Here is a 115,343-nt window from a genome sequence, read left to right on the forward strand (position 1 = left end):
TGGGGAACAAACAAAAAGTAATTCTTGAAAAAGAAGGATTGTTTGAACATATTTGGGACAAAAAAAAATCCGTCTGACCTCCATCAGACGGATTTTTTTTATGCAGAATATTGATAAATTGGCTCATCCGCACCTTCATCATAATCAACTTTCAGATCATGCTGATCAAAATACCAAAGATCTTTTTCTTCAATAAAATAAGTAATTCCATCTTTCTCAATAGAAGCCCCAGTATTATAAGGTTCTTCATTTGAAATGCCAAGCGAAAAACCCTGCTGTACAGTACTGCAGCCGCCATAGCGGGCAAAAAAGCGCACGTAATCTCCTTTTGAGAGATCCATCTCCTTGATGTACCATTGTGCTGCCGTATCACTAACTTGGATATTCATTAGATCTCCTCCTACTATTTCATGAACGAATGCCTAAATGAAAAAATTCTTCCTACTTCATCATACACCATGTTCAGCATAAAATTCATCTATGGCGCGCAGCCAGTTTTGTCTCGCGATATAGCCTGCTTTAGTAATATCTTTGCTTTCGATCGCGTCAATAATGTCTTCATGCTCCTGAACAGATTGAGCTGTCATAATAATGGACTGGTGAAAATATAGGCGAAAAACATGTCCTTGCAAATTCGATATGCTATTAGTCAGGTAGGGGTTTTCCGCACTATGGATAATGAGATGATGAAATTGTTCATCTGTTTTTAATGAGTTATAAAAATCTCCTTCTTTAATATAGCGGGAAAATTTTTCATTTAACTCTTTTAATTCTGATAAGGTGTCTCTGCTCATTTGCTGTGCAGCATATTCTGCTGCTAACCCTTGCAGTGATGCAAGCGGCGGCAATATTTTAGTTATGTCACTTTTCTTCACAGATGTCACTTGTGTTCCTACACCTGGATACATTTGAACAAAGCCTTGAACATTTAAAAGCTGCAGTGCTTCTCTTACCGGTGTTCTGCTTACACCAAGTGCTTGAGCTAACTCTGCATCATTTAATTTCTCCTTTGGCTGTAAGGTGCCATCTATGATCCATTCTTGCAGCTGCAAAAAAGCACGATTTTTTGCTGTCATTCTGACAGGTGATGAATAATCTACGGGTACAGGCATTTATAAGAACCACCTTTATTATTCAAAATATAAGAGAAAGTTGTTTTATTATCACTATGAATATAGAAATATACTGAGATTATAAGGGAAATTTGAGTGAAATTCAATATATTGCATACAGAACTTACTTTTTTAAAATAGTATATTGCAAAAAGTGAAAGGAGTATGTTATCGTATGTTATGCAATATATTACATACTTCGACGCGGTAAAGTGGTTGATTCCGCCAGTGTATGTATAAAAGACTGAAAATTTTAAACTATAAAAACTAAAAAGAAACTTCCAGGAGGAGCAAACATGAATCAAAAGCTATCATTCTCTTTTATTATCGCAGTTGGATTTATGCTATTCGCACTATTTTTTGGTGCCGGAAATTTAATTTTCCCTGCTATGCTTGGACAATCAGCAGGAACTAATATTTGGTGGGCGAACGCCGGATTTGTTGTAACAGGCGTAGGATTGCCTTTACTTGGTGTTATCGCCTTAGGGATCTCCGGGAAAGACGACTTGCAATCATTAGCAAGCAGAGTACATCCTATTTTTGGTTTAATCTTTACAGTAGCCCTATATTTATCAATCGGTCCATTGTTCGCAATCCCGCGTACAGGCACTGTATCATATGAAATTGGTATTAAGCCTTTCATTGCTGGTGACTATCAAACTCTTTCTCTTGTAATCTTTACGATTATCTTTTTTGGAATAACAGCATTCTTTTCAATGAAGTCATCAAAAATTGTTGATATAGTTGGGAAATTTTTAACACCGATTTTATTGGTATTTATCGGTATTCTGATTGTTACAGCACTAATCAACCCTATGGGTGCATTTCAGGCACCAACTGAAAACTATTTAAGTGATTCATTCTTCAAAGGGTTCCAGGAAGGCTATTTAACAATGGATGCTCTTGCTTCATTTGTTTTCGGCATCATTGTTATTGAAGCGATTCGTTCAAAGGGAGTAACGGGCAAGAAGGATATCACAAAAGCTATTTTAAAAGCAGGTCTTATTGCTGCTGGACTTCTAGCCATTATTTACACTTCTTTAGGCCTAATAGGGGCATCAAGTGTTGAAAATTTTGGTCTGTTGGCTAATGGCGGAGAGGTATTAACGAATACTTCCAATCACTACTTCGGATCATTCGGAGGGATTCTGCTTAGTCTGATCGTATTGGGAGCATGTCTTACAACAAGTATTGGTTTAATTACATCATGTGCAGCTTATTTCAATAAATTGCTGCCATCTCTTTCTTACAATACTTTTGTTATTATCTTTTCAGCTTTCAGCACCATTTTAGCAAACTTCGGTTTAAATGAACTGATTGCATTCTCTGTACCAGTTCTAGTAGCGATTTATCCATTAGCGATTTGCTTAATGATTCTTACTTTTACACACAGCCTATTTCAAGGCAGAAAAGAAGTTTACCAATTCAGTGTCTTATTAACATTTATTGTTAGCTTATTTGATGGGTTAGCTGCTGCTGAAATCAAAGTAAGTTTCATTGATAATCTGTTTACGGATTATTTGCCTCTATATTCTGTGGGACTTGGGTGGCTGATACCGGCCATTATTGGAGGGCTGCTTGGTTATATGATTTCAATCATAAAGACTGGCGGATCTGCAGATGTGAACATGAAGAAAAGCGCATAAATATGAATAAAAAAGGTCAAATCATAAAAGATTTGGCCTTTTTTTATCGTTATAGAACTGATAAGTAAATTTACAAGGAATTTCTTTACTGCAGACAGCATGTTTTAGCCAGTTCTTGCCATAATAATAAAAAACGAAAAGGTGATCAGAATGGTTCTGGCTCTGTATTTTTTAGTATCATGGCTGGCAGTTGCTGTTTTTGTGCTCATGCTTAAACGACTTTCCTTTATACAAAATTCTTTTATAGTGCTTGTAATTCTAATCATCAGTGTCAATTGGTCTTGGGTAATCTATCAAGAATTAAAACTCATTAAAGTTTCAACAGATCCTTTCAATAATGTGGCATTTATGATAAACCGGAGTATAGCGGTTCCTTTCATTGTTACGATTGCCATGAATATTTTACAAGGTGTTCAATCATTTAGCCATTATATCATCGTCTTTGCCAGTTCAACCTTTATTTTATCTATATTAGCATTTGGCGGCATCTATTTTAAGGTGACTGAGTATATAAATTGGCATTTTTCTTTTGATATGCTTTATTTTCTTATGCTCAATTTGATCGGATTTTTTGTATGTAAAATGGTACAAAAAACGGAGTCGAGAGAGGTGAGCAGTCAATGATTCTATGGGATCACTTCGATAAAAATGAAATATTTTTGCTGATCTTTCTTATTGCAGCATATATCATTGTGTTTCTATTCCCGCGAATCTTTACTTCAGCTGTTCTTTTATTAAGTTTTGTATGGGGAATAACAGTAGGAATGATCTTTGATTTCACCATTGGCGGAGGACTGCTTGATTATTATAAAACCAATGATTCAAATCAATATGAATTATTTGATCTTTTATATTTTTGTCTTTACGGTCCTTTTGGGTATTTATATTTTTATTTCTATGAAAGGCTTAAGATAAATAATAAATCATTTATATTTTACGTAGTCGGCTGGTCTCTCGTTGGAGTTGTTTTTCAATGGCTTTTTATGAAGCTTGGAATCCTGACACTGCAAAACGGCTATAAACTTTCATATTCATTTATCATCTTTTTGGCAATCCAAACTGTTTCAGGCATCTATTATGAAAATCTGAGAAAAAAAGAAGCAATAATAAACCAGCCATCTTAAGTTGTGTGTCTGTACATAAGTAACCTTTATATGTTTAGCGTGTAAAAAGGAATATACCCATTCGTGATTAATAGCATATTGACAGATCTATGCAAAAAATTGGGAACTTTAAGAGTGCTCAATTTTTTTAAATAGGCAAGAAACTCAAAAGCTTTTCATTCCAAATGAATGAAAGCTGAAATGAACATTTGCATAATTTCCTTGTTATTGAAGAGCGGACATCATATGAGCCATCATTTCTTTGTGAACAGCTTTATATTGCTTTAAACCAAACTGTCCTGCTTCGAGAAGCGGTACAACATGGTACATATGCGAAGGCTCACTTGTTACATATGTTGGATAAAATTGCGGGTTCATTAATGATATTTTTCTGCTTCCATCTTGAATTGTCATTTTGACATCAACTGCAGTCATTCCGCCTATATCCTTGTAATCATCTATTTGACCGCTAAAAAAGTTTCCTAACGAGTATACAATTAACCCTTTACGGCCATCTTCAGTTGTATGCCATTCCATTGGCTGCAAAACATGAGGATGATGCCCAAATATAAGGTCGGCCCCGGAATCTATTAAATAAGATCCTAATTCTTTTTGTTCGACAGTTGGAAAACGTTCATACTCATTTCCCCAATGAACACTCATAATAATAACATCTGCTTTCTGCTTAGCCTTCTGAATATCTTTTTTCATTTGCTCCCGATTAATTAAATTGACCAAAAACTCTTTTCCCTCTGGGATCGGAATACCATTCGTACCATACGTGTAAGATAAAAAAGCAAATCGAATTCCATTCGATTCTAGAGTGGTTACCTTCTCACGTTCAGCCTGGCTGCGAGAAGTACCTGTGTGGGAAAGACCAATTTCGTCCATATATGAAAGGGAGGCCAATAGCCCTTTTTCATTTTTGTCTAAACTATGGTTATTTGCTGTTGAAACAAGGTCAATGCCAGCTTCTACTAAAGCGTCTCCTACTTGCTGGGGACTGTTGAAAGATGGGTAGCTGGAGATTCCAATTTCCTCGCCGCCAAGGATTGTCTCCTGATTAGCGATAAGAAGTTCAGGCGTTTGCAGCAATGGTTTAACCTCCTGAAGCATAGGGGTAAAATCATAACCGCCGGCTGTTTGCGCTAGTTCATAAACCCGGTCATGAATGAGAATATCACCAATTCCGGCAATTGTTGTCCGCCTTTCAACCATCTTTAATTCAAGTTCTATTTCTTTATCGGTAGAATGAAAAGAGACCGATCGAAAATCTATATTCTTTGCTTCATCACTTTCATACATGTTATAAAAGATAATAACGGAAAGAACACCAAGTGTTATTGCTATAAATATAATTCCTTTATACATCGTACACTCCTTAATAAGTATGACTTTTTACTCTTACTATAATATATTTTCGCTAGTTCCGCTTTGAAAAATAGTTATAAATAACTATAAAATGGAGGAAAAATCATGATCAAGCTAACAGAACCTGCTAGCACAATACTTCAAAGTATTATTGCAGATGAGATGGAAAAAGATCCTTCTGACAAACTTTATGTCCGTATATCAATGGGAATTGGCTGAGGGGGACCTGAGCTTAAGCTGTCTCTGGAGGAGCAGCCTTTATCGAAAGATATTAGTATTGCAGCAGAAGGGATTACCTTATTAATTCATGAAGATGATGCTGTGTATTTTCAGCAAACAAAGCTTGACTATGTAACAGACCCTTTAGGAAGAAAGTCTTTTAAAATTCTTCATGTATAATGTTCCAACTGCGAAAAGCCAAGGATGCTGTTCTCTCAGCATCCTTGGCTTTATTTACGAGTGAAAAATTATATAAAAGAGTATCTCAATCTGATTTTGATGTTCTAATCAATTACACTTAAGAAAGGTCTACGTTTTCAAAAAAGTATATAAGATCATCAAAGCTATTGACCCTATAGGCGTGGGTAGCTGAATTTAAGTCTTTAGAATATTGCGCAATATCCACCATAAATTCTTCCCGTGGCGATCGTTCATCAACTGCAGCTGAAGAGAGGTAATTATTTACGGTTTCCTTTTCGAATTTCATCATCAAATCACCAACTCGTTCTTTTTTACTTATTATTATAAGTAATATTAACACTTATGGACCTTGCAGATGTGTCAATTTGCTGAAATCTTATTCAGCAGTGGAAGTTCAATAGTGACCGCTGTCCCTTCTCCTTCTATAGAATTGATCGTTAGATGGCCATTATGACGTTCGATGATTTCTTTCGATATTGACAGTCCCAGTCCCGTACCAGTAGTTTTTGTTGAATAGTATAAAGAGAACAGCATTTTTACCGTTTCTGCAGACATTCCTGCCCCATTATCCTTTATAACCATTCTAGCGTTTCTTTCATCTGCTCCAATCGAAATTGAAATAAGTCCTTTCTTTTTATCCATGGCTTCCAGGGCATTATTGCATATATTAAGCAAAACCTGTTTGAGCTGCTGTTCATTGCCATACACAGCTACTTCTTCACCAATGGTAGCCAGCTGCGTGCTTACATTCTGAAGTTGAGCTTTGTTTTCAAACAGGAGATAAATTTCCTCTGCGATCTCATTTAAAACAACTGCTTTTTTCTCGCGGGCAACGGGCTTACCGGTATGCAGAAATTCAGAAATGAGATCATTTGCCCGATTGATTTCTCTAATCGCCACATCTGCATATGTTTCTTTCCCCGATTCAATTAATTGCGGACGGACGAGCTGCAGAAAGCCCTTTACTGCAGTCAGAGGATTTCTTATCTCATGAGCCATAGATGCTGCAATTTTATTTATCTGTACATCCTGGTGCTCGTTAGGAAAACAAAATAAATGGAGCTGTTTTTGTTCTGTCCGTACAATGTAAACAATGTAGGAACGAATCTGATTGTTGAGATCTAAATCCAATGTTATTTTTTCTCTCTCGCCGATCAGCTGACTAAAGGTGTATTTTAAATGGGGGACGAGTAAGTCGTAAAAAGAAATATTTTCATATGACAAGGAAGAAGAAATGATCATAAATCTCTCGTCAATTTTAAAATAGGGAAAAGGGAGCTGTTTATACATTTTATCCATCATAACAAACCATCCTAACACACTTATTTTGCAAACTTACTAGAATCTATGAAAAACTTGATCGGAATATGTTATGTATTGTTGAAAAAAAATGAATTGAAGGATGATATGCATCTTTTTGACTATAATATATCAATTTAAACATATGTTATCAATAAAGAATATTTCATTCTACTATAAAGAACAATTTTAGCATCAAAAAAACTCAGCAACCATTGCTGAGCTTTTCATAGATTTATTTTACATTGCTAAATCCATTTAACTTTTGGTTCTGTTTTATCCTTAATTCGCTTAATATTCGCACGGTGTCTATAGACTACAAAAAGTGCTAATATGGCAACTACGATGATTAACGGGAGATCCCCCGATACAATCGCGTAAATTAAGGCTGCAACAGCAGCAAGCATGGAAGACAATGAAACGTATTTTGTTATGTAAAGGCTAATAAAGAAAACAAGCAGAATAACTAGAAACATTGGCCACACATATGCCAATAAAACGCCTCCAGAGGTAGCAACCGCTTTGCCACCTTTAAAACCTGCAAAAATCGGAAACATATGGCCGACAACCGCAACTACACCAGCTATAAGGGGATGTAAATCAGATCCAATTATAAAAGGCAGCAATGCAGCAAGTGTCCCTTTTAAAATATCAGCAAGCGTTACAGTCAGCCCTGCTTTTACTCCTAATGTTCGAAAGGTATTCGTTCCGCCTAAATTTCCGCTTCCATGTTCACGAATATCAATTCCATAAAAGGTTTTACCGACGATTAAACCAGATGGAATTGAACCGATTAAATACGCCAAAATAATAATAATTGCACTAACTGCCATGATAACTCTCCTTCTCACTTGATCTGCAGTTCTTTTATTGTACCATGTCTAGCAGCAAACATCCTAACGGTTATTTTTATGATCTCCATTATTTTTTAATAATCTTTAAGGTGATTCATTGTTACACAATTTTTATGCAGTATTCATAGTATAGACTTTTTTTTGCTTGTACGTTTGATTTATATTGCGATCGATGACTATTTATGTGTCATCCTGCTGTAAGTTTGAACAAGAATAAAAGGGGTATACAACCATTGTCACGATAAACAACAAGGAGGGCTTTAAAATGAACCATGATTACAATACTACAAATGGACAAGCAGACAAAGTCAATGAAAAACTGCAAGATCTTTCATCCGAACAAACAGCTGAAATTCTTGAAAACTTTGATGAATTTAAGAGTTATTTAGGCAAAAAAGTAGCAAAAGGCGAAAAACTTGGACTGAATGAAGAACAGCTTGCTAATGCTGCAAAAGTTGCAGCTGAGTATCTGGCTAAAAATGAAAGTCCTCGCAATCGAGAAGAAAAATTGTTGCAGGAACTATGGAAAACTGGAACAGAAGAAGAAAAACACATGCTATCTCATATGTTGGTTAAGCTAGTAAAGTAAGAAACAAGTATGCGCTTTAACTTGTAACTCATGAATAGATTAAAACATGCAGGGGAAACGTCTCCTGCATGTTTTGTGTATATGTTGGAGGAAATCACATGAAACTGCTGAAAAGTATAAAATTTTGGCTACTGCTTGCTCTCATTACAATTTTTTTGGCAGTAATTATTTATGTACATAATACGAAACCGCTGCCGCCGGGAATTTCCTTCGAAGGAGAATTATCTCAGGCAGAAGATGCTGAATTTATTTATGACTTAACATATCAAACCAAAGGAGGAGGAACACAGCACGAATTACATATAATGAACCGCCTGGAAGAAGCGATCTTGGAGGCGGAAGAACTCATAGTTCTTGATATGTTTTTATTTAATAGCTTTCATGATAATGGCCAGACATTCCCTGATATTAGTGGGAAACTGACTGATGCATTAATTACAGCAAAGAAAAGAAATCCTGAAATACAGATCGTTGTGATTACTGATGAAGTCAATACAACATATGATTCTCATAGTGTTCCTGAATTTACAGAATTAGATCAAAATGGCATTCAAGTCATTATGACGAATTTAACCGAACTAAGAGATCCAAATCCATTATATTCTTCGATTTGGCGAAGTACGCTTCGCTGGCTGGGAAATGATCCGGAAAGCGGCGTCCTTCCTAATCCGCTTGCTAATTCGGCTCCTGATGTTACCTTACGCTCTTATTTTACTCTATTAAACATTAAGGCGAATCATCGTAAAGTGCTTGCTACAGAAAAAACGGCCATTATTTCTTCAGCTAACGCTCATAATGCTAGTGCATTACACTCAAATATAGCCGTGGAAGTAAAAGGGGAAATCATTGAGGAGGTAATAGCATCTGAACAGGCAGTGATTGATTACAGCGGATACGACGTGAAATTAAAAGACATTAACTACAGTTCCGCTGTATCAGAGCAAACAGCTTCAGAAGTTCAGCTGCTTACGGAAGGGAAAATATACAAGCATCTTTTAAGAAGTATACATGATTCAAAAGCAGGCGAAACCATATGGATCGGAATGTTTTATTTAGCCGACCGCAGGGTCATTGACGAATTAATTGCTGCTGCAGACCGCGGCGTCTTTATTAAAATGATATTGGATCCTAATGAAAACGCATTTGGATCAGAGAAAGCTGGCCTGCCTAATATACCTGTTGCTGCAGAACTGCAAAAACTTGGCAATGAACAGATTGAAATACGCTGGTATAACACAGGCGAAGAGCAGTATCATTCTAAAATGCTGCTTGTTAAAGGACAGAAGGAAAGTACGCTTATTGCCGGTTCAGCCAACTTTACCTCAAGAAACTTAGATGATTACAACCTCGAAACCAATTTAAAAATAAAGGCTCCTTCAGAGGAAAAGATCATGAAAGATGTTGAACAGTATTTTACCAGGTTATGGAACAATGAATCTGGTCAGTATACACTGTCATATGAAGAAAAAGAAGATCTTCCTGTTTTCAGGTATATTCTTTATCGCATACAAAAGATTTTCCGCTTCACAACCTATTAAGCAGGCGAAACTTTTCGGCATGTTTGTTCGTTACTTATAAGGGGGAAGGATTTGGATAAGAAAATCCCTTCCCCTTCTGGTAATGATTATGTACGATAGGGAGTGGGGAGGAATATACATATGAGCCAAATAGAATTTTCAAAAACAAAACGAACTCCTGCAAGAAAGTGGATCATTACAGGACTTCTTTTAGCAATCCTATTAGTCACTTCGAGCATCATTCTATTATTATATCCTTTTGCCTCAAAGGAAAAGGCAAACTATTTCAGCGGCGAACATCCTGTCATTTTTCAAGGCAATCAGGCGGGTAATGCCGTTATAGATGGTGAGAGTGTCTATTTATCATTCAGCTTTCTGCAAGAGCATATTGACGATAGTCTGATTTATGATGAGGGATCCAATTCCATTATCATTACGACGGAAAGTAAAGTTGTGCAGATGCCTTCAGAGTCATTAACGTATTATGTAAATGAAGATCCAGTGGAGCTCCAGTTTACGCCAATCACAACAGAGAACGGTGAAATGTATATTGCGGTTGACCCGCTGCTTTCCCTGTATTCCTTTCAATATGAGCTATTGCCGGAATCCGGCGCTATCTGGATTCAGCAAAACGGAGATTCTCTCACACATGGCACGATAACCGAGGGACATGAAGAAAAAATGCGTCTCCGAACGGATGCCTCCATGCAATCACCTTATGTTGCAGAAGTGGCAGCAGATGAACAAATATACATCGAAAATGACCAGGAAGAATACTATTTTGTGAGAAAAACGAATGGGCAAGCGGGTTATATAGAGAAATCACTTGTTACAAGAGAGGAAACCGAAGAGGTAGTTATTGCTGAAGAGCATGTAGAGCATAATGTTCCAATGATTGAAGGTCCGATTCATTTAACATGGGAAGCTGTTTATACGAAAAACCCTGATACGGAAAACATGCCGGCAATGCCGGGTGTAAACGTCATTTCACCTACCTGGTTTGAACTGGCTTCCCCTGATGGAGATATAAAAAATCTGGCATCTGTATCTTTCTCTGAGTGGGCTCAAGAACAAGACTACCAAGTATGGGGATTATTTTCTAATGCCTTTGATCCTGAATTAACGCATCAGGCATTTACTTCTTTTGAAACAAGGCAAAAAATAATACGCCAGCTTCTGCATTATAGTCAAATTTATAAGCTGGATGGCATCAATATTGATATTGAAAATGTGAACCCAGAAGATGGCCCTCTTGTAACTCAATTTATGCGAGAAGCCACCCCCTATTTCCATGAAGCGGGATTAACGGTTTCAATGGATATTACCTTCATCGCAAGCGGAAATTGGTCTGCTTTTTACGAACGGGAAAAGCTCGCTGAAATTGTCGATTATTTAGTCGTGATGGCTTATGATGAGCACTGGGGAACGTCACCGGTAGCTGGCAGTGTTGCCTCTTTCCCATGGGTTGAAAGCAACTTAGAAAAGTTATTGGAAATCGTTCCAAACGAGCGGCTAATCCTTGGTGTCCCTTTATATGCCAGACTCTGGAAGGAAACAGAAGCAGAAGAGGTATCTTCTGAGGCGCTTTCTATGGCACAGGTGCAGGAGTGGTTGGCAGAGCATGATGTCACCCCGGAATATGATCCAAACAGCGGTCAAAACTATGCCGAATACTATGATAAATCACAGAAAGCTACCTTTAAGATTTGGCTGGAGGACTCGCTATCCTTACAAAAACGGGCAGATTTAGCAGTTAAACACAACCTTGCAGGCGTTGCCAGCTGGTCCCGCTACTTTGCAGATGAAACGGCTTGGAGTGCATTAGCTATTGAAAATGAGAACGCAGAAGAAAAACAGTAACAACTTGCATTCAATTGATAAATAAGGGTAAGGTTAAAGAAAAAGATTCATTTGGGAGGTCCTTACAATGACAATAGAAATTCCAAGCCGTGAAAAAATAGGTAAAATTTTAAAGAACGCAAAACGAATTGCTGTGGTAGGTCTAAGTGCTGATCCAGACCGTACATCCTACATGGTTTCAAAAGCGATGCAGGATGCTGGCTATGAAATTATCCCAGTTAACCCAAATGCAGATGAAGTACTTGGAGTTAAAGCAGTAGCGTCTTTAAAAGATATTGAAGGGCATGTCGATATTGTCGATATTTTCAGAAGGTCTGAATACCTGCCTGAAATTGCAAAGGAATTTGATCAAATAGATGCTGATGTATTTTGGGCACAGCTTGGCGTTGCCAATGAGGAAGCATATGATTTTCTAAAAGAAAAAGGCTATACAGTGATTATGGACAGATGCATCAAAGTAGAACACGCAATGACAAAATAATGTGATATGTTAGGACACATGAGACTATTTCGGTCTCATGTTTTCTTTTTTCTATACAGCTGAAAATCCTATTATATTGCCAATGCAGCCTATATGATCTTTTTGTTTTTTCTATGAATTATGCATAAGTCATTTGCCAAAACGAAATAAATAGATAAAATAAAGCATAGACGTTTCACGACAATATGGTAAAATACCGATAGCGAACGTTTGTTCTCAACCGTGAAAATTTAATCATTTTAAAGGAAAATGCTTTTCTAAAAACGAATACGATACGAATGCTCTAGTAAAAAAATAGAACAGAGCAGGTACAGAAAGAATCCACATTTTCAGAATGTATTCAACTGACTTGGGAGGATCTTTCTTTTGGAAGTATGAAAGGGGTATGATTGTGGCAACGAATCAAGGAAACTTTGATTATAATGATGATGCCATACAAGTGCTGGAGGGACTGGAGGCTGTCAGAAAACGGCCTGGTATGTATATCGGCAGTACAGATAACAGAGGGCTTCATCATTTAGTATATGAAATTGTCGATAACTCAGTAGACGAAGCACTTGCTGGCTTTGGAGATCATATAATTGTCAAGGTACATAAAGATAACTCCATAAGCGTTCAGGATAAAGGACGCGGGATGCCTACTGGAATGCATAAAATGGGAAAGCCTACACCAGAGATTATCTTAACCGTGCTTCATGCGGGCGGGAAGTTTGGTCAGGGCGGATACAAAACGAGCGGCGGACTGCACGGAGTTGGTGCTTCCGTTGTAAATGCTTTGTCAGAATGGCTTATCGTTAAAATTCGACGCGATGGTTTTGTCTATGAGCAGCGGTTTGAAAATGGCGGAAAACCCGTTACAACGCTTGAAAAGGTTGGTAAGACAAATCAAACCGGCACAATCATTCATTTTAAACCAGATCCTACGATCTTCTCTGCCACCACTTACAACTATGAAACATTATGTGAACGGTTAAGGGAATCAGCGTTTTTGTTAAGAGGAATGAAAATTGAGATCATCGATGAACGCAATGCTGTTCAGGAGCTTTTTCATTATGAAAACGGCATAGAAGCATTTGTTCAATATTTAAATGAAGAAAAAGATGTGCTCCATCCGGTTGTCAGCTTTGCAGGTCAAAACGGCGGCATTGAAGTCGACTTTGCTTTCCAGTTTAATGATGGATACTCAGAAAATGTATTATCTTTTGTCAACAATGTCCGCACAAAAGACGGCGGTACACATGAAGCCGGTGCTAAGACAGCTATGACAAGAGTCATTAATGAATATTCACGCAAAGTGAACCTGCTTAAAGAAAAAGATAAAAACCTGGACGGTGCTGATATACGTGAAGGCTTTACTGCCATTATCTCTGTAAGAGTACCAGAAGAGCTTTTGCAATTTGAAGGCCAGACAAAAGGCAAGCTAGGCACAAGTGAAGCCCGCTCTGCCGTTGACTCTGTTGTTTCAGAGCATTTATCTTATTTCCTGGAAGAAAACCCGGAAACAAGCTCCCTTCTGATTAAAAAGGCTATTAAAGCGTACCAGGCCAGGGAAGCTGCGCGTAAAGCGCGCGAAGATGCAAGAAGCGGCAAAAAACGCAAAAAAGGCGAAGCGGTGCTCTCCGGAAAATTAACACCGGCACAGTCGCGCAATCCGCAAAGAAATGAATTATATCTGGTTGAGGGTGATTCTGCCGGAGGATCTGCTAAACAAGGACGGGACCGCCGTTTCCAGGCAGTACTACCGCTGCGGGGTAAAGTTATTAATACCGAGAAAGCCAAACTCGCAGATATTTTTAAAAATGAAGAAATCAATACGATTATTCATGCAGTTGGGGCCGGAGTTGGCGCAGACTTTACGCTTGAAGATGTCAATTACGATAAAATTGTCATCATGACAGATGCCGATACAGATGGAGCACATATTCAAGTGCTGCTCTTAACCTTCTTTTATCGCTATATGAAGCCACTAATTGAAGCTGGCAAGGTATTTATTGCACTTCCACCTCTCTATAAGGTGAGCAAAGGATCAGGGAAAAAAGAGCAGATTGAATATTCATGGAGTGACGATGACCTTCAGGATGCAATCAAAAAGATCGGTAAAGGCTATATGATTCAGCGTTATAAAGGGCTAGGTGAAATGAATGCGGATCAGCTTTGGGAAACAACGATGGATCCTGAAACAAGAACATTGATACGGGTAAAAATTGATGATGCCGCACGTGCTGAACGCCGTGTTACTACCCTTATGGGCGATAAAGTAGAGCCGCGCAGAAAATGGATTGAATCCAATGTAGCGTTTGGTCTTGAAGAAGATGGAAGCATACTTGAAAATGAAAATATTTCTGTTGCAGAGGAGGGTGTTGAAGGTTGAATCCTGCAGAAAAGTTTCGTGACCTTCCGCTTGAGGATGTCCTCGGTGACAGATTTGGGCGTTATAGTAAATACATTATTCAGGAGCGTGCCCTTCCGGATGCACGCGACGGCTTAAAGCCGGTTCAGCGAAGAATCCTTTATGCTATGCATGTTGATGGCAATACGCATGATAAAGGTTTCCGGAAATCAGCCAAAACAGTCGGAAATGTAATCGGTAACTATCATCCGCATGGAGACTCTTCTGTTTACGAGGCAATGGTGCGCATGAGCCAGGACTGGAAGCTGCGCAATTTACTGATTGAAATGCATGGGAATAACGGAAGCATTGACGGCGACCCGCCTGCTGCTATGCGTTACACAGAAGCAAGATTGTCAGCCATTTCAGCTGAGTTAATTAGGGATATAGAAAAAAGAACCGTAGATTTCATTCCGAACTTTGATGATACATCTGAAGAACCAACTGTCTTACCGGCGATGTATCCCAATTTGCTGGTGAATGGTTCAACTGGTATTTCGGCAGGATATGCAACTGAAATACCACCTCATCATTTGCATGAGGTAATCGATGCTGCTATTCACCGCATGGATCACCCAGATTGTTCAGTCGATGACTTAATGGAATTTATCAAAGGACCAGATTTCCCGACCGGCGGAATCATTCAAGGTGTTGAAGGCATTCGCAAAGCGTATGAAACGGGTAAAGGGAAAATAATCATCCGCGGAAAAGCAGATATTGAAGATTTACGCGGAGGCAAAAAACAAATCGTCATTACAGAAATTCCTTATGAAGTAAATAAGGCAAATCTAGTGAAAAAAATGGACGAATTGCGCCTTGACCGCAAAGTTGAAGGCATTGCCGAAGTCCGGGATGAGACCGATCGCACAGGCCTCCGTATCGTTATTGAGTTGAAGAAGGATGCAGATCCTGAAGGTGTCCTTCACTATTTATATAAAAATACAGACCTGCAGATTCCGTACAATTTTAATATGGTTGCCATCCATAATCGTCATCCAAAGCTAATGGGCCTGCGCCAGCTGCTTGATGCTTATATTGGCCACCGTAAAGAGGTTGTAACACGCAGAACCGAATTTGAACTTCATAAAGCAAAAGCTAGACAGCATATTGTAGAAGGCTTAATGAAAGCACTGTCTATACTAGATGAAGTCATTGCTGCCATTCGTGCTTCTAAAGATAAACGGGATGCGAAGGATAATTTAATCAGTCAATTCGCTTTCACAGAGCCTCAGGCTGAAGCCATTGTTTCTTTACAGCTATATCGTTTAACAAATACCGATATCACTGCTCTTCAAGCAGAAGCAGAGGAACTTGCCAAACAAATTGAGGAACTGACATCTATCCTAGAAAGCAATAAGAAATTGCTTCAAGTGATCAAAAAAGAATTAAAAGATGTAAAGAAACGTTTTACTGATGCACGCAGAACAAGAATTGAAGCTGAAATTGAAGAAATTAAAATCAATCTTGAAGTCCTTGTTGCCAGTGAGGATGTCATTGTGACAGTAACGAAAGAAGGGTATGTTAAACGGACAAGCCAGCGTTCTTTTGCTGCCTCAAATGGACAGGACTTTGGCATGAAGGACACCGATCGCATCATTTCCCAGCTTGAAATGAATACGACCGATGTAGTTTTACTGTTTACAAACAAAGGAAATTATTTATACTGCCATGTTCATCAGCTTCCGGATATCCGCTGGAAGGAGCTTGGACAGCATATTGCCAACATCATTCCGATTGATCGTGATGAATGCATCATCAAAGCGATTCCGATGAAAGACTTTACTGCCAATGAGTTCTTTGTATTTGTGACGAAAAATGGTATGGTCAAGAAAACGGAAATCAGCTCTTACAAGGCACAGCGTAATTCAAAACCGCTTGTTGCCATCAATTTAAAAGGATCTGATGAGGTTGTTGATGTTCATAAAACAAATGGAAATACAGAGCTCTTCCTTGTAACCCATCATGGCTATGCCCTATGGTTCCATGAAGAGGAAATTAACATTGTCGGAGCAAGAGCGGCAGGTGTTAAAGGCATTAACTTAAAAGACGGTGATTATGTTACAGGCGGAAAGCTTATTGAGAATGAAAAAGAACAATCAGTTGTGATTGTCACTCAGCGTGGATCGATCAAACGGATGAAGCTGTCCGAATTTGAAAAAACATCACGAGCTAAACGCGGCGTCGTTGTATTGAGAGAACTGAAGTCTAATCCGCACCGGATAAGCGGATTTGTTATCGCGAGAGCAAATGAAGAAATCACTCTTGAATCTGAAAAAGGCCATACGGAAGCTGTTCATGCAGCAAATATCCGTTTTAATGACCGTTATTCAAACGGATCGTTTATTATGGATGTAAATGACAGCGGCAAAGTAAGCAAAATATGGATCAGCAAGCAAGAAGAGAATTAAGCGAACTTCATGTCAGTTTTAACTGGCATGAAGTTTTTTTTTGCTTATTATTGGGAAAAGGAGATCAACATAACACCATTATTCATTATGCATTATGCATCCTTAAAGATCACCTGCTAAACCTCTAGTTCTATTACTTTCAGTTTTACAACATTCTTTAAAATGTCTCACTGTTATATAATTGCTTGTGCATTATAGGTTCATCTGATAAATTTAAATAGTATTACTATATCAGTATAAGAAACATTCAAACAAGAAACTTTTTTATGGAGGAATTCAATGGAATGGATTGAGTTAGTGGTTGGAGAGTTAAATGATGTAATGTGGACGTATATTTTAATAGCTGCTTTGATTGCAAGCGGACTGTTTTTCAGCCTGCGCAGTAAATTTGTTCAATTTAGAATGTTTCCTGAAATGTTCCGCATTTTAGGTGATAAAGCAATGATATCTGCTGATGGAAAAAGAGGGATTTCATCTTTTCAGGCATTTTGTATTAGTGCAGCTTCACGGGTAGGTACAGGCAATATTGCAGGTGTTGCTACAGCCATTGCTGCTGGGGGGCCAGGTGCTGTTTTCTGGATGTGGATTATAGCCTTTCTTGGCGGCGCTTCCAGTTTTATAGAAAGTACATTAGCACAGATCTACAAGGTAAAAGATCGAGATGGCTTCCGCGGAGGTCCCGCTTATTATATGGAGAAGGGACTAAACAAGCGCTGGATGGGCATTCTGTTTGCCGTTATTATTACATTTTGCTTTGGTTTTGTCTTTAACTCGGTGCAATCAAATACGATCGCTTTAGCATTTGAAGATGCGTTTGGCACAAACCAGACAATTGTAGGGATTATTTTAGCAGTCCTAACAGCGGCAGTCATTTTTGGCGGCGTTCATAGAATTGCGAAGGTGTCACAAGTTGTTGTTCCTATTATGGCCGTTATTTATATACTATTGGCGCTTGTAATTATGATTATGAACGTTACTGAAATTCCAGCAGTATTTTCATTAATTCTTAAAAGTGCTTTCGGTTTAGAAGAAGCGCTAGGGGGAACGATGGGAGCTGCTGTTATGATGGGCATCAAGCGCGGCCTCTTCTCAAATGAAGCAGGAATGGGAAGTGCACCAAACGCAGCAGCTGCTGCAGCTGTCAGCCATCCTGTTAAACAAGGATTAATTCAAACACTTGGAGTTTTTGTTGATACGATTATCATTTGTTCGGCAACAGCCTTTATGATTATTCTATCAGGTGATTATATGAATTCTGACCTTTCAGGAGTTCAATTAACGCAATCAGCATTGTCCGTTCAGGTTGGTTCATGGGCATCAATCTTTGTTGCAGTAGCCATTTTCTTATTTGCCTTTACATCGGTAATAGGAAACTATTATTATGGTGAAACCAATATTGAATTTATCAAGAAAAGCCGTATGGCGGTATTCATTTATCGACTTGGTGTCATTGCAATGGTCCTTTTTGGATCTGTTGCATCTCTCGACTTAGTATGGAGCCTCGCTGATCTCTTTATGGGTGTCATGGCGCTCATTAACTTAACAGCGATTGTACTGCTCAGCAGAACGGCTCTTGCCGCTTTAAAAGATTATCTGCAGCAGCGTAAAGAAGGCAAAGATCCTGCGTTCTACGCGGATTCAATACCTGGTTTAACAGGAATTGAAAGCTGGGAAGTGAAGAATCAAAAGGATAAGCAATAATTATAGAAGTAAAAAGCATCCTGGACGGTTATCAGGGTGCTTTTTTTTATGTTCTTTGGTAAAACCGCAGTACTTGTACATGTTTTTTCCAGAAATGGTTATGATATTGATGAATAAGGATATAGGAGGAACATAAATGCGCAAAGAAATAATGGTCCCGCTTGCTGCGGTATTTTTCTTTTCCTTGTCAGCGATTACAGCTGCTTTTGCCAATGAGAATGAAAAACTGAACACTGTTTTTGAAGCAGAACAAGATGTTACAGGGGATGGGCAGCCCGATCAAATTTATATAAAAGGTCTTCCATATGATGAAGGTGCGGGCTTTTTAAAAGAAGTTAAACTTGAAATAATCGCCACCAACGGCAAGACATATACAAAAGATTTAGAACCTGGATATGAACCCAGCATCGTTTTTCAAGATTTAAATCATGATCAGGTTAAAGATATGCTGATCATGATTCCAACAGGAGGGAGCGGCGGTCTTTCACATTACTATCTATACACCTTAAAGGATTTCAATTTAAAAGACCTAGGTATTCCTGAAGGCTTAACAACGAATAGTCAGTTTTTAGACGGCTATAAAGCAAAATTAGAAATTCAAAATACCGGCCAAACTTTTGAGTTTGATCTAAAGGATCGGAAAGAGGAATATGACCGGCTTGGTTTATATCAAAACGGCAAGTTAAATGAACCTTTAGAATTGATGATTGATCCTTATGGTTCAATGAAACCTGTTCAATCTGAAAATGGACAGTATGGATTGAGAGCAGTTCAAGGAATTAGCGGTGCATATCATGCAGATGGCATTGGCTATATTGAATCAGCGTGGCTCTATAAAAACGGCAAATGGGAACTTCAAGATGTAAAGGTAATGAAGAATCTGAAATAGTGTAATTTGTCACACCTTTTAGGCGAATATCATAAAATAGGGCAACGGTATTAAATACGTATATAAAGGAGCCGTTGCCCATGGAAATGTTTTCACCCTCCAAACTGCATGTTTGCTATTTACCGCCAGCAACTGCATTTCGCCCAGTAGAACGAAGAAAATACACTTTTACACATAGTGACGAAACCGGGGAATTATTTTTATCGATTGGCCATGACCATGACCTAAGTACAGTGAACTTGAATGTACGGGATGAGTTAGCTGCAGAATGGCTTCCGCAGCTGGGCCAGTATGTATTGGCAGGCAAATTTCATATTAGTAACGGAGACTTTGATCAGCAGTATGCTCACGCTCGATATTTAATTTTCCAGCGGGAGGCAGATCGGGCTTTATCCGCACTAATATACGGAGACCGCGAATTTTTCTCGCATTATCCCTGGCTGCTGGATTCGCCGATTTATATTCATTTTGAATCAGTATATCCTGAATTTCATAAAATGTTTTATTATGGAACACCAAGACAATATTTACAAAAGGCTGTAGGTCCATTAACAGTAAAAACATGAATAAGAGAACTGTATACGGTGACAATAATGAAAAAGGGGGCCGTTGCAGTGAATAAAGAAAAAAATACAGAAATACCTAAAAAGCTCAGTTACGAATCAGACGGACAAATGGGGCAAGATAAGCAGCAGGAAATGGTTAAAAAAGAAGAGAATAAAATGTTTTTTAATAGTACTCAGGATAGTGAATAACATTTAGGCAGACACATATGATGTCTGTCTTTTTTTTACATATAGATAGTTGTCAATAATTATATTATGTTAACTTAAGAGGAAAAATCATTATTATTAAAATTTTATCCTTTAAAGTGATAAATAAATATCGCCGAAATTGTTGAAATTGTTAAAAAAAAGATTTATATTGTAAAGAACTATTTAAAGATAATACCAATTTAGCATAATAGGAGGTTTTTATACATGAGTGACTCTCAAATGAGAAGTGATATGATTAAAAAAGGAGTAGACCGTGCCCCGCATCGCAGCTTATTGCGAGCAGCCGGAGTGAAAGAAGAGGATTTTGGTAAACCATTTATTGCAGTATGCAACTCATACATAGATATTGTTCCAGGACATGTTCATCTGCAGGAGTTCGGAAAAATAGTAAAAGAAGCCATCCGTGAAGCAGGCGGAGTTCCTTTCGAATTCAATACGATTGGAGTAGACGATGGCATTGCAATGGGCCATATTGGGATGCGGTACTCCTTGCCAAGCCGGGAGATTATTGCTGACTCACTTGAAACGGTTGTTTCTGCACACTGGTTTGATGGAATGGTCTGCATTCCAAACTGTGACAAAATTACTCCTGGTATGATGATGGGTGCGCTGCGGGTAAACATACCTACGATGTTTGTCAGCGGAGGACCGATGAAAGCAGGAGTAGATTCAAACGGAAAGCCGTTATCTTTAAGCTCAGTTTTTGAAGGTGTCGGCGCCTATGAATCTGGCAAAATCAATGAAGCGCAGCTGCAGGAAATTGAACAGGTTGCCTGTCCGACATGCGGATCTTGTTCAGGCATGTTTACAGCTAACTCCATGAACTGTCTTGCAGAAGGCCTTGGATTAGCTTTACCTGGAAATGGAACAATTCTTGCGGTTTCTGAAGAACGCAAAGAATTTGTGAAAAGATCAGCTATTCAGTTAATGGATCTGATTAAAAAGAACATCAAGCCTCGTGATATCGTAACAATTGATGCGATTGATAATGCATTTGCGTTAGACATGGCGATGGGTGGATCCACCAACACAGTTCTTCACACATTAGCACTTGCACACGAGGCAGAAATTGAATATCCAATTGAAAGAATCAATGAAATTGCGAATCGAGTTCCACATCTCGCAAAAATAGCTCCTGCATCAGATTACCATATTGAAGACGTCCACAATGCCGGTGGAGTAAGCGCGGTAATTTACGAATTGCTCAAAAAGCCAGATGCTCTTAATGGTGATTGCCTCACCGTTTCTGGGAAAACACTTAGAGAGAATGTAGAAGGCTGCGAGATTCTGGATCATAATGTTATCCGCCCGCTGGAGAATCCTCATAGCGAACGCGGAGGACTTGCCGTCTTATTCGGAAATCTAGCTCCAGAGGGTTCCATTATTAAAGTAGGGGCTGTTGATGAATCTGTAGGCGGATATCATAGAGGACCAGCTATTTGCTTTGATTCTCAAGAAGATGCTTTATCAGGTATTATTACAGGCAAAGTTCAAGAAGGAAACGTCGTTGTTATTCGCTACGAAGGGCCGAAGGGAGGACCAGGCATGCCTGAGATGCTTGCACCTACCTCACAGATTGTCGGCAGGGGGCTTGGAGCAAAAGTTGGCCTTATAACAGACGGACGCTTTTCTGGAGCTTCACGCGGCATCAGCATCGGTCATATCTCACCGGAAGCAGCAGAGGGCGGTCCAATTGCTTTCGTCGAAAACGGTGATATTATTGAACTCGATCTGAACAAGCGTACCATTAACCTGGAAATATCTGATGAAGAATTCGAGAAAAGAAAAACAAACTGGAGAGGCTTTGAATCAAAAGTAAAAAAAGGCTATCTTGCTCGATATTCTAAACTTGTAACAAATGCCAGCACAGGCGGCGTTATGAAAATCTAATAGCAGCAAAAACTCGATTTCAAAATGGGAATTCAAAACCATTAAGAAATCGAGTTTTTTTATAATGGATTTTTATCTTTAAAAACTCTGTCAGGAACAAATAATTTTTACAAAAAAAAAGCAGCTTAAAGATTGTTTAATTTTTGCTGAATAACAAATTTTATATAAATTTTCTATTTTGTCTCACTAACTTAAGTATACTTATATAATGAGACAGCAAATACAATTTCGTTAATTGGTTCCGATAATATATATTATGTAAACTAGAAATCATTTCCTTTAACTTTGTATCACTTTTATAATCAATTCTTGGAAGTTTAGGCAAGTCTTCCATTTTAATTTCTTTTTTTGATACTAACAATAGCGATTCATGCAGCAAAAGGCGCTTCCCACCACTCCACTTGTAATCCCCTCTTATTAACCCAATATGTACATCTTGTTTTACCAGCACTTGATAAATTTGCTCACTCCAGCCGGTTACTACATGAAATTCAACATCTGGATACTTATCCTTAAATAGTTTTAATAAAATAGGAAGCTTAATTCTAGAAAATAAAAATGATGAACCAATTCTCAGCGTACCTGTAACTTTATCATCCATGTTCGAAATATGATCGTTTATATCCTGAAGCTTATTTAACATCTCGTCAGCACATTTCACAAGATATTCTCCTTGTGGAGTAAAATGAACACCTCTTCTGCCGCGATGTACAATTTGAACGCCAAAATTTTGCTCAATTTGCTGTAATCGTTTAGTAAGTGCTGGTTGTGATATATGCATTAAGGTAGCCGTTTTTGTAATATTTTTTTGTTCATATAAAACTTTTAAGATGGTCCAGTCTCGAAAATCCATTATAAGCACCTCCATAGATACCAACATATTATTAAGCAAGACAGTTTTTTCAAATAACATAAATAATTGGGACGTTTAGTTAGTTTAATTAGTCTATAAATATCAAACATGGCTGTTTTGAAACAAAAAAAGGATGGTTTCACCAGTTTTATTAACTAGTAAAACCATACTATTATTATGAAAAATACAAGATAGCTTCCTCAATCTATTTTGTCTTCAGTAATATTAAAATTAAAAGTATTAAAGCTTCAGTTTTAATCCTTCATGAGTTGGAACAAATCCTAATCGTTCATAAAACCTTAATGCATCAGGTCTTGTTTTATCTGTTGTCAATTGTATTAGATGGCAGCCTCGTTCTTTTGCTCGGTGAATTGCCCATTTTATTAAATCAGAACCCACTCCTCTGCCCCTTACAGAACCAGCAGTTCTAACTCCTTCAATTGTAGCTCTCCAGCTGCCTTGATGTGTTATGTAAGGTGTGAAGGTAATTTGCTGAACTCCAATAACTTTTCCACCCTCACATGCGACTATTAATTCGTTATTAGGGTCTGAAGTGATAGCTTCAAATGCTTTTATATAACTAGTAGGCAATGGATTTTCATACCGTTCACGCTGACTTCCCAGAAAATCATCTGCTAGCATAGCAACAATACTATCTAAATCTTTTTGGACTGCAATTCGAAAGGTAATTTCTGTCTCCAATTAGATCTCTCCCCGTAATTTACATTTGTAATTAACCTATCAATTAGTGCTTCTTATGTGCGGCTAGTTTTTTGAGATTAAAGATGAATTCCGCCCTCGTCAATTGAGTCTTTTCTTAATTACCCAAAATACCATTTCAAAGCATTTCTATATAATATCTTATCCGCACTTTTTTCATCAAAAAGGTTTTGGATCAATTCTATATCATCATATTCAAAAGGTCTTTTCGCCCGTGTTGAAGGCAAATCTGTGCCAAACATTAGTGCATCTGGATTGGTTTCAAATATAGTTTTTAATGCATTTTTAACATCCAATTCAACACGGCCGAATCCTGTTGCTTTAACATGTACCCCTTTGTCTACTAATTTTAATAGATGAGGAAGGCCTTCTTCAGACAAACCTAAATGGTCAATTGAAATTGCTGGTAATTTCTCAATCGTTGATGCAATATCAGGCAGTTCTTTGGCATCAATATAAAGTTCACTATGCCACCCTGCCAAATCATATACTCTTCTAGCGAAATGATCGAGCTTTGAAAGATCTTCAGAGCCACCTCGTTTAATATTAAACCGAAGTGCTCTTACACCACTTTTATGTAGATTTAAAATTTCATCATCGGTCACCGTAAAGGAAAGCTGTGTAACACCACAGAAAGCTGGACCCATTTGTTTAAGAGCCTTCATTAAATATTGCTGATCAAATCCCTGAAATGATCCTGATACAATCGCCCCTCCGCCTATATTCAAGTTAGCAGTCTCATTTAGGTAATCGTCTGCAACATAGCTTGGTGGTGTGTACCCTTGGTTCTCAATAATCGGAAACTCAAAATCAATTATATGAAAATGCGCATCAAAAATTTTCATTACAGATCCCCCTTTCTTTTTTATAACATATCAAAAACTAGACATCAGTGGAATACTAATTATTAGTCTTGATAAATATGTAAATAGTAGTTTTTATGTGTAGTATTCTCATTTGCCTACTTTAATGATTAAAATTTCGTCCTTATTAAAAGTAGAAATTAATTACAAGTAGTATTTAAATATTAATAACTATAAGGTAGCATTCAGGAAAATTCATAAGCTTTATTTATGGATTGCCATAATTTTTTTTGAATTATCCAATAGATTTTAACCTGTTATAATGAAAAATAATTACTTAGGGGGTACAAAAGTTGAAAGCTATTTTACAGAATGAATACGGTGAAGTAAATGTTTTAACTTACGCAGATGTTGAGATCCCTTCTATTGAAAAGAACGAGCTTTTGATTAAAGCCGCTTACACAAGTGTTAACTATGCAGATATTAAAAAACGAATTGGAAAAAAAGGCAAAGGAAATTTTCCTTTAATGCTAGGATTAGATGTATCAGGTACTGTTGAGAAGGCACCTGAAAATTCCACATTTTCACCAGGAGACCGAGTAGTTGCTTTTCCTAAAAATGGTTCGTATGCTGAGTACGTTGTGGCTAATGAGAATTTAGTTTTTAAAATACCAGATGCCCTTTCGATGGAACAGGCAGCAGCAATGCCAACGGTTTCTTTCTTATCATATATTCTTATCTTTGAAATTGGCCAAGTAAAACCAACAGATACGATTATTGTACACAGTGCAGCTGGTGGTGTTGGGTCCATATTAATTCAATTAGCTAAAATAGCAAATGTTTCAAAGATTATTGGTACAGTTGGCTCTCTGGAGAAGGAGTCCTATGTTTTGGGTTTAGGTGCTGATTTTGTATACACATATGACACATTCTCTAAAGAAGTTTTAAAACTGACCAACAATATAGGTGCTAATGTCATTTTTGATTCCTGTGCAGGAAATATAACGAGCAAGAGCTTAGAATGTTTAGCCTATTATGGAAATCTTGTTCAGTTTGGTAACAGTACTGGTAAAACAGGAAACATGTCAACAAGTGATGTTCATAGCAGTTGCAGAACAATTAGCGGTTTTAGTTTGGGTACAACACGAAAATTTCATCCTGAACGATTAAGGGCTATTGCAGATAACGTAATTGAATTATTTAGTTCAGGAAAAGTATCCCTCCCAGTTGCACAAGTTTTTGATTTAAAAGATGCTAGGCTTGCTCATGCACTAATTGAAAGTCGAAATTATAAAGGGAAAATTCTAATTAAAATGTAAGCATACTTTTCTGCTATGCTCATTTGTGTATAATGAAGTATCAAAATGAAGCCAGTGAGATTTTACATGAAGTAAAATCTCACTGGCTATCATTTTAGAGGGACGATATTGTTACAACTCAACATATATTATTTTGAAATTAATGAGTTTTGCAACTTTCGTATAGTCCTTTTTCATGTAGAACTTTAATTAATGTTTCTCCCATTACAGATGGAGTTTCTGCTACTGAAATACCGCAGCTTTCCATTACGCTAACTTTTTCAGCTGCAGTTCCTTTTCCACCCGAAATAATAGCTCCGGCATGACCCATACGCTTTCCTGGTGGTGCTGTTCTACCACCAATAAAGCCTACGATAGGTTTATTCATATTCTCTTTTGCCCAAAGTGCTGCTTCTTCCTCAGCAGTACCGCCAATTTCACCAATCATAATTACAGCATAAGTATCTGGATCCTCATTAAATGCTTTTAATACATCAATAAAATCAGTACCGTTTACTGGATCTCCACCAATTCCAACTGCTGTAGACTGTCCAATGCCAGCCTCACTTAATTGATGTACAGCCTCATATGTTAATGTTCCTGAACGTGAAACAACGCCAACGTGACCTTTTTTGTGGATATAACCTGGCATAATACCGATCTTACATTCTTCTGGGCTGATCACGCCAGGACAGTTTGGTCCGATTAAACGTGTTTTCTTGCCCTCCATGTAGCGCTTCACTTTAACCATATCCAACACAGGAATATGTTCAGTTATACAAATAACAAGATCAAGCTCAGAATCAACAGCTTCCATAATTGCATCTGCTGCAAATGGTGCAGGTACATAAATAACTGAAACTGTAGCGCCAGTTTCTTTTACAGCATCCTCAACAGTATTAAAAACCTTAACACCTTCTACTTCTGTTCCGCCCTTACCTGGTGTCACCCCACCAACGATAGCTGTTCCATACTCCAACATTTGTTTTGTATGAAATAAAGCAGTAGAACCTGTAATTCCTTGTACAATGACTTTTGTTTGCTTATCAATAAAGATACTCACTTGCAGATCTCCTTCCTAATTATGCTACTTAGCCTTCCATTTTTCAGCGTACTTGTTCTACGATTTTCTGCGCTCCATCTGCCATGGAATCCGCAGAAATAATATCGATGTCTGCTTCTGCAAGAATTTGCTTACCTTCCTTAACGTTCGTACCTTCAAGTCTTACTACAAGCGGTACATTCAGCCCAACTTGCTTAGCGGCCTCTACCACACCATTCGCAATAATGTCACATTTCATTATTCCGCCAAAAATATTTACAAAAATACCTTTTACATTTTGGTCGGATAAAATAATTTTGAATGCCTCAGTAACTTTTTCCGCTGTAGCACCGCCCCCAACATCAAGGAAGTTAGCCGGGTCTCCGCCATAGTGCTTGATAATATCCATTGTCGCCATTGCCAAGCCTGCACCATTAACCATACAGCCGATATTTCCAGTTAAAGAAATATAACTTAAGTCATATTTAGATGCTTCAATTTCTTTTTGATCTTCTTCATCAAAATCTCTTAGTTCTAAAATATCTTTTTGACGGAACAATCCGTTGCCATCAAAATTCAGTTTAGCATCTAAAGCCATAACCTTATCATCACCTGTTACAACTAGAGGGTTGATTTCAGCGATTGAACAGTCTTTATCGATGTAAACCTTATAAAGTCCCATCATAAATTTTACAGCTTGTCTCACTAGCTTTGCCGGAATATTGATGTTAAAAGCAAGTCTGTTTGCCTGAAACGCTGTTAAACCAACAACAGGGTCAATAACTTCTTTAAAGATTTTTTCTGGCGTCTCTTCTGCTACTTCCTCAATATCCATTCCGCCTTCTTCAGATGCCATCAATACCACTCTTGAAGTTGCGCGATCTTGAACAAGACCAATATAATATTCCTTCCGGATGTCGCAGCCCTCTTCAACTAGAAGACGGTTTACTACTTTTCCTTCAGGACCAGTTTGATGCGTAACGAGTGTTTTTCCGAGTAATTCTTCAGCATATTGGCGAACTTCTTCAATGCTCTTAGCAATTTTTACTCCGCCTGCTTTACCTCTTCCACCTGCATGGATTTGCGCTTTAACAACATAAACACCTTGTTGAAGTGATTCAGCTGCTTTCACAGCCTCGTCAGCAGTAAAAGCTGCGTGTCCATTTGGAACAGCTACTCCATATTGCCTAAGAATTTCTTTTCCTTGATACTCATGAATATTCATGACTTTCCTCCCTCAATCTTTCTAAGAAAATTAGAAAATTTGTATGTTGCAGCTAGAAATAAAATTCCCCAAATTAAAGCACCATTTATCATGTAACGGCGTTTTAATTCCTTTTTTTACTGCATATATATTCATCATCCTAGTGTAAGGACATTTCAAACTATAGTCTGGTGATACCTTACACTAGGCTTAATGATTCAAAAAACCTTATGCTTCTAATAAAAATTTCTCAGGGTCTTCAAGCAATTCTTTAATACGCACCAAGAATCCTACTGCTTCTTTTCCATCAACAATTCGGTGGTCATATGATAATGCAATATACATCATTGGACGGATCTCAACTGTTTCCCGATCTACTGCAACAGGACGATATTGAATCGTGTGCATCCCAAGAATACCTACTTGTGGAGCATTTAGAATCGGCGTGGATAATAATGATCCAAATGTGCCGCCGTTAGTAATAGTAAATGAACCGCCTTGAAGGTCTGAAAGTGCAAGCTTAGAATCTCTAGCTTTCAATGCTAGTCTACCAATCTCTTTTTCAATATCGGCAAATCCTAGGCGATCCGCATCTCTTACAACCGGAACAACTAATCCGTCATTGGTAGATACAGCAACACCGATGTCGTAGAACTTCTTGATAACCAATTCGTTGCCTTGGATTTCGGCATTTAATAATGGATATTTCTTTAAGGCACTAACAACAGCTTTTGTAAAGAAGGACATAAATCCTAGCTTCACATCATGCTCAGCCAAGAAGTCATCCTTTCTCTTCTTGCGCAATTCCATTACTGCTGTTAAATCTACTTCATTAAAAGTAGTTAAGATTGCAGCAGTTTGCTGAACTTCAACAAGGTTTTTCGCAATGGTTGCTCTGCGGCGAGTCATTTTTTGTCTTTCAACCGGTTTTGCAGGGTTTTCTGCTGGTTTCTTTTCTTCCGAAGAACGACTTGATGCAGGAGCTGGACTTGGAGCTTTTCCAGCATTGGCAACATCTTGTTTACTTACTCTTCCCAGTGGATCTGCCACAGGTACCTGGCTCAAGTCAATCCCTCGCTCTCTAGCAAGCTTTCGTGCCGCTGGAGAAGCAGGATAGTCATGAGTAGCTGCCGGTGTTTGAGTTTGTTTTGGAGCTTCTGTTTTTGCTTCAGTCTTAGCTTCTTCTTTTGGTGCCTCAACTTTTGGTGCCTCAGCACTCTCAGCAGATCCTTCTTCTATCTGAGCGACTACTTCTCCAACTTGGACTGTGTCACCAGATGCTTTTATAGTATTTTGCAGAACTCCACTATGCTCAGCGATAATTTCTACATTTACCTTATCTGTTTCTAATTCTAATAAATAATCTCCCTTTTCAACTCGTTCACCTGGATTCTTGAGCCACTGTGCAATGGTACCTTCTGTGATTGATTCAGCTAATTCTGGAATAATTACGTCTGCCATTTCTTACACATCCTTTAATTGTTTATTTTCATATAACTTTGTTCTAATGTAGAACTATTGCTTAACTTTATCTTTAGAAGCTGCTGTCAAAGTTAAAACATTGTTAATAATTCTTTGTTGTTCTTTCTTATGAACAGCCGGGTCTCCTTCAGAAGGACTAGACATTTCTGGTCTTCCGTTATATTCAACCCTTAATTTATCAGGGAAAAGACCTTGTAATTTAGGTGCAATATAGCTCCATGCTCCCATGTTCTTTGGTTCTTCCTGTGTCCAGCTAACCTCTTTTACGTTTTTATATTTTGATAGGCATTCTAAAATTTGTTTTTCTGGGAATGGATATAATTCCTCTATACGGATAATTTGCAGCCATTCATATTGATCTTTCTTAGATACTTGATCTGACAGTTCAACTGCCAATCTGCCTGAACAAAATACTATTTTTTCTACCTTTTCTAGGTTTGCTCCCAAATTAGGCTCTTCAATAATCGGATGAAATTCACCCGAAGTAAACTCGTTTAACTCAGCAGCTGCAGACTGATGACGTAATAAGCTTTTCGGCGTCATCAACACTAGTGGTTTAACTAAATCTGTGTTTAGAGTAGCAGCCTGTCTTCTTAAGAGATGAAAATATTGTGCTGAGGAAGACAGATTTGCTACACTCCAGTTGTTTTCAGCTGATAGCTGAAGATAACGCTCTAGTCTTGCACTTGAGTGCTCTGGTCCTTGCCCTTCATATCCATGTGGCAGAAGAAGGACTAGCCCAGAATTCTGCCCCCACTTCGCTTTAGCAGAGGATATAAATTGGTCTGCGATTACTTGAGCACAGTTAGCAAAATCGCCAAATTGCGCTTCCCACATTACCAGAGTTTCTGGTGCACCAAGATTATAACCATATTCAAAACCTAGTGTTGCTGTTTCAGTAAGTGTACTATTATGCACTGCAAAAGAAGCATTCGCTGAATCTATTTGGTGTAAAGTGCAATACTTATTTCCAGCTAATTCATCTGACAGGACAATATTACGATGTGAGAATGTCCCACGTTCAGAGTCCTGCCCTGTTAATCTGATTGGAATTCCATCTTTTATAATAGACCCGTATGCTAAGGCTTCTGCATGAGACCAGTCGATTTTCGCTTTTTTCTCGAACACATCTAGACGACGCATTAAGATTTTCTCTAGTTTGCCGAACGTATTAAAATTCTCCGGCCATTTCAGCAAACTTTTGTTTATAGAAACTAAAGTCTCTGCCTCTACAGTTGTATCTATTTCTAAAAGTGCTTTTTCATTATAAACAACTTTTTCCTGCAATTCTGAAATATAAAGCGGTTCATCATGATCAGGACTCATTCTTTCAGCTGCGCCTTTAATTTCGGCCATCACTTCAGATTGAACTGCATTAATTTCATCCTCAGTAAAAGATTTTTCAGCTAACAATTGCTTTTTATATAATTCAGTTATGGTTGGATGACTGCGCACCAGCTGATAAATAAGCGGATTTGTTGCCATCGGTTCATCCATCTCATTATGGCCAAGTCTTCTGTAACCGATCAAATCTATCACTACATCTTTTCTAAACGCTTGACGGTAAGCAAATGCAAGCTTCATGACTCGTATGCATGCCTCTGGATCGTCTGCGTTAACATGAAATACAGGAACTCCATATCCCTTCGCTAAATCACTGGAATATAATGTAGATCGTGAATCTCTTCCTTCCGTTGTAAATCCAATTCGGTTGTTGGCAATGATATGCATAGTACCACCAGTTTGATATGCGTTTGTACCTGCAAAATTGAACATTTCAGCTACAACACCTTGACCAGCAAATGCTGCATCACCATGGATTAGAAGAGGGATTGCTTTAGACGTATCCTGCACAGGATACCCTTTTTGATCTCTATTTTCTTGTAAAGCTCTAACTACTCCCTCAACTACGGCTCCAGCATACTCCAAATGACTTGGATTGTAGGCAAGAGTAACATTAATTTGTCGGTCATCCACTATTCTCTTATTCTTGGCACCCATATGATATTTTACATCTCCGGTGCTGCCGCTCGTTTCAAGATAATCTTCGCTTTCATTTAACCATTTAACATGTTGAAACTGTGAAAAAATGGCTTCATATGGTTTCTTAATAACATGTGCTAGAACATTTAATCTGCCTCGATGAGCCATAGAAATTGCGATATCTTCCACTTGTTCCTGAGCACTTAAGCTAACCAATTCCTCAATTGAAGGAATAAGCATTTCAAGACCTTCAACTGAAAAACGCTTCGCTCCAACATAAGTTCTATGAAGGTACTGTTCAAACCCTTCAGTTTCATATAGTTTTCTTAACAACTGTTTCTTTCTATCTACTGTAAGTACTTCTGCCTTTTCAATTTCGATTTGCTCAAGGAGCCATTCTCTTTCGCCTGGCTCAACATGAAGAACTTCATAACCAATTTTTCCAGTATAGATGGTTAACAGCTTCTGAATGGCTTCAAAACCGTCAGCGACTTCATCTTTCCATTCAGAGCAAATCAATTCTGACGGAACTTCTCTAACCGTTTCTTCTGTTAAACCATAGCGTTCTAATAAGAAAAGATCTTTATTTTCTCTATCTTCCAAAGGATAGATATCAGCTAATAAGTGTCCTCGCTCTCTAATATCTGCTGCAAGTTTTAACACAAGGCTGAGGTTCTTAAGGTTTTGAATAATTGATGCCTCAGATCCCTTTACCTCCTGCTGGCTACTAGCTTTTGGCTGTCCCCATTTAGCAAACAGTTCTGCCAGGCTTTCATCTACTATTTCTGGGGATTGTAAATATAGATCATATTGTTCTAACAAATAGCCAAGGTTAGGTCCTGAAAACTCACTCCACGGACTTTGAAAGTTATTCATATATTTCACACATCCTTAACAATTTTTTCAGCTAAAAATAAAGTGTTCAAACCATTTTTACAATAATCCAACCCATTGCCAGTATGTCATACTAAAGACAACAATGAGAATGAAACCAATGATAGTTATCGGCAATCCAGGTTTTAACATATCTTTGGTTGTAAAGGCGCCTGTACCGTAGGCAAGCATATTTTGCGGTGCACTTACAGGCAGCAGGAATCCAAAACTGATAACAAATTGCTGAATTAACACAAGTCCTGGTCCGTTGAAAGTAGTCTCCATCGAAGCTACTAAAGCAATAACAATCGGTATGAAAGCCGAAGCAAGACTCGTCGCACTTGCAAATCCTAGATGGATAATGATATTAAACAAGGAAAGAATCATGATAATAACAATTAGTGGCTGATTCGTTAATCCTAGTGCACTAAACGTATTATCAGATAGCCATGCAGCACCTTGTGTTTCCAATAACACTGACCCTAGAGAAATACCTAGAGCGAAAACAACAAGCGTTCCCCATGGAATCTTACTTTCGACTTCCTTCCAAGAGTAAATCCCTATTTTCGGCATTAGCATAACAGTAACTGCAATGATAGTGATCGTTGTCGAATCAAGTGGATGTAAAACTCCTTCTGTTGACCAAAAAGCAAGAAGTAAGAGAGAAATGACGATTAACTTCCATTCTTTTAAAGTAATTTTTCCAAGATCTTTTAATTGTTTTCCAATAATCTCTTTACCATTTTCTAACTCGCTTACTTCAGGCTTGATCAACTTAACCATTAGAAAGTACAGCACGATGGACATTAATATTGACCAAGGACCAGCATATAAGAGCCATTGTCCCCATGTAACAGTTGTGTCAAACGCTTGTTCAATAAATCCTAGACCTACCATGTTTTGAGCAGCAGAAGTCTTAATACTTATATTCCAAATCGAAATAGCTTGAACAGCTGTAACAAGCAATAAGGCTGCCAGTCGGCTTGTTTTAGCTAATTTAAATGCTGCTACAATACCGAGCAAGATTGGAATAATGGTACCTGCTCTTGCCGTTGCACTTGGTACGAATAATGCGAGTACAATACTGACAAGAATTGTACCAAACACTAAGCTATTGGTCTTGGTTCCCACTCTAGACATAATAAATAAGGCTAAACGCTTATGCAGACCAGTGATTTCCATTGCAGCAGCAATAAAGGTTGCTCCTGCAACAAGGCCAACAGCAGATGAACTAAAGCCAGATAGAGCTAATTTCAATCCGCCTCCTGTTGAATAGATTTGAGACGGATCCTCTACTGTCGGAGCAAGTCCGATAAATACGGCTATCAATGTCAAAATAATGGCTGCACTCACCGTATAAGATACTCCTTCAGTCATCCAAAGGATAACTGCTAAAGCAAGAATACCTAGTGCTATTTGACCAGCTACCGGTAAACCTTCCGGATTTGGAAGGAGTATAATAATCAGGAAAACGACGAAAGCAAGAATGACAAAATAATTTTTATTTATTTTCATAGGTTATTTCCCCTTATAAGACATAATATTCTACTGGCTTAACAGGATGTGAAAGAGTACATTATTTTACTAGGTGGATAGGGTTACCTGTAGCAAGCTCAGCAGCCTCCATCACAATTTCACCTAAAGTTGGGTGCGGATGGACTGTTAATGCCAAATCTTCAGCTGTTAAACTGGACTCAATTGCCAATGCTAGTTCGGAGATCATGTCCGATGCATTTGCCCCGATAATCTGGCCGCCGATCACCACTCCATTATCTTTTCTTGTGACAAGCTGCACAAAACCTTCCGTCTCATTAAGTGCAATCGCTCTGCCATTCACGGCGAATGGGAACCTTGCAACTTCCGCTTCAATTCCTTTTTCTTTTGCACTATTTGCATCATGTCCAACTACAGCAATTTCTGGTTCTGAAAAAACAACAGCTGGCATACATTTATAATCGATAACAGCAGGATGCCCTGAGATAGCTTCGGCAGCTACTTTTCCTTCATATGAAGCTTTATGAGCCAATTGAGGTCCCGGCACGATATCGCCAATTGCATATATATGAGAAAGTGAGGTTTGACACTGCTCATTTATTTCAATTAAACCTCTTTCTGAAAGTGCAATACCAATATTCTCTAAACCAAGAGCATTTGTGTTAGGTTTCCTGCCAACACTCACGAGCAGGTAATCAGCTTTTAATGTTTGCTTTTCTCCGTCAATCACAGCCTCAACTTCTACATGATCTTCTTGATCTTTAGCAGCTTCTACATTAACATTCGTTAAAATGTCTACACCTTTTTTCTTTAACCCTTTAGAAACAATAGAAGTAAGACGCTTATCCATACCGCCAAGGATGTCTTTTTGACCTTCTAAAATTGTCACCTTCACACCAAAATTAGCTAGGGCACCAACTAGTTCAACCCCTATAACACCTCCACCAACAGCAATCATACTCTTAGGGAGTTCATTCAAATTTAATACTCCAGTAGAATCTAAAATTCTGCTGGAAAATTTCATAGTTGGCAGCTCTACCGGACGTGAGCCTGTCGCTATGATTGCGTTTTCAAACGAATATATCTTTTCGCCTTCTGAGCTTTTAATCGTAACTTTGTGTGTGTCTGTAAACTCTGCTTGACCTTTAACAATTTCAACTTTATTGCCTTTTAGTAAAGTACCAATACCGCTTGTTAGTTTCTTAACTACACCATCTTTGAATGCTTGAACTTTGGTATAATCTACTTCTACATCTGATACCTTAACACCAAATACATCCAAGTGCTTCGTATTATGATAATGATGACTTGCTGTAATAAGAGCTTTTGAAGGAATACATCCTACATTTAAGCAAACTCCGCCTAAATTTTCCTTTTCTACTATAGTTACCTTTTGTCCAAGCTGTGCAGCTCGTATCGCTGCCACATAGCCTCCAGGTCCTGCTCCAATAATAAGTGTTCCAGTCTGATACTGATCAATTTCTTTCATGATTCTTCCTCCTACCCATGCACTAGATACATGCTGTTTTAAAGATTACATTAATATGAAATCGCTATCTTTTTACCGAAAGATTTCTGCCTTTATGGCTTTTTTGAAAGGTGCAGACTAAGGATTACTATTTAAGTTGTTCATTTAACATGTTTACACTTTTGCGTACCCTTATTCGTGCAGATCATTTAGAATCTTTGAAAGTATACCTTCACCAATAACTCTAAAGTGTTAAAAATGATTACGCTAGATTATGTAACTTATGTAAGTGCTTACGTAAGTATCGAAACCAAGATTGTGAATAATCGCACTTTTTAAGTTGCATAAATTACGAAAATTACTTTTGTTACGTAATTTACTTTAATTCCAAATTATATTTTCTTTTTTGCAGACGATATATATTTAATTTGTAATCAAGCCGGCGATAAAATTATAACCAACTATGTGAAATGATTCACATTAAAATTCTGGAGGAATTCTCAATGAATCTATTAGAAGTAATCCGTACCACTGTAACCGATATGAATATTGTTAGTGCGATCACTTCCACATTATTCATTATTATGCTTGGGTACTTTTGCAGAAAGAAAGGGATTTTCAATGATCAAGTAGGAAAAATTCTTTCAAAAGTAGTATTAACTGTTGCTTTACCTGCTTTGGCTTTTAATGCTTTTATGCAGGACATTGATGAGAGAACCTTAAGTGAAGGAATAAATATTTTAATCTGGGGATTAGCCATTTATATCATACTCATTGTCCTTACTAAACCAATGTATATGAAGTTTAAAGGTGATCAGCAAGACACCCTTCGGATTTTAACCATCTTTGGATCCACTACATTCTTTGGTATACCAATTGTTGGAGCAATCTATGGAGCTGAGGGCGTTTTATATGCATCCATCTTTAATATTGGCTATCGTATTTTCCTATATTCATATGGTTATATCAAAATGAGTGGGCTGAAAATGGAAACACGAAACATTAAAGAAATGTTTTTAAATCCAATTGTTCTTGCAACATTTGCCGGTTTATTCATTTGGATGTTCCAAAGTTATATCCCGCAAGTTACTGTTTCAACAGAAGCTGGTGTCGCCTCACAAGTTGCGTTTTTACGGATTGATCAAACCGCAGTCTGGCTGCATAAACCATTGACATATTTGGCTGGTCTTGCATCACCGCTTGCTTGGCTAGCAATTGGTGCAACATTAGGATCTGTTGATTTTAAATCGGCCATGACAAATAAAGTATCCTGGTTCTATAGTTTCAATAAAATCATCATGGTTCCTTCTATTAATATTGTATTATTACTTTTATTAAACTTTGTTGGCATCATGCCTTTAAGTGGAGTTCTATTAGGAACAGTTGTCATTATGATGGCGACGCCAACTGCAACAGTTTGTGCAGCATATGCAATTAGTTTCGACAAGGATGCGGTACTCGCTTCCAACGCATCACTATTGTCAACCCTTTCTGCCGTCATTCTAATTCCTATATGGATTATTATTATCAATACAATCGGCCAAATCTTCGCATTTTAGACAGCTTGTATCATTTATCTACTCATTATGATGAATGATTTGCACCATTAACATGGAAAAACCTCTAAAATACCAGGTTAGGACACAATTACTTTACATTAGCTTGCTCACCAATGAGCAATTGTTTCAAAAATGTGTCCTACACACTGTTTATATAATTATTTTTATTAAAAAACTAACAAAACGCAAAAAGGAGATTAATACTATGACTTTAAAAGTTGTTTGCTACGGTGTTCGTGAAAATGAGGTAGAATATTTCAATAAATTAAATAAGTATAATTTTGATTTAACGCTTGTTCCTGAACTGCTTACTCATGAGAATATTGACACAGCTCAAGGAAAGGATGCAGTCTTATTAAGAGCAAATTGTAAGGCAGACAGACAAAATATCGAGAAAATGAAAAGTTTTGGTGTTAAATATTTGTTTACTCGTACTGTAGGCTATAGTCATATCGATCTTCAAGCTGCAGCAGAACACAATTTACCGATAGCATATGTACCTTCTTATTCACCAAATGCAATTGCTGAGCTGGCACTGACATTGGCTATGACATTATTAAGAAATACTGCTCATACAATTGAAAAAACTTCAAATAACGATTTTACTGTAGATACGAATATGTTCAGTAAAGAAATACGGAATTGCACAGTTGGAATGCTGGGCTTGGGCAAGATTGGTTTAACAGAAGCCAAATTGTTTAAAGGTCTAGGAGCTAAGGTTGTAGGATATGATGTATTTCAAAGTGAGGAAGCGAAGAAAACTGTTACCTTCTTAGAATTAGACGAATTATTATCAGTAAGCGATATTGTCAGTATTCATATTCCGTATATTGCAGGTCAAAATGGAAAAATGATTAATCATGATTTCTTGAACAAGATGAAGGATAAATCAATTCTCATAAATACTGCTCGTGGAGAATTGCAAGATAATGAAGCAATTTTAGAAGCATTAAAAAGTGGAAAGCTGCACGGCTTTGCTACTGACGTTTTTGAAAACGAAGAGAAAATCTTTTTTAAGAAATTTGACAATGATAATACAGATTTAGATTTTACTGTTAAAGAGTTAACTAGTTTATATCCAAGGGTCCTTGTTACCCCACACATTGGTTCTTACACAGATGAAGCATTAACAAACATGATTGAAACAAGCTACCTTAACTTTCATGAAATGATAACAACAGGGCAGACTAAAAACCTTGTGGAAATATCTGCAGTAAAATAAAAATTTCATTTAATTTAGGTAAACACTTATAATTAGGGTATAGGTATTACCTGAAATTAACTTGGCAGAAATCCATCAGAACTAGAGTTAACCCTAAATATTTTAAGCTGTAAATCTATTATCTAAAACAGCCGAACGCTCATGAAAATGTAACACCCCGTAAATGTTAGACACCAAACTAACATTTACGGGGTGTTTTTTAAAGGCAAGTTCAACTTGGCAGAGACAATAGATTTGTTATTAAGAAACTAGAAAAAAATACCTACTTATATGGTAAAATCAAATGTTCTCTATCAAAGTTAATAGAAAACACTGTGATTGGACGTCCAACCGTTAAATATTTTAACTCTTCAGTTAAATACCCTATTTCAGTTAGAAACTGTAAATATTTCTTTGTAGAAATTCTCGATAAACCAACTTGTTTCGCAATGTCGTCTGTAGAAAAGGTCTCATTATATTCCTTCATAGCTGCCAATACCTTTTTCATGGTAAGTCTTGATACTCCTTTTGGTAAGCTTGGTGGTCCTATGTTCTGATAACCAGCTGTATGAGAAGTGATTTCTCCATCTCCAATCAAGATTTGGTCCAGCATCGCTTGGTCAGTTTTTTTATGTTTGGTGATTAAATCATGGTATTGAAAAAACTTTTCGATCGCTAAGCTGAATCGCTTATACGTAAATGGCTTGATCAAAAAGTCAATGACACCGAAATCTAGCGCCTTCTTAATTGTTGCCATATCATGTGCTGCTGTAATCATAATAATGGGGATCGAAATTCCTTTTTGTCTAATGTCATGTAAGAAATCTATACCTGTCTCACCGTAAAGGTATACATCTAAAAGAATTAAATCTGGTATTTGCTTGTTAAGAATATTCCATAATTCCGGGATACTTTTAACGGAGGCAATAATCTCAAACTCAAACCGTTCCAAGTATTGATGGTTTATGTCTGAAACCATCGGGTCATCTTCTACAATAATAGCCTTCATTCTTGCCCACGTCCTTTTCGGTCATAGGGAACTTCAAGGCGGAAAACAGTTCCCACATCTACTATGGATTGAAGATCTACAATACCATTGTATTGTTTCACAATTGAACGTACAGCATCTAGACCATATCCTCTTGAACCGCCTTTTGTTGAAAATCCTCGTTCAAAAATTAAATCCATCAGTTCTTCACTAATGCCAACACCTGTGTCTTGTACTTCAATGATTATGACATTTTCATCTTCATTGTATCGAAGAAAAAAGTTAACTTGTTTATTTTTTGAATCAATTACAGCCTCCTTGGCATTATCTATTAAAACACCAATGGATAAAAGGAGATCATGGAGCATTTCCCCCATTTTCATATCAGCAAATAAACAATCTGGATCAATTTGTAAATGTACTCCTTGTTCTTTCAGTTCGCTCACTTTACCTAGTAAAAAGCCGGCAATTGCTGCACATTTAATTTTTTCAGTCACAAAACCGATTTCTCTATGATAATCAGCATCTAAAATTTGAATAAAACGAGTGACATCTTCATACTTTCTTAATTCAATCAAACCAAGAATTGTATGCAATTGATTCATAAATTTATGATTTTGAGCTCTCAGTGAATCAATATATTGTTCAGTACCACTTAACTCACGAATCAATTGCTGCATTTCTGATTGATCTCTAAGTGTGGCGACCGCTCCATAAACAGAATCTTTTATATACACTTGGCTAATATTCACAATAAATTCAAACTGATTAACAACTATAACTTGATTCAATACGGGTTGTCCTGATTCAAATACTTTTTTAAAGAAGACTTCAAAAATATCTGGATCCAGCTCACCACCTCCTATTGAATCTCCCGAAAATTCAGCGAGTTTCATTAATTTAATAAAATTCTTATTAGAAAGCAGAACTTTCCCTTCTGGAGTTACAGCTATAATACCCTCATTGACAGAGTCTATGATAATGTCTCGTTCCATTATATTTGCTACAATTTCCCTAGGTTCAAGGCCTAATAAAATATTCTTTAACTGCTGTGCCAAATAAATGGCTCCAATTAGGCCAACACACAAACCAATACTTAATCCAAAGTAGAGCCGTTTTTGTGCATCCCAAAGCTCCTGATTGACATTTTCTTGAATTATACCAGCACATACTACTCCTATTTGCTCTCCATCTTCATTCAATATCGGTGTAAAAAAACGGGTTCCTTCTCCTAAGATACCTACATTTCTAGAAAAATGCTCTTTTCCATTTAATGCCTTACTGGCATCCTCTGTATTTGAAAACTGCTTGCCAATATAATCTTCATCTGGATGTGAATAGCGAATAAGATCATTATCCAGCACCACAACAAAACTTAAATCAGTATCTTCAACAATTTGAGATGCATATCTTTGAATGTCAGAATCAGAAGACGGTTCAGTTAATCCATTTATTACTCTAGTATCTTTTGCAACAACTCTCGTAATATTTCTAATCTCCTCTGTCAAAACTTCACGCTCTCGGTCTGTAATATAATAATGAAGAAAAAGTGCCGATGAAACCAAGGACGCTAATACTGATATTAAAACCAGTAAGATCGTTAATTTTTTCAGTGAAAGCTTTGATATCCATTTATTATCTTTCATTAGCATGACCTCTTTTTGGGAGATGGTATTTCACACTTATTAACTATATCTATATTTGAATACTGAAACAACAGTTGTTATATATCTTTCAATAAAGAGTGAAATTTTTATGAACTTTTCAAAAACAGCAGAATGGAATAAAACTTTTAAAAAGAGTCAACTATTATTGGAATTTATTATTATCGTTTAAATAAGTTTTTATCCAGTTTATCAATATATTTTTATACAACTCAAACTTTTGAATGTATTCTAACTTCATTAAATTATCTTGTGAAAACCAATCAAACCAAAAGACTGCTGTATGTGCCAGCAGTCTTTTGGTTTGATTAAAGTAACTATTATTATTGAATACTCTTATTGTCTATTTCAAATCAAAGCCTTGCTTATTCACAAATTCCTTCATATACATTCTTGTTTGCTTTTCAAGCATTTGAGCCATTTGACTTGACCACGTATCAGATCTCTTGCCATTTGTACGTTTATTATAGTAATCAGAAATAAATTCGTCATAAATGGATAGCTGTTCTTTATAAGATGCAAGATCTTGATTATATTCATTTTCATGATAAACATGCTCATAAGGCAAACGCTGTTTTTTATCATTTTCTTGCATTGGGTAGCCAATCGTCATTCCGAATAAAGGAATGACACGTTTTGGCGTTTTCAATAATTCTGTTACAGCTTCTAAATTATTGCGGATCCCCCCGATGTAGCATATGCCAAGACCCATTGACTCAGCAGCAATTGCTGCATTTTGGGCGGCTAAAGCCGTATCAATTAAAGCTACCATGAACTTTTCGGTACTTTCTAGAGAAGGTAAAACTTCTTTCCCCTCTATTTCACCAATTAATTCATGACGAAAAAGGTCAGCACAAAAAACAAAAAAGTGACCATTCTTAGCTACATATTCTTGTCCACCTGTTAATTCTGCCAGTTTGTCTTTTTTTTGTTGATCAGTCACTCCAATAATAGAGTATGCTTGTATAAAGCTTGAAGTGGCGGCAGACTGAGCAGAAGTAACGATCGCTTCAATTTGCTCAGCAGATAGTGCCCTGTCTTCAAAAAGTCGAACTGAACGGTGGTTTTTAAGCAATTTAATGGTTTCGTTCATAATCATTTTCCTCTCTAAAATTAAATGACTAGATTCAGAGATATAATTTTCTGCTTACCGACTGGAGAATTTAAAGGGCATGCTTATATTAAGTGCAATTTCACATAATCCTAAATTATCCAAATAGTCAAATCTCTAATATTCTAATTGTATATCATTTTGTTATGATGCAAAATACTCCCGCGGTATTTGTTCAAAAATTGACATATTTCTATTTAGGATGACTTTGGTTCGTTATTTGCCATGACAACATTATTTGAGTTCATATAAGAATTCTGCAAGTAATTGCCCTCCATTATTCTACTATTAAATCAAAAGTCTGAAAGTTCAAAGTTTATTCAAGAAAGCAATTTTTTTGTTCATAAAAACAGCGGTATGTATGATATATTAACCTTTATTATATTGTTGAAGGGGAATAACAATGAATTTCATAGAAAAGTTTCAAACATTTACCATTTTAATTGCTGTAGGAATTGGCCTTTTATTAGGGCAGCTTTCTATCTCTGAAAACCATGCTGAAACGTTCATTCTGCCCTTTCTGCTGTTTATGTTATTTGGACTCTTTTTAGCGATTCCATTAAAAGGGCTAAAGAACGCATTTAGGAATATAAAGTTTCTGAGTACTAATGCTATTTTAAATTTTGTCTGGACTACCCTTTTAGCATGGGGATTAGGAGCGGTTTTCTTATGGGAGAACCCTCTTTATTGTTTCCGTAGTTTCTTCCCTTAATTTCTTTAATACCTTTGACGCCGTCAACTTTTAAAATCTCTTCTTTATAAAAATTCAGCTTATCTTCATCAAATCCATCAGACAATTCATGTGTCGCCTGTTTAAATATAGCCCAAACTGTTTTACATATTAATAGTCCTACGATGAAGGCTGTTACTGGGTCTAGCCAAGGCATTTTTAACTGGGAGCCGAAGATGCCAATCGCCGTTCCAATACTCACCCATGCATCTGATATATTATCTTACGCTGCCGACATCACAGCAGAGCTTTTGATCTTTAAGGCTAGATTTTTATTATAGCGGTAAACAAAATACATGATGACCGATGACACTAATCCAACGTATGCGGCCATGATATCTGGGGATTCTCCTTCCCCTTTAAACAAAGATGTTCCCGCATCAAATAGGACCTTCAAACCAACTGCCATCATAATAAAAGAGGCAACAATGGATGCAATTCCTTCACTTTTCCAATGACCGTATGTATGATTGGCATCCGGTGGCCTTTGAGCAGCCCTTAATCCTTAATCCAATTAATACAGCAGACGCAATAATATCCGTTGTATTATTCAGCCCATCTGCTTTTAGGGCTGCTGAATCGCTTAAATAACCTGCCACTAGCTTATATATAGACAAGATATAAGCAACTAAACTAATAATTGCTCCTCTTTCCCCTAATTTCAAACCTTTATATTTTTGTTCCTCCATCCAATCAACTCCCTGGTAACACTAAATCTTATAGTAACAACCAGGCTTTGTGTGGGTCTAGAGATACCTTTTTGACCGATTATATAAAATATAGGAGAAGGTAAATAAGTTGGATAAGGCAAAATTTCATTATTTTCGTTTAATTGTTTTATAAAGATAAACAATCTGCCTGTATGATTCGTTCTTGTCCCTTTTGTAAAAAGAAGAGGATGTTTTTGGCTTATTTCAAATGTAAAAAATAAGTGATTTCCACGGAGGGCGATGCGGATCCTTCTAGTCCTGGGTGCTCCCGCTCCTTCAGCAGAACATTGATTAAACTCCAATATAACAACTTTAATTAGAGGAGATGAAAAATAAAAACGCTGCCTAATCAGCAGCTGGATTTTGCAATAGATATTTTTTTATCAGTATGCAGGGATATGAAAAGCCTCTTATTTAGTTTTCAACTAAATTGCACTAGCTGGCAGTATTATTACATTTTTGGTGCTGTCAGATGCTGGTCAAATAAGTCTATAATTTCTATAAATCTCTCTGCTTCTCTAAACGTATGGTCTGCTAGAAGGGGGTGAATATTGCTTTTAATTCGGCATGCTTCTATCAAATCTCTTGCTGTTTTCTTAAAATCTCTTAATGAGGCAACCGAAATTCTATTTTGATCAAGAAATTGATCCAGAATTGGCACTGTTTCAGATTGCGGCCTCATGGAGTCTAGATCAACTGCCTGGAATACTAATTGATCAAAATCATGACTGAATTCATTGGCTTGTTCGACTAGTTTTCTTTCGGATGGGTCTAGGAGATGTCCGATAAATTTGGCATGATCAGCCATAATTTTCAAGAAAAATAAATTTTCCTGGATAATTTTATCCGGCGCTGGTGCAAGTTTTCCCTGGTTAAGCTCTTTTAACCTGTTTGCAAAATAGGCAGCTTCTCTGCTAACATGGTCAACTAATAATGGAAAGTTATTCGTTCTGATTTCACAGCGCAAAGTTAACCCTAATACTTTTCTCTTATAAGCCCAAATCGATACAGCTGCCTGATAAACCTCATTGTTAAAGGCTTGTATCTGGCGGATATCTGTATTGACAGTAAACTTCGCCAGCCTTTCCTCAATCCGTTCAAACAGTGTAATAAACTGCTGAGCTTCTTCTATTAATTGCTGCTGTTCATAAGTAAAACCAAGGCTTAAAAACAATGCATGCTCCTTCATAATCCTTGACCAAAACTGAATTTCATCAAGTGACCTAGCCACAATTGGATTTGCCACAACATCCACCCCTTATAAAGACTTCACATCCATTATATTTGTGTGGATTTGTCCATATTCTTTTGATTCATCATGTTTTTTTCTTATTTTCCGAATTAATAAGCAGTAACATTTTATATCGGCTTATAAATGATGCTCACTTTAATAGTGCGAGTATATATTTAATAGGATCGCCTTGTATCATCATGAGATTTTCGATTATCACTATACCTCTCATCTATTCATATAGCTTTAATACCTCTTGCTGCGGCCACTTAGTGGCATTATTCGTCTCCATAAAGTAATCTAATTGCCACTTTTGTGTTTCAATAGCTTGTTTGCCTGTCGGGTGATCCCATCTAGGATATACTCTTATGGCCATTTTTCCTTTAACAGAAGCTGTTTTGAGGATTTTCTGTTTTAAAAGAACTTCTTTTGGAAACACAAACTGGCCGAATCTATTAGCAGTAAAGGTATTAATCACCAATAAATCGGCCGCTTTTTCATATGAAAAAGCCTGATTAAAAAATGCCTCATCTTTTACCCAAGTGGAAACAAAATGTCCAAGCTTTTTAGGAGTTTCTTTTGCCACCCTGAATCGGACAGATTTACTGTTCAGATCGAAGATGCCAGCACCATACTCTGCATTTTGAGCTTCCTCTCTTGCATTTTTTATAACTAAATGATTGGGTTCATAAATATTTTCATTAATAAAGTTTAAAATTTCAAAAAAAGAATTCATTCTATTCACTCCCTTCTTCTAATTCTTTTAGAAAAGGTCTTCTAATTTGTACTATATTTAATTCTACGATATCCTAAAATACAAATATACGTCCCTATAAATACAAACAAAAAAGCCTAACTAGCCAAAACATAAGTTAGGCTTTTCTATATAAAAATTCAGTATTTCTCTCAAAGAGATGTATTAAACAATAATATCTCTTTGATCAATATTCTTTATAGACATGTATGCGATTATAAATCCAACTAACGAAAGAGTAATAGGGATAAAAATAATCGAATACAATGTAAATCCATTTATATTCTGACAAACAATAATAGAAACAAAGATGGACGAAACGATTGTAGCTGGAACAGAGTATTTCTTTAAACCGAAATAAAGCGGAATTAAGCTAATAAAGCTTGCAGCCAGTGCATTCATGACCATAACGCCAAGATAGCTGATAATCTCTGCCACACTAATAGACTGGGGTAAAATGTCTGTATACATATTAAACAAGTAAAAACCGCTGACCACAAACATAAAGGAGAAAACAATTGCTAAAAATGTAAAGATCACCGTCACAAGCAATTTGGCAATCAGTATTTTCTTTCGTTTGATCGGATACATAAAAAGAACATTAATGGTCTTATTCTTAAACTCGCTTATTACCAATTGTGACAGCAAAACAGCCGCAAAGATGATAAATGTGGCTCTTATGAGTGTTTCGATGATTTGTATCGCCGTATAATCATCTGTCATGACGATATTTCCCTCAAGTGTTTCCACATATACAATGAGACAAATAAGGATCAGAATAACTGCATTGGCAATCAGCGCACCTGATATATATTTTGTCAGTCCAAACTTCTGCATTTCCAATTTCATCAGTTTAAGCACTGATCCCGCCTCCATTCATTAAAGTAAAGAAGTAATCCTCTAACGAACTGCTCTTATAATAAATCGACTCAATCACTGCTCCATGCTTTAATAGCGCTTCTGAAATAACATCTTGAGGGATACTTAAATCATAAATGCGGATAGTCATTGGACTCAGCATCTTGATATTGGTTATGTTTAAATGATGCTCCAAAATCGAAGTCGCTTTTCTGGTATTATTTGTCATGATTTCAATATAGTCTTTATTCTTTTCTCGTATTTTTTCCATTTCAATTTCTTCAATTAGTTTTCCCTCAATAATAACGCCAATTTTATCTGCTATCTGTTCGATTTCTGCTAAGATATGGCTGGAAATCAATATGGTTATGCCATATTCTTTATTAAGCTTTTTTAACAAATTCCGGATTTCTTGAATGCCTACAGGATCTAATCCATTGATCGGCTCATCCAATATGAGCAATTCAGGTCTTGTTACAATTGCCCGGGCAATTGCTAATCTTTGCTTCATTCCCAAAGAAAATTCTTTTACTGGCTGTACTCCGCTGTTCATCAGCTTCACAATCTCCAACGATTCGTCAATGGCATTCTTATTGTGATAGCCCATATATTCACAGTGAATTTCTAAATTTTTTCTTGCACTCAGCTTTTCATAAAAGACCGGCTGTTCAATGATGGACCCTATCTTGCCTAAAATCTGATAGGATTCAGCAGTTAGCGGGCTGCCGAATAAACGAATTTTCCCCATGGTCGGTTTAATTAAATTAGCAGCCATCTTCATCACAGTCGTTTTTCCCGCTCCGTTTGGCCCGAGAAAACCATAGATCTCGCCTTTATTCACCGTCATATTCACATTTGAGACAACCTCTTTTTCATGAAAAACCTTTGTTAGCTGACGTGTTTCTATTATTGTCTTCATACATCTTCTCCCCTTTCCTTCACGATCTCGGTCTGATTATTTCTAGTCATTGATTTTTCCCAGATAATAGTAATGATCATTGTCACCACAATAAAAACAGAGCTTAGAATAAACGGATATATCCTATTTACATCATAAACGACTCCAGCAATGGCTGGACCAAGGATGTTGCCGACACTCATATAGGCATTGTTCAAGCCCATTGCAAACCCTTGTTGCTCTCCTGCCAGCTTTGAAATTAGTGCATTAACAACAGGTCTCAAAATCGATGTTGCCAGAAAGATGAGTAAGGTAATAACGAAAAATAGCTCATATTGATTTACTAGCAGCGATAGAAAAAAGCTCACGGCAGCCAGACCTAAAAAGAAATGAATCGTTTTATATTCTCCAAATTTCCTCACCATTTTTTCAACAAAGAGCAATTGTACAATGACACTGACTAATCCTGTCGAAGTAATCATGACTGCAATTTGCTGTGGAGAGGCTTCAAATCTGCTTTCCATAAAGAGCGAAAGTACAGATTCATATCCTACTAATCCAAAACTCATAACCAGTGAGATGAGAAGGGGGATAAAATAAGGCAGTTTAACTGACAGCACTAATTTTGCATGCAATGACTCTTTAGGCTGCATTTCTTTCGGTGATTCATGTTCCTGTTTCTTGCTTTCTCCCAATAAAATAAAGGAAAATATGACTGCTGCGGCTGAGCCTATTGCTGCAGCTAAAAATGGCATTTTCAGTCCGGCACTTGCAAGAAAACCACCGATCCCAGGCCCTATCACGATTCCAAGCGACATGGCAGCCGATATCAAACTATGGCCTTTTGCACGCTGTTCGACTGTTGTGATATCAGCTATATAAGCAAAAATGGCCGGAATCAGCATAGCGGCACCTAGGCCGCCAATGGCACGTGAAAGATAATGAATCCAAATCAGGTCTGTCATATAAAACACAACCATCGAAAAAGACAATATCCCTAATCCATAAATGATGATTTTCCGTCTTCCGTATTGATCGGCCCACTTTCCCGCTAATGGAGAAAACAATAATTGCGAACCAGCAAAAAATGCGATCAGCAGCCCTGCTGCCGTTCCACCCTGATGAATGGAATGCAAGTATTCTGGCAAAATCGGAATAATGATTCCAAAGCTTGCATTTGCAATAAACATATTAAACATTAAAATAACCAGTTTTCTCTGCGCATCTCCAGACATACAAACTGCCCCTTTCTGTGTATCCTGATTACAGTGTAAGGAGCAAAGTTTCTTTTTCCATTCGTTAATTCTTAAGAATTTCTTAAGTTTTAAAATGACTGATTAAAATGATGCTGAACTTCCGATCGTTTGACTGAGAAGGAAAAGACTGTTTTTTTCCAAGGTTGGCTTGTGATTTGAATGGTGCCTCCCAATTTTTCTACGAGACGCTTGGTTATCGTGAGTCCAAGGCCGCTGCCTTGATACGACTTATTCCGTGAATCCTCGAGCGTATACATCCTTTCAAAAACCATGTCCTGGAACGGCTCTTTAATGCCTTTGCCTTTATCCCATACATCGATATAAATATCGTCTGGTGTTTGTCTGATCTCTAATCCAACAGCCATCCCATCCCCGCCATGTGTGATGGCATTTGATATAAGATTATTTAAGACCCGTTTCAATGCTTCTTCATTCCCCATCACATATATCGGCTGCTCTGGAATTTCAAAATGAACTTCAATGCCTTTTTTGCTGAAGATATCATAATATTCCAGCAGACTTTTCTGGCAGATATCATTTAATTTAATGTTTGTGATCGGAATCTCCTTATCTCCTGACTCTAATTTGGCTAAATCGAAAAATTTATCAATAAGGGTAATGACCTCAACAGATTTATTATGAATTTTCGCCAGCAGCACGTTCCGTTCTGCCGGATCCAATTCAGCATCCATTTGTACCATTTCCACATACCCTAACGTCACCGTTAAAGGCGTTTTTAAATCATGCGAGATATTCGAAATCATTTTTTTCATCGACGATTTGGTGCTCGTATAATTAGCTAAAGCAGTTTTATGCTTTTCTAACAACTCATTTAAATCCATCGTTAGCTCGATCAATTGCTGTTCATCTGTAAAAAGCAGCAGCACTTCATCTGATGATGATTCGCTGATGATTCCGCGCAATTTCTTATGCAGCTCCTGCAATTGTTTAGTACGTTTTTTGTTTAAATGGTATTGAAATAAAATCATACCTGTTAAAACGACAGTCGTAAGGATGAACAAAATGATCATGTTAATGACTCACCCATTTGTAACCAATTCCCCATAATGTTTGTAAATATTTCGGATTAGAGGGCTCTTCTTCAACTTTTTCTCTTAATCTCCGAATATGGCCATTTATCACATTATCATTGCCAAGATAGTGTTCCTGCCAAACAAGGCTATACAAATCATCTTTCGTAAAAACACGGTTTTGGTTTGTGAGAAACAGCTTCAGCAGCTCAAACTCCTTGGATGTCAGTTTAATTTCTTCGTTTTCCTTATGTACAGAATAATTATTTAAATCCGCCGTAAAAAGTCCAAAAGACACGACTTGATTATATATTGGTTCTGAATTGCCGGCATATTTTGTTACCCTTCGAATGCTTGATTTAATTCTTGCTGAAAATTCAACAAGCGAAAAGGGTTTTGCCAGATAATCATCAGCACCAAATCCCAATCCCAAAGCTTTATCCACATCCGTATCTTTAGCAGAAATGATTAAAATGGGTACAGTGCTTCTCTCCCGGATCATTTTAATCGCTTCAATTCCATCCAATTTCGGCATCATAATATCAATCACAATTAAATCTATCTCTTCCTTCTGAAAAAGGGCCAGTCCCTCTTCTCCATTAAAAGCGGTCAATACAAAATACCCTTCCTTCAATAAAAATTTTTCTAACATTTCACTGATCGAAGGGTCATCATCAATAAGCAATATGCGGTGTGACATTTTATCCTCCCTTGTTCACTTCTGTTTTTTTGAGCAAACGATTCAGCTGGTTCGGCTGAAAAAAAGCCGAACTATACAAAAAGTATAATTAGGCTCTTTTTGTTATTATACTAAAGACCGCATTCTTTAAATCGGTTTATCATGTTTCCCTCTTAAAAAACCACCATCAATAAATCTCAACCAAATGATATGGTCAAATCGCCAAAAGCCAATGGGTATCCTTGCATCTCTCATCAAACTAAAACCAAATAGGAATAAGATAATTTTTAAAATGACCGGTTTTTATGTAAAAGAAGGTAGATGACTGTGATTAAAAGAAGACCAGGTGTAAACCGAATTGAATATTCAAAGATTTGTTCCCTATCGTTCCCCTTTTAGGCATGCCCACCTATTACTTTGAAAATGGATGTATGCATTCAACCCAGGCTATAGAAATGGTCTACTCTCCGAACACAAATAAAACGATAAAAGTAACGAAAAAGATAACAAGAAACAAAGCTAACGCATATAAAATGAAGGTTATTTCCTTTTCAAATTCGGTTCCAAAACAAACAATCCTTTCTTTATGATCAGTAAAAGTAACTCTTAGTAGATTTTTTGTTCTTCATTACTACTACCTTATCATGATACATGGCGAATCTTTTGAAAAAATTCGGCTTGTCCACTTCTTCAAAATGCCGATTCCATTTAAACATTTTAAAGAAAATCTTTATAGTAGATTTATAGTGTGATTTCTCAATATGCAATTTCTTCCGCAAAAACCTTTTCATGATTCGGTACGTTCGTGTTGAATATGCTGGTCTAAAAAAACAATAACTTCTGAAAGCTGAAAACTAGGAGAAAACCACTCTTCATTATGAACACCTTCAATGATCCAGCTATCGGAATGAACAATTGTATTTATTAATTCTTCTCTTTCTTTCTCCGTTCTTCTACTATCACCTGACTTATTTCTGATCCAAACTACCTTATCTAACTCGTAGTTCGGAATATTGTACTTTAATGATATTTCTTTGGCTAAAGTAGTTTTTCCGCTGGCTACTGAACCAATAATATGTATTTTTGGGGTATAGGCTTTTTCAACTCACTCCCACCTTAAAACGGTATATATTTACATATTCTATATTTAGGGAAGTTTTCCTCTTACTATGATATTTTTTGTGTATGCTTGATAAAGAGATGTAAAAACATTTTATTCCCACGTTTATTAAGATAGTATTCTAACAGCAAATCTACTCTGTTGCGTACAGCTGGATTAAAATAGTTATGTTTCTCCTCATGACAACTCCATATAACTGAACTGAGTAAATGCATCATCATGTGCTGCTTGCTGCACTTTCATTTTCTTTTTGCGCATTAGGTCCTTTACCTCTTTTATTGTAAGCTTAAAAGCGGTTCCACCATTTTTAGTAATTTTTCTGTCATTTTTCCAAAGAATGAAAAAAACCTTATTTCTAAGGCTTTCTAGTTTAACTACTATTGGGTCACTCATCATAAAACAAGCTGCCGTCCCTTTGACGTTCAGCAGCTTTGTTTATTCTGCATACTTATTTTCCGTTATATTAGATTAATGCATTCCATGAATGCTTGCTAATTCTAACGGATCTGCATGTTAAGTGACTTTATTCCATGAATTATTAATTTATTTCTTCTATAGAAATTTTCACCAACTCCATTTAGAGCTTGTCAAAAATTCAATAAAAGTCATTTTTTCTGCTGCCAGTAATTCATCTGTACATGCTGAACTTGAACTGTAGCTTTTATCGTGTAGTTCCTTATACGTTGTTTCTTCAAGATAGTTCGTAGCACCTGATTCTTCAAAACACGGCGGTGCAATATATGTACCCGTATTATGATCGATAATCATTCTTGTATCACCAGGAGGATTAAAGGTAAACGGAATATAAAATAAGATTACAATTGCTAAAACTAAAATAATACTGATTATCCTTATAATTTTCATTATCTATTCCCTTCAAAGCTATTAGTATCGTTTACTTATAAGAATTTGCTAAGGCCATAATATCTCTGTTCATAAGGAACATTATGAATTTCCCCTCCTGTCTGCCCCACTATAAACTCGCAATATAATGAGAAAAGCTGGATTGACCGCAGCAAAAATCACTTACAATCTGAGAAACTGTTTTTGCTTTGTCTTTAACCTTGCATATTCTCAACTCTTATATTAGAAATAACTAATATATGTGTCAATTGTGAGTACGCAAAAGAATAATTTATTATGAAAAGCTTTGCTGCCATGTTCTGCAGCAAAGCTTTTCTAAGTTATGGTGGAACGGGGCTAAATAACAATCCTTTTTTAAAAATTTTATCAAGCTTTTTTTCTAAGCAACATTCACTTTTGTTAAAAATCAACTTTAGTCAATATGTATAAAATAATTAATTAAATTGTAGCGTTTTTAATTTATAAAAGAGCCAATTTGTTTATAAATTTGCCATATGAACATATTAAATCTTATTAGTATTCTTCGTGAATATCACTACTGTAATTAACTTAAAACACCATTACCTGGAGTTTAGGTAAATGGTGCTTTTTATTTATATCTAATTTAAAAGTTCTCTTAATAAAACCTAATATATACGCCTAAAGCAATCAATGATACGACTATTACAACTGCATAAATGATCGTCAGATTGGCTGTATTCCTTTTAGTTGATTGACGATAATTCTCATCACTTTTTCTTGTTAAAATTAAGGTTCCAATTAATGAAAGAACTAATATTAAAATAACAATTGCAATTAAAAATTCCATATCCCACCTCTTTATAATTACTATACCATTTACTCTGAGCGATTTGTATTCCCTTTCATGGAATCTCAGGTTCTTTAAAGAGTTGGATGCTGAAAATCTCTTTGACTTTTTGCTTATCTGGCGTAAGCAGCCTGCAGAAATTCTCATGTATTTAATGTGTTTATTGAAGAATCTTATCATTTCAAGGGGAATTTCAAGCTGAAGTGTTAGAGTTAAAGATTGATAACAAAATAAAAAAGCCTAATTTTAGCTTAGGCTTTTACACTTTTTATTTTAGATATTCATGTTACATATATTATATAAGGCTACCTTGTCGCCTTGGCTTTGGTTAGCCAATGATTGTTTCGTTCGTTTCTGCCTGAAGTTTATTTATTAAACGACAGATGTTTTCTACTGTAAAAGTCAGATTCTTTTCTCCTTCTTTTAAAGCTTCTTCTAATTGAACCGCACCTTTTAATATACCAAAAATGGAAGTAAATCCTGTATCATAAAGAGGTTCCACCCCTTCACCAATTTTACCTGCTACAGCAAAGACTGGAATATTATATTTTTTTGCAATAGTTGCGACTCCATATGGTGTTTTCCCGAATATGGTTTGAGAATCAATACTTCCTTCACCAGTAAAGACATAGTCTGCGTCTTTTATATGCTCTTCTAACCCCGTATATTCTATAACGAGTTCAATGCCTTTTTTTAATCTGGCATTTAAAAAAGCTAATAGTCCACCACCTAGGCCACCTGCTGCACCTGCTCCTTCCATATGAGCAATATCCAGATTAAGTTCCCTTTTCACTAGCTCTGCAAAATGAGCAAGGTTTCGGTCTAGAATTTCAACTGTTTCTGGTGTTGCTCCTTTTTGAGGTCCAAAAATAGCAGATGCCCCATTAGATCCAATTAACGGATTGCTTACATCACAAGCCACATCAATCTGAACTTCTTTTATTCTGCTGTCTAATCCACTGATATCAATTTCAGCTAATAGGTCAAGTGCACCGCCGCCGTATGGCAGCTCTTTGCCATTTTGATCTTTAAAAGAAACACCTAATGCCTGCAGCATTCCTGCACCCGCATCGTTTGTTGCACTGCCGCCAATTCCTATTAAAATTCTCTTTACTCCTGAGTCAAGGGCATGCTTGATCAGCTGTCCTGTTCCATATGTTGTTGTAATTAAAGGATCTCGCTCTTGCGATGAAATTAATTCTATTCCACTCGCACTTGCCATCTCGATCACGGCAATTTCACCATGGTCAATGATTCCATATTCAGCTGTTACCGCTTCACCTAATGGACCTACCACTTCAACTTTCACGATATCTCCATCTGACATCGATGTTAGTGACTCAACCGTCCCTTCTCCTCCATCAGCCATAGGAACAATTGTACATACTGCGTCAGGAAAAATTGCGTGTATTCCTGATTCAATCGCAGTAGCAGCTTTTTTCGCCGACATACTTTCTTTGAATGAGTCAGGCGCTATTACAAACTTCATAATCATCGTTCCTTTACATAGAAATCGTTCCTGTTTCTATCATTTTTTTATTTGCTTAAATGGAAGAAGGATGACCTAAGCCATCCATCTTCATATACTAGCGCACAAGGCAAGGGCGCTTATTGTCAAATTTCCAATTAGGGATATAGAATTGCATTCCGACTGAATCGTCACGGGAATTTAATCCCATGTTATGATAAAGTTCATTTGCTTTTAGAATTTGGTCCATATCTATTTCAACACCTAGGCCTGGTTTATCCGGAATTGTTAAATAGCCATCTTCAATTTTGTATGGATCCATTGTTAAGCGCTCAATTCCTTCTTGCCAGATCCAGTGTGTATCAATAGCAGTTATTTCACCAGGAGCAGCTGCTGCAGCTTGTGTGAACATTGCTAAGGAGATATCAAAGTGATTGTTTGAGTGTGAACCCCATGTTAATCCCCACTCATGGCACATTTGCGCTACACGTACAGAACCCTGCATGGTCCAGAAATGCGGATCTGCAAGTGGAATATCCACTGACTGAAGGGAGATCGTATGACCCATTTGTCTCCAGTCTGTTGCGATCATATTCGTTGCTGTTGGAAGACCTGTTTGTCTTTTGAATTCAGCCATAACTTCTCTTCCGGAATAACCATTTTCAGCACCACATGGATCTTCAGCATATGCTAATATTCCGTGCATATCCTTACATAATGAAACTGCTTCTTTTAATGACCATGCTCCATTTGGATCCAGTGTAATTCTTGCATCAGGGAAGCGCTCTTTTAATGCTTTAATTGCTTTAATTTCTTCTTTTCCTTCAAGTACCCCGCCTTTAAGCTTGAAATCCTTGAAGCCATATAATTCCTGAGACGCTTCAGCTAGTTTTACGATTGCTTCTGGTGTTAATGCTTCTTCATGGCGAATACGGTACCATTCGTTTTCAGCATTTTCATTGCTGTAATAAGGTAAATCAGTTCTATTACGGTCTCCAATATAGAATAAATATCCTAATGTTTTTACTTTATCACGCTGCTGGCCTTCACCTAAAAGTGCTGCAGCAGGTACATTTAAGTGTTTTCCTAAAAGATCTAATAAAGCAGCTTCAATGGCTGTAACAGCGTGAATGGTGATCCGAAGATCAAATGTTTGCAAGCCGCGTCCGCCTGAATCACGATTTGCGAATTCTTTTCTGACATCATTTAAAATTTTATTATAGTTTCCAATAGAAGCTCCAATTACAAATTTCTTGGCGTCTTCTAATGTTGTTGTGATGCTTTTGCCCCCAGGTACTTCTCCAACACCGGTATTACCATTGCTATCCTTTAATATTACTATATTTCTTGTAAAATAGGCACCGTGTGCACCGCTTAGATTGAACAGCATACTATCTCGGCCAGCTACAGGATACACTTCCATTGCTGTTACGACAGGTGTTAATGCAGTTTCTTTTAATGTATTCATGTTCACCGCTCCAATTTGATTTATTAGGGTGCAGGGAAACTTTCATCTCCCTGCCCATATTTAGATGTATTATTTGCTTACTTCAGTGTTAGCCAATTTTTCATAGTATTTTAATAGACTGCTATGGTCTTCCATTTCGAATCCATCTTGTTTTAATGTATACATCATTTCAAGCACTGCTGCTGTTAGTGGCGCTGGAGAACCATATTCATGGCTTGTTTCCATTGCATTTGTTAAGTCTTTAATATGCAGATTGATGCGGAATCCTGGGTTAAAGTTGCGGTCCAGCATCATTGGCGCTTTTGCATCCAATACTGTGCTGCCTGCTAATCCGCCGCGGATCGCCTGATACACTGCTTCAGGATTTACACCGGCTTTGTGAGCTAAAACGAATGCTTCTGATACAGCTGCAATGTTTAAAGCAACAATCACTTGGTTTGCAAGCTTTGTCACATTTCCTGCTCCAACTTCGCCAACATGTACAACAGATCCAGCCATTGCTTCTAATATTTCTTTAACATCTTCAAAAACTTCTTTATTACCGCCAACCATAACGGAAATCGTTCCATCAATTGCTTTTGGCTCTCCGCCGCTAACTGGTGCGTCCAGCATTTGCACCCCTTTTTCAACTAGTTCTTTATTTATTTCCTGAGAAGCTTTCGGAGAAATTGAGCTCATATCGACAAAGATCAGACCATCACGAGCACCTTCTATTAAGCCGTTTTCTCCTAAAGCAACTTGTTTCACGTTTGGAGAATTTGGAAGCATCGTAATGACTACATCTACTTTTTCAGCAATTTCTTTCGGAGTGGACGCTGATTCAGCACCTAGTGATTCTAATTCTTTTACTGCATCTTTATTAAAGTCACTTACAACTAGCTGATAACCAGCTTTTATTAAGTTTTTACTCATAGGTTTTCCCATAATTCCTAGTCCGATGAATCCTACTTTTTTCATTGTTCAATCACTCCTACTATTTTTTAAAAGATTTATATTTAAAGAGCTATTCCTAACTCCTTAAAACGATTTAATGTTATCCAACAAATAGATTTAAGATTAGTACGCCAATCAAACCTAGGATGGCAAGAGCTGTTGTATAGGTTGTTCTTGATTTCAAGGCGTCTACTAATGATAAGTTTAGGTACTCCTTATACATCCAGAATCCTGGATCATTTACATGTGAGAAGGCTACGCTTCCGCTTGTTACTGCAAGAACCATTAATTCCATGCTAATGCCAGACGCCTGAGCGATTGGCAGCACGATACCTGATGCTGTCATAACAGCTACAGTTGCTGACCCTAATGCTATCCGTAAGATGACTGCGATTAGCCAAGCGAGGATAATCGGTGATATATCCCAGCCGCTGGTGATCTGCTGGATATAATCAGATACACCGCTTTCTACTAATATTTCTTTAAATGCTCCGCCTGAACCGATTACAAGAATGATCATCCCCATCGGTTTAATAGCATTGGAACATGAATTCATAACATCTTTTAAGCTTCTGCCGATTTTAGGTCCTAATAGATAGAATGATAGAAGCAATGCCAGCAATAATGCGATAGGTGCTGATCCAAAGAATTCCATATAGTGTCTAAAAGTGTTTCCTTCCGGTAAGAAAATTTCAGCAATAGCCAATATTGCCATCAAGAATACAGGGATTAAAGTCGCTGAGACACTTGCAAAAAAGCCTGGCATTTCTTCTTCGGTAAACATCTTTGTTGTAACTAACCCTTCAGGTATGCTCGGATTCATGCTTCTAACGAATGGAAGTCTAGGCCAAAGTAGGGCAATAGCTGTTCCAACTGGGATGGCAATCATTAATCCATAAAGCAGTGTGACTCCTTGACTGGCTCCAAAAACGCCTGCTACAGCTGCTGGACCTGGATGCGGCGGCAGGAAGCTGTGCGTTGTAGATAGTCCCACAACTGTTGGCAGCGCAACCCAGAGCAGGTTTAATTTCGTTTGCCTTGCAATTGTGAAGACCAAAGGAATCAGCAGTACGAAAGCTACTTCGAAGAACATGGTGATTCCTAAAATATAAGCTGCAATGAGCATAGCGATTTGTACTCGTTTCACGCCCATTTTATCGATCAAAGTATTGGCAATTTTCTGAGCTGCTCCAGCATCCGCCATAACGTTACCAAGCATAGCTCCAAAACCTAGAATCAAAATCAATTCATCAATTTGACCGCCGATCCCATGAGTCATTGATTCGAGTATGTGATTCAAATCCATTCCCTGCAGTAAACCAACTAATATAGCTGCTAACAGTAAAGCGATAAATCCATTCATTTTTAAAGGAATCATCAAAATAAGGATTAAAACAACACCAAGTGCCGCATAGAGTAATGGCATGGCTAATTCCCTACCTTTCTAGGTTTGTTTGTTAGTTAAAAGAGTTATATAGCTCTAAATCTTTTAAAACGTTTTCTAAAATCAGCTTGCTCTCAGGACTCATTTCTGCTGCTGGTGCAAAGGCATAGCCTACATCGATGCCAACCATTCTTAACCCTTCTTTTAAAACAACCGGGAATGTAGCTTTATCTACTGCTAAGCGCAATGGAGAAAGTTTAAATTGTAATTCCAATGACTTCTTATAATCCTTTTCAATAAAAGCATTGTAAATGTCGGCAACCAATCTTGGAGCTATATTCGCTGTACTGGCGATTGCACCGGTTGCACCATGACATAATCCAGCGTAGATCAGTGTGTCGCGCCCTGCTAAAACTGAGAAAGAATCTCGATCCGTTACTCTTAAATACTCAATCATTTTTGTCATATCTCCGCTGCTGTCCTTTATTCCGACGATATTGTCAATCTTGCTCAGCTCTGCACAAGTGTTCACGTCAATCTTCACTTGTGTGCGTCCTTCATTCCCATATAGGATTACTGGCAAGTCAGTTGATTTAGCAATTGCAGCAAAGTGAGCAGTTAGTTCCTGCTGATTTGGTGTCATAAAGTAAGGTGTTAAAACGGACAAAGCAGCTACGCCGCCTACGTCTTTTGCCATTTGAGCAGTATCAATACAATCTCTTGTTGTAATTTCACTTGCTCCGCAATAAATCGGTACTCTTCCGGCTGTGTGTTCCACTGTGAGCTCTAAGACTCTGCGTTTTTGTTCTTTTGTAAGACCGTAAATCTCACCGCTGCTGCCTAGAACAAATAGTCCATGGACTCCTTCTTGGATTGTATAATCAATTACTTTCTTTAGAGAATCCTCCATAATATTTCCGTTTTTATCTAGCGGTGTAACAAGTGCTGGCAGTACTCCTTTTGCTTCGAACATGTTAGTTCCCCCTTTTTGGAATTGGATAGGTCTAATGTTGTTGAATTTTGAGAATTGCAGATGGCTGCTTCTCATTGTTGCTGAGCTTTTCTTACATTATCTAGATATTGTTCAAGTTCCTTACAACCTTTGAGAAATATTTCACAAGTTCATTGTAAACGATTACTAATTAAACTTCTTTAGGTAATCGTCTGAATTTTTTCGGTGTTTTTTATGCATTTGCCTAAAAATTACAGATGTATATATTCTCTTGTATTTTGTCAACTTCAAACAGGTGACCATATTATTACGAATTAACGAACTTATTGATTTGAAGCCATTCGGAAGGAAGCCGCTTACAAAATTTACATTATACTAAATATATGAAGTTCCACCTTCTATTCCTAACCGGACAGGATATTTAGGCAAATTCACATATATTTGTACAAGGAGATGTTTGTATGCGAATTGATAATGTGCTAGCTCAAAAAATATCAGATAAAGTTATGACGGTTATTCCATATAATGTGAACATTATGAATGAAGAAGGATTAATAATCGGAAGCGGTGAAAAGGAAAGAATAAATACCTATCATGAAGGAGCCATTAACTCTATTGAACAAAGCAGGATGATTACAATTTATAAAACAGATCACTCCAGTAAACCTGGTGTCAATATCCCGATATATTTTAGAAATAGAATCATTGGGGTTATTGGAATAAGCGGAGATCATAAAATCGTCGGTTCTTTTGCTGAACTTGTTCGAGTTACGGCTGAGCTGCTGATCAACCAGGAGTTTCTATTTTATGAAAGAAGAATTAAAGAACAGATGAAAGAGGAATTTTTATATCAATGGGTCTTTCGTCAGGATGATTACGATGAATCATTTACCAGCAATGCGGAAACCTTTGGCATTGTTCTTAATATCCCGAGAATGGCGATTATTGTTAAAAGGAAACAAGTAAGAGAAATGACTTTAACAGATCAAGAGTATTCTCTCAGATATAATCAGCATATGGTTTTATACATTGTGCCGGAAAATAGCGACTTTATCAGAAGATTAGAAGCCAGCAATTTAGCTAAGGGAACACTAGTTGGGATAGGAGGTTCATATACTCATTTAGCGAAATCAATTCAAGAGGCTCAGCGGGCGATTGAAATTGCCGATAAAATGGGATTGTCAATAATCTACTGTTATTATAACGAAGTTCAATTTATTGATTACCTCACAAATCGAGATGGTGACCTCCATCATATCGTTACGATTATTGAGAAAATGAACAATAGCACAAAAGGCAAAGAACTGATCGAGACCCTGCTGAGTTATGTAAAGCATAACGGCGACATGAATGAAATTGCAGCAGACCTTCATATCCACAGAAATAGTCTAAGCTATCGTCTGCAGAAGATTGAAACACTGACCGAGAAAAATCCAAAACATTTCATCGAATTATTTGAGCTTTTTACTGGGTATATTTTATATAAATTTCTGTCAGATTCGGGTAATACCAGCGATTAGATACCTTTTTGTTTTTCTCTCTCAATTTTACAGCTGAAATAAAAGCGGTTTGTTATAAACGCTTCAAGAGGTACATCTTTATAAGGAAACATTATTCCTAGAATCATTCATATAAAAATACTTCCTGAGGCCTTTCTATTTTATTAATCGATGATATACTGATGACCGGCATCATATTCCCGTCCATACTTCTCTTCTGAATGGTCCCTTCAAGATCGTACCACTCCCCTGTCGGCAGTTTCTGCACTTCCCCTTCCAGCATATATCCATATACACTGGAGTCAGCCACACAGCATGTCATAGACTGCCTGGCAATGACCGCTTCATCGTCGTTAAATTCACTTTCCCGATAAATAAATCCTTGAATCTGAATGCTAACTCCTATTAGTTGATCCAATTCTGAGTTCATTGCTTGCATCACTTTAAAGTAGTTATCATCATTTACGGTAATCCGTTTTGTCTCTTCATTGTAAATTTCACTCAGAAGCACCTCATTAGCAAAGTCTGGTGAAACAGAGCTGATGATTCCCCTGTTTGCAAGTGAAGCTGCGTTTAATTGAAAGTCTTCTGTTACAAAAGAAAGAATAATAGATGCCAAAAACACACCATATACTGGATACTCCTTCCATGAACTTTTATGAGAGTCAACGGACAAGCAATAACAGTCTGCCATTTCTTCTTTATTTGAACGAAAAAGCCGATACATTCCTAATAACAGTAAGACAATAAAGGCAAAAAGGACAAACGTCATCATCTTTGGTGCCATAATAAAAGCCATGTTCCCAGTTAGATACAACTTGAATATAACAAGACTTATGGATATTAATATAATCCCCTGTAACTGCATCCGAAAAGAAACAGCCAAACGTACTTCAGAATTCATACCAGCCCCTCCTTTAAAAATACACCTGCCAGCATACACAATAAAAAGACAACCACAGTTACAATTAAAATAAAAAAGAGAACAAATTTCGTTTTAAAACTAGCAAGCATCACGAGAGTATTTTTTAAATCAAGCATAGGTCCGAAGACGAGAAAAGCAAGTATAGAATGCTGAGGCACGACATGCTGAAACGCTGCCGCAACAAAAGCATCAGCTTCAGAGCACAGAGATAACAAGTACGCCAGTCCCATCATTAGTGCTGTTCCAATGACTGGATCTGAGCTTGCTTCTATTAAAGAACCACGGTTAAGATAGACTTGTGCAGCACTAGCCAAGAGCCCGCCAAAAATGAAGTATTTACCCACTAAGAAAAACTCATCAATACTATGGTTCACCATAGAGTTGAATCTTGAATAATTATGATGATGGTGCGCTGGTGCGGTGAAATCGTTTGTATGCTTACGCAAAATGTTTGAACCTGAGAAAAATACATATATGATGAGGGCAACCGTTAATGAGACCGCAATACATAATGCCATTCTGCCGATATAAATGGCAGGATCGTTTTGAAATGCAAAAAAAGTGGAACCAAATACAACGAAATTAAGAATAGGAGCAGCTGTTAAAATAGCCATTCCAGCATGAAGCGGAACCCCTTTCTGTATAAGCCTGCGGACAACAGGGATTATGGCACATTCACATACTGGTGTAATAGCAGCAACTATAATAGCAGTGATTACAGCCATTACAGGGTGCTTAGGTATCCATCTTTTGATATAGTCTTCGGAAGTATACTCGTGAATAATTGAAGAAAAAATAACTCCGATCAAAAGAAATGGAATAGCCTCCAGGAAGATTCCCATAAAAATGACGAAGATTGATTTAAACTCCCCTTCAAGAATATCCCCATGAAAGAAAAAGCCCTCAAGATCTCCAAAAAAGAATAGAGACAACATAAAAAATAGTAGGATTGTTACTAATAAACTCCGCATATTAGAGATTACACTCATTAATATCTCTCCTAAATCGTAATTACTTCGAATGATTTACTATTACTCTATGTAATCTATTTGAGTTTCATTCACAAAATGATAGATTTGGATTTTAGTTCTTTTGCTTTTTAATCTGTTCGCTTTCATATAAAAGAAAAAGGCTCATTTGGTGCTAAAAGGAAATCTTTCTAGTAATTATTTGAAGATTGCTTAGACCCGTATTTTTTCAGTTGTGAATGTGGTATGTTACTCTGGGTGATACCTATGATGATCATAAAAGAATTTATAGCTAATTTAGCTTTACTGGGCACATTGCTTTTTCTATATTCTCAAGTAATCATGAAAAAGCCGCTTCAATTGCATTCATCTGCGAAAACGAAACTAATTGCAGGTATCTGCGGCGGTTTTGTTAGTATTGTATTAATGCTGTTCAGCATCAATATTGGTGATTTACTCGTAGACTTACGTTTTATACCGACACTGCTGCTTGCTTTTTACGGAGGAGCATTTCCAGCGCTGATATCCATGGCAATGACCATTATATTCCGGTTCATTCTATCAGCCGAAATTATATCTTTGTATGCATTGTTTATTAGTGTGACTGGCACCTTGTTTGCCATCTTTTTTTCAAGAGTAAAATTTTCCGCTAAAATTAGAATTTTTTCCATCTACACATTTAACAACATCATTTTTTCAATCTTTTTTGTTTATCTAAGTGAAGATCCAGCTATTATAATGGAAGTACTTACTTTATATTGGCTGATTTCATATATCTCCACTTTTTTAACGTTTTATCTAATACGATATATCCGTGAAAGCCAAGCTCTGTTTGCAAAGTATAAGAATGATTCTTTAACAGATAGTCTTACAGGTTTAAACAATGTTCGTAAGTTTGATGAAGAGTTCAATAGATTTGTGCATGATGTTAAAAATAGTGATCAGCAGCTTTCTCTTCTTTATATAGATATAGATTATTTCAAGAAAATTAACGATACATATGGACATAAAGAAGGCGACATCGTTTTAATTGAACTTGGGGCAAGGCTTCAGAAAGCGACCAGAAATTTTGATATCGTCAGCAGAAATGGCGGAGAGGAATTTACCGTTTTACTTTTGGATTGCCCTGCTGCCAGAGCTGTTGAAATTGCAGAACGCATTCGAGACAGCGTAGAAAAGGATGCCTTTCTATTAAGCACTGGCAAGTCTATTTGTATTACTGTTTCAGTCGGTGTAGCGAGCTATAGAGAAACAACTGAAAACCCAGCTATGTTAATTGATGATGCGGACTCTGCACTTTACCTAGCCAAACACTTGGGCCGTAACAGAGTATGTGTGGCATCATAAAGCAATGATTCTATTAAGATTCCTTAATATAAGGGATCTTTTTGTTTAATTTATTCTTGAAATATTCTCCTCCAAAAATAGTAATTGTCACAAAATGTTCTAACCTTTACCGATTCACAGCTAGAATTAAACGGTATATTACTATATATAGATTCAAATAAACACAACCAAAGCATATATAGTATTGGAGGAGTAAAGAAATTGAAACAATCGATTTTGATGAATTCCGACCCATTTGAACAATATGAACAATTGGCTCTTTCTTTTGAGGATATTGTTACTACTAAAAAACAAGATTTAATACAAGAAAATGCAAACATGGATGGCCGAAGTCCATGTGGAATGATGAATAAGTTTGCCAGCGAAGCATCTAAATTTTATACAAAAACAGAGCTTTTAAGTGATGAAGCTAAACAGGCAATGAAGGATAACTTTATTTACCCTCACGACCTTGATTATTATGCGACCGGCACAACAACCTGTGCACAAATACCGCTCGGCAAGCTCTTGCAAACTGGCTTTCATACTGGCCATGGCTTTATGAGAACACCCAGTGATATTACGAGTGCCATGGCACTGGCCACGATCGTTTTCCAATCCAATCAGAATATGCAGCATGGCGGTCAGTCCGTTCCTGCCGTTGATTTCGATCTGGCTCCTTTTGTCAAAAGAACCTATTTAAAAATACTTAAACGCTTAAACAGCTATCCGCTGCAATGGACAAATGAAGAAAAGAGCAAGCAGGCATGGGCTGAAACGGAGCGGGCAACTTATCAAGCGTGTGAAGCATTTATACATAATTTAAATAGCATGCATAGCCGCGGGGGCGGTCAGACTCCTTTTACTTCAATTAATTATGGAACAGACACATCAAAAGAAGGACGATTGCTAATCAAAAATCTGCTGCTTGCCACCCAGGCAGGCCTTGGAAAAGGCGAAACACCTATCTTCCCTATTCAAGTGTTTAAAATGAAAAAAGGCGTTAATTACTTTGCTGCTGATCCTAATTATGATTTATATCAATTGGCTTTAGAAACAACTGCAAAACGTTTATTCCCTAATTTTTCTTTTATTGATTCACCGTTCAATCTTGCCCATTATAACGGAACTCCTGAATCGGAAGTTTCCTATATGGGCTGCAGAACGAGAGTCATGAGCAATCGGCATGGTGAGGAAAACAGTGTCGGCAGAGGAAACTTATCTTTTACGAGTGTCAATCTAGTCAAGCTTGCTCTCACTTCCAGCAGCATTGCTGAGTTTTATCACTTATTAAACAAATATAGTGAAATAATCATCCGTCAGCTCTACGATCGTTATTTATTTCAGGCCAAAAAACAGGCAAGGGATTTTACCTTCCTCTATTCTCAAGGTGTTTGGCTTGGAGGCGAACAATTAAAGCCAGATGACACATTGGAAGATATATTGAAACAAGGCACTTTATCGCTCGGTTTTATCGGGTTGGCAGAATGTTTGAAAGCTTTAACAGGAAATCATCATGGTGAAGACGAGGAAAGCTGGAAACTTGGCTATGAAATTATTCAATTTTTGCGAAATAAAATGGATGATGCAGCCGAAAGATACGATATAAATTATAGTTTAATTGCCACACCTGCTGAAGGGCTAAGCGGCAAATTTGTAAAGCAGGATCAGCTTCTATTTGGCGAGATAAAAGATATAACCGACCGGGCCTATTACACCAATTCCTTTCATATTCCCGTTCATTATTCTATCAGGGCAATCGATAAAATTAGGTTAGAAGGTCCCTTCCATGAACTGTGCAATGCTGGCCATATTTCTTATATTGAGCTTGATGGTGACGTAAGGCGAAATGTAACTGCTTTAGATAGGCTTGTGAAAGCAATGGCAGAACATCATATCGGTTATGGCAGCATTAATCATCCAGTGGATCATTGCAAAGTCTGCGGATATAATGGGTTAATTGATGAAGAATGTCCGAGCTGTAAAAGCACTGATGAGGGTGACTTTCATCGTATTCGCAGGATAACTGGTTATTTAGTTGGTGATATGAGCAAGTGGAATAGTGCAAAAATGGAAGAAGAACGAGATCGAGTGAAGCACGGGGCAAACAAATGAAGGTGATGAATATTTTGCATGATTCAGTCGTGGATGGTGAAGGGCTGCGGACCGTCATTTTCTTTGCTGGATGTCCCCATCAATGCCCTGGCTGTCATAATCCCAGCAGCTGGCATATGCAAAACGGAACAGATATGAATGTTGAAGAAGTTGTCCAGGAAGCAATGAATCCGTTAACAGATATCACATTAAGCGGTGGTGATCCTTTTTTTCAGGCTAAAGAAGTTAAGCTTGTAGCGAAAACACTTAAAAGTCTTGGTAAGCATATTTGGGCATATACTGGCTATACACTTGCTGAGATTCAGGAAAAAGGAAGCAGCGACCAGCAGGAATTATTGTCCTATTGTGATGTATTGGTCGATGGCCGATTTATTATCGGACAGAAAGACTCCACACTTCCATTTAGAGGGAGTGCAAACCAAACGATCCATTACTTAGCATAATAAAAGGATAGTGGCGTTCCATTTGGACGCCACTTTATTATTTATCTATAGGGTAAAGAAACTCTTAACGAATTGCTCTGAAACATCTTCCAGCTTCTTATACTGATATTGAGGATTACGATCCTTATCAATCAATACCGAACGGATTCCTTCATAAAAATCACGATGCTTTAAAAAGTTTAATGCCAGTACATAATCTGTTTCAAAACATTCCCGGACTGTTTTTACTTTGCCATCTCTTAATTGCTTTAAGCTCACCTTTAACGATACAGGTGACTTCGACGTTAGTATCTTTAACGTTTCTGCCGCAAATTCACTAGAAGCTTTTTCTAATGAAGATATGATCTCTTCAACAGTGTCATAGCGGAAATGAGAATTAATCTCTTCTTCCATTTCTTTCAAAAGACTTCTTTCTGCAGGTTTCGTGCTGTAATTCTTGATCATCTCTCCAACTTGAGATGCTTCCTCCCATTCAAATGCTTCAATATCCTGTAAAAATAGAGGAATATCTTCACTGGTTATATACTCTTCACCTGCATGTATATATAATACATCAGCTGCATTAATTGTTGAGCCTGTCAAAGCAAGGTATGCCCCGATCTGACCTGGAGCTTTATTTAGAAAATAGGCGGCAGCTACGTCTGGAAAAAAGCCAATATTCATCTCTGGCATAGCCCATTTTGTCCGTTCCGTCACAATACGATGTGACGCCCCGCTGGAAAGCCCGACACCGCCGCCCATCACAATGCCGTCTAATATCGCTATAATCGGTTTTTCAAATTCATAGATAAAGAGATCAAGCATATACTCCAATTCAAAAAAGTGGCATGCACGTTCAAAAGCGATTTCACTTGATTGTGCTTCATATAGAGTCTTAATATCTCCTCCCGCACAAAAACCTTTCGCTCCTTCCCCTTTCATGATAATTACTTTAATTGAATCATCAGATTGCCACTTCGTTAATTTCTCACTGATGATTGATATCATTTCATAGGAAAGCGAATTAATGGCTTTAGGACGGTTGAGTGTTAAAGTTGCTACGCCATTTTCCTTCACTTCCGCAATTACAACATCTGTCATTTGAATCCTCCTCATATAATGCTTTACGTGTTTTCATTGTTCTATGGATGTTCAGTCTGGTTTCATCTTAACATGGTTCATAACCGTTGACTCTCTTCGAAACCATATGTTCATATTTTATTAACCATAAGTCTTAGCAATAAATTCCCCTGAAAGAAATCCAGGGGAATTTATGATTATTTACAGGTTCAATTAGAATGCTATTAAAACCAGCGCTCTGTAACCACTTTTTTTCTCGTATAAAACTGTACTCCATCCTTGCCATTTGTACCTAAATCTCCGTAAAAAGATGCCTTGTTGCCCGCAAATGAGAAAAAGGCCATAGGTGCTGGTACATTGACGTTAACACCGATCATGCCGGCATCAATAGAGTTGCGGAAGATTTGTGCACTTTTTCCGCTTGAAGTATAAATAACTGCACCATTTGCAAACTTTGATTGATTTGTCAGCTCTATTCCTTCTTGTAAATCTTTTATTCTGACAATGCTTAACACAGGAGCAAAAATTTCATCCTGCCATATTTTCATATCTGTAGTTACATGATCAAAAAGCGTTGCACCAACATAATAGCCTTCTTCTTTTTTGCTGTCTTCCCTGCCATCGACTAGAAGCTTAGCTCCTTCCGATACTCCGCTATAAATATAGCTTAAAACTCGTTCTTTATGCGATTCGCGAATAAGAGGGCCAACAAAATTCTCCTCATTTGTCCCTTCTCCTGCTGTTAATTTCTGTGTTTCTTCTGTTAAAAGAGCAACAAATTCATCCGCAATATCCTCGGTTACCGCGACAACAGAACAAGCCATACAGCGTTCCCCACTGCTGCCAAATGCTGCACCAATCACACCTTGAACGGTTTTCTCCAGGTTGCAGTCACCTAAAACTACGCCATGGTTTTTAGCTCCCGCCAAAGCCTGCACTCTTTTTCCATTCGCAGACCCTTTTTCATACACATATTTCGCAACAGGTTCTGAACCAACAAATGAAACTGCCGCGATTTGTGGGTGATCCAGAATTCCATTGACAACCTCCTTACCACCATGAACTAAATTTAAAACGCCCTTTGGGAAGCCGGATGCATAAAATAAATCTACTAATCTTTCAGCAAGAATCGGTGTACGCTCTGATACTTTTAAGACAAATGTATTTCCGCACGCGATCGCAAGCGGGTACATCCATAATGGCACCATCATCGGGAAATTAAAAGGCGTGATTCCTGCGACAACACCAAGCGGGTAGCGCCAAATCGAGCCATCAATTCCTTCTGCAATGTTCGGAAGTGCATCTCCCATCATCAGATTAGGTGCAGAGACAGCAAGCTCTACCACTTCAATGCCGCGCTGAACTTCTCCTCTTGCATCCTTGAGTGTTTTTCCATTTTCAGCGGTAATAATCTGTGCAAGCTCCTCTTTATGTGTTTGCAGCAGCTCCAAATATTTATATAAATAGCGAGCTCGATTCGGAACGGGCACCTTTGACCAAGAGGTATAAGCAGCTTGAGCAGCTTCCACGGCACGATTTACATCTTCCTCCGTTGAAAGTGGCACATACGCAATAATTTTACCAGTAGCCGGATTGGGCACAGATTCTGTTGCTTCACCTAAAGACTCTACCCATTCTCCATTAATATGATTTTTCATTTTTTTAACATCTGTATGAATCATACGAGCCGTTCCTCCTCTTTGTTTGTATTATTGCGATCCTGAATCATTTTATAAACAATGGACATATCAAGATCTCCATACCCCTCAGCATCTGCTTTTTGATAGTTTGCCAGCAGCGTTTTAGAAATTGGCAGTTCGACTTGCTGCTGCTCAGAAAGCTCCATCGCAAATTGTAAATCCTTAATCAGCAGTTTTAGAGTAAAGCCAGGATTATAATCATCCTTAGCAATAAAAGATTCGTAATTTCGTTCGTATATACGGCTCTGGCCATAGCTTACATTTAATACTTCAAAAAGCTGCCCTAAATCTAGTCCGCTTTTCTCAGCAAGCGTTAACGCTTCTGCCACACCCCAAGTGTAATAGCCAATCAGCAGATTGTTCATCAGCTTTGTGATCGTTCCACTATCTACTTTTTCACTAATATGAAAAATATTTTCTCCCATTGCTTCCATGACTGGAAACGCCTGATCGAACACTGACTTTGAACCGCCTGCCATAAAAGTTAGTGTCTTATTGACAGCACCGACGACTCCTCCGCTGACTGGTGCGGCTATAAACTTGCCGCCATTCTCTTTTATGGCCTTTTCTATTTTTTGATGAAGCTCCGGTGAAATCGTACTTGTATCAATTAAAATACATTCATTTGAGCACTGTTCAATAAGTCCATGTTCGCCAAAATAAACGGACTCAGCCGCCTTATTTGAAGGAAGACTAGTAAAGATCACTTCACAAATACCTGTTAATTCTTCAGCTGGTGTACCAATTTTGCCGCCAAGCTTTTGAAAAGCCTCTTCTGCTTTTTCGTTAATATCCGAACCATATACAATATAGCCAGCCTTTAATAAATTGGCACTCATCGGCAGACCCATATTTCCCAATCCAATAAATCCTATTTTCTTCATATACAAACCTCCATTCTTAAAAAGCTTAGAAGCTATGAATGTTAAGCTGCTAGTTTACTATACGGTAAAATATTGACCCTTTTGCAGGATTGCTTGAGCGATTTTTCTTTTCTCTATTAGCGTTTGGCTTCTGATTGGCACATAAATGGATGAGACTTCATTCAATTTTTCTTCTCTCTCCATCTCATTTTCATATAAACAGGCAATCATCACTGCTGCACCAGAAGCAATTTTATAAAAGCCTACTTCACAAATCGTTTCTGATAATAGCTGTATAACTTCATGATCTGGATGTTTAAGACTTCTTTTATAGCAAGAATCCATCACATATAGTTCACTTGTCACATCAGCCAGTATTCTCATCAGCTCTTGTTCAATATTTTTAGGCTGACGTTTCTGGGTAAGCGCTTTCAAGATTTTGTCGAATAATTCAGCAGCGCCGACTAAATAACCTTCTTGTCGAGTCAATTGCTCTTTCTTATTTAAATCTTTAATAGAGCTCGGCAAAGAAGTTCTTTTTAATGCATTCTTCGCAATGGTTAGCCTGTTGATTTCATTCGTACCTTCAAAAATGCGGCTAATTCTTGCATCACGATAAAGTGCTTCAACCGTATAGTCTTTCATATAGCCATTGCCGCCATGTATCTGGACAGCTTCATCCACGTTACTAGCCAATGCCTCAGAACCAAACACTTTACAGATCGAAGCCTCTAGTGCAAAAGCAGAAACAAGCGAATTAAAGCCTTCAGTTGAATCTTTGCTATTTAAAACTTCATCAATATAGCCTGCTGTCCGATATGAAATACTTTCTGCACCAAAAATAGCAAGCGCCATATTGGCCAGTTTTTCTTGGATCATATGAAACTCGCTAATGCTCTTCCCAAACTGCTGCCGCTCCTCCGCATAATGAATGGCCAGCTGAAGTGCTTGTTTTGCTGTCCCAATGTTGGCAAAGGACAGTTTTAAGCGTGCTAAATTCAGAATGTTTAATGCTACAAGATGACCTTTACCTATATCGCCGAGTACATTTTCAGAAGGAACAGGACAATCTGCCAAAATCAAGGTAGCTGTAGAAGATCCTTTGATTCCCATCTTTTCTTCTTCAGCACCAATCGAAACGCCTTTAAAATCTCTGTCGACAATAAATGCGGTCATGCCTTGATCGGATTTCGCAAATACGAGAAAAACATCTGCAACATTGGCATTTGTAATCCATTGTTTTTCCCCATTAATAACCCAGCTGCCGTCGTCTAACTGTTTTGCTGTTGTTTTAGCGTTTAAAGCATCAGAGCCTGCATTTGATTCTGTCAGTGCATATGCGCCAATCCATTCACCTGAACCGAGTTTTGGCAAATACTTTTGCTTTTGCTCCTCAGTTCCATAGTATATATAAGGCAGTGTGCCAACACCGGCATGAATGTTAAACGAAACACTGAATGATCCTGCCCATCCCAGCTTTTCAGCGACAACGCCAGAAATACTTTTATCTAATTGAAAGCCGCCATAATCTTCAGGGATTTCAATACTTAATAAACCAAGTTCACCGGCCTTACGGAATAAATTCACTACTTCAGCATGCTGCTGTTTTTCAATATCACCCAATTTAGGCTTCACTTCAGTTTTTACAAAAAGCTCTGCCGTTTTTGCAATTAAAACATCGTCATCTGTAAAGTCTTCTGGGGTGAAAGGAGCAGTAATGCTGTCGTAAAAAAGATAAGGATTGTGTGACATCGTATTTGCTTTCTCCATCCTCATGAACCTCCCATCAGGAAAGAGAGATGAGAAAAACCGCTGAAAAGGTATTCTCATTTCTCCTCTTATTCATTTCAAGACTATGTTACTGTCCTTTATTTAAAACTGTTTTGGCCATTTTATTGTCCATCTCTTCAAATTTATAATAAGAAATCGTCTCATATAATTCGCTTCGAGTCTGCATATTTTCGAGAGCTTCTTTCTGACTTCCGGTATTTTTTATAAGGGAAAAAACGCTCTCGTATGCTTTAGCTGCCACCCGTAAAGAGGTAACAGGGTAAATCACCATTTTATAGCCCATCTGTGCAAATTCTTCTGCTGAATAATATGGAGTTTTTCCAAATTCGGTCATATTGGCAAGCAGCGGAACCGTCAGCTGTGCCGCAAACTGTCTAAATTCTTCCTCAGATTGCAAGGCTTCTGGAAAAATAGCATCCGCACCAGCTTCAGCATAGGCTTTTGCACGCTCTAATGCGGAAGTCATCCCCTCCACACCGCGTGCATCTGTTCTCGCAACCACATAAAGAGTCGGTGCTATTTCCTTTATAATTTTGATTTTTTGCACCATTTCCTCTGTGGTTGTCAATTGTTTTCCATTTAGATGTCCGCACTTCTTCGGGAGCTGCTGATCTTCTATTTGTACAGCAGCAACATGAGCTTCTGCCATTTCTCTTGCTGTTCTAGCTGTATTTAAAACACCGCCAAACCCAGTGTCGATATCTACTAGCAATGGCAGATTTGTTGCCCGTATAATATCTCTTGCTCTGTCCGCTACTTCTGTAGAAGTGACAATCCCTAAATCAGGCAGACCTTTACTCGCGGTATAGGCTGCTCCAGATAAGTAAAGAGCATTAAATCCAGTATTTTTTGCAATTAACGCAGCCATTGCATCATGTGCACCGGGAATTTGCACGATATTTGCGTTGTCAACAAGCTTGCGAAAAGCATCCGCCAGCTCTGCTTGTGTTAAAGGCTGATCTACAATCCACGCCATGTTCTGTCCTCCTTCTACACTATTTTTCTTTCAATCTCTCATCAATTTATTTTATCGGACAAATAGCTCAACAAATTCATTGACGGTCATTTTTGCAAGAGATGACTTGTCAAAACACGCCTTTTCAATCTTTTCCTGCTGCTCTTCACTGTAATAAGACTTTAAATTGTCAGTGAACTTTTGAATGACCTTTGGAAGTGCTTCCTCTCTGCGGAAACGATGTCCTAATGGATATTCACTAGTCAGTTTTTCTGTCGCAGTTCCATCTTTAAAGTGAACCTGCACCGAATTAGCGATTGAGCGCTTGTTCGGATCTAAGTAATCAACACTGAATTGCTTATCCTCTGTGACAACCATTTTGTCTCTAAGCTGATCAACCTCAGGCTCTGCGGCTGTCGCATCTTCGTAATGTTCTGCGGTAATATGTCCTTTTAACAAGCCGATTGCCGTAATATATTGCAGACAGTGATCACGGTCAGCAGGATTATGAAGCGGTCCTTTTTTATCAATAATGCGGATTGCTGATTCATGTGTAATAATATCGATCTTATCAATTTCGTCTAAACGATCCTTCACAAGCGGATGCAGCTTCACTGCACATTCTGCAGCTGTTTGCGCATGGAATTCTGCCGGGAATGAAACCTTAAACAATACATGCTCCATTACATAGGACTCCAGCTCACGGGCAAGTGTTAATTCTTTCGTGTTAAAAAGAACATCCTGGAAGCCCCAGCCTGGTGCGGATAATGCCGATGGATAGCCCATTTCACCTTTTTTAGCCATTAGAGCGAAATGAACGCCGCGGCTTGTTGCATCTCCTGCAGCCCATGATTTTCTTGATCCAGTATTTGGTGCATGACGATAGGTTCTAAGAGCAGAGTTATCAATCCACGCATTTGATAACGCGTTGATAATCTCCTGTCTTGTACAGCCAATCATTTTCGCCGAAACAGCTGTTGTAGCAATTTTCACGAACAGAACATGATCAAGTCCAACGCGATTTAAACTATTTTCCAGAGCAAGCACACCTTGGATTTCATGTGCTTTGATCATCATTTCTAATACATCCTGAACGGTAAATGGCTCTTTTCCTTCTGAGATATTAACTCTGCTCAAATAATCTGCAACGGCAAGAATGCCTCCAAGGTTATCGGATGGATGTCCCCACTCTGCCGCAAGCCACGTATCGTTATAGTCCAGCCATCTGATCATACAGCCAATATTAAACGCACCACTAACGGGATCTAATACATAGGTAGTTCCCGGTACTCTTGTGCCATTCGGAACAACCGTTCCCGGTACGACTGGTCCCAAAAGTTTCGTGCATTCCTGATAATTGAGAGCAAGAATTCCGCAGCCCAATGTATCAAGCAATACATAATGTGCCGTCTGGTAAGCTTCTTCACTCGTAATCTCTTTATCAATCACATAATCAGCAATTTGCTCCAGCAAACGATCGGTTTTCGTTTCATTTGTCACTTTTATCACTAGTCATCTTTCCTTTCATATTCATTTCAGCTATAGTTAAAAGGTGTGTTTGGCAGAACACGCACTTTTTCGGCGGACGGCGTTTAAACAACTCCCCAGTTGTACTATTGATTTAACAGATGCCGTTCGCCTACATAATGAACTCTTGGTCTGAATAATTTATTGTTTTCATGCTGTTCAATTACATGTGCACATAACCCTACAGTTCTTGAGCTAAAAAAGATCGGTGTATATAGAGGTATTGGAATACCAAGCATCCAATATACCGGTGCCGCATAATAATCAAGATTTGGGAAAATTCCTTTTTCCCGCTCCATTACTTTTTCCCCGGCCTCACACATTTGATAAAGGGTGTCATTGCCTTGTTCATCACAAAGCTCTTTTAACGCTTTTTTCATAAGCAATGCCCGCGGATCCATCTTTTTCATATAAACCCGATGGCCAAAGCCCATAATTTTCTCTTTCTTTTCCAATTTCGACTGAAGAAGTGCTTCAAATTCTGCTGGTGTTTTAGCGTCTAGCAGCATATACATAACTGCTTCATTGGCGCCGCCATGCAAGTTTCCTTTCAGTGAGGACACCGCACCGGTTAGGGCACCATATAAATCTGATTTAGTGGAAGCTATGACTCTGGCAGTAAATGTGGAGTTTGGCATTTCGTGCTCACTATAGAGGACAAGTGATTGATCAAAAATGCGTTCTTCTAAGGATGTAGGTACTTTTCCTGTCAGCATATAATAAAAGTTTGCACTATATGACAATTCTTCAAGCGGTGCAATTGGTTCCTTTTTCTGAAGAATATGATAGCTGTTCGCTACAATGTTTGGCATATGGCCAAGCAATTTATAAGCTTTTCTTTTATTCGCTTCTGCTGAAGAATCGTCTATCTCACGATCAAAGCCGGCTAAAGCTGAGATCCCCGTTCGAAGTCCATCCATCGGGTGAGTTTCATGAGGTAGTAGCTTGAAAATATCGTTGATCTCTGAGGGAATTTGATATTCATCCTGCAGCTGTTTGGCTAGCTTTACTTTATCCGCAGGACTAGGCAGCGCATCTTCTAATAATAAATGAACAATATCTAGATATTCTTTTGACTCTGAAAGCTGAATTAAATCATAGCCTTTAATGACAATCTCGCCTAACTTCGTATCAAGTAGAGAAATACGTGTTTCTGCTGCTGCAACACCGTCTAAACCTGGAGAGTAGATAACTTCATTGCTCATATTTCATCCTCCATTCCCTATTTCGTTTTAGTGAAAGCCCTTACAAAATTATTTAAAAAAATAGTTTTTTCTACAATATTTTCAGTTTTCACTTTAATGTTTCCTCCCTTGATTACAGGTTGAAAACATACTTAAACAAGGTAATAAAGTGTTTTAATGACTAATGCACATCCCTCCTAGCTTATGTATGGACAGATCATAAAGCTTGAGTATACAGAATAATAAGGATTTTCTTACCTATTATTCAATTTTCCATTTTAAAGATACCAAATAATTTAAAAATTTACAATTGTTTTTGTTGGGTAAAAATTCTATTTACTTTTTCGATTGATATGGAGCTGCTGCTATAGAAGTTAAACTCTAGACGCTTTTTAAATCCTTTCCAGCCGAGATTACTGCTATTCAATACAAGTTTTTTTATAGCTATAACATTCTTATCATAAAATTTATTTGAACTTTGAATCTGAAACATTTCCAGTACCCTTACAGTCTAATGATATAAATAGAGTCAAGGAGCAGATTTAATGAAGAAACCCATTATCACTTTAATATTTATAGTTACAGCTTTATTTTTCATCTGGTTCTTTAATTTAAGAACTACAGAAGGCTATGTCATAAACTCTGCAGATTCAAGCATTTTGGTCATCGAATCTGCTTCAGCACATGAAATCAAAGAGAAAACTCAAACTGAATTAGATGAATTTTATCAATTCGAAGGTTCATCTTATGATATACCGGCATTAAATAAATTTACCAAGTCCAAATATAAAACCGGTCAAAAAGTTAAAATTTATTGGCATGGAAGTGTGATGGAATCTGCTCCTAGTCAAATTAAAGGCACCATCCTCATTATTAAAAAATAGTGATTTGCAGTCTTTCATGTGTCACTATATGGTTAAGAGGAAATAAAATTCTTTCCGCTAACAAAACTCACTAGCTTTAGACAACAAAAAAACTCAGTTCCCAAATTGAGAACTGAGTTCCATTTACGATTAGAAAGCCGCCTTTGCCGTAATAATGTATAAGAAAGTTTTAAACCACCACTTCTCAAAGTGGGTGTTCGCAAAAACGATCCTGCATGTCCTCCTTGTCTTATAGACAGAGGCTTGTCATTCCTGTTTTGATTTTAAACTCCCTATTACAGCTTAAAGGTTAAAACTTAATTATGATTACGTACAATGCAGCTTAGTTCTTATAATAAAGCATGCAGAGAGAAATATCAATGGCAAAATAAGTATTTAGGCGGTTTTTGTTATTTAGATATAACGATTTCTTGTAAGGCTCTTATTATCTTACCTGTGTTCTGATTCCCCCAAATCCTGCGGTCGACTGGTTTCGGGAATTACAATGTTATTCTGATTCCTGAAATCCTAGCGGGGAACTGGTTTCGAGATTTACATTGATGTTCTGATTCCTGAAATCCTTGCATGGAACTGGTTTCGAGATTTACATTGATGTTCTGATTCCTGAAATCCTTGCATGGAACTGGTTTCGGGAATTACATTGACGTTCTGATTCCTGAAATCCTTGCATGGAACTGGTTTCGGGAATTACATTGACGTTTTGATTCCTGAAATCCTTGCATGGAACTGGTTTCGGGAATTACATTAATGTTCTGATTCCTGAAATCCTTGCATGGAATTGGTTTCGGGATTTACAATGTTATTCTAATTCCTGAAATCCTAGCGGGGAACTGGTTTCGGGAATACCAGAGTTCCAACAAAAATCCTCCGATCTCCTATCTTAAAACTTTCTTTTTTTCGCCAGTGGTTCCACAAATCGGTCCATCACCCATTTTACAAGCATCCACGACCATTTTCGGCTAAAGGACAAATGTTTCTGATAAATGACATTGTATTCGATATACTGTTTTGCTCCGCGTTTCCTTTTAAATTCACTTGCACCAGCACTTCTGTGTCCGATATATCCGTGATCGAGGATCTCTTTTGTGATCAAATATGAAAGTATTCGATATAAGCCTAGTTGTTTACCTATTTTTGTGTTGTATCCCAAAATAGGTGTTGTCAATACAGAATGAACCGTAAAATAGCCTATGACCCCTACGACATCCTCATTTTTAATCCATTTAAAATGCATCAAGTTTTTCTTCATAATTTCGTTAAAATATCTCATATTAAATTGCGGATTATGCTGGGAGTATTTCTGAATATACAGCTGACGATAAAGTTCATAAGCGCAAGATGCATACCTTTCTATATTCCTAGGCGTCTCTTCCACCAGCAGCATATGCTTGGCAAACAATGAGGCATCTTGCCGCAGCAACTTTTTCTCTTTTCCTGTTAAGTTGCTTCCAGCGTCTTCATTCAGCAAATAAATCGAACGAGACATGATTTTTCTATAACCCGCTTCACGAAAATCTCTCATCATAGAAAGATGCAGCTTATTATTAAGAGAGCGGAACATGATGGTATGCTCTGGAAAAGCTTCTGTTAAACACGCCGTTAGATCTTTCATTTGCTGTGATGTAAGCTGGGCAGAATATAAGTTAGTCGATAACAGCCAATTGTTCACAATCACCACTTTATTAAACGAGCTTTTTCGAAGACAAAATCCTAATAGGCTGATGATTTTTTCAAAAATATATTCTAATGGCTTATTGCCTAGCTCCCAAAGCTCTTCCTTGGCATAAGAAATATAATGTGTATAAGGAGAACATACATACGAATTTTCATATTGGCTATCATTTTTGGTGATCGGTAAAAGCAGGTGATCTATTCTAATAAAATATAAATCTGTTTTCACATTTTCAATATATTGTTGAACCCCATCTCTTACAAGATGTTCAAAATATGCCTGTATGTAAGCGCCATTGTCGATTTCACTCCAAGGGATCTGGTCAAATGAATGTTGGTCATAAAGGTTTACGATCATGGTTTTTCTTGCAGTCTGCTTTCAATTCGTTTGCGCTTAATATGAGAAGGGGTTTCATCATACATTTGGAAAATTAGCTGTGGACGATGAAGGTGCAATGTATCATATAACCTCCATATATGTTTCTTTACTTCTTGCTCCATTTCGGTTTGATCATCTTTACCCTTAATCAAGATGATGATTTTATCCAAGTGCGACTGCACCATTTTATATTCAGTGATCTGCTCGTGTGCTGTCATAACGGCTCTTCTTAAAAAGTCTGGAAAGATCGGCAGCTTCTCTCCGCTCTCTGTGTGAATTCCGTAAAAAAGATCATCACTGCGACCATCTATTCGCTCAACGGCCATAAATGGAGATCCGCACGAACAGGCTGTTTTCTTTTCAACTAATAAATCATTAAGCTGATAGCGAATAATCGGCTGAGATGTTCTTGTGAAATCGGTAATGACTGGCATGAACATGCCTTTTTCTTTATCTACATACTGTTTATGTATACAAACAAGATCTTCATTGAAATGAATGGTTCCATGACTGCATGTGGCTGCCAAAAAGCCTTCTGTACATTGATAAACATTATGAAGCTTTTGCTGAAATACTTTTTCAATATAACGCTGATCAATCTCTTCAAGTACTTCTGCAACAGATATGATTTTCTGAGGAGTTATTTCCACTTCATTTTGCTTCTGCCAGTCAGCTATCATTCTTAACATCGATGGTGGTCCAACAACAATGGAAGGTTTTAAATCATTTAATCTCTTTTGATGTGATTCTAAGGAATCCAAAAGGTCAAAAAAATGAAAAGAGATTCGTCCTTCTCCTGCTGCCTCATATAAATTGTTGTTTGCTCTTAGGAAAAAAGCGATTGTATGCTTTCTAAAAATGGAGGAAGGCAGCAATTTTGCGAGAATCGTCCCACTCCAAATCGCTCTTTCCTGATCAGAAATTAAAAATATTCCCCTGTTTCCGCTAGTACCAGAGGATAACCCGATGGAAACATCGCGAATTTTCGGTGAGAAGTTTCTCGTCTCTTCTGCCTCCATTGCAACTTTAAACGCTTCGTTCGCACGAATATTGACCGTATTAAATGTATCAAAATGTTCCATCATGATCGTTTTATCTATAATCGGCAGTTCATCCCACCGATGTTCATTTATTTCTTTTTGGTACGGCTTCAGTAAATCAGCATAAAACGGTGAATTTTGCTGGATGTATTCCAGGTGAGATTTGATCTTTCTATTTTGGTATGCCAATAAATCGGTTCTAGAACGAAAGGTTCTTCTTTTTGTTTTTATGTACTGCAAGAGTATTTTCCATTTACTCATAGATTTCACCTTTTTGTACTTTGTTCCATGTCACCTGACAATGTGTTGGCAGTATTTCAATCTCAGGATGAGTATGCATTAAGGAATGCAGACGCTGTATGTGATGAACATACGCTCGTTTATCCGCAATCAATAGATTAGCAATCACATGCGGGTAAACTAGTTTTTCATACGCAATGCTGCTCCATACTGCATCTGCGCATAGAAATAAAACTTTACCGCTTTTTAAGGTTATAAATACGCCAAACTGACCGATGGCATGTCCAGTTAAGTCAACTGCAACGATCGTGTCGTCATCTGTGAAAACAGTATATCCTTCATGAAAATCTCCTCTGTTCGATAACTCCACTGGGCGTTCATCATCAATAAATCGGGATCTGCTATTAAAATCTGCAGGAAGTAAATCAAGCAGGCAGCCTTTCGTTAAAGCTCGAAGCTTACTGTAATACTCAACATCTTCATATCCTTTTCGAAAGGTGACAATCTCAGCATGAGGAAAATCCTTTAATCCGGCTGTATGATCTCCATGAAAATGCGAAAGGATGATCGTTGTTATCTCTTCTGCTTTTATTCCATCCTTGGCAAGCTGATGGACAATCGCCTGTTCTTCAGTAAAAAAAACAGGCGTCAGCTTTCTGTAGATAGAATAAGGAAATTTTTCAGTTTCGGTCAAAAATCGTTGTGCATAGCCTGTATCAAATAAAATATATCCTTTTGTTTGATGTTTAATAAGCGCTACGGTTGCGGGAAATTTGACAGGTTTGAGACTACCCTTTGGATTGACGATTTTTTCAGGATGTGTGCAATAACCGCATTCGTATAATTTAACCCATTCAATTGCCATTGTTTTCTTTCCACCATTCTGTAAAATGAAGCATGCCTTCTTCAACGCTGACCCGAGGCTGATACCCTAATTCTGCTTTTGCTTTCTCAATATTCAGTGTCTGGCTTTTTGAAAGCACGCTTACCGTATATCTTGTTAAAACAGGTTCACGTCCGCGCAGGAAATGTTTGAAAACGAACTCGAGCCCTTTCGCTATCGTAAATGCTGTTTTTTCGGATATTTTTTTATAACGGACTGGCTTTCCAAGCTGGTCCATTACTTTCTCAACTATTCCATATAAATCAACATTAACACCATTTGTAATATTGTACTTTTGGCCAAGCGTATGATTGCCTGAACTCATGCACAAAAGCAGAGCATCGACGACATTTTCAACATAAGTGACGTCCACCTCTACCTTTTCATTCCCGATTTTCGGAAGTGCACCCTTTTCGCAAACCCTTATAAGCCGTGGCAGGATCGCTTGATCTCCAGGTCCAAAGATCGCTCTTGGTCTGATGGTAATGACAGGTAAGCCATTCCGAAAGGCCTCATCAACCTCTTTTTCTGCTAAAAATTTGGTTTGTGCATATTCATTCACAAATGACTGCGGGAGAACATCGTCTTCTTTTACATTCTTTCTTTCATCATAATAAAAATAGATACTAGGTGTGGAGACATGAATCAGGCGTTTAATTCCATGCATTTGACAAGCTTCAATGATATGCTTTGTTCCCATGACATTTGCTTGATAAAAGTCTTCATATTTTCCCCATGGTGACGATAGCGCACCACAATGGAATACATAATCTGCGTTTTGACAAGCATCAAGCACATCCTGGCGATTCGAAAGTTCTACCTGCTTAAACCATATGCCGCTTCTTTGTAAATTTCTTCCCGCTTGTTCATTTCGGCCAAGCCCGATTACATCATGTCCCAATTGTGCTAATCTCACTGCAAGCTTTTGACCAAGAAATCCTGTCGCACCTGTTACGACCATCTTCAAAACTCTTCACCATCCCAGCAAATATCGAGAGTTGATTGTGTAAGTATACTTACTGAATTCTTTCTGCTTTGTCTCCATATATTGATTAAACTAATAGATTGATAGAATAAAGGCTTTATATCCTTCATGTTAAAAATAATATCACGAGAGGTAAACATAATTTTAAGCCATTCTTTCGTTTTTTTGGTTTTTCTGATATTTGAATAACCATATAAGAGCATGGCAGCACTGATCATATAATGTATTTCTTTCCTTGGATAAAGCATTTCACTATGTTTGGATTGCAAGTGCTCAATGAGCTCTGTCCCAAATAAATGAATACCGCTTGTAGTGCGGGGATTGCATTCAATAGGGATGGCTTGATCGCTTTCATTTACGATAAAATCAAAAGAGATTTGCCCTGAATATTGCAATGTTTTGACTATTTTCAGTACAAAATCCTCGATGTCAGGCCTAGGCACATGCTGAAAATGGAGAGATGCCCCTTCGCCTGCTGTGTATTCTGATTTATAAACAGAATGTGCGAGAACTTCTCCCTTTAAAGCAATTGAGTATGAACAATACTGAACCCCTGTCAGCCTTTCCTGTATAATCCATTCAGAAGTATCCTCAAACAACTCTGACGGAATGCTTTCCATTCGATCTCCATACATTATATGATCTGAAAAACGGGTGAATTTGCGCTTTACAATAAAACCATTCGGCATTTTGCTATAATCTTCAACTGCATCTTTAGATAACTCATTTGTTTTGGGAACTGGCATGATACAGCTTTCTGCAAGTTGGATAAATGTATATTTATTATGCAGAAGTTCTAACTGCTTAAAATCCCCTGCAAAAACAGGACAGGTAAGATGTTCTGCTTTTTTAGATAAATAAAATGTTTCCTCGCAGGTTGGAATAATAAGCTCAATGTTATAGGTACAAATCATTTTATTGAGTTTTTCAATATAAGAATCCGCTGCAAATTTAGCTGAAGGCAGAAGGATAAATTTTTCTATCGAATTAGAAGCTTTCGTAAGGGAGAAAGGATCACTATCAGCTCCATACACCTTTACACCAGCTTCATTTAATAGTCTGCATAAATGAAGAGCCGCAGGTGACCTTGCTCCAGTAACAAGCACAGTCTTAATATTCAAGAACCATTCCCCCAATGCTCAGACCAGCAGAAGTTCCCAGCAGCAAAATTCGATCACCTCTTTGAATTCGCTTTACCTTTATTGCTTCATATAGGGCAAGAGGGATGGACGCAGAAATCATATTTCCATAGTTTTCAATAATACTCATAAAACGAGGTTCTTCCACCTTCAGCTTTTTGCGGATAATCTTCATCGCTGCCCAGCTTGCCTGATGCGGTATGACCATATTGATATCCTTCATCTCCAGCCCGGTTCCGGTAAATAACTTTTCTATAAAGGGATTCATCAATTTTGACGACATTTTAAAAATAGCTTTGCCGTCCATATCAAATAAATAATCTGCCTTTGTCTCTTCACTATAATGGCGTGGATGTACCTTGGTTCCGCCTCCGCGAATCTCAGAAAAAGCAGCACCCGCACTATATGTTTCCATTCTTGATGTCAATATACATGAAGAACCCTCACTTTTCGTGATGATGGCTGCGGTTGCTCCATCACCGAAAAGCACACTGCTTTCATCCTGGCGCCAGTTTAAGCCAACTGAGGAAATTTCAGAATTTATGATTAGAACATTTTTATATTTTCCTGCATCAATCATATAGCTGATCACATCAAGAGCAGCTACAAATCCTAAACAAGTAGAATTTATATCAAAAGCCGGTACACCCGAATGTTCTAATCCCAGCTCCTTTTGAATAAGAGCGGCATTACATGGAATTGCTTGTTCCATCGTGCCGCTCCCGCTTACAATACAATCTATATCATCCAAGCTCATGCCTGCATGTTTAAGTGCCATTTTCGCCGCCTCTGCTCCCATAAATGAAGCAGTTTCATCTATAATAAAATGTCGCTGTTTGACACCAGATTTCGCTTCACTCCAGCCAGGGGCTGCACCAATCAGCATATCAATTTCAGAAGCTGTTACAATTCTTTTAGGCAAATAGATGCCTATTCCTGTTATTTTCACTTTTCTTGCCATTTTCTTTTACACCTCAAACATATAATTACTTAAAAAGTAACATATTACATTCTAATATTCTATCAAATTTTTTATTATTGACTAGCTTAATAAAAATAAAAAATGCTTTTATGGCATAAAAAAACTGCAGCGTATGTTCATACACTGCAGCATACTATTAGCTTGCTTTTAATTCTTGAATGGGTTTTGGCACAGGCTTTGAGAAGTAGTATCCCTGAAAAAGTTCATAGCCAAGTGCTTGCAGATAAAGGAAATCCTCCTCAGTTTCTACTCCTTCAGCGAGTGCCACACCACCTATCTCCTGAGTAATGTCCAAAACGGACTTTGCCATTTCTTGTTTTTCAGGATCAGTGCTTACACCGTTCGAAAATTCCAGCGCTAATTTAACAAAGTCAGGTTTAAGTTCTCTAATTTTATTAATGCCATTATAACCTACACCAACATCATCTAATGCATATTGAAAACCATGCTTACGGTAATACTCTAATATCCGCTTTAGATGTGCAATGTTTTTAACTTCATCTGTTTCTACAACTTCAAATACAATTTGCGAAGACTTGATGCCTTTTTTTTCAATCAGCTCAAGCGTGCTTTTCAGGCAATGCTCAGGCGAATAGATTGCAGTTGGCAAAAAGTTTATAAAAATCAGCTGATCCTTTTCAACTTCTCCCGCATTACTGACCGAATTGATTCTGCAAGCATGGTCTAGTGCAAAGAGTCGATTTCTCACTCGAGCTGCTTCAAACATATGAAAAGGAGAAATCAGCTTTCCCTCTTCAGACAGCCCTCTTGACAATAATTCTTGCCCTACAATCTTTACCAGCCCGTTTTCTACCGTAACAATTGGCTGGTAATGAGTGGTTAAACTCTTATTGATGATGATTTCATCAACCCAGCTGGCTTCTCTTAAAGGTTGAAACTCTCGTGCATTTTTTAATGAATGCAATGCCTTTAAAGGATCCAGGCGATCAGATTGTACGGCAAAAATAGTATCCATGTTTAAATGTGCCTCTGCATAATCAAGAAAGTCAAAGAAAAGTGATTCTAAAACCCATACAAGTCTTTGGTTAATGACATGTCCGTCGTGCATGTCATTTTCTGCAGAAAGATATTGAATTATTTTGTCTGCTTGATTTTCATCTGAAAAATATACTGTGTAACCAAATGCTTTTGGATGGCAAATATCACAGCTCATGATCCACACCCCACATAGCTTTAGTTCCTTTAGTATATATGATCTATTTCAATTTTACTATTTATAAACCTGAAATAAATGATTAAATATACATTGAAGTTTATTCCATTCTTGCCAAATACTATATTTCACTAATAATTATAGATAATAAGAAGCTGTTTAATAGTAAAAACATCACGTGATCTAACGTTCTCTTCCTATCTTTTTGCGATTACTGCCGGCCGTCATTATTAGCCAGACTGAAAACAGCTATTTACTTTGTCCTATTTAAAAGAGAACCTAACCTTGCCGCCGATCGGAAGCTGTGCCAGCTTCCATAAATCCTCTTCAGCAACTTTTCCAATTGTCGTATAACCACCTATTGTTTGTGCATCTGCCATCAGAATAATGGGCTGACCGCTGCTTGGAACCTGAATGGTTCCAAATTGGACAGCTTCTGACAAAATATCATGACCATGTTTGCTAACCATAGCTGGTCCTGATAAAAAATATCCCATACGATCGCCTGTTTTTAAGACATACTCCTCACTTTCAAAAGCTTGTCTACAGCTTTTTTCAAACATTTGAAGATGAGGACTTTTCCAAATCTTCACCTTAATTTCTGATTCATAAACAGGAATTTCAGATTGTATTAACCCTCGCTCGCCACTTTTACTAGCTGGTCCGGCTGCATAAAGAATCATTCCTTTTGAAAGGGCTGATCCAAGTTGTCCTTTTGGAAATACGGATGAACTATTAAAATATTGAGGTGCACTAAAACCTGTTTCAGAAAACAGATAACTAATCTTCGAGTCTTTGTTTCCACTAGCTTTTATAATCTGCCCCTTTCTAGCAGTGAATGTTTTCCACATTGGGATTGGAACTCCATCTAAAGTCGCGCTTACTTCCCTCCCGGTAAAAAGCAATCGATGATCTGCAAGCAGTTCCAGCTCTAAGCCCATAAATAATATCTCAATGGCTGCTGCATTTGGATCATTTTTCATAATATAATTGCCTAAGGAAAAAGCCTTCTGATCAAGAGCTCCTGAGATCGGAATTCCAAATTTCTGATGCCCTTTACGGCCTAAATCCTGAAAGGAACTGTAAATACCAGTTTTTCTGACTTTAAGGATAGGTATCATTTCATATCGCCTGCCGAAAGGACTGAAATTCCCTCTTTTTCTAACTCAGCACGGATAAAGCGGGTAATCGCAGCCGAATTTTCTCCGTCTCCATGAAAGCAAATGGTTTCCGCATTCAAAGAGATCCAGCTGCCAGATAGAGTGCGAACTTTTTTATGAATGACAATATTTTTGACTTGCTCTAGGATTAAATGACGGTCCGTTAAAACTGATTGCGGATTGCTGCGGGGAGTTAAATAGCCGTCTTCAGTATAACAGCGGTCCGCAAAGGCTTCAGCAGCCGTTTTTAAGCCAGCGATCTTAGCCTGTTTAAGCATTTGACTGCCTGCCAATCCAAAAAGAATGGCATTCGGCGCAGCATCATATGTTGCTTCAGCAATTGCTTTTGCTGTTTGTGCATCACTTGCACCTTTATTATAAAGTGCTCCATGCGGCTTAACATGCTGAAGAGAAATCCCATTCACATCACAAAACGCTTTTAATGCACCGATTTGATAAACAACACAGTTATATATTTCGGAGGGAGTCATTTCAATATTTCGTCTCCCAAACCCTTGAATGTCCTGATAACCTGGGTGTGCACCAACCGCCACTCCTCTTTCTGCTGCCAATTTGACAGAAGAGAACATGACGTTATAGTCACCTGCATGAAAGCCGCAGGCAATATTAGCAGAAGTAATACTCTGAAACAATTCATTATCTTCACCAATTTTATATAAACCGTAGCTTTCGCCAACATCTGCATTTATATCTATTCTCATTGTTCACCTCTATTATCTTCAGCTGATATTCTTGTTACCCAATGCTGTATATCATCTGGATTTTGTTCTAAATCTCTTTTAATCTCCCAAAACTGTTTCACTGAGATTGCTTGAAACCTAACGATATCACCAGCTTTGCATAGGAAAGGGATTTTGCGTTTAGGCTGATAGAGTGAGAGAGGGGTGCGGCCAATAATATTCCAGCCTCCAGGTGAACTTACTGGATATACACCTGTTTGGGCACCGCCAATGCCAACAGTCCCTTCTCCTAATCTCTCTCTTGGCACCTCTAAGCGAGGAGTCGCTAAACGTGGATGCAAACCGCCTAAATAGGGAAATCCCGGCAAAAATCCGATGGCATGGACAGCATAGGCTGGTGCTGTATGAAGGTTAATCATTTCGTTATGTGTCAAACTTGTATGTTTCATCACTTTTTGTATATCAAGAGCAAATTCTTCCTCATAGCACACAGGAATTTGAATATGATTATAGGGTTGATCTTTATTTGTTTTTAAATCAATTTCATTCCAGTTTTCAAGTAATTTATGTGCCCATTCAATAGGTGAAATTGTGTTCGAATGAAAATATACATGTACGGTTGTGTAGCTCGGTACCACATCTTCAATTTCAAACTTTCCGTATGTTCGAATAAGTTGACCAAATACTTTTATTTGCTGAAAAGTCTCATCCGAGATCTCGTCACCAAAAGAAAAGCGGATGCTCCTCTCTCCTGTCTGCATGACTGCGGGTATGATCTTATGATCTATCATTTTCCGAAAGCACCTCAATACAAATACGGATTCCTTTTAGTAAGTCTTCATGTGACATGCTTGGGATTTTGCCGTGCACTACTGCTAATTCATGTGAAGCAGGTATATGAATAAAACCAGCTTTCATATCAGCCTCCTGCTTCTTTGCATAATGCAAAGCTTGATACATGACGTGATTACATAGATATGTTCCAGCAGAATTTGAAATTTCAGCAGGCAGTCCGCCGCTATGCAGGCTATTAATCATGTTTCTTATGGGGAGTGTTGTAAAATAGCCGTCTTCTCCTTCGTCAATGATTCGCTCATCCTCCAGTTTATTTCCGCTGTTATCTGATTCACCATCATTTATATTAATGGCTATTCGCTCTGGCGTTATTTTATAGCGTCCACCAGCTAACCCCAGTGAAATAACAGCATTAGGCTTATATTTTTCTATGTAAGACAGAAGTTTCTGACCGGCAATACGAAAATCTACTGGCAATATTTCCGAGTGGATCTCATAGTCACCAATACTTTGTCCATTTAATTCAGATGCTATTTTCATAGTTGGATTTATTTTAAATTGTAAAAACGGCTCGAAGCCTGTGAGTAAGAGTTTTTTCATTTTGCAGCAGCCCCTTCATTCTTCTATTTATATTTCTTCTTATCACATTTTGCATCTGATAAACATTTGCTGATTAGTGATGTTTCGCTTTACCACATAATAGCACAATTAGTAGATTGAATACTCTCGTTATTCGCAAATCAATGAAAAAGCAGTCAATTTGATTTTTTTTTAACGATTCATTTGTTATAAACTAGTTTTATAAGTTTTAATAAGGAGGAATTAAAATGACTGATAAACAAATAGAAGCAAAAATCGCAGAATTAAAAATGGAATATATGCGTCTCCAGGATGATGTAGAAAAACTGGAATCATTTGGACGTTCAACCACTGCACAGGAAGAAAAAATGAAAATGATTGAAGAGGAACTGCAGTCTTATCATCGGATGAAGGCAGAGTAAATCATTATTTGAGATAATAAAGAAGCTGGGACATGGGATATAAGTATTTAACACTCTCATAGAACCGAATGATTAGGGAGTCATCTTTCTAATCATTCGGTTTTTTTACGATTATAAATGTATTTATTAGCATGAGTGAAATGGAGCGGAGGACCCTTGACTCCTGTGGGCAATAGAGGAAAAGGTGAGACCCCGCAGGAGTTTGCTCCGAGGAGGCTCAGCTTCCTCCCCACGGAAAGCGAGGGTCCGCAGCGCAATGGAACGGACTTGTTTAAATACCCAAACCAAGATATTGAATATTCGTGTTTTAGAAAGATTAATTTCGTTTTTTCCCAGCATCAAGTGTTTTTCATCGAAAGTTCATATAACTCTTGAGATGAATATGTTTTTGTTCCATTGCGATCCAATTGAGCAATATTATACATGGCCACAGCTACATTATGTGCTTTTATTCCGATCGAACTTAGCTTTGATGATGAAAACATTTTGGATAAGAGTTTATATACAGTGATTGCTGCACCTTCTCCTAATCTGAATTCTTCCCGTTCTCCAACAAGCAATGCGGGATGAATGATGGAAAAGGCGGGTAAGTCCAATTCCTTGATTTTTTGTTCAAGCTCTCCTTTCATTCGCGAATAAAAAATTTTGGAATTTGGGTTGGCATTCATTGAACTAATCAAGATAAAATGCTGTGCTCCTTGTCTGTGTGCCAGCTTAGCCATTGCAGCAGGATATTCAACATCAATCTTATACATTGCTTCTTGTGTCTTTGCTTTTTTAATCGTTGTACCTAAACAGCAAAATATATCTTCTGCTTTAAATAGTTCCTCATAAGCATGCAAGTTGTTAAAATCGCAAACGACTTCGACTAATTTGTCATTTTGTATTTCCAGCGGTCTGCGCACCAGAGCAACTACCTTCTCGTATGCATTTTCATTTAAAAGCAGCTGAAGCAGTTCTCTTCCTACTAAACCAGTTGCACCAGCGATTACGGCTGTTTTAGGCATATAAAAGTCTCCGTTCCTTTTTTCTTATAGCTATTATAAAGGCTTCACGAAACAGAGTCTAATTTTTAGCAGAGTACAGTTTATAAAATAGCTAGACGTCTATTTCATCACCAATCCGCCATCAACCATTAAAGTCTGACCTGTTATAAATGAACTCATATCTGATGCTAAAAATAAGACTGGTCCGGCAATATCCTCTGGCTTCGCCAATCTGCGCAATGGTGTTTGGGAGATGATGCTGTCCTTTAAATCTTGTTTAGTGTGCTTCGTTGCATCGGTAGGATACACAAGACCTGGCGCTACACAATTTACACGGATCCCAAACCTTCCAAGATCAGCTGCCAGGTTTTTTGAATACCCTGCTAATGCTGATTTACCTGTAATATAGTCATGGTATGGAACAACTGGCCGTTCAATCAGATTGGTAGTGATATTAATAATACTGCCATTACTTTGAGTTTTCATAATAGGAATAACAGCCTGACACATATTGTATGCAGACCGCAGCGAGCCGTCTATCTGCTCCTGGTACTCCGTCCACGATAATTCTCCTGCTGGTTTACGGTTTTCAGCATCAAAAATATAGGATTTAAAAGCATTATTGACCAGTACATCAATTCTCCCTGCTTCCATAGCCTCTTCAATCATCTCTTGCACTGCAAGTTCGTTGGTAACATCACCTTGAATTGGCCAGCCTTCACCACCTAAATCAGAACATTCCTTTGCTACCCTTTCGGCCGCTTCACGATTTTGCAGATAATTGATAATGACTAGAGCACCTTCTTTTGCAAAGGCACGAGCAATACTTGCACCGATTCCTCTGCTGGCTCCAGTTACGAGAACCACTTTTCCATCCATCAGCATCAGTTTTCACGCTCCTCATAGAGAAGATCATCTATAACCTCATTCATATCGAGCTTCTTTTTTATTAGCCCAAGCTCAAAATAAGTGTCTGCTGCATCCTGTAATACTTCTGGATCAACTTCCCCCAGCCGATAATCGTCTTCCTTATATATACTAGATTTATTTCGCAATTTAATGATTTCCAGATTCATAGCTGTATCCTGTCCGTCAATTGCATACTCGGCGGCCAGTTCTGCTGCTTCATTAGGGTTTTCAATCATCCATTCCGCACTCTCTTTATAGGATTGCAAAAACGCCTTAAGCAATGCTTCATTTTCTTTATAATATTTCTCTGTTACAACAAAAACATCACTTGGCATATTAAGATAGTCCTTCACCTCTATGACATCCACTTCTCCAAGCCCCTTCTGCTGACCAGTATAAAGACCCGTATCGGTAGCGGCAGTTGCATCCACTTGCCCCTGTATCAGCGGAGCAAAATTTAATAATCCTGTTTCTACTATTTTCACGTCGTTTTCTGTCAGCCCTGCCTGATGAAGAGCAATCAGCAAATTTTGCCGCGTTCCGCTGGACAAACTATATACACCTATTGTCTTTCCTTTTAAATCTTCCGGACGTGTCAGATTATTTTCTTTTAGTGATACAATGTTGAAAACATTTTGAGGATAAATATTATATATAACCTTTAGCTTTTCACCTTGATCCAAGGCAAAAAATAATGATCCAGGATCAGTAAAAGCGATATCTGCATTTCCGGAAAGGATGTTTTTAATTGCATCTCCTCCCCCGTTCCCCGGAATAATCTCAACTTCTAAGCCTTTTTTGGAAAAGAATCCTTTTTCCTCATCTACAAGTAAATTTGTTTGCTCTGTAATCAGCTTGCTCCAATTAGCTATGGTTATTTTTTCTGTTTCCTTATTATTACCTGCATCTTCACTGGAACTGCTGCAAGCGAAAAGTATAAAGGACGTACACAGAATCATGCAGACTATTTTTCTCATTTATCTTTGTCTCCTTATATATTTAGCGAAGTATTTATTTTCAATTAGATTGACAGTCTGATATAACATCATACCGAGTGCTGTGAGCAAAATAAGACTGGAAAACATAAGCGGGGTATCCATCATTCCCTGTGAAGCAATAATGACAGCACCAAGTCCCTCACTGCCTCCGATAAATTCTCCTACCACAGCTCCAACCAATGCCAGCACAACACCTACACGAAAACCGGCAATAATAGCTGGAATGCCCGCAGGAATTTTTAATTGAAAGAGGATTTGCCATTTGTTTGCACCAAGCATTCTAAACAAATCTAATTGCTGTTTATTGCTATACTTTAAACCTGTCATCGTGTTTTCTAATATAGGAAAAAAACAAACTAAAGCAGTGATTACTACCTTTGATGTCATGCCAAATCCAAACCATAAAATGAATAAGGGAGCTAAAGCCAGCTTCGGCACTGCTTGACTGGCAATTAAATAAGGAGTTAATACTTTGCGAAAAAAGACTGACTCTCCCATCACGATTCCAGCTGTTAATCCAAAAAGTCCTCCAAGTAAAAGACCTAACAGTACTTCTGAAATCGTTCTCCCTATGTGAGGAAGAAAATATCCGCTCGTTAGATGCAGCCATAAAGTCTCCAAAATGATCATAGGCGAAGGCAAAACGAGCTGTGACATTCTCTGTGCTGCAAGCTCCCAGATAATCAGCAGCACAATAAAGATTCCGATTGATACACCAGCATGTCTGTTCATATATGTTTACTCCCCATAACATCTCTTATCTTTTTGCTGTATGTATTAAAAGAAACACTATAACGGGTATTTTCCAGACGGGGTCTTTCCAAGTTTATTATGGTATCAAAAATGATTTTGCCCCTGTCCAACACCGCTATACGATCGGCTAAAAACACAGCTTCAGAAATATCATGTGTAATAAATAAAACGGTTGTTTCCTGTTCCTTGCACAATTGAAGGAGATCGTGCTGCAGTTCTTCCCTTGTAATGGCATCTAAAGCAGCAAAAGGTTCATCTAAAAATAGAATAATCGGTTTTTGAATTAGAGCCCTTGCAATAGCAACCCTGCTTTGCTGACCGCCTGATAGTTCAGAAGGAAATTTGTGGATATGCTCTGCTAAACCGACTTGAGCTAATAGGTTATTGGCCTCGAGTTGATCTTGCTCTTTGATTTTTCTTTTCAATTTAATAGGCAGTAGAACATTTTCGATGGCCGTTTTCCACTCAAGCAATGTGGGTGATTGAAATACAAAACCATATTCATTCGATGGTTTTGTTACCTTCTTATTATTAATCATGATCTGTCCATCTTCACCCTGCAGTAAACCAGCAGCAAGTTTTAGTAAGGTTGTTTTTCCGCAGCCGCTCCTGCCAAGCAGACAGTGAAACTCTCCCTTTTCAATTTGCCATGAGACGTGATCTATAATGTTTCGCTGCTGACCGTAAGAAAAACGAACATTTTGAATCTCTAAAAAACCCAACAAGATCACTCTCCTTTAATTTGAATAAGCAGAAAGCGGCTCAGCCAACTCTAATGTGCTTGCTTCAATATCAGTCATCTTCACTAAATCTGCTAAACTAAAGCCGCCATCCTGGTGCCAGCCTGCTTCTGGGGAGGTCATCCTGCCAATCCCCGTCATTCTTGTAACCCCATGAAGCGATAGTTTTTGACTCCACAGAAAGACATTTTCCGGAGAGGTACTCATACCTGCTGTCTGCAGCCATTTTTTATAATGCTTAATCTTTTCTAACACCTCGTCAATTTCATCAAAAGCAAATACTTGAATAGACCTGTTTAAAACACTTGGCAGGAATTCACTTGAATGATCTTTATAAATGACAATCCATCTTCCGTTTTCATCAGAGATTATTTCTTTATTTTCCTCTGCAAACAAGCTCATTTCTTCTCTTTGCTGATTGCGAATGAAAGAAGCAGACTCTTCTATTGACAGTTCTCTGCGCGGGAACCGGATTTCCAGCGCGGACAGCTCGTGAGCAAGATATTTCGCAAATTCACCAGGTGTAATCAGCCCGCCTTTTTGAACAAAAATTGCTTGAGGTGAATAGCAGCCTTGCTGATCATAGCGAATGAGATCCAGTGCAGCCAAATGACTCGTTTCTACTGCTTTTTGCATATGAAGACTTTCTTTCCCGATAATCGAGAAACTGATTTTATGACCATGGGAAATGAGCTTGCTTGTAACCGGTACTCTCTGTTTAATAGATGCAAGGCTTTGATCACTTCCATAAGCAATGATCGTCTCACATCCTTCAAAAAAAAGAGCCTCCCTTTCTTCATCTCCGCCTTTCCATGTCACAATGGCAAAGCAATTCTTTATCTTTGGTTCTACCTCTGCTAGAATGTCCGCAAATAATCCGGCAAATAGCGGCTCTTCACTTGCTGTTTTTCCAACGCTTCCAGACTTGACGAGCAACGCTGAAATAAAGCTCCATAGTGGAAGGCCCGGAACATTTCCAGCCCAAATATGCCCGGTAACATCTGCTCCTACTGCTTTTGAATAGCCGCCTTTCACCAAAGGCTGAAAATCATCCAGGAGCTGCGGATTTCCGAAGTCCTCCACCAGAAAACGCTGAAGCTCGTGTTTTCGAAACCGCTGCAAAAATGTGGTTAAACCTGTACGGATGATTTCCTGATCATATCCTGTAATGATTGGCAGCCAAGTCTCCGCTAATCTCCGCTGTTTTGATTGACGATCTAGTAATATATGAATCGCTTGATCTATAATAGCTACCAGCTCTGATACTGAAAAGCTCTTTAAAATGTGGGCATTAGCTTTCACGATCGACATGATCTTCGATAACTGCTGCGGAGAAAGCTGAGGTACTTTCACTTTTGCAGTTAGTCCGTTATAAGAATAGATAATTTCCCTATATTCAATGGTTTCATTGTTCATTTCAGGCAAATAGCCAGCAGTGATTTCCATTATGATTCCTCCTTCGCATATCGGAGAAATTCATCGACTGCAAGTGAGCATCCTTTTTGCTCAGAGCCTTGCACCCTGCCTAAAAGCTGAAATCCTTTGTCAGTCTCTACACCTAAATCCTCTGTTAAAATGCTGAGGGCAGAATTAAAGTTAGCTAGGTCATAATGAACAAGCACACCATTTTCTCCAAATGGCATATCTAATCCAGTTAAGGGATTTATAACTCTAGTACGGATCCAATGTGGTCCTGATTTTACAGATGGAATTTCTTCATTGCCGTCATCATAAAACTGTGTGCTTAACTCTGTCATGCCGTACATATTGATGCAATCTGATTTCTCGATACCTAAGTGTGTGTTTAATGCTGTATAGAATTCCCCTGTCTCCACATGTCTGGACTGGTTTTTATAACCACCTGTATCTAAAATCCTGCTGCCTTTTGGAAGTTTAAAATATAGCTGTTTTTCCTGTAAATAATCGATTAGATGAACAAAACTAAAGCTTGCACCTAATAAGGCATATGCCTCTCCTGACTGTTGCGCGGTTTTTAATTCTTCAAGCAGCAACTCAAAATTGATACCATTGCCAGACAATGTATACTTGCTTTCTGGAGTGCCAAAAAACGCTTTAGCCAGAAATAAGTACCGAGCTAGTGAGGAATTGGGCATTTCCTCATGATCAGGAAACAAAATTCCCATCTTTATCGCTTTTTGCTCTTTCATGAATCTCTTTTTAAAATTTGTAATCATCGATGAATCAAACACTGTCAGTGTTGGGTGATAATGCTTTCCTTTTATGTGTTTAGTTGTACCGCTCGTCATAAAAGTAGCTTCAGCTTGCTCTGTAGATATACAGGATAGCGGCACATCTTTAAAAGCCTGAATCGGCACAGAAGGGATGTCTCTCCAATTTTTAACATTTCGAGGTGTTTTTCTTTTTTGCTTGCTAAAACGCTGAAATGGCAGATTATGCTCAAACTGATATCGGAACAGCTGCAGTGCAAGCTCATTAAAATCATGAGAATGTTCGTCGTGAATAAATTTTTGAATGGAAGCTATTAACTCTTTTTGGGTCATATTCGATTCCAGCCTTTCTATAATCAGTGGCCTGAATACGATAATGCCCGCAGTCAACTAGATTGGGGGATGGTGTAATAAGTGAAGGATATTTTAAAAAGCAATGCAGGACATAGTGATCACGTTTAATACTCTAAGTGAACAGTCCATGATTTCCTTTTAAAAAAATGATATAAAAAAATACACTTCGCGCCAGCAAAGTGTATAGTTATACCCTAATCACATTTCCTACGCTGGCATTATCCAACAGGTTCAAACGGTCTATGACAGTTAGTCATACTCTCAGCCTGATTCCACAGGCTCCCGTATTTATTCAATTCGTAACTAGTTTAGCAATTATTACAGCTATTGTAAACGCTTTTTATTCCTTCGTTTTAATAGCGGTACTTACATCATAATCCTCCAGGTTCACTTCCGCTTCTTCTCCAAGAGCTATTTGTGCTAATAATTTTCCTACGTAAGGACCAGCTGTCAGCCCTGAGGCTCCTAAGCCATTAGCAGTAAGAATTCCTTTAAATTCAGGGATCCGCCCAAATACTGGTAAAAATCCCGGCGTGTGCGGACGAAATCCTACCTTTACTTCAGTAAGCTCAGCATCCTCAAGACCTGGTGCGATTTGCAGTGCTTTCGTTAAGATGTCGTGAACCCCTCCTGCGGTCACCCGCAGTTCTAAAGTTTCCAAATCTTCATGTGTGGCACCTGCCACAATCTTACCGTTTTCGAATGCAAGCATGTATTGGTTGTTTGGCGGCATAATCACTGGCCAATCTCCTGTACGTTCATCCTGGAGCTTTAAATGAATGATTTGCGCTTTTTGAGCAAACACTTGAAAATCAATTTGCAGCGGTGACAACAATTCTTTTGCCCATACACCAGGTACAGCAATCACTTCGTCTGCCAGTATATGTTCTCCATTTACCTCTGCACCAATCACTTTCTGATCCTCTGACAGCAAACGCGCAGAACCATTAATAATTCGCGCTCCATTTTTTTGGGCTGCATTGACCAAAGAAAGCCGGAGTCTGCCGCCGTTGACTCGTGCTCCTCCGCTTACATGCACAGCTTCATATTGATCACTTAACGGCGGAAACAATTCCTTTTGTTTAATGGCATTAATCTCAGTAATTTCACCGATTTCCGGTGCTTCTTCTCTTTTCAGAAAAGCTCTTTCTTTTAACTTTAATAGCTTGCTGTTCTCAGATTGAAGAGCAATTGCACCTACCCTTTTATATCCCGTATTCTTTTCTCCGTCTTCATCGAGCATCTTGATTAATTCGGCATAATAGTTCGCACCATTTTTCACCAGTGTATACCATGGCTTATTTCTCCTCTGTGAAAGCCATGGACAGACGATTCCGGCAGCAGCATCTGTTGCCTGCCCCTTATCATAGCGATCAATTAAGATTACTTCTGTACCTTTACGAGCAAGATGATAAGCAGCGGAAGCACCGAGAATGCCTGCGCCAATTACGATAATTTTTTTCATTTAATTACACACCTTTATTTATAACTGCTTAGGTATTTCCTTTTATGTATTTTATAGAGATTTTTTTGTTTATTTTACAAAAGGTTTGCTGATGGAGCAATGTTATATTGTTCACAATGTGACTTCCAGCTACTCTTATGATGAATGTAATATGCATTCAAATTACAAATACCCTGTAAAAATGTATACATAAAACAAGACTTCATAACCATTCTATAGGTATAGAGGTGAAGATCTTGAAACATAAATTAGATAAAACAGTTGAAATTTCAGCTTGGATTGTTATGTCCATTTTATTAATGATATTTGTACCAAAGAACAGAATTCGCGAAGCACATGTTTCCTTTTTGTTTAAACAGACAATTACATGGCTATTTGGACTTCTCGTCGTTGAAAAAGGATTGATCTCCTATCCTAATCGGTTATTTTTCAAAAAAGCGAATAAGTCTAGTTTTACATTTGAATATTTTGTCTATCCTGCTTTATGTTCATTATTTAATCTGCATTATCCGGAGAAAAGAAATAAAATATATAAATTTTGTTATTATACCTTATATTCGGCATCCATAACAGTGTTTGAAGCAATAGCGATAAAGTACACAAATTTAATTAGATACAAAAAATGGTCATGGTATTGGAGTTTTATAACAATGTGGTTCACATTCTACCTTTCTAGACTTTATCATAGATGGGTATTTAAATTAAAACAGGAAAATGAAAATGAATAATTCTTTACTTCATTTTTCTTTTGTAAATTCAATTCAGCTAACAAAAAGACCAAATCAATGATTTGGTCTCTAAAAATTTAGCTTATTCATAAAACTCAGCAGGAATCTTTCCAAACTTGCGATTATGATAAAGCAGCGGTTCTTTTTTACGGCTATCAATGTCAGTAACTTCCCCAATTAAAATGGTATGATCTCCTGCTTCAACACTCTTAAATGTTTTACATTGCATAACACCCAAAGCACCCTCGATGATCGGCAATCCTTGTTGTGATAGTTTCCATTCGCAGTTGGCAAATCGATCAATACCCTTGCTTGCAAATAATGCACATAGCTCTCCCTGATCTTCCGCTAATACATGAACAGCAAATTTGCCTGATTCCTTAAACACATCATGTGAAGAAACCTTATGATCAATAGACCAAAGGATCATCAGCGGGTCCAATGATACGGACGCAAATGAATTTACTGTTAACCCAAGTGGTGTACCGCTCTCGTCAACTGTTGTTATAACTGTAACTCCAGTTGGATAGTTGCCCATTACTTCTTTAAATTTAGCTGTATCTGCACTCATCCTGCTCCGCCTTTCCGAACATATTCACCTTTAGTATATCCGAATATATTCCCTGAAATGATTCGAAATTACTTCTTTTCTAGTATAGAATATACTATAAAGCATAAGGAATGAAAGCGAGGGAACTTGAAAAGATGAGTGAATTAAAAACAATCGTTCCTCCAAAAGGCGATTATATTCAATTTGAAAATACAGATGAATATACAGAAAAAGTGAAAGAATGGGGCTTGCCAGCCTCTAAAAGTGAATATTGGTACAAAGATCGAAAGCAGCAGTCCATTGTAACCATTAAGGGCTATGAGGTATACGGTCAAGATCATTCAGGAAATACCATCATTATTGAATTTGAAGATGGCAGCTTAGGCTGCATCCATCCTGCCTTCTTAAAAGAGATGCAGGCCGCAAGCTTTGGAAAAATCTATTTATCTGATGCCGGTGAAGCTCCTCAGGCTCCTGCTTCAATTCAAAGTGAGAAAAAAGAGCAAGAACCTGCAGCAGCCAAAAAAACTGTAACGAAAAAAGAAACCAAAAAACCGAAGAAAGAAAGTCCAAAAAAGGTTGTTCTGCCAGAAGATAAAGTTCACTTTACGGCACAGGTTAAGCAATTTGCGTTAAGCTGGAATCATTTTAATGAAGAAAATGATGAAGTGGTGGTTCTTGAGAATGTAACGATTCAACAGGAAGAAAAGATTGAAGTAGGACTTGCCTGGTGTTCACATTCTAAAACTTTAAAGAAATGGGAGCTTTCTCCCGGTGAACAGCTCGAATTTGACGGAAAAATCGTCAAGAAAAAGCTGCCTCAAGGCAAGGACGCAGAAGAAGAATTTATAATAGATGAAGCAGTCCCTTATAAAATCAACAATCCATCCAAAATACAAAAAAGCTAAAGATTGGGGAGTGGAGAAATTGAAAAAGGTTGTCTTAGCTGGAGGAACAGGTTTTGTTGGCACTTATTTTCAACAAAAATTTCAAGAACTCGGTTATGAAGTCATCATCATTGCCAGAACTGCCCCTGCTATTGCCTGGAATAATGAAAAAGACATTATTTCTGCGTTAGAAGGTGCAGAAATGCTCATTAATTTAGCTGGAAGATCAGTGAACTGCCGCTACAATGAGAAAAATAAAAAAGAGATATTGACCTCCAGAACGGAAACAACAAATATATTAGGGAAAGCCCTGCAGGCTTGTGTTAACCCGCCAGAGATTTGGATCAATTCAAGCACTGCAACCATCTACCGTCATGCTGAGGACCGGCCCATGACAGAAGCGGAAGGTGAAATCGGCTCTGGCTTTTCAGTAAATGTTGCCACATCTTGGGAAGATGCCTTTTTCTCTTTCCAGTTGCCAAAAACGAGACAAGCAGCCCTAAGAATTGCGATCGTGCTCGGACCTGACGGCGGTGTCATGACACCTTATGTAAATCTGGTCAAATTTGGTCTTGGCGGCAAGCAAGGATCCGGCAGCCAAATGTTCAGCTGGATACACATTGAAGACCTTTTTCAAATAACACTTTTCTTAAGAGACAATAAACATCTGGAAGGCGTTTTTAACTGTTCTGCTCCCCACCCAGTAAAAAACATTGAGCAGATGCGATTAATAAGGGCACACATGAAAAAAAGCTTTGGTCTTCCGGCTTTTAAATGGATGCTTGAGCTCGGTGCTGTTTTTATAGGAACAGAAACTGAGCTAGTCTTAAAAAGCCGCTGGGTAGTCCCCGAAAGACTGGTTCAATCAGGATTTGATTTTCAATATAAAACCTTAGATGAAGCCTTAAGCGCTATAATAGTAAAATGATCACACTGCCACCTCTCTAAATAAGAGAGGTGGTTTTTATTTTCGACAGATTTCGAGGAATTCCGGGGCGTCACTGTGACACAACAATAGCTGTTCCAGGAACCCCGCCATTCAAACCTTCCAATAAAGATTCTGCAGCAAGCAGTCCCATAGCGAGACGTGTTTCTGCTGTAGCAGAGCCAATATGCGGGAGGGTGACGAGGTTAGGAAGTGTTAGTAATGGATGTTCCGCATGAATGGGCTCAACCTGATATACGTCTATTCCTGCTGCTAAAATATGCTTTTCTTTAAGAGCTCTGTATAAAGCTTCCTCATCAACAACTGCACCGCGAGATCCATTCACAAAGATGCCCGACTTCTTCATCAAGCCAAACTCTCTTTCTCCAATTAGTTTCTCTGTTTGTGCTGTAAGTGGTGCCATATTACATACAAAATCAGCTTCCTTCAGCAGGTCTTCCAGCGTTTGATATTCGGCCTTGTATAACTCTTCTGCATCACTATTTCGTGAGCGATTATGATAGATTACTCTCATACCGAATCCGTGATAAGCTCTTTTTGCAATCGCTGAGCCAATGCCACCCATTCCGATGATTCCGATTGTTTTATGATGAACATCAACACCAAAAAGTTCTTCAGGAATATTTGCTTTCCACTCCCCTTTTTTGACAAATTGATCTAATTCCGAAATCCTGCGGGCAACCGTAAGCATTAAACCAAACATCGTATCTGCAACCGTTTCATCAAGGGAACCCTTCGTATTTGTTGCTAAAATGTCCCTAACCCTTAATTCAGCTAAGTCGAGGTTATCATAGCCAACGGAGACATTGCTGACAACCTTCAGATTAGGTGCCTTATCTAATAAATCTTTATCGACCTTCATCCCAGCTCCGAACAAGGCATGCGCATCTTTTAAATGATCATAAAACGCAGTTTGATTGGAAGAATCAACACTTTCAAAATAAATAACCTCACATTGCTCACGAAGCAGCTCTAATACTTGATCATACGTTTTCCGATAAACAATCACTTTTGGTTTCATCATATTCCTTCTTTCCGATCCATTATTAATCATAATTTACAACATAAAAAGGTATTAAATAAATATTTATTCAAAGAGGAATAAAGCAAAATGTAACTTAACATGTCTATTATTATACATTCGTAATGATATTCGAGATTCCTTTCCAGCTTCTTGATTTAATAAAAATAAAGCAAAACGTTCCTGCTTTTAACAGGAACGCAATATCTATATATATCTGCTGAATATAACAAGTGGGTTGGGCTAATTGTTTGGACTTGAAAAGGGTTTCTCCTTAACGAACTAGGCAAGGCCGCTTATGATCAAATTTCCAGCCGTTTATCAAATATTGCATCGCCATGGAATCATCTCTGGCCCCTAGTCCTTCCTTTTTGTACACCTCGTGCGCCTGTTCTATTCTGTCCATATCAATCTCAATGCCTAAACCTGGTTTTTCCGGTACAGTAAGTTTTCCATTGACGATCTGGAATGGATCCTTTGTCAATTGCTGTCCGTCTTGCCAAATCCAATGGGTATCAATCGCTGTAATATTTCCTGGTGCAGCAGCAGCCACATGTGTAAACATCGCCAGTGAAATATCAAAGTGATTATTAGAATGAGATCCCCAAGTTAATCCCCAGTCAGCACACATTTGTGCAACCCGGACTGAACCTTGCATCGTCCAGAAATGAGGATCTGCCAAAGGAATATCAACTGCCTGCAGTTGAATCGTATGCCCCATTTGCCGCCAATCTGTAGCGATCATATTTGTTGCGGTTTGAATTCCTGTTGCCCTTCTAAATTCAGCCATTACCTCTCGAGCTGAATAACCTTTTTCCGCTCCGCAGGGATCCTCGGCATAAGCAAGAATGTTCTGCTTACCCTTGCAAAGCCTTATAGCCTCCTCCAATGACCAGGCTCCGTTCGGATCTAAAGTGATGCGCGCCTGAGGGAATCGCTTCGCCAAGGCTGTAACAGCTTCAATTTCTTCATCCCCGCTTAAAACACCGCCCTTTAGTTTAAAATCCTGGAATCCGTAACGTTCATACGCCGCTTCAGCCTGGATGACAATTGCCTCAGGTGACAGTGCCTCTTCATGGCGAACGCGGAACCAGTCATCTTCAGCACCAGGTTCATTGCGGTAAGGTAAAGTCGTTTTTTTACGATCTCCTACATAAAATAAATATCCTAAAACATCAACCTCTTTACGCTGCTGCCCCTCACCGAGCAAGGCTGCAACAGGAACGCCTAAATATTGACCTAGTAAATCGAGTAAGGCTGCCTCTAAAGCAGTGACTGCGTGAATAGTGATTCTTAAGTCAAAGGTTTGTAGTCCCCTGCCAGCAGAATCACGATCTCCAAACATCTTTCTTACTTTATTTAAAAGGTTATTATAATTTCCAATCGAAGCACCCATTAATAATTCTTTTGCATCTTCAATCGTCTTCCGGATTGCCTCCCCGCCAGGAACTTCACCTATTCCTGTGTTTCCGCTGCTATCCTTAATAATTACTATATTTCTAGTGAAATATGGACCATGTGCACCGCTTAAATTTAATAGCATACTATCATAACCAGCAATCGGAATGACCGACATATCAACAATTACGGGAGTATTGTATTTCGTTTTCAAAGCTGTTTCCATCTCTGGATCACTCTCCTACTCTATTTAAATCAGCTTAATTTGAAAAGGTGATAGAATCATCTGCCTCTGCACGTTTGTTTTTACGGTAATCCAGATAAGCATAGATAAGCGAACCAAGGATTAGAGCCCATATTACAAATGCAATCGGTCCTTTTGTAAAGAAAATGGTTAGGTCGCCGCTGCTCGACTTTAAGCTATCGATAAAATACTTTTCCAAATCTTTTCCTAAGATAAAGCCAATTAGGAAAGGGATTACCTGAATGCCAATTTTCACAAACACATAACCTGCCAAACCAAACAATAACAGTGTCCACACATCAAACAGCACACCATTATTAATCGCATATGAGCCAACGACACACATAACAATGATGATCGGATAGATGACTGATTTAGGTATATAGATAATTTTCGAAAAGTATTTGATGCTGAAAAACATTAAAAGGAACATAAACACATTTGCAATGAGCAATCCATAAATAATGCCATCCCACAATTCAGGATTTGAGCTTATGAATAATGGACCAACTTGAATACCTTGTAATAAAAATGCTCCAACCAAGACAGCAGTTGTACTGTCACCTGGTATCCCCATTGACAGCAGCGGAATTAAAGCGCCGCCAGTTAATCCATTATTGGATGCTTCACTGGCAATCAGACCTTCAGGCTCTCCGCTTCCTAATTTCTTAGGATTTTTCGAGAAATTTTTTGCTTGTGAATAGGCTGTGATCGAAGCAGCACTTCCGCCAACACCTGGCAATATTCCGATAAATGTGCCAATAAGCGATGATCGGATCGTATTGATTTTTTGATTATTAAATAGTTTAAAAGAAAACTTTTTTTCTTTATCTTTTTGAAACTTTATTTTTTGGTGAGCAGAAACCTTCATGCCATCTTCCGCTTCATCTAAAATCTGAGTGATCGCAAACAAGCCAATTAATGCAGGCAATAAGGAAAAGCCATGCAATAAGTCATCTTCCAGACCAGGAGGTACAAGGCGCATTTCATAATTATCTGCAAATGTCCCAATTAAACTGATATACACGCCCAAGAAACCGCTGAAAATTCCGCCGATCAAACTCCCTTTGGAAATAGAAGCAATCACTGTTAAAGCAAAAACAATGATCAGAAATTTTTCTACCGATGAAAATTTTATAGCCACAGATGCTAATACAGGCGTAAAAAGATACAAGATCAGTAAACTGATGAGCCCGCCAATTAATGATGCGGTAATTCCAACTTTTAAAGCTTTCTCTCCTTCCCCTTTCTGTGTCATCGGATATCCATCAAAGGTCGTACAGAGGGATGAAGGCGTACCAGGAATATTTAATAGAATGGCAGGTACTAAGCCGCCGCTGATTCCGCCGACATATAAGCCCAGCAATAATGCAATGGAATCAATCATATCTAGTGTATAGGTGATTGGCAGAAAAATGGCAATTGCCATTGTAGCTGTCATACCGGGAATTGCACCAAAGATAATACCAACAAAGACACCTGCAAAACAAAGCAGAATCGTCATAGGTGTAAAGAATTCCAATAGATCCATTTAAAGCTCACCATCCTTTACGGTAAAGTAATATTAAACACTGTCCCAAACAAATACCAAATCGCAAAGGATGTCACCACAGAGTTTAAGACAGAAAATATAATGGATTTTCGCTTCATATTTCCAATAAATAAAAGCATGATGAGAAACATAAACAGGATACTTGATGCTAAAAACCCGATAATCTCCAGTAGAAATACATAGCTTACCAGTAAGATAATAGTGCCAAAGAATTTCTTTTTATCATAGCCTTCCTTAAAAAACTTTGGTTTGAATGTAAAGTTTCGATCTTTAAGTCTCTTTGCTAAGTGAGTGAGAAGAAGCACGATTAAGAGGATCACCAATATCCCTAGCACTATTCTTGGAAAGATCAGATGATACTCACTAAAGGTCATATCAATCGTTAGGAGGTCTTTCAAATCAATCACCTTCCTTAATAAACGGTTAGTAGAATAGCAAGGCTGCCCTGCTTAGACAGCCTTACAAGAGAGTGCAATTACAATGCAATATCATCCAGGCTTGGCGCATTACTTATGATGTATCGCAATGTTTCTCTTTTTTCGAGCAAATACTCCTCTGCTTCTTCTGCCGATACGTAGTTGGCTACATATGCATTCTTCAATAAGTCATTTTGATAATTTTCATTTTCGACGGCTGCTGCAACTGCCTGATCCAGTGCATCTACAAAATGTTCATCAATGTCCTTAGGCAGGATAAAGAAAAATTCTTTGTCGAAAATAAATTCTTTTCCATCTACTTTGATGCCCTGTTCAGCAAATGTTGGAATATCGTAACCATCTACCCGTTCTCCGGCAGTCAGTCCAAGAAACTTCATTTTAATCTTTTCTTCTACACCGTCTTTTGTGTATTCATTATTTGCTCCGATTGAGCCGTGAATAATATCAACGTTGCCATCCCATAAAGCCTGATCCTTGTCTTTTTGTGAACCTGTTACGTAAACCTTAATACGATCTGCCACATCCTGGCCAAACTCTTCTTTTGCCCACAGGTAGTACCCATCAAAGCCAATTTGTGATACTCCTCCAGCTTCGATGGCAACGGTAATCATTTCATCAGGATTATCCTTTAGCCATTGAGCTGATTCTGCCATTGTATTGTATGGAGCGTCTGCTTTCGCTAAAAAGGCATTCCCAGGGTTTGTAGCGACTACTGGACCAATCTTCCAGTTCTCTAACTCATGTTCATCACCAAAGCTGCCATATTCGACTCCTAAATAGGCCATATCATGAAAGAACATAACTTCGCTGCCATCACTTTTTGCTTTTGTTAACTCATTAAAAGCTCTTTCACTTCCTACTGCATCTACTTTGATATTTGTATCTAACGGCTCTTCAACATTTCTGCTGATTAAATCCGCAATCTGATAGGTATCTCCACCAGTAGAAGTAGAACCAATCAGCACTCTGACTCTAGACAAATCAACTGTTCCATCATTACGCGTTTCTGCATCTGTTCCTCCTGCTTGATTTCCGCACGCTGTTGTTAATACAAGTAAACCTGCTGCCAAGACAAATAATAATTTCTTCATAAACACACCCCTAAACTATATTTTTGTCTGCTGTTACCTTCACCAACGTTATAAAGCGCTTACAAAGATGTTTTATTTAAAAGGGGGGTAGATCCCCCTTTACTTGATTCATTTTACAAAAACTGTTTTTATTGAAGTGTAAAATTCAATCGCTGCCTGACCTTGTTCACGGGAATGCGAGCTGGATTGCTTCATACCTCCAAAAGGAGCCTGCAGTTCAACTCCGGCACTCTCAGCATTTATTCTGACAAGTCCAGCATCCATTTCTTCAATAAAGGTTAGCATTTTTTGGATATTCGTTGTAAAAATGGACGCACTTAATCCATATTGCACATCGTTGGCAAGATCTAATGCTTCTTTTAGAGAATCTACCTTCATTAAAGCTAATACAGGACCAAAAATCTCTTCTTGAGCAATGGTCATATTGGCAGTAACAGAGTCAAACACAGTCGGCTGTACAAAGTAACCTTTGTCATATTTTGATCCTGTCAATCTTTCACCTCCGCAAAGCAATTCTGCTCCTTCTGCTTTGCCCTTATGAATGTATGACAGCACCGTCTGCAATTGTCCTGCGTTCGCACTTGGGCCCATCCATGTTCCATCTTCCTGCCCGTCTCCTACTGTGATTTCATTTACTTTGGCAACAAGTTTTTCCTTAAACACTTCATAAATCTCACTTTCAACAATTACCCTGCTTGTTGCTGTACACTTTTGGCCAGTTGATCGTAATCCGCCGCTTACCGTTGCTTCAACTGCCAGATCAAGATCTGCGTCAGCCGCTACGATCACAGGGTTTTTCCCGCCCATCTCAAGCTGGTACTTTCCCCCGCGGGAGAAAACGGTTTGACCAATTTTCTTGCCTACAGCATTAGATCCTGTAAAAGTTATACCGTTTACATCTGGATGCTCTGCTAATCCTTGCCCAATTACAGAACCAGAGCCTGTTACTAGATTAATGACACCTTCAGGGAAGCCAGCTTCAGCAAAACATTCAATGACTTTAGCACAGGTTATTGCTGTCTCCGTTGCCGGCTTGATTACAACCGAGTTGCCATAAATTAATGCAGGGGCCATCTTCCAGATTGGAATTGCCACTGGGAAGTTCCATGGTGTAATAACGCCTACAACGCCTAATGGAACTCGCGTGGTAAACATTAGTGCCCCGCTGTCTGTTGAAGGAATTACATCTCCAATCTTCCTCATCCCTTCTCCAGCATAATAACGAAGAATGGCAACTCCTCGAGCTGTTTCCCCTTTCGCTTCCGGCAATGTTTTTCCCATTTCTCGTGTCATACACACTGCTACTTCTTCTAATCTGGATTCAAGGATATCAGCAGCTTTATAAAGATATCGTCCTCTTTGGTCACCAGATAGTTTCTTCCATTTTTTTTGAGCCGATTTGGCAGCTTCTACTGCGCCATTCAGATCTTCTGCTGTTGAGCTCTGAACGAATCCAACTACATCATCCACATTGGCTGGATTGCTGATTTTAATCACATCATTTGTACTTGAAGATCTCCATTTTCCATTAATGTAATTTAAATAATGCTGCTGCTCTGTTTGAACTGTCACTGCTTATCCCTCCTATATTTCAAGCTCAATGGGCAGTTGTAAACATCCCCTAAGCAATTGTTTTCGTATTTTTTGGATACTTATCAAATGCGATTTTAATAATTTTTTCTAATTGATCGAAATGTTCTTTTTCCACTTGTGTCACTGGCGGTCTAACAGATTTCGTCACTGGCAGTCCTGCAATTTCCATGCCTGCTTTAATTAGTGCTATAGCATAGCCTTTTCTTTGTTTGCGAATTTGATTGATTGGCAGAATTACATCTTGGTAGAGGTCTTGAACGAGCTGCAGGTCATTGCTGAGCATTGCTTCGTAAAACAATCTTGAGATATGCGGAATATAGTTTGATATCGCAGAGGAGTAAGAATCAAATCCTAAAGGCATATAAGCTGGGTGGCATACTTCTGCCATTGGCATTCCATTTAGCCAGCCAATTTTATTGCCAATAGCCTGAGTTAGTTCCACATTCAGATCCATATTGCCAACGCCATCTTTCACCCCAATTAGTTGAGGGATTTCCACTAGCTTCTGTAAACTTTCCAGCTGTAAAACAGCATTGGCCCGCTGGTATACAATTGCCCCTAAATCTGTACTGTGTAAAATGGTTTTAAAGTATTCATATATACCATCTTGCTCGCCTTCAATTAGATATGGAGGTAAAATAAGATACCCATCAGCATTGTGTTTAGCTGATATTTCAGCCTTTTCTAATGACTCTGATAAATTTCCGCCTATTCCGGTATAAACCGGAACCTTGCCATTAACTTCTGACACCGCCAATTCGACAGTAGCTTCAAATTCTTTATAGCTAAGAGAGTTATATTCCCCAGCTCCACAAGAAATAAAAATGGCTTCTAACCCTTCCTCAAGCAAAAAATGTATATTTCGGGCTAATGCTGATTCATCAATGTTTCCGCTTTCATTAAATGGCGTAACAGGGAAACCTAAAATCCCTGTTGGAGCTTTCCTCGTCTTTTCCATGCAATCTCTCCCTCTCTATTCATTTATATTTTTTAACGTTTTTTTCCTTACATAATCAAGGTGTTTGTACATGCTTAAGTAAGATTGAATGGGATCCCTTTTTTCTAAGGCATTATAAATATCTTTGTGCTGCTGAAGAGTGATTTCCTTGTTTCGATTTTCAGTAGAAATGTTTGCTAAAATCGTATCGTACATGTTAAGCAATGGATCAATTAATCCCTCTGTCATATAATTACTGGCACTGCACGCAATGATCCGGTGAAATTCGCGATCAGCTTCTGAGTAATCCCCATCTGATGTTTCCATTATGTGTATGGTTTCTTTGAGCTTCTTTAGCTCGAGTTCAGAGATCTTTTCAGCCGCCAGAGAGACCAATCCTAACTCTTGTGTAAAACGCGTTTCTAAAATGGCCTTAATATCCCCTGCTGCAAGCGCTAACATTATTCGGTAAGGCTGACTTCCAATTTTATCTGACAGGAATGTCCCTTCCCTCGTTTTCCGGTGAATGATTCCAATGGTTTCAAGAGAACTAAGTGCCTCTCTTAATACAGGTCTGCTGACAAAGAGCATTTCCATTAATTCCATTTCTGTCGGAAGTTTATCGCCGGGGTGCAGCTTTCCAGTCAACAATAGGTCTATAATTTGATCAATTACCTGATCAGATAACGTTTTTCTTTTTACGGATTGCATTTTTAGCTTACTAGCTTTTTCATCCATGCTAACCCCTCCTTTCACATATTTGTCATTTTTTCAAATTGTAAGACAAATAAAAAAGACTGTCAATATAATTTACAGAATTTTCTTAAAATTATTTAAATATAGTATTTTACTATAAAAAAGACGCTGGGACAAAACAAAATTAATCTTTCTAAAACACGAATATTCAATATCATGATTTGGGTATTTAAACAAGTCCGTTCCATTGCGCTGCAGACCTCGCTTTCCGTGGGGAGGAAGCTGAGCCTACTCGGAGCAAGCTCCTGCGGGGTCTCACCTTTTCCTCTATTGCCCACAGGAGTCGAGTGTCCTCCGCTCCATTTCACCCATGTTAATAAAACATATTTTATAATCATAAAAAAACCGAATGATTAGAAAGATGACTTCCTCAGCATTCGGTTCTATTAGAGTGTTAAATACTTATGTCCCAGACCCCTTGAATATTAATGCCCTAAAATTAACTTATTGATTTTGCAACTGCTTTGTTATTTCTTCTAGAATTTTATCTGAATCTTCTAAGGTAAAACGATTTGTAATGAACATTTCCACGCTATAGCTGCTCTGATCTGAATTAATGACCGCTATCACAAAATCCCCAGCATCTCTTTGTAAATATTCATAATGAACTGCCATTCCGTTCATGATCTTTCTTTCACCAGTCCCGCCCCCAAGTTCTACCGTACCTTTTCTATATTGGATACTAATGACGTTTTCACCCGTATATGGACCATGGAGCAGAATACTATTCTGCTGTTCTTCCCATGATTTCCGCTTCTGTTCATTGTTAAAATTAGAATCTAATTCACCTTTTTCTTTCCCATAGGAGATCGTTAAGTTTGAAGGTTGATCCTTTTGAGCAGGAAGCATCGTAATAGCAGAAAATAGAATGTCAAACCCTTCTATTTCCGGAATAACAATGGGCTCTCCATAAATAAGTTCAGCTTTCTCTTCAATGGAAGCTGTTTGATTTTCCGACTCAGATATGAACAAATTTAGAAGAATACCTGTTAAAAAAACGAGAAATAATACTGCAGCAGCTGGTAAAAGGATTTTAAAACGTTTCTTTTCTTTCTTTGTCTGTTTTGATTTTTTTGAAATCATTTCAGCAAACTGTTCTATTTCAGTCTGACTCAAATCCAGCTCGTTAAATACATGTGTATTAAGAGCTTTTTTCACATTCTTGCTATGACTATCCATTAAATATCAAGCCTCCTTTTTAACAGATCTCTGCTCCGAATTAACCTTGTCTTAACTGTATTAACGTTCAATTCTAAAAGGCTGCTAATTTCATTCGTATCCAATTCTTGATAATAATAAAGAATAATAATTTCGCGGTATTTAACTGGTAGCTGCATAATGCTATTGGCTAGTTCTTGATCTCTTAGTGTGCTAATGACAGTTTCTTCAGTATCTTCGTTTGATTGTTCTTCCTTACTAAACCAATGAGTCATTTGAACCTTTCGGTGATGCCAGCTTTTTAAATAATCCTTTGATTTGTTGACTGCGATCTTAAGCAGCCAATTCTTAATGGAACCCTCACCTCGAAAAGTATGAAAGCTATTATAAGCTGTTAGAAAAACTTCTTGAGTTATATCTTCCATTGTGTGATGGTTTTTTACATATGAAAAAACGATCTTTCTAATATCATTTACATATAGTTCTACAATGCTATTGAACTCACTAGCATGCTTCTTTCTTTTAAGGTCCACAGACTTCCCTCCTTTTCATTACTGCTTATATAAAAGACGATTAACCTGAGCAGCAGGGTTCATAATTTAAACGATCTAAATCACTGAAACTATACCGGTATAGAAGAATTGTTTTTTTAAAACTCGTTTCCTTTTCAAATAAAATACCCAGCATAAAAAGAAGCAGCTAAAAAATAGCTGCCCCCTTGGAGATTACTTCGAAATAATAAATACACCACCACAGTGAGAAATGGGTTCGAATTCGCATTTGCATATATGCTCCAGTGCTGTTTTGATTTCGTTATACACAAAATAGAATTCATCATCATCCCAGTTCTGCTGATTATCCTGCTTGCATTGCTCCAGTTCTTTCCTGCCGGCAAAAGCGATGTCACCTATTAAGATCTTGCCGTTATCAGTCAGAACAGAAAGCAAGTCTGTTATAAACGTGATTTTTTCATTGTCTGTCAGGTGGTGGAGCGTGTATGTGCTGACAATGAAATCATATTCATTTTTCATTCTTTCTCTAGGAAGACCCTTTGAAATATCCCATTCTATTATTGTCGCGGCAGGCATTTTTGATTGAGCAATTGAGATCATTTTTGGTGAAAAGTCGATTCCATCAATTAAATGATCATATTCATATAGTTTACTCGAAAGTACGCCAGTTCCGATGCCAATGTCTAAAACCTTTGCATGCTTGTGCTGCATAATTTCATTATAAATAGCGTTTAGTATCTTTTTGTAGCCTGCAAAAGGATACTGATTCTTATCTTCACTAATTTGAACAAGTTTTATCGTACTCATCCGCCCATAAATCGAATCCTTGATTATTTAACATGAATGCTCCTCCAACTTATAAAGTTACATTCCGAGCATTCCTTATGAATTACTCGAAAAGCCCGCCCCTTAATTTCGCGTTCAACTTTATTTCAGTATTATGTACCATTAAAAACCCCACCTTTCTTTAATAGTATTATATTAACATAAAATTCAAATAATTTTATCTAAATGTATACAGCTTCTTGACTAATTACCAGGATAAATGATCTTTGCGTATCTTTTCCAATCCTGCTGATCCGTGTTTAATTCAAGAGTAGGAATTATTGAGTTATCTGCATGTTGTCTCAGGATATGCTGTGTATGTATTAGATGATCAACTTCTATTTGCGTTTCTTTTTCTGTTTTACTTTTCCAATGTTCCGGTTTTCTGCTCTTTAATCTATTCTCAGCTTCTTCGGTGGAAATGGTTAGAAGAGCACACTTAGCACCAAGCCGAAACAATTCTACTTCAATTTGCTTGATTTTATACAATGACGAATCGGAGAAGGCCGTTCGATGATTCAAATGAAATCTTTCAAGAATGAAAAAAATCCCTTTGGAACGGTGTGTATCTCCAACTTCTTTGGCCCACACACTTAATTGTTTTAGCATCTTAACTCTATCGTTAAGAAGATTAAGATGTTCAACCTGATTAAGTGATTTTAATTCTCCATTAACCCTGTGTAATACTTGCGAATAATGTTCACTAAGCACAATGACACTGCGTTCACTATTATAATCATGACTATGAAGTTTTTTTAATTCTTTTAGAATCGATGTTTTACCTGAATTTGAATAGCCTTCAAGTATTATTCCTCGCATTTGGCTCAATTTTTCTGCTCCCCTTATTCTTTCAAAGTCATTCCATCTAAGCATCTACATCCCTATAATTCTTTCATTGAAAGAAGAATGATTAAGGATACCTATTTACAATATTTAACAGCTTAACATATGTTGTCATCTTTGCTATCTTTTATCAAATAGTCTATGTAAAAAAGCACCAATATGCTAATATCGATGCTTTTCTATTATTCATTTATGAATATCATCTATTATTAGCGAACTCTATTTCATAAAATTGAGTTTTTGAACTAATTTCATAAAGTCGTCAAAGAAAGGAAAATATTTATTTTGCTGGTGATACCATTTTCGGACAGTTTCCACGACCCAAAACGGAACCGATTTTCCATCGATTAGATGATAATATTCTTCATATCCTTTTTTTAAATGTTCCCATCTTAAATCATTTCCAGATTGAATATATTCAGATACATCTAGGATCTTAGCTCTACCGTTTTGCAGCAATATATTTTTTAAATGAATATCTCGAGGATTCAGCCCTTTACTTCGAACAAAATCTCTGGCACTTTCAACATCAACTACAACTTGGTTAGGGATATGAATTCCCTGGAGGACACAATCATAAAGTGTTTTACCATCTTCATAACTTAATACAATGAAAAACTCCCCTGAACCATAATAAGTGGAGAAAAATGGAGATTCACCAATCTGTTCATAAACACCTGCTTCTGCTTTAACTTTATCAATTTTATCTTTTGCATAAACCTTATATGCATATTGTGGTGCATCCAAAAATTGAAAAACGGCTGCATCTGTTCCAACTCCGATGCACTTTAGATCCTCTACTTGTCCTATAATGGTTACTGGTTCATTATTTGGATTTGATAAAACTGTAATTTTAGAAAGTGAATCAATCGCAATCTCCCATTGTGCCACACTAATCTCTCCCTTGACTGGCTGGTGCACTCGTAAATCAATATTTATAAAAAAGCTCTTCAGAAGAGAAGTGCCTTGCAGCTAGTCTTTTATTCTACCACAAGAAGTGTTTAAGCATTCGAAAAACGCACTACTACTCCTTTAAACAATATATGTAGAATATCCGTGATTTTAGACTGCCGCGGTAGTTTGATTTATTTATATTAGTTATATATTTAAAGATTAACTTGTTCTATGGTTACCCTCTTCCCAATTATTCTTGCCTTGCTCTCTACCATGATGATGTCACATTCTTCATACAATCATATAGGGATTGATTATGTATACGAATAGAATCGAAATAAGATTCATGTATATTTCATATATAGTCCACCTTTTTCTAGCGAGAAGATCCTATACTGCCGCAATTCAAAAGAGTTTAGCACGAACTGGTTAGCTTGCAGAAGGATAAGCTAGAGAGGTGATAAGCGGAGAAATTCCTCTTATTTATAAAAAAGCGCAAAAAATAGCTTAAATAGACGGATAAAATCCGACTATTGGATCAAAAATCCTGAAAATCAAGTGTTTTTCTGTGTTTAACCGGAAAATCTCCCCTTATTTAAGCCGAAATGAGCTCTTTTCTGCATTTAACCGGAAAAACTCCTCTTATTTTTTGTCGCAGAGGCTTATGAATGGAATGAACTCCTCAGTCTAATTAAAATAGCGCACATCTAATTGGCAATATATGCTAAAATAAATAAAAAGAGAATATTGGGAGGGGGCGCTGACTTGTTTTATGAGAGTACTAGTATGATTGTTTATACTCTGCTGTTCTGGTGGATCATATTTCTTTTTTTTCAAAGAGTTTTTAACTCTTACCCTAAACGTAATTCTTGGAAAAAGGATATCGCTGTTACCTTTGTGCAAAGTCTTACCGTCCTAATTTTCTTCCCTGTTTTATTACATTATCTGCTGAATTAATCCTACAAATGCTTGTTAACATATGAAAAAGCAAGGGAAACTTCTCCCTTGCTTTTTCCTCTTGTGCTATCAAAAAAATATTATCGTAACGTTTTAAGTGCACCGCTCCAGGCATTCACTTGATCTAGCATGGTATTCACATTGTCAAGATGAAGATCTGCTGGTTTGAATTCACTGAAGTTCTCAAAGTCTGTAAATAGCGACAATGTTGGATGTGTGCGAACATCTGCAACTTGAAGTTCAGCTAGAATGCCACGCAAATGTTCAGCTGCACGAGCTCCACCTGTTGATCCATAGCTTACAATACCTGCTGCTTTGTTATGCCATTCATCACGCGCTAAGTCTAAGGCATTTTTAAGAGCACCTGTAATGCTGTGGTTGTATTCTTGAACAATAAATACAAATCCATCTAGGCTAGTAAGTTTTTCCGACCATTTTTTAATGCCTTCTGCTTCACTAGTGGTACCTAAAAACGGCAGGTTGAAATCTGCAATATCTACAATTTCATATTCTGCATCACTGCGCTGATCAGCAATCCCTTTAACCCATTCACCAACCTGCGGACTTACTCTTCCTTCACGAGTACTGCCTAATATAATTCCAATTTTTAAATTTGCCATTTTTATTTCCTCCCTTTTTTAAACGATAAAAACTCATGCTGGATATCCGTTACATAGATGTAGGTAACTGCTGAATAAAAGATATTTCAATTCTTTCTATCAACAAGTTACTTTATGTAACCAAGTATATTTTATCAATTCACTATTGTCAAGTTACTTTATTATCTAATGTAATTTTATTTCTGTTTTTTTAATGGTATAATAAAGCTATAAGGAGTGAACGAATGATGAAAGAAACTGACATTTGTCCTCGCTTTGAAAAAGCCATTTCAATTTTAAGCCAACGCTGGACGGCTCTGTTAATACATCAGCTTCTCACTGGTCCAAAACGGTTTGGATCGATTCAAACATCTGTAGGCATTAGCGGAAAAGTTTTATCAGAGCGGTTAAAAGAAATGGAAAAGCAAGGAATTATTAAA

At 37.8% G+C, this 115,343-nt stretch carries 104 protein-coding genes, 1 other RNA gene, 2 pseudogenes and 1 riboswitch (2 of these 108 only partly in view); of the genes and pseudogenes, 29 read left to right on the forward strand and 78 right to left on the reverse strand.

Going from position 1 to position 115,343, the window contains the following annotated elements; all coding sequences use genetic code 11:
• Positions 1-77, forward strand: the 3' end of a protein-coding gene (locus tag J1899_RS11555; protein ID WP_214473808.1) for a hypothetical protein. The gene continues 232 nt to the left of window position 1, outside the view; only the last 77 of its 309 coding nucleotides appear in the window; the start codon falls outside the window, past its left edge; it ends in the stop codon at positions 75-77.
• A 21-nt stretch (positions 78-98) separates the two neighbouring features.
• Here the strand turns inward: J1899_RS11555 and J1899_RS11560 are convergent, their stop codons facing one another.
• Both J1899_RS11560 and J1899_RS11565 read right to left on the reverse strand, forming a co-directional pair.
• Positions 99-389 (reverse strand): HesB/YadR/YfhF family protein, encoded by a 291-nt coding sequence (locus J1899_RS11560; protein ID WP_066445576.1) that lies wholly within the window; start codon positions 387-389, stop codon positions 99-101.
• Positions 390-449: 60 nt separating this feature from the next.
• Complete coding sequence (locus J1899_RS11565) at positions 450-1,112, reverse strand: GntR family transcriptional regulator (protein WP_214473809.1); 663 nt, start codon at positions 1,110-1,112, stop codon at positions 450-452.
• 296 nt (positions 1,113-1,408) lie between these two features.
• On the opposite strand from J1899_RS11565, the gene brnQ reads away from it, so the two are divergent.
• The 3 genes from brnQ (at position 1,409) to J1899_RS11580 (ending at position 3,882) form a co-directional block, all read left to right on the forward strand.
• Positions 1,409-2,758, forward strand: coding sequence for a branched-chain amino acid transport system II carrier protein (brnQ, locus tag J1899_RS11570; protein WP_214473810.1), 1,350 nt, complete (start codon positions 1,409-1,411; stop codon positions 2,756-2,758).
• 150 nt (positions 2,759-2,908) lie between these two features.
• Positions 2,909-3,382, forward strand: a complete 474-nt coding sequence (locus J1899_RS11575; RefSeq protein WP_214473811.1) for a hypothetical protein — start codon at positions 2,909-2,911, stop codon at positions 3,380-3,382.
• Complete coding sequence (locus tag J1899_RS11580; RefSeq protein WP_214473812.1) at positions 3,379-3,882, forward strand: hypothetical protein; 504 nt, start codon at positions 3,379-3,381, stop codon at positions 3,880-3,882. The genes J1899_RS11575 and J1899_RS11580 overlap by 4 nt, the downstream gene beginning before the upstream one ends.
• 204 nt (positions 3,883-4,086) lie before the next feature.
• Here the strand turns inward: J1899_RS11580 and J1899_RS11585 are convergent, their stop codons facing one another.
• The 4 genes from J1899_RS11585 to plsY form a co-directional block, all read right to left on the reverse strand.
• Positions 4,087-5,232 (reverse strand): CapA family protein, encoded by a 1,146-nt coding sequence (locus tag J1899_RS11585; protein WP_214473813.1) that lies wholly within the window; start codon positions 5,230-5,232, stop codon positions 4,087-4,089.
• A gap of 517 nt (positions 5,233-5,749) precedes the next feature.
• The gene (locus J1899_RS11590; RefSeq protein WP_214473814.1) at positions 5,750-5,944 is read right to left on the reverse strand and encodes a hypothetical protein; all 195 of its coding nucleotides are present in this window, start codon (positions 5,942-5,944) and stop codon (positions 5,750-5,752) included.
• 68 nt (positions 5,945-6,012) lie between these two features.
• Positions 6,013-6,954: an ATP-binding protein gene (locus tag J1899_RS11595; RefSeq protein WP_214473816.1), complete on the reverse strand. Its 942-nt coding sequence runs from the start codon at positions 6,952-6,954 to the stop codon at positions 6,013-6,015.
• Positions 6,955-7,199: 245 nt separating this feature from the next.
• A complete protein-coding gene (gene plsY, locus J1899_RS11600) occupies positions 7,200-7,784 on the reverse strand; it encodes a glycerol-3-phosphate 1-O-acyltransferase PlsY (protein WP_066445549.1) in 585 nt (194 codons plus the stop codon).
• A gap of 286 nt (positions 7,785-8,070) precedes the next feature.
• On the opposite strand from plsY, the gene J1899_RS11605 reads away from it, so the two are divergent.
• The 11 genes from J1899_RS11605 to ilvD all read left to right on the forward strand — a co-directional run bounded on the left by J1899_RS11605 (position 8,071) and on the right by ilvD (position 22,305).
• Positions 8,071-8,394 (forward strand): DUF3243 domain-containing protein, encoded by a 324-nt coding sequence (locus J1899_RS11605; protein ID WP_214473817.1) that lies wholly within the window; start codon positions 8,071-8,073, stop codon positions 8,392-8,394.
• A gap of 98 nt (positions 8,395-8,492) precedes the next feature.
• A complete protein-coding gene (locus tag J1899_RS11610) occupies positions 8,493-9,932 on the forward strand; it encodes a phospholipase D-like domain-containing protein (protein WP_214473819.1) in 1,440 nt (479 codons plus the stop codon).
• Between the two features lie 120 nt (positions 9,933-10,052).
• On the forward strand, positions 10,053-11,771 hold the full coding sequence (locus J1899_RS11615) for a glycosyl hydrolase family 18 protein (protein ID WP_214473820.1): 1,719 nt from the start codon (positions 10,053-10,055) through the stop codon (positions 11,769-11,771).
• Between the two features lie 67 nt (positions 11,772-11,838).
• A complete protein-coding gene (locus J1899_RS11620) occupies positions 11,839-12,252 on the forward strand; it encodes a CoA-binding protein (RefSeq protein WP_214473822.1) in 414 nt (137 codons plus the stop codon).
• Between the two features lie 391 nt (positions 12,253-12,643).
• On the forward strand, positions 12,644-14,623 hold the full coding sequence (gene parE / locus J1899_RS11625) for a DNA topoisomerase IV subunit B (RefSeq protein ID WP_281420577.1): 1,980 nt from the start codon (positions 12,644-12,646) through the stop codon (positions 14,621-14,623).
• The gene (parC, locus tag J1899_RS11630; protein WP_214473825.1) at positions 14,620-17,049 is read left to right on the forward strand and encodes a DNA topoisomerase IV subunit A; all 2,430 of its coding nucleotides are present in this window, start codon (positions 14,620-14,622) and stop codon (positions 17,047-17,049) included. Before parE ends, parC begins: the two co-directional genes overlap by 4 nt.
• Before the next feature lie 279 nt (positions 17,050-17,328).
• Complete coding sequence (locus tag J1899_RS11635; RefSeq protein ID WP_214473826.1) at positions 17,329-18,750, forward strand: alanine/glycine:cation symporter family protein; 1,422 nt, start codon at positions 17,329-17,331, stop codon at positions 18,748-18,750.
• 136 nt (positions 18,751-18,886) lie between these two features.
• On the forward strand, positions 18,887-19,639 hold the full coding sequence (locus J1899_RS11640; RefSeq protein ID WP_066445533.1) for a hypothetical protein: 753 nt from the start codon (positions 18,887-18,889) through the stop codon (positions 19,637-19,639).
• A gap of 80 nt (positions 19,640-19,719) precedes the next feature.
• Positions 19,720-20,205: a staygreen family protein gene (locus J1899_RS11645; RefSeq protein WP_214473827.1), complete on the forward strand. Its 486-nt coding sequence runs from the start codon at positions 19,720-19,722 to the stop codon at positions 20,203-20,205.
• Positions 20,206-20,253: 48 nt separating this feature from the next.
• Positions 20,254-20,394, forward strand: coding sequence for a hypothetical protein (locus tag J1899_RS11650; protein WP_214473828.1), 141 nt, complete (start codon positions 20,254-20,256; stop codon positions 20,392-20,394).
• 240 nt (positions 20,395-20,634) lie between these two features.
• On the forward strand, positions 20,635-22,305 hold the full coding sequence (gene ilvD, locus J1899_RS11655; RefSeq protein WP_214478819.1) for a dihydroxy-acid dehydratase: 1,671 nt from the start codon (positions 20,635-20,637) through the stop codon (positions 22,303-22,305).
• Positions 22,306-22,465: 160 nt separating this feature from the next.
• Here ilvD and J1899_RS11660 read toward each other — a convergent pair whose 3' ends face one another.
• From J1899_RS11660 to J1899_RS11670, 3 genes are all read right to left on the reverse strand, one after another.
• Positions 22,466-23,158 (reverse strand): LysR family transcriptional regulator, encoded by a 693-nt coding sequence (locus tag J1899_RS11660; RefSeq protein WP_214473834.1) that lies wholly within the window; start codon positions 23,156-23,158, stop codon positions 22,466-22,468.
• A 240-nt stretch (positions 23,159-23,398) separates the two neighbouring features.
• Positions 23,399-23,860 carry a GNAT family N-acetyltransferase gene (locus J1899_RS11665; protein WP_214473836.1) on the reverse strand — a complete coding sequence of 154 codons (462 nt, stop codon included), beginning with the start codon at positions 23,858-23,860 and terminating at the stop codon, positions 23,399-23,401.
• A 119-nt stretch (positions 23,861-23,979) separates the two neighbouring features.
• On the reverse strand, positions 23,980-24,723 hold the full coding sequence (locus tag J1899_RS11670; RefSeq protein WP_214473839.1) for an amidohydrolase family protein: 744 nt from the start codon (positions 24,721-24,723) through the stop codon (positions 23,980-23,982).
• Positions 24,724-25,034: 311 nt separating this feature from the next.
• Here J1899_RS11670 and J1899_RS11675 point away from each other — a divergent pair, with 311 nt between their 5' ends.
• Positions 25,035-26,000, forward strand: coding sequence for a quinone oxidoreductase family protein (locus J1899_RS11675; protein WP_066445525.1), 966 nt, complete (start codon positions 25,035-25,037; stop codon positions 25,998-26,000).
• A gap of 139 nt (positions 26,001-26,139) precedes the next feature.
• Here J1899_RS11675 and sucD read toward each other — a convergent pair whose 3' ends face one another.
• The 6 genes from sucD to lpdA all read right to left on the reverse strand — a co-directional run bounded on the left by sucD (position 26,140) and on the right by lpdA (position 35,546).
• Entirely contained in the window at positions 26,140-27,042 is a 903-nt protein-coding gene (gene sucD, locus J1899_RS11680; RefSeq protein WP_151572387.1) for a succinate--CoA ligase subunit alpha, read from the reverse strand.
• Between the two features lie 43 nt (positions 27,043-27,085).
• Entirely contained in the window at positions 27,086-28,246 is a 1,161-nt protein-coding gene (sucC, locus tag J1899_RS11685) for an ADP-forming succinate--CoA ligase subunit beta (protein WP_066445519.1), read from the reverse strand.
• A gap of 207 nt (positions 28,247-28,453) precedes the next feature.
• On the reverse strand, positions 28,454-29,686 hold the full coding sequence (gene odhB / locus J1899_RS11690) for a 2-oxoglutarate dehydrogenase complex dihydrolipoyllysine-residue succinyltransferase (protein ID WP_214473841.1): 1,233 nt from the start codon (positions 29,684-29,686) through the stop codon (positions 28,454-28,456).
• A gap of 54 nt (positions 29,687-29,740) precedes the next feature.
• Complete coding sequence (locus J1899_RS11695; protein WP_214473842.1) at positions 29,741-32,566, reverse strand: 2-oxoglutarate dehydrogenase E1 component; 2,826 nt, start codon at positions 32,564-32,566, stop codon at positions 29,741-29,743.
• A 57-nt stretch (positions 32,567-32,623) separates the two neighbouring features.
• Positions 32,624-34,078 (reverse strand): DASS family sodium-coupled anion symporter, encoded by a 1,455-nt coding sequence (locus J1899_RS11700; protein WP_214473844.1) that lies wholly within the window; start codon positions 34,076-34,078, stop codon positions 32,624-32,626.
• Between the two features lie 61 nt (positions 34,079-34,139).
• Positions 34,140-35,546 carry a dihydrolipoyl dehydrogenase gene (gene lpdA, locus J1899_RS11705; protein WP_214473846.1) on the reverse strand — a complete coding sequence of 469 codons (1,407 nt, stop codon included), beginning with the start codon at positions 35,544-35,546 and terminating at the stop codon, positions 34,140-34,142.
• 482 nt (positions 35,547-36,028) lie between these two features.
• Between lpdA and J1899_RS11710 the strand changes: the two genes are divergently transcribed.
• Together J1899_RS11710 and J1899_RS11715 are read left to right on the forward strand one after the other, a co-directional pair.
• The gene (locus J1899_RS11710) at positions 36,029-37,084 is read left to right on the forward strand and encodes an AEC family transporter (RefSeq protein ID WP_066445504.1); all 1,056 of its coding nucleotides are present in this window, start codon (positions 36,029-36,031) and stop codon (positions 37,082-37,084) included.
• A gap of 205 nt (positions 37,085-37,289) precedes the next feature.
• Complete coding sequence (locus tag J1899_RS11715) at positions 37,290-38,306, forward strand: NAD(P)-dependent oxidoreductase (RefSeq protein ID WP_214473848.1); 1,017 nt, start codon at positions 37,290-37,292, stop codon at positions 38,304-38,306.
• A 262-nt stretch (positions 38,307-38,568) separates the two neighbouring features.
• Here the strand turns inward: J1899_RS11715 and J1899_RS11720 are convergent, their stop codons facing one another.
• The 3 genes from J1899_RS11720 to nfsA all read right to left on the reverse strand — a co-directional run bounded on the left by J1899_RS11720 (position 38,569) and on the right by nfsA (position 42,030).
• A complete protein-coding gene (locus tag J1899_RS11720; protein ID WP_066445499.1) occupies positions 38,569-39,294 on the reverse strand; it encodes a response regulator in 726 nt (241 codons plus the stop codon).
• Positions 39,291-40,919, reverse strand: coding sequence for an ATP-binding protein (locus tag J1899_RS11725; RefSeq protein WP_151572394.1), 1,629 nt, complete (start codon positions 40,917-40,919; stop codon positions 39,291-39,293). Before J1899_RS11725 ends, J1899_RS11720 begins: the two co-directional genes overlap by 4 nt.
• Before the next feature lie 361 nt (positions 40,920-41,280).
• Entirely contained in the window at positions 41,281-42,030 is a 750-nt protein-coding gene (gene nfsA, locus J1899_RS11730; protein ID WP_066445486.1) for an oxygen-insensitive NADPH nitroreductase, read from the reverse strand.
• 421 nt (positions 42,031-42,451) lie between these two features.
• On the opposite strand from nfsA, the pseudogene J1899_RS22815 reads away from it, so the two are divergent.
• Positions 42,452-42,730 (forward strand): annotated as a pseudogene (locus tag J1899_RS22815) (arsenic resistance protein); the annotation flags it as partial.
• A gap of 1 nt (position 42,731) precedes the next feature.
• On the opposite strand, the pseudogene J1899_RS11735 reads toward J1899_RS22815, so the two are convergent.
• The 16 genes and pseudogenes from J1899_RS11735 to dapA form a co-directional block, all read right to left on the reverse strand.
• Positions 42,732-43,467, reverse strand: a pseudogene (locus J1899_RS11735) (cation diffusion facilitator family transporter); the annotation flags it as partial.
• A gap of 472 nt (positions 43,468-43,939) precedes the next feature.
• On the reverse strand, positions 43,940-44,734 hold the full coding sequence (locus tag J1899_RS11740; RefSeq protein WP_214473851.1) for a DUF2935 domain-containing protein: 795 nt from the start codon (positions 44,732-44,734) through the stop codon (positions 43,940-43,942).
• Between the two features lie 217 nt (positions 44,735-44,951).
• On the reverse strand, positions 44,952-45,455 hold the full coding sequence (locus J1899_RS11745) for a MepB family protein (protein ID WP_214473853.1): 504 nt from the start codon (positions 45,453-45,455) through the stop codon (positions 44,952-44,954).
• Positions 45,456-45,638: 183 nt separating this feature from the next.
• Positions 45,639-46,334 (reverse strand): ABC transporter permease, encoded by a 696-nt coding sequence (locus tag J1899_RS11750; RefSeq protein WP_240056525.1) that lies wholly within the window; start codon positions 46,332-46,334, stop codon positions 45,639-45,641.
• On the reverse strand, positions 46,327-47,250 hold the full coding sequence (locus tag J1899_RS11755; protein WP_214473860.1) for an ATP-binding cassette domain-containing protein: 924 nt from the start codon (positions 47,248-47,250) through the stop codon (positions 46,327-46,329). The genes J1899_RS11750 and J1899_RS11755 overlap by 8 nt, the downstream gene beginning before the upstream one ends.
• Positions 47,247-48,464: an MFS transporter gene (locus J1899_RS11760; protein WP_214473863.1), complete on the reverse strand. Its 1,218-nt coding sequence runs from the start codon at positions 48,462-48,464 to the stop codon at positions 47,247-47,249. The genes J1899_RS11755 and J1899_RS11760 overlap by 4 nt, the downstream gene beginning before the upstream one ends.
• A gap of 89 nt (positions 48,465-48,553) precedes the next feature.
• Positions 48,554-49,516 carry a sensor histidine kinase gene (locus tag J1899_RS11765; RefSeq protein ID WP_214473867.1) on the reverse strand — a complete coding sequence of 321 codons (963 nt, stop codon included), beginning with the start codon at positions 49,514-49,516 and terminating at the stop codon, positions 48,554-48,556.
• 1 nt (position 49,517) lies between these two features.
• Complete coding sequence (locus J1899_RS11770; RefSeq protein WP_066445477.1) at positions 49,518-50,216, reverse strand: response regulator transcription factor; 699 nt, start codon at positions 50,214-50,216, stop codon at positions 49,518-49,520.
• Positions 50,217-51,492: 1,276 nt separating this feature from the next.
• Positions 51,493-51,711, reverse strand: a complete 219-nt coding sequence (locus tag J1899_RS11775; protein WP_066445464.1) for a hypothetical protein — start codon at positions 51,709-51,711, stop codon at positions 51,493-51,495.
• A gap of 168 nt (positions 51,712-51,879) precedes the next feature.
• On the reverse strand, positions 51,880-52,179 hold the full coding sequence (locus J1899_RS11780) for a hypothetical protein (RefSeq protein ID WP_066445461.1): 300 nt from the start codon (positions 52,177-52,179) through the stop codon (positions 51,880-51,882).
• A 616-nt stretch (positions 52,180-52,795) separates the two neighbouring features.
• A complete protein-coding gene (locus J1899_RS11785; RefSeq protein WP_066445458.1) occupies positions 52,796-52,987 on the reverse strand; it encodes a hypothetical protein in 192 nt (63 codons plus the stop codon).
• A 328-nt stretch (positions 52,988-53,315) separates the two neighbouring features.
• Positions 53,316-54,476, reverse strand: a complete 1,161-nt coding sequence (locus tag J1899_RS11790; RefSeq protein WP_066445455.1) for a glycerate kinase family protein — start codon at positions 54,474-54,476, stop codon at positions 53,316-53,318.
• A gap of 97 nt (positions 54,477-54,573) precedes the next feature.
• The gene (gene gudD / locus J1899_RS11795) at positions 54,574-55,923 is read right to left on the reverse strand and encodes a glucarate dehydratase (protein WP_151572403.1); all 1,350 of its coding nucleotides are present in this window, start codon (positions 55,921-55,923) and stop codon (positions 54,574-54,576) included.
• Between the two features lie 69 nt (positions 55,924-55,992).
• Positions 55,993-56,880: a 2-hydroxy-3-oxopropionate reductase gene (gene garR / locus J1899_RS11800; RefSeq protein WP_151572404.1), complete on the reverse strand. Its 888-nt coding sequence runs from the start codon at positions 56,878-56,880 to the stop codon at positions 55,993-55,995.
• A gap of 76 nt (positions 56,881-56,956) precedes the next feature.
• Positions 56,957-58,282, reverse strand: coding sequence for a gluconate:H+ symporter (locus tag J1899_RS11805; RefSeq protein ID WP_214473868.1), 1,326 nt, complete (start codon positions 58,280-58,282; stop codon positions 56,957-56,959).
• A gap of 31 nt (positions 58,283-58,313) precedes the next feature.
• Positions 58,314-59,213 carry a 4-hydroxy-tetrahydrodipicolinate synthase gene (gene dapA / locus J1899_RS11810; RefSeq protein WP_066445438.1) on the reverse strand — a complete coding sequence of 300 codons (900 nt, stop codon included), beginning with the start codon at positions 59,211-59,213 and terminating at the stop codon, positions 58,314-58,316.
• Between the two features lie 440 nt (positions 59,214-59,653).
• Between dapA and J1899_RS11815 the strand changes: the two genes are divergently transcribed.
• Entirely contained in the window at positions 59,654-60,712 is a 1,059-nt protein-coding gene (locus J1899_RS11815; protein ID WP_214473869.1) for a CdaR family transcriptional regulator, read from the forward strand.
• Between the two features lie 103 nt (positions 60,713-60,815).
• Here J1899_RS11815 and J1899_RS11820 read toward each other — a convergent pair whose 3' ends face one another.
• Together J1899_RS11820 and J1899_RS11825 are read right to left on the reverse strand one after the other, a co-directional pair.
• A complete protein-coding gene (locus J1899_RS11820) occupies positions 60,816-61,595 on the reverse strand; it encodes a TIGR03943 family putative permease subunit (RefSeq protein ID WP_214473872.1) in 780 nt (259 codons plus the stop codon).
• Entirely contained in the window at positions 61,592-62,605 is a 1,014-nt protein-coding gene (locus tag J1899_RS11825) for a permease (RefSeq protein ID WP_214473874.1), read from the reverse strand. The genes J1899_RS11820 and J1899_RS11825 overlap by 4 nt, the downstream gene beginning before the upstream one ends.
• A 246-nt stretch (positions 62,606-62,851) precedes the next feature.
• Here J1899_RS11825 and J1899_RS11830 point away from each other — a divergent pair, with 246 nt between their 5' ends.
• The 3 genes from J1899_RS11830 (at position 62,852) to nrdG (ending at position 66,468) form a co-directional block, all read left to right on the forward strand.
• The gene (locus J1899_RS11830) at positions 62,852-63,931 is read left to right on the forward strand and encodes a GGDEF domain-containing protein (RefSeq protein WP_246586465.1); all 1,080 of its coding nucleotides are present in this window, start codon (positions 62,852-62,854) and stop codon (positions 63,929-63,931) included.
• A 219-nt stretch (positions 63,932-64,150) separates the two neighbouring features.
• Positions 64,151-66,025, forward strand: coding sequence for an anaerobic ribonucleoside triphosphate reductase (locus J1899_RS11835; protein ID WP_214478821.1), 1,875 nt, complete (start codon positions 64,151-64,153; stop codon positions 66,023-66,025).
• A complete protein-coding gene (gene nrdG / locus J1899_RS11840; protein WP_151572410.1) occupies positions 66,022-66,468 on the forward strand; it encodes an anaerobic ribonucleoside-triphosphate reductase activating protein in 447 nt (148 codons plus the stop codon). The genes J1899_RS11835 and nrdG overlap by 4 nt, the downstream gene beginning before the upstream one ends.
• Positions 66,469-66,513: 45 nt before the next feature.
• Here nrdG and J1899_RS11845 read toward each other — a convergent pair whose 3' ends face one another.
• The 7 genes from J1899_RS11845 to mmgD all read right to left on the reverse strand — a co-directional run bounded on the left by J1899_RS11845 (position 66,514) and on the right by mmgD (position 75,568).
• On the reverse strand, positions 66,514-67,548 hold the full coding sequence (locus tag J1899_RS11845; RefSeq protein ID WP_214473876.1) for an enoyl-CoA hydratase/isomerase family protein: 1,035 nt from the start codon (positions 67,546-67,548) through the stop codon (positions 66,514-66,516).
• A 203-nt stretch (positions 67,549-67,751) separates the two neighbouring features.
• Positions 67,752-69,209 (reverse strand): CoA-acylating methylmalonate-semialdehyde dehydrogenase, encoded by a 1,458-nt coding sequence (locus tag J1899_RS11850; protein ID WP_214473878.1) that lies wholly within the window; start codon positions 69,207-69,209, stop codon positions 67,752-67,754.
• Positions 69,206-70,111, reverse strand: coding sequence for an NAD(P)-dependent oxidoreductase (locus tag J1899_RS11855; RefSeq protein ID WP_214473881.1), 906 nt, complete (start codon positions 70,109-70,111; stop codon positions 69,206-69,208). The genes J1899_RS11850 and J1899_RS11855 overlap by 4 nt, the downstream gene beginning before the upstream one ends.
• A 57-nt stretch (positions 70,112-70,168) precedes the next feature.
• The gene (locus J1899_RS11860; protein WP_246586709.1) at positions 70,169-71,842 is read right to left on the reverse strand and encodes an acyl-CoA dehydrogenase family protein; all 1,674 of its coding nucleotides are present in this window, start codon (positions 71,840-71,842) and stop codon (positions 70,169-70,171) included.
• A gap of 106 nt (positions 71,843-71,948) precedes the next feature.
• On the reverse strand, positions 71,949-72,857 hold the full coding sequence (gene prpB, locus J1899_RS11865; RefSeq protein WP_214473887.1) for a methylisocitrate lyase: 909 nt from the start codon (positions 72,855-72,857) through the stop codon (positions 71,949-71,951).
• Between the two features lie 51 nt (positions 72,858-72,908).
• Positions 72,909-74,342 (reverse strand): bifunctional 2-methylcitrate dehydratase/aconitate hydratase, encoded by a 1,434-nt coding sequence (locus tag J1899_RS11870; protein WP_425515011.1) that lies wholly within the window; start codon positions 74,340-74,342, stop codon positions 72,909-72,911.
• Between the two features lie 107 nt (positions 74,343-74,449).
• On the reverse strand, positions 74,450-75,568 hold the full coding sequence (mmgD, locus tag J1899_RS11875; protein WP_214473892.1) for a citrate synthase: 1,119 nt from the start codon (positions 75,566-75,568) through the stop codon (positions 74,450-74,452).
• Positions 75,569-76,092: 524 nt separating this feature from the next.
• On the opposite strand from mmgD, the gene J1899_RS11880 reads away from it, so the two are divergent.
• The gene (locus J1899_RS11880; protein ID WP_214473894.1) at positions 76,093-76,431 is read left to right on the forward strand and encodes a DUF3221 domain-containing protein; all 339 of its coding nucleotides are present in this window, start codon (positions 76,093-76,095) and stop codon (positions 76,429-76,431) included.
• A 130-nt stretch (positions 76,432-76,561) separates the two neighbouring features.
• Here the strand turns inward: J1899_RS11880 and ssrS are convergent.
• From ssrS to pcp, 12 genes are all read right to left on the reverse strand, one after another.
• A non-coding RNA gene (gene ssrS, locus J1899_RS11885) (6S RNA) lies at positions 76,562-76,758 on the reverse strand.
• A 553-nt stretch (positions 76,759-77,311) separates the two neighbouring features.
• Positions 77,312-78,460 carry a hypothetical protein gene (locus tag J1899_RS11890; protein ID WP_214473896.1) on the reverse strand — a complete coding sequence of 383 codons (1,149 nt, stop codon included), beginning with the start codon at positions 78,458-78,460 and terminating at the stop codon, positions 77,312-77,314.
• On the reverse strand, positions 78,457-79,782 hold the full coding sequence (locus J1899_RS11895) for a F390 synthetase-related protein (protein WP_214473898.1): 1,326 nt from the start codon (positions 79,780-79,782) through the stop codon (positions 78,457-78,459). The genes J1899_RS11890 and J1899_RS11895 overlap by 4 nt, the downstream gene beginning before the upstream one ends.
• Positions 79,775-80,626, reverse strand: a complete 852-nt coding sequence (locus J1899_RS11900; RefSeq protein WP_214473903.1) for an MBL fold metallo-hydrolase — start codon at positions 80,624-80,626, stop codon at positions 79,775-79,777. The genes J1899_RS11895 and J1899_RS11900 overlap by 8 nt, the downstream gene beginning before the upstream one ends.
• Positions 80,616-81,611: an NAD-dependent epimerase/dehydratase family protein gene (locus J1899_RS11905; RefSeq protein ID WP_214473905.1), complete on the reverse strand. Its 996-nt coding sequence runs from the start codon at positions 81,609-81,611 to the stop codon at positions 80,616-80,618. The genes J1899_RS11900 and J1899_RS11905 overlap by 11 nt, the downstream gene beginning before the upstream one ends.
• Positions 81,608-82,750, reverse strand: a complete 1,143-nt coding sequence (locus J1899_RS11910) for an ATP-grasp domain-containing protein (RefSeq protein ID WP_214473907.1) — start codon at positions 82,748-82,750, stop codon at positions 81,608-81,610. Before J1899_RS11910 ends, J1899_RS11905 begins: the two co-directional genes overlap by 4 nt.
• Positions 82,740-83,729 carry a beta-ketoacyl-ACP synthase III gene (locus tag J1899_RS11915; protein ID WP_214473910.1) on the reverse strand — a complete coding sequence of 330 codons (990 nt, stop codon included), beginning with the start codon at positions 83,727-83,729 and terminating at the stop codon, positions 82,740-82,742. Before J1899_RS11915 ends, J1899_RS11910 begins: the two co-directional genes overlap by 11 nt.
• Before the next feature lie 157 nt (positions 83,730-83,886).
• Entirely contained in the window at positions 83,887-84,924 is a 1,038-nt protein-coding gene (locus J1899_RS11920; protein WP_066445382.1) for an EAL domain-containing protein, read from the reverse strand.
• A gap of 263 nt (positions 84,925-85,187) precedes the next feature.
• Positions 85,188-86,045, reverse strand: coding sequence for a 5-oxoprolinase subunit C family protein (locus J1899_RS11925; RefSeq protein WP_214473912.1), 858 nt, complete (start codon positions 86,043-86,045; stop codon positions 85,188-85,190).
• Positions 86,042-86,806 carry a LamB/YcsF family protein gene (locus tag J1899_RS11930; RefSeq protein ID WP_214473913.1) on the reverse strand — a complete coding sequence of 255 codons (765 nt, stop codon included), beginning with the start codon at positions 86,804-86,806 and terminating at the stop codon, positions 86,042-86,044. The genes J1899_RS11925 and J1899_RS11930 overlap by 4 nt, the downstream gene beginning before the upstream one ends.
• The gene (pxpB, locus tag J1899_RS11935) at positions 86,803-87,576 is read right to left on the reverse strand and encodes a 5-oxoprolinase subunit PxpB (protein ID WP_214473917.1); all 774 of its coding nucleotides are present in this window, start codon (positions 87,574-87,576) and stop codon (positions 86,803-86,805) included. The genes J1899_RS11930 and pxpB overlap by 4 nt, the downstream gene beginning before the upstream one ends.
• Positions 87,563-88,180 (reverse strand): pyroglutamyl-peptidase I, encoded by a 618-nt coding sequence (gene pcp / locus J1899_RS11940; protein WP_214473918.1) that lies wholly within the window; start codon positions 88,178-88,180, stop codon positions 87,563-87,565. Before pcp ends, pxpB begins: the two co-directional genes overlap by 14 nt.
• 227 nt (positions 88,181-88,407) lie before the next feature.
• Between pcp and J1899_RS11945 the strand changes: the two genes are divergently transcribed.
• Complete coding sequence (locus J1899_RS11945; RefSeq protein ID WP_192912991.1) at positions 88,408-88,581, forward strand: SE1832 family protein; 174 nt, start codon at positions 88,408-88,410, stop codon at positions 88,579-88,581.
• Between the two features lie 338 nt (positions 88,582-88,919).
• Here the strand turns inward: J1899_RS11945 and J1899_RS11950 are convergent, their stop codons facing one another.
• From J1899_RS11950 to J1899_RS11985, 8 genes are all read right to left on the reverse strand, one after another.
• Complete coding sequence (locus J1899_RS11950; RefSeq protein ID WP_214473919.1) at positions 88,920-89,588, reverse strand: NAD(P)H-binding protein; 669 nt, start codon at positions 89,586-89,588, stop codon at positions 88,920-88,922.
• A 99-nt stretch (positions 89,589-89,687) separates the two neighbouring features.
• Positions 89,688-90,452, reverse strand: coding sequence for an SDR family oxidoreductase (locus J1899_RS11955; RefSeq protein ID WP_214473921.1), 765 nt, complete (start codon positions 90,450-90,452; stop codon positions 89,688-89,690).
• The gene (locus J1899_RS11960; RefSeq protein ID WP_214473922.1) at positions 90,452-91,453 is read right to left on the reverse strand and encodes an ABC transporter substrate-binding protein; all 1,002 of its coding nucleotides are present in this window, start codon (positions 91,451-91,453) and stop codon (positions 90,452-90,454) included. The genes J1899_RS11955 and J1899_RS11960 overlap by 1 nt, the downstream gene beginning before the upstream one ends.
• The gene (locus J1899_RS11965; protein ID WP_214473923.1) at positions 91,454-92,206 is read right to left on the reverse strand and encodes an ABC transporter permease; all 753 of its coding nucleotides are present in this window, start codon (positions 92,204-92,206) and stop codon (positions 91,454-91,456) included.
• Positions 92,203-92,958, reverse strand: coding sequence for an ABC transporter ATP-binding protein (locus J1899_RS11970; protein WP_425514975.1), 756 nt, complete (start codon positions 92,956-92,958; stop codon positions 92,203-92,205). The genes J1899_RS11965 and J1899_RS11970 overlap by 4 nt, the downstream gene beginning before the upstream one ends.
• A gap of 6 nt (positions 92,959-92,964) precedes the next feature.
• Positions 92,965-94,413 (reverse strand): acyl-CoA reductase, encoded by a 1,449-nt coding sequence (locus J1899_RS11975; protein WP_066445358.1) that lies wholly within the window; start codon positions 94,411-94,413, stop codon positions 92,965-92,967.
• A complete protein-coding gene (locus J1899_RS11980; protein ID WP_214473925.1) occupies positions 94,413-95,489 on the reverse strand; it encodes a LuxE/PaaK family acyltransferase in 1,077 nt (358 codons plus the stop codon). The genes J1899_RS11975 and J1899_RS11980 overlap by 1 nt, the downstream gene beginning before the upstream one ends.
• 208 nt (positions 95,490-95,697) lie before the next feature.
• Positions 95,698-95,806: riboswitch (TPP riboswitch) on the reverse strand.
• A gap of 44 nt (positions 95,807-95,850) precedes the next feature.
• Positions 95,851-96,975 (reverse strand): NAD(P)/FAD-dependent oxidoreductase, encoded by a 1,125-nt coding sequence (locus J1899_RS11985; protein WP_214473926.1) that lies wholly within the window; start codon positions 96,973-96,975, stop codon positions 95,851-95,853.
• A 236-nt stretch (positions 96,976-97,211) separates the two neighbouring features.
• Here J1899_RS11985 and J1899_RS11990 point away from each other — a divergent pair, with 236 nt between their 5' ends.
• Positions 97,212-97,703, forward strand: a complete 492-nt coding sequence (locus tag J1899_RS11990; RefSeq protein ID WP_214473928.1) for a CBO0543 family protein — start codon at positions 97,212-97,214, stop codon at positions 97,701-97,703.
• An 82-nt stretch (positions 97,704-97,785) separates the two neighbouring features.
• Here J1899_RS11990 and J1899_RS11995 read toward each other — a convergent pair whose 3' ends face one another.
• Positions 97,786-98,274 (reverse strand): flavin reductase family protein, encoded by a 489-nt coding sequence (locus J1899_RS11995; protein ID WP_066445348.1) that lies wholly within the window; start codon positions 98,272-98,274, stop codon positions 97,786-97,788.
• A 134-nt stretch (positions 98,275-98,408) separates the two neighbouring features.
• Between J1899_RS11995 and J1899_RS12000 the strand changes: the two genes are divergently transcribed.
• Both J1899_RS12000 and J1899_RS12005 read left to right on the forward strand, forming a co-directional pair.
• Complete coding sequence (locus tag J1899_RS12000; protein ID WP_246586467.1) at positions 98,409-99,161, forward strand: hypothetical protein; 753 nt, start codon at positions 98,409-98,411, stop codon at positions 99,159-99,161.
• A 19-nt stretch (positions 99,162-99,180) separates the two neighbouring features.
• Positions 99,181-100,068: a TIGR01777 family oxidoreductase gene (locus tag J1899_RS12005; RefSeq protein WP_246586468.1), complete on the forward strand. Its 888-nt coding sequence runs from the start codon at positions 99,181-99,183 to the stop codon at positions 100,066-100,068.
• 70 nt (positions 100,069-100,138) lie between these two features.
• Here J1899_RS12005 and J1899_RS12010 read toward each other — a convergent pair whose 3' ends face one another.
• The 14 genes from J1899_RS12010 to J1899_RS12075 all read right to left on the reverse strand — a co-directional run bounded on the left by J1899_RS12010 (position 100,139) and on the right by J1899_RS12075 (position 114,924).
• Positions 100,139-101,110, reverse strand: coding sequence for a 2-hydroxyacid dehydrogenase (locus J1899_RS12010; RefSeq protein WP_343216717.1), 972 nt, complete (start codon positions 101,108-101,110; stop codon positions 100,139-100,141).
• Positions 101,111-101,381: 271 nt separating this feature from the next.
• Positions 101,382-102,731, reverse strand: a complete 1,350-nt coding sequence (gene gudD / locus J1899_RS12015; protein WP_214473934.1) for a glucarate dehydratase — start codon at positions 102,729-102,731, stop codon at positions 101,382-101,384.
• A 34-nt stretch (positions 102,732-102,765) separates the two neighbouring features.
• The gene (locus J1899_RS12020) at positions 102,766-104,280 is read right to left on the reverse strand and encodes a tripartite tricarboxylate transporter permease (protein ID WP_214473936.1); all 1,515 of its coding nucleotides are present in this window, start codon (positions 104,278-104,280) and stop codon (positions 102,766-102,768) included.
• Positions 104,281-104,297: 17 nt separating this feature from the next.
• Positions 104,298-104,699, reverse strand: coding sequence for a tripartite tricarboxylate transporter TctB family protein (locus tag J1899_RS12025; RefSeq protein WP_214473938.1), 402 nt, complete (start codon positions 104,697-104,699; stop codon positions 104,298-104,300).
• Between the two features lie 77 nt (positions 104,700-104,776).
• Positions 104,777-105,829 (reverse strand): tripartite tricarboxylate transporter substrate-binding protein, encoded by a 1,053-nt coding sequence (locus J1899_RS12030; RefSeq protein ID WP_214473940.1) that lies wholly within the window; start codon positions 105,827-105,829, stop codon positions 104,777-104,779.
• A 108-nt stretch (positions 105,830-105,937) separates the two neighbouring features.
• On the reverse strand, positions 105,938-107,401 hold the full coding sequence (gene gucD, locus J1899_RS12035; protein ID WP_214473942.1) for an alpha-ketoglutaric semialdehyde dehydrogenase GucD: 1,464 nt from the start codon (positions 107,399-107,401) through the stop codon (positions 105,938-105,940).
• Between the two features lie 49 nt (positions 107,402-107,450).
• Positions 107,451-108,380 (reverse strand): 5-dehydro-4-deoxyglucarate dehydratase, encoded by a 930-nt coding sequence (gene kdgD, locus J1899_RS12040; protein WP_214473944.1) that lies wholly within the window; start codon positions 108,378-108,380, stop codon positions 107,451-107,453.
• 15 nt (positions 108,381-108,395) lie between these two features.
• Positions 108,396-109,097, reverse strand: coding sequence for a FadR/GntR family transcriptional regulator (locus J1899_RS12045; protein WP_214473946.1), 702 nt, complete (start codon positions 109,095-109,097; stop codon positions 108,396-108,398).
• A 462-nt stretch (positions 109,098-109,559) separates the two neighbouring features.
• Positions 109,560-110,294: a hypothetical protein gene (locus tag J1899_RS12050; RefSeq protein WP_214473948.1), complete on the reverse strand. Its 735-nt coding sequence runs from the start codon at positions 110,292-110,294 to the stop codon at positions 109,560-109,562.
• A complete protein-coding gene (locus tag J1899_RS12055) occupies positions 110,294-110,806 on the reverse strand; it encodes a sigma-70 family RNA polymerase sigma factor (RefSeq protein ID WP_214473950.1) in 513 nt (170 codons plus the stop codon). Before J1899_RS12055 ends, J1899_RS12050 begins: the two co-directional genes overlap by 1 nt.
• Positions 110,807-110,998: 192 nt before the next feature.
• Positions 110,999-111,592 (reverse strand): class I SAM-dependent methyltransferase, encoded by a 594-nt coding sequence (locus tag J1899_RS12060; RefSeq protein ID WP_246586469.1) that lies wholly within the window; start codon positions 111,590-111,592, stop codon positions 110,999-111,001.
• A 222-nt stretch (positions 111,593-111,814) separates the two neighbouring features.
• The gene (locus J1899_RS12065) at positions 111,815-112,429 is read right to left on the reverse strand and encodes a TniB family NTP-binding protein (protein ID WP_246586710.1); all 615 of its coding nucleotides are present in this window, start codon (positions 112,427-112,429) and stop codon (positions 111,815-111,817) included.
• Between the two features lie 243 nt (positions 112,430-112,672).
• Positions 112,673-113,344, reverse strand: a complete 672-nt coding sequence (locus J1899_RS12070; protein ID WP_214473959.1) for a serine/threonine-protein kinase — start codon at positions 113,342-113,344, stop codon at positions 112,673-112,675.
• Positions 113,345-114,384: 1,040 nt separating this feature from the next.
• Complete coding sequence (locus tag J1899_RS12075) at positions 114,385-114,924, reverse strand: NADPH-dependent FMN reductase (RefSeq protein WP_214473960.1); 540 nt, start codon at positions 114,922-114,924, stop codon at positions 114,385-114,387.
• A 227-nt stretch (positions 114,925-115,151) separates the two neighbouring features.
• Here J1899_RS12075 and J1899_RS12080 point away from each other — a divergent pair, with 227 nt between their 5' ends.
• Positions 115,152-115,343 carry the 5' portion of a winged helix-turn-helix transcriptional regulator gene (locus J1899_RS12080; RefSeq protein WP_066451593.1) on the forward strand. It continues 129 nt past the right edge of the window, so the window shows 192 of its 321 coding nt (coding positions 1-192); it begins with the start codon at positions 115,152-115,154; the stop codon falls past the right edge of the window.

This window comes from Cytobacillus gottheilii (assembly GCF_018582665.1).
Classification (GTDB): domain Bacteria; phylum Bacillota; class Bacilli; order Bacillales; family Cytobacillaceae; genus Cytobacillus; species Cytobacillus gottheilii.

Coding starts and splice junctions, on each gene's coding strand:
- J1899_RS11560 (WP_066445576.1), bottom strand. CDS start 389: ATGAATATCCAAGTTAGTGATACGGCAGCACAATGGTACATCAAGGAG.
- J1899_RS11565 (WP_214473809.1), bottom strand. CDS start 1,112: ATGCCTGTACCCGTAGATTATTCATCACCTGTCAGAATGACAGCAAAA.
- brnQ (WP_214473810.1), top strand. CDS start 1,409: ATGAATCAAAAGCTATCATTCTCTTTTATTATCGCAGTTGGATTTATG.
- J1899_RS11575 (WP_214473811.1), top strand. CDS start 2,909: ATGGTTCTGGCTCTGTATTTTTTAGTATCATGGCTGGCAGTTGCTGTT.
- J1899_RS11580 (WP_214473812.1), top strand. CDS start 3,379: ATGATTCTATGGGATCACTTCGATAAAAATGAAATATTTTTGCTGATC.
- J1899_RS11585 (WP_214473813.1), bottom strand. CDS start 5,232: ATGTATAAAGGAATTATATTTATAGCAATAACACTTGGTGTTCTTTCC.
- J1899_RS11595 (WP_214473816.1), bottom strand. CDS start 6,954: ATGATGGATAAAATGTATAAACAGCTCCCTTTTCCCTATTTTAAAATT.
- plsY (WP_066445549.1), bottom strand. CDS start 7,784: ATGGCAGTTAGTGCAATTATTATTATTTTGGCGTATTTAATCGGTTCA.
- J1899_RS11605 (WP_214473817.1), top strand. CDS start 8,071: ATGAACCATGATTACAATACTACAAATGGACAAGCAGACAAAGTCAAT.
- J1899_RS11610 (WP_214473819.1), top strand. CDS start 8,493: ATGAAACTGCTGAAAAGTATAAAATTTTGGCTACTGCTTGCTCTCATT.
- J1899_RS11615 (WP_214473820.1), top strand. CDS start 10,053: ATGAGCCAAATAGAATTTTCAAAAACAAAACGAACTCCTGCAAGAAAG.
- J1899_RS11620 (WP_214473822.1), top strand. CDS start 11,839: ATGACAATAGAAATTCCAAGCCGTGAAAAAATAGGTAAAATTTTAAAG.
- J1899_RS11635 (WP_214473826.1), top strand. CDS start 17,329: ATGGAATGGATTGAGTTAGTGGTTGGAGAGTTAAATGATGTAATGTGG.
- J1899_RS11640 (WP_066445533.1), top strand. CDS start 18,887: ATGCGCAAAGAAATAATGGTCCCGCTTGCTGCGGTATTTTTCTTTTCC.
- J1899_RS11645 (WP_214473827.1), top strand. CDS start 19,720: ATGGAAATGTTTTCACCCTCCAAACTGCATGTTTGCTATTTACCGCCA.
- ilvD (WP_214478819.1), top strand. CDS start 20,635: ATGAGAAGTGATATGATTAAAAAAGGAGTAGACCGTGCCCCGCATCGC.
- J1899_RS11660 (WP_214473834.1), bottom strand. CDS start 23,158: ATGGATTTTCGAGACTGGACCATCTTAAAAGTTTTATATGAACAAAAA.
- J1899_RS11670 (WP_214473839.1), bottom strand. CDS start 24,723: ATGAAAATTTTTGATGCGCATTTTCATATAATTGATTTTGAGTTTCCG.
- sucC (WP_066445519.1), bottom strand. CDS start 28,246: ATGAATATTCATGAGTATCAAGGAAAAGAAATTCTTAGGCAATATGGA.
- odhB (WP_214473841.1), bottom strand. CDS start 29,686: ATGGCAGACGTAATTATTCCAGAATTAGCTGAATCAATCACAGAAGGT.
- J1899_RS11695 (WP_214473842.1), bottom strand. CDS start 32,566: ATGAATAACTTTCAAAGTCCGTGGAGTGAGTTTTCAGGACCTAACCTT.
- J1899_RS11700 (WP_214473844.1), bottom strand. CDS start 34,078: ATGAAAATAAATAAAAATTATTTTGTCATTCTTGCTTTCGTCGTTTTC.
- lpdA (WP_214473846.1), bottom strand. CDS start 35,546: ATGAAAGAAATTGATCAGTATCAGACTGGAACACTTATTATTGGAGCA.
- J1899_RS11710 (WP_066445504.1), top strand. CDS start 36,029: ATGAATCTATTAGAAGTAATCCGTACCACTGTAACCGATATGAATATT.
- J1899_RS11715 (WP_214473848.1), top strand. CDS start 37,290: ATGACTTTAAAAGTTGTTTGCTACGGTGTTCGTGAAAATGAGGTAGAA.
- J1899_RS11720 (WP_066445499.1), bottom strand. CDS start 39,294: ATGAAGGCTATTATTGTAGAAGATGACCCGATGGTTTCAGACATAAAC.
- J1899_RS11725 (WP_151572394.1), bottom strand. CDS start 40,919: ATGAAAGATAATAAATGGATATCAAAGCTTTCACTGAAAAAATTAACG.
- nfsA (WP_066445486.1), bottom strand. CDS start 42,030: ATGAACGAAACCATTAAATTGCTTAAAAACCACCGTTCAGTTCGACTT.
- J1899_RS11745 (WP_214473853.1), bottom strand. CDS start 45,455: ATGAATTCTTTTTTTGAAATTTTAAACTTTATTAATGAAAATATTTAT.
- J1899_RS11755 (WP_214473860.1), bottom strand. CDS start 47,250: ATGAAGACAATAATAGAAACACGTCAGCTAACAAAGGTTTTTCATGAA.
- J1899_RS11760 (WP_214473863.1), bottom strand. CDS start 48,464: ATGTCTGGAGATGCGCAGAGAAAACTGGTTATTTTAATGTTTAATATG.
- J1899_RS11765 (WP_214473867.1), bottom strand. CDS start 49,516: ATGATCATTTTGTTCATCCTTACGACTGTCGTTTTAACAGGTATGATT.
- J1899_RS11770 (WP_066445477.1), bottom strand. CDS start 50,216: ATGTCACACCGCATATTGCTTATTGATGATGACCCTTCGATCAGTGAA.
- J1899_RS11775 (WP_066445464.1), bottom strand. CDS start 51,711: ATGATGAGTGACCCAATAGTAGTTAAACTAGAAAGCCTTAGAAATAAG.
- J1899_RS11780 (WP_066445461.1), bottom strand. CDS start 52,179: ATGAAAATTATAAGGATAATCAGTATTATTTTAGTTTTAGCAATTGTA.
- J1899_RS11785 (WP_066445458.1), bottom strand. CDS start 52,987: ATGGAATTTTTAATTGCAATTGTTATTTTAATATTAGTTCTTTCATTA.
- J1899_RS11790 (WP_066445455.1), bottom strand. CDS start 54,476: ATGAAGTTTGTAATAGCGCCTGACTCATTCAAAGAAAGTATGTCGGCG.
- gudD (WP_151572403.1), bottom strand. CDS start 55,923: ATGAATACATTAAAAGAAACTGCATTAACACCTGTCGTAACAGCAATG.
- garR (WP_151572404.1), bottom strand. CDS start 56,880: ATGAAAAAAGTAGGATTCATCGGACTAGGAATTATGGGAAAACCTATG.
- J1899_RS11805 (WP_214473868.1), bottom strand. CDS start 58,282: ATGCCATTACTCTATGCGGCACTTGGTGTTGTTTTAATCCTTATTTTG.
- dapA (WP_066445438.1), bottom strand. CDS start 59,213: ATGTTCGAAGCAAAAGGAGTACTGCCAGCACTTGTTACACCGCTAGAT.
- J1899_RS11815 (WP_214473869.1), top strand. CDS start 59,654: ATGCGAATTGATAATGTGCTAGCTCAAAAAATATCAGATAAAGTTATG.
- J1899_RS11820 (WP_214473872.1), bottom strand. CDS start 61,595: ATGAATTCTGAAGTACGTTTGGCTGTTTCTTTTCGGATGCAGTTACAG.
- J1899_RS11825 (WP_214473874.1), bottom strand. CDS start 62,605: ATGAGTGTAATCTCTAATATGCGGAGTTTATTAGTAACAATCCTACTA.
- J1899_RS11830 (WP_246586465.1), top strand. CDS start 62,852: ATGATGATCATAAAAGAATTTATAGCTAATTTAGCTTTACTGGGCACA.
- J1899_RS11835 (WP_214478821.1), top strand. CDS start 64,151: ATGAATTCCGACCCATTTGAACAATATGAACAATTGGCTCTTTCTTTT.
- nrdG (WP_151572410.1), top strand. CDS start 66,022: ATGAAGGTGATGAATATTTTGCATGATTCAGTCGTGGATGGTGAAGGG.
- J1899_RS11845 (WP_214473876.1), bottom strand. CDS start 67,548: ATGACAGATGTTGTAATTGCGGAAGTGAAGGAAAATGGCGTAGCAACT.
- J1899_RS11850 (WP_214473878.1), bottom strand. CDS start 69,209: ATGATTCATACAGATGTTAAAAAAATGAAAAATCATATTAATGGAGAA.
- J1899_RS11855 (WP_214473881.1), bottom strand. CDS start 70,111: ATGAAGAAAATAGGATTTATTGGATTGGGAAATATGGGTCTGCCGATG.
- J1899_RS11860 (WP_246586709.1), bottom strand. CDS start 71,842: ATGTCACACAATCCTTATCTTTTTTACGACAGCATTACTGCTCCTTTC.
- prpB (WP_214473887.1), bottom strand. CDS start 72,857: ATGGCGTGGATTGTAGATCAGCCTTTAACACAAGCAGAGCTGGCGGAT.
- mmgD (WP_214473892.1), bottom strand. CDS start 75,568: ATGAGCAATGAAGTTATCTACTCTCCAGGTTTAGACGGTGTTGCAGCA.
- J1899_RS11880 (WP_214473894.1), top strand. CDS start 76,093: ATGAAGAAACCCATTATCACTTTAATATTTATAGTTACAGCTTTATTT.
- J1899_RS11890 (WP_214473896.1), bottom strand. CDS start 78,460: ATGATCGTAAACCTTTATGACCAACATTCATTTGACCAGATCCCTTGG.
- J1899_RS11895 (WP_214473898.1), bottom strand. CDS start 79,782: ATGAGTAAATGGAAAATACTCTTGCAGTACATAAAAACAAAAAGAAGA.
- J1899_RS11900 (WP_214473903.1), bottom strand. CDS start 80,626: ATGGCAATTGAATGGGTTAAATTATACGAATGCGGTTATTGCACACAT.
- J1899_RS11915 (WP_214473910.1), bottom strand. CDS start 83,729: ATGGCAAGAAAAGTGAAAATAACAGGAATAGGCATCTATTTGCCTAAA.
- J1899_RS11920 (WP_066445382.1), bottom strand. CDS start 84,924: ATGAGCTGTGATATTTGCCATCCAAAAGCATTTGGTTACACAGTATAT.
- J1899_RS11925 (WP_214473912.1), bottom strand. CDS start 86,045: ATGATACCTATCCTTAAAGTCAGAAAAACTGGTATTTACAGTTCCTTT.
- J1899_RS11930 (WP_214473913.1), bottom strand. CDS start 86,806: ATGAGAATAGATATAAATGCAGATGTTGGCGAAAGCTACGGTTTATAT.
- pxpB (WP_214473917.1), bottom strand. CDS start 87,576: ATGATAGATCATAAGATCATACCCGCAGTCATGCAGACAGGAGAGAGG.
- pcp (WP_214473918.1), bottom strand. CDS start 88,180: ATGAAAAAACTCTTACTCACAGGCTTCGAGCCGTTTTTACAATTTAAA.
- J1899_RS11945 (WP_192912991.1), top strand. CDS start 88,408: ATGACTGATAAACAAATAGAAGCAAAAATCGCAGAATTAAAAATGGAA.
- J1899_RS11950 (WP_214473919.1), bottom strand. CDS start 89,588: ATGCCTAAAACAGCCGTAATCGCTGGTGCAACTGGTTTAGTAGGAAGA.
- J1899_RS11955 (WP_214473921.1), bottom strand. CDS start 90,452: ATGCTGATGGATGGAAAAGTGGTTCTCGTAACTGGAGCCAGCAGAGGA.
- J1899_RS11960 (WP_214473922.1), bottom strand. CDS start 91,453: ATGAGAAAAATAGTCTGCATGATTCTGTGTACGTCCTTTATACTTTTC.
- J1899_RS11965 (WP_214473923.1), bottom strand. CDS start 92,206: ATGAACAGACATGCTGGTGTATCAATCGGAATCTTTATTGTGCTGCTG.
- J1899_RS11975 (WP_066445358.1), bottom strand. CDS start 94,413: ATGGAAATCACTGCTGGCTATTTGCCTGAAATGAACAATGAAACCATT.
- J1899_RS11980 (WP_214473925.1), bottom strand. CDS start 95,489: ATGACCCAAAAAGAGTTAATAGCTTCCATTCAAAAATTTATTCACGAC.
- J1899_RS11985 (WP_214473926.1), bottom strand. CDS start 96,975: ATGAAAAAAATTATCGTAATTGGCGCAGGCATTCTCGGTGCTTCCGCT.
- J1899_RS11995 (WP_066445348.1), bottom strand. CDS start 98,274: ATGAGTGCAGATACAGCTAAATTTAAAGAAGTAATGGGCAACTATCCA.
- J1899_RS12000 (WP_246586467.1), top strand. CDS start 98,409: ATGAGTGAATTAAAAACAATCGTTCCTCCAAAAGGCGATTATATTCAA.
- J1899_RS12010 (WP_343216717.1), bottom strand. CDS start 101,110: ATGATGAAACCAAAAGTGATTGTTTATCGGAAAACGTATGATCAAGTA.
- gudD (WP_214473934.1), bottom strand. CDS start 102,731: ATGGAAACAGCTTTGAAAACGAAATACAATACTCCCGTAATTGTTGAT.
- J1899_RS12020 (WP_214473936.1), bottom strand. CDS start 104,280: ATGGATCTATTGGAATTCTTTACACCTATGACGATTCTGCTTTGTTTT.
- J1899_RS12030 (WP_214473940.1), bottom strand. CDS start 105,829: ATGAAGAAATTATTATTTGTCTTGGCAGCAGGTTTACTTGTATTAACA.
- kdgD (WP_214473944.1), bottom strand. CDS start 108,380: ATGGAAAAGACGAGGAAAGCTCCAACAGGGATTTTAGGTTTCCCTGTT.
- J1899_RS12045 (WP_214473946.1), bottom strand. CDS start 109,097: ATGGATGAAAAAGCTAGTAAGCTAAAAATGCAATCCGTAAAAAGAAAA.
- J1899_RS12050 (WP_214473948.1), bottom strand. CDS start 110,294: ATGGATAGTCATAGCAAGAATGTGAAAAAAGCTCTTAATACACATGTA.
- J1899_RS12060 (WP_246586469.1), bottom strand. CDS start 111,592: ATGAGTACGATAAAACTTGTTCAAATTAGTGAAGATAAGAATCAGTAT.
- J1899_RS12065 (WP_246586710.1), bottom strand. CDS start 112,429: ATGCGAGGAATAATACTTGAAGGCTATTCAAATTCAGGTAAAACATCG.
- J1899_RS12075 (WP_214473960.1), bottom strand. CDS start 114,924: ATGGCAAATTTAAAAATTGGAATTATATTAGGCAGTACTCGTGAAGGA.